80 protein-coding genes and 1 tRNA gene (1 of these 81 only partly in view) are annotated in these 93,194 nt (G+C 33.3%); 40 read left to right on the top strand and 41 right to left on the bottom strand.

All coding sequences use genetic code 11. The annotated features are described in order from the left end of the window. Nucleotides 1–734: 734 nt before the first annotated feature. The 3 genes from Q7C23_RS17920 (at nt 735) to Q7C23_RS17910 (ending at nt 3,504) form a co-directional block, all read left to right on the top strand. Nucleotides 735–1,589 (top strand): fumarylacetoacetate hydrolase family protein, encoded by an 855-nt coding sequence (locus tag Q7C23_RS17920; RefSeq protein ID WP_375033786.1) that lies wholly within the window; start codon nt 735–737, stop codon nt 1,587–1,589. 16 nt (nt 1,590–1,605) lie between these two features. Beyond that, complete coding sequence (locus tag Q7C23_RS17915; protein ID WP_375033785.1) at nt 1,606–2,619, top strand: zinc-binding alcohol dehydrogenase family protein; 1,014 nt, start codon at nt 1,606–1,608, stop codon at nt 2,617–2,619. Nucleotides 2,620–2,706: 87 nt separating this feature from the next. Further along, nucleotides 2,707–3,504, top strand: a complete 798-nt coding sequence (locus tag Q7C23_RS17910; protein WP_375033784.1) for an SDR family oxidoreductase — start codon at nt 2,707–2,709, stop codon at nt 3,502–3,504. Nucleotides 3,505–3,680: 176 nt separating this feature from the next. Here Q7C23_RS17910 and Q7C23_RS17905 read toward each other — a convergent pair whose 3' ends face one another. From Q7C23_RS17905 to Q7C23_RS17890, 4 genes are read right to left on the bottom strand one after another with little or no spacing between them, the layout of a single operon-like run. Further along, entirely contained in the window at nt 3,681–6,098 is a 2,418-nt protein-coding gene (locus Q7C23_RS17905) for an ABC transporter permease (RefSeq protein ID WP_375033783.1), read from the bottom strand. 1 nt (nt 6,099) lies between these two features. Beyond that, nucleotides 6,100–8,511 carry an ABC transporter permease gene (locus tag Q7C23_RS17900; RefSeq protein ID WP_375033782.1) on the bottom strand — a complete coding sequence of 804 codons (2,412 nt, stop codon included), beginning with the start codon at nt 8,509–8,511 and terminating at the stop codon, nt 6,100–6,102. Between the two features lies 1 nt (nt 8,512). Beyond that, on the bottom strand, nt 8,513–10,948 hold the full coding sequence (locus Q7C23_RS17895) for an ABC transporter permease (protein ID WP_375033781.1): 2,436 nt from the start codon (nt 10,946–10,948) through the stop codon (nt 8,513–8,515). Between the two features lie 4 nt (nt 10,949–10,952). After that, nucleotides 10,953–11,666: an ABC transporter ATP-binding protein gene (locus Q7C23_RS17890; protein WP_375033780.1), complete on the bottom strand. Its 714-nt coding sequence runs from the start codon at nt 11,664–11,666 to the stop codon at nt 10,953–10,955. 276 nt (nt 11,667–11,942) lie between these two features. Here Q7C23_RS17890 and Q7C23_RS17885 point away from each other — a divergent pair, with 276 nt between their 5' ends. From Q7C23_RS17885 to Q7C23_RS17850, 8 genes are all read left to right on the top strand, one after another. Then, entirely contained in the window at nt 11,943–13,292 is a 1,350-nt protein-coding gene (locus tag Q7C23_RS17885) for a sigma-54-dependent transcriptional regulator (RefSeq protein WP_375033779.1), read from the top strand. Nucleotide 13,293: 1 nt separating this feature from the next. Continuing rightward, entirely contained in the window at nt 13,294–14,628 is a 1,335-nt protein-coding gene (locus Q7C23_RS17880; RefSeq protein WP_375033778.1) for a PAS domain-containing sensor histidine kinase, read from the top strand. 84 nt (nt 14,629–14,712) lie between these two features. Next, nucleotides 14,713–15,132 (top strand): VOC family protein, encoded by a 420-nt coding sequence (locus Q7C23_RS17875; RefSeq protein WP_375033777.1) that lies wholly within the window; start codon nt 14,713–14,715, stop codon nt 15,130–15,132. 253 nt (nt 15,133–15,385) lie between these two features. Beyond that, complete coding sequence (locus Q7C23_RS17870; protein ID WP_375033776.1) at nt 15,386–16,750, top strand: hypothetical protein; 1,365 nt, start codon at nt 15,386–15,388, stop codon at nt 16,748–16,750. A gap of 119 nt (nt 16,751–16,869) precedes the next feature. After that, nucleotides 16,870–18,240, top strand: coding sequence for a hypothetical protein (locus Q7C23_RS17865; RefSeq protein WP_375033775.1), 1,371 nt, complete (start codon nt 16,870–16,872; stop codon nt 18,238–18,240). Nucleotides 18,241–18,781: 541 nt separating this feature from the next. Continuing rightward, the gene (locus tag Q7C23_RS17860) at nt 18,782–19,480 is read left to right on the top strand and encodes a helix-turn-helix domain-containing protein (protein WP_375033774.1); all 699 of its coding nucleotides are present in this window, start codon (nt 18,782–18,784) and stop codon (nt 19,478–19,480) included. Nucleotides 19,481–19,633: 153 nt separating this feature from the next. Then, nucleotides 19,634–20,719: a serine hydrolase domain-containing protein gene (locus Q7C23_RS17855; protein WP_375033773.1), complete on the top strand. Its 1,086-nt coding sequence runs from the start codon at nt 19,634–19,636 to the stop codon at nt 20,717–20,719. Nucleotides 20,720–21,023: 304 nt separating this feature from the next. Beyond that, a complete protein-coding gene (locus Q7C23_RS17850) occupies nt 21,024–21,869 on the top strand; it encodes a class I SAM-dependent methyltransferase (protein WP_375033772.1) in 846 nt (281 codons plus the stop codon). An 89-nt stretch (nt 21,870–21,958) separates the two neighbouring features. On the opposite strand, the gene lepB is transcribed toward Q7C23_RS17850, so the two are convergent. Together lepB and Q7C23_RS17840 are read right to left on the bottom strand one after the other, a co-directional pair. Continuing rightward, nucleotides 21,959–23,566: a signal peptidase I gene (lepB, locus tag Q7C23_RS17845; protein WP_375033771.1), complete on the bottom strand. Its 1,608-nt coding sequence runs from the start codon at nt 23,564–23,566 to the stop codon at nt 21,959–21,961. 275 nt (nt 23,567–23,841) lie between these two features. Next, entirely contained in the window at nt 23,842–24,453 is a 612-nt protein-coding gene (locus Q7C23_RS17840) for a class I SAM-dependent methyltransferase (RefSeq protein WP_375033770.1), read from the bottom strand. Between the two features lie 349 nt (nt 24,454–24,802). Here Q7C23_RS17840 and Q7C23_RS17835 point away from each other — a divergent pair, with 349 nt between their 5' ends. Then, a complete protein-coding gene (locus Q7C23_RS17835; RefSeq protein WP_375033769.1) occupies nt 24,803–26,320 on the top strand; it encodes an amidohydrolase family protein in 1,518 nt (505 codons plus the stop codon). A gap of 38 nt (nt 26,321–26,358) precedes the next feature. On the opposite strand, the gene Q7C23_RS17830 is transcribed toward Q7C23_RS17835, so the two are convergent. Further along, nucleotides 26,359–27,558 carry a PQQ-binding-like beta-propeller repeat protein gene (locus tag Q7C23_RS17830; protein ID WP_375033768.1) on the bottom strand — a complete coding sequence of 400 codons (1,200 nt, stop codon included), beginning with the start codon at nt 27,556–27,558 and terminating at the stop codon, nt 26,359–26,361. 349 nt (nt 27,559–27,907) lie between these two features. Here Q7C23_RS17830 and Q7C23_RS17825 point away from each other — a divergent pair, with 349 nt between their 5' ends. The 3 genes from Q7C23_RS17825 to Q7C23_RS17815 are packed head-to-tail and all read left to right on the top strand — an operon-like array spanning nt 27,908 to nt 31,076. Continuing rightward, nucleotides 27,908–29,386, top strand: a complete 1,479-nt coding sequence (locus tag Q7C23_RS17825; RefSeq protein WP_375033767.1) for a serine hydrolase — start codon at nt 27,908–27,910, stop codon at nt 29,384–29,386. A gap of 59 nt (nt 29,387–29,445) precedes the next feature. Next, complete coding sequence (locus Q7C23_RS17820) at nt 29,446–30,501, top strand: serine hydrolase domain-containing protein (protein WP_375033766.1); 1,056 nt, start codon at nt 29,446–29,448, stop codon at nt 30,499–30,501. 35 nt (nt 30,502–30,536) lie between these two features. Then, nucleotides 30,537–31,076 carry a GNAT family N-acetyltransferase gene (locus Q7C23_RS17815; protein WP_375033765.1) on the top strand — a complete coding sequence of 180 codons (540 nt, stop codon included), beginning with the start codon at nt 30,537–30,539 and terminating at the stop codon, nt 31,074–31,076. Nucleotides 31,077–31,258: 182 nt separating this feature from the next. Here Q7C23_RS17815 and Q7C23_RS17810 read toward each other — a convergent pair whose 3' ends face one another. After that, nucleotides 31,259–32,563 (bottom strand): M20/M25/M40 family metallo-hydrolase, encoded by a 1,305-nt coding sequence (locus Q7C23_RS17810; RefSeq protein WP_375033764.1) that lies wholly within the window; start codon nt 32,561–32,563, stop codon nt 31,259–31,261. 318 nt (nt 32,564–32,881) lie between these two features. Between Q7C23_RS17810 and Q7C23_RS17805 the strand changes: the two genes are divergently transcribed. Continuing rightward, nucleotides 32,882–33,298, top strand: a complete 417-nt coding sequence (locus tag Q7C23_RS17805; protein WP_375033763.1) for a hypothetical protein — start codon at nt 32,882–32,884, stop codon at nt 33,296–33,298. 108 nt (nt 33,299–33,406) lie between these two features. On the opposite strand, the gene Q7C23_RS17800 is transcribed toward Q7C23_RS17805, so the two are convergent. The 3 genes from Q7C23_RS17800 to Q7C23_RS17790 form a co-directional block, all read right to left on the bottom strand. Continuing rightward, nucleotides 33,407–33,484: transfer RNA gene (locus Q7C23_RS17800), tRNA-Val, on the bottom strand. A 161-nt stretch (nt 33,485–33,645) separates the two neighbouring features. Beyond that, nucleotides 33,646–34,452 carry a hypothetical protein gene (locus tag Q7C23_RS17795; RefSeq protein WP_375033762.1) on the bottom strand — a complete coding sequence of 269 codons (807 nt, stop codon included), beginning with the start codon at nt 34,450–34,452 and terminating at the stop codon, nt 33,646–33,648. A 91-nt stretch (nt 34,453–34,543) separates the two neighbouring features. Next, the gene (locus Q7C23_RS17790) at nt 34,544–35,779 is read right to left on the bottom strand and encodes a bifunctional folylpolyglutamate synthase/dihydrofolate synthase (RefSeq protein WP_375033761.1); all 1,236 of its coding nucleotides are present in this window, start codon (nt 35,777–35,779) and stop codon (nt 34,544–34,546) included. 131 nt (nt 35,780–35,910) lie between these two features. On the opposite strand from Q7C23_RS17790, the gene Q7C23_RS17785 reads away from it, so the two are divergent. Next, nucleotides 35,911–36,606: a MotA/TolQ/ExbB proton channel family protein gene (locus tag Q7C23_RS17785; protein ID WP_375033760.1), complete on the top strand. Its 696-nt coding sequence runs from the start codon at nt 35,911–35,913 to the stop codon at nt 36,604–36,606. 3 nt (nt 36,607–36,609) lie between these two features. Beyond that, complete coding sequence (locus Q7C23_RS17780; RefSeq protein ID WP_072974900.1) at nt 36,610–37,005, top strand: biopolymer transporter ExbD; 396 nt, start codon at nt 36,610–36,612, stop codon at nt 37,003–37,005. Nucleotides 37,006–37,407: 402 nt separating this feature from the next. On the opposite strand, the gene Q7C23_RS17775 is transcribed toward Q7C23_RS17780, so the two are convergent. The 3 genes from Q7C23_RS17775 to Q7C23_RS17765 form a co-directional block, all read right to left on the bottom strand. Next, nucleotides 37,408–38,310 carry an energy transducer TonB gene (locus tag Q7C23_RS17775; protein ID WP_375033759.1) on the bottom strand — a complete coding sequence of 301 codons (903 nt, stop codon included), beginning with the start codon at nt 38,308–38,310 and terminating at the stop codon, nt 37,408–37,410. A 289-nt stretch (nt 38,311–38,599) separates the two neighbouring features. Continuing rightward, on the bottom strand, nt 38,600–39,826 hold the full coding sequence (locus Q7C23_RS17770; protein WP_026983006.1) for a Glu/Leu/Phe/Val dehydrogenase dimerization domain-containing protein: 1,227 nt from the start codon (nt 39,824–39,826) through the stop codon (nt 38,600–38,602). A 142-nt stretch (nt 39,827–39,968) separates the two neighbouring features. Continuing rightward, entirely contained in the window at nt 39,969–40,544 is a 576-nt protein-coding gene (locus Q7C23_RS17765) for a chalcone isomerase family protein (RefSeq protein ID WP_375033758.1), read from the bottom strand. Nucleotides 40,545–41,025: 481 nt separating this feature from the next. Between Q7C23_RS17765 and Q7C23_RS17760 the strand changes: the two genes are divergently transcribed. The 6 genes from Q7C23_RS17760 to Q7C23_RS17735 all read left to right on the top strand — a co-directional run bounded on the left by Q7C23_RS17760 (nt 41,026) and on the right by Q7C23_RS17735 (nt 46,036). After that, nucleotides 41,026–42,168, top strand: a complete 1,143-nt coding sequence (locus Q7C23_RS17760; protein ID WP_194657314.1) for an acyl-CoA dehydrogenase — start codon at nt 41,026–41,028, stop codon at nt 42,166–42,168. Between the two features lie 132 nt (nt 42,169–42,300). Further along, complete coding sequence (locus tag Q7C23_RS17755) at nt 42,301–43,278, top strand: M20/M25/M40 family metallo-hydrolase (protein ID WP_375033757.1); 978 nt, start codon at nt 42,301–42,303, stop codon at nt 43,276–43,278. 120 nt (nt 43,279–43,398) lie between these two features. Further along, nucleotides 43,399–44,076, top strand: a complete 678-nt coding sequence (locus tag Q7C23_RS17750; protein ID WP_375033756.1) for an SDR family NAD(P)-dependent oxidoreductase — start codon at nt 43,399–43,401, stop codon at nt 44,074–44,076. Nucleotides 44,077–44,099: 23 nt separating this feature from the next. Beyond that, nucleotides 44,100–44,555 carry a hypothetical protein gene (locus Q7C23_RS17745; RefSeq protein WP_375033755.1) on the top strand — a complete coding sequence of 152 codons (456 nt, stop codon included), beginning with the start codon at nt 44,100–44,102 and terminating at the stop codon, nt 44,553–44,555. A 43-nt stretch (nt 44,556–44,598) separates the two neighbouring features. Further along, nucleotides 44,599–45,213, top strand: a complete 615-nt coding sequence (locus tag Q7C23_RS17740; RefSeq protein WP_375033754.1) for a SprT-like domain-containing protein — start codon at nt 44,599–44,601, stop codon at nt 45,211–45,213. Between the two features lie 106 nt (nt 45,214–45,319). Beyond that, the gene (locus tag Q7C23_RS17735; RefSeq protein WP_375033753.1) at nt 45,320–46,036 is read left to right on the top strand and encodes a hypothetical protein; all 717 of its coding nucleotides are present in this window, start codon (nt 45,320–45,322) and stop codon (nt 46,034–46,036) included. Nucleotides 46,037–46,050: 14 nt separating this feature from the next. On the opposite strand, the gene Q7C23_RS17730 is transcribed toward Q7C23_RS17735, so the two are convergent. The 6 genes from Q7C23_RS17730 to gcvP all read right to left on the bottom strand — a co-directional run bounded on the left by Q7C23_RS17730 (nt 46,051) and on the right by gcvP (nt 53,720). Further along, nucleotides 46,051–46,812, bottom strand: a complete 762-nt coding sequence (locus tag Q7C23_RS17730) for an ABC transporter ATP-binding protein (RefSeq protein WP_375033752.1) — start codon at nt 46,810–46,812, stop codon at nt 46,051–46,053. After that, nucleotides 46,812–47,558, bottom strand: a complete 747-nt coding sequence (locus Q7C23_RS17725; RefSeq protein WP_072974880.1) for an ABC transporter permease — start codon at nt 47,556–47,558, stop codon at nt 46,812–46,814. Before Q7C23_RS17725 ends, Q7C23_RS17730 begins: the two co-directional genes overlap by 1 nt. A gap of 80 nt (nt 47,559–47,638) precedes the next feature. Then, nucleotides 47,639–48,487 (bottom strand): glycosyltransferase, encoded by an 849-nt coding sequence (locus tag Q7C23_RS17720; protein WP_375033751.1) that lies wholly within the window; start codon nt 48,485–48,487, stop codon nt 47,639–47,641. A gap of 99 nt (nt 48,488–48,586) precedes the next feature. Continuing rightward, nucleotides 48,587–49,114: a methyltransferase gene (locus tag Q7C23_RS17715; protein ID WP_375033750.1), complete on the bottom strand. Its 528-nt coding sequence runs from the start codon at nt 49,112–49,114 to the stop codon at nt 48,587–48,589. 163 nt (nt 49,115–49,277) lie between these two features. Further along, on the bottom strand, nt 49,278–50,336 hold the full coding sequence (locus tag Q7C23_RS17710) for a 3-oxoacyl-ACP synthase III family protein (RefSeq protein ID WP_375033749.1): 1,059 nt from the start codon (nt 50,334–50,336) through the stop codon (nt 49,278–49,280). Between the two features lie 534 nt (nt 50,337–50,870). Next, a complete protein-coding gene (gcvP, locus tag Q7C23_RS17705) occupies nt 50,871–53,720 on the bottom strand; it encodes an aminomethyl-transferring glycine dehydrogenase (protein ID WP_375033748.1) in 2,850 nt (949 codons plus the stop codon). 217 nt (nt 53,721–53,937) lie between these two features. On the opposite strand from gcvP, the gene Q7C23_RS17700 reads away from it, so the two are divergent. Both Q7C23_RS17700 and Q7C23_RS17695 read left to right on the top strand, forming a co-directional pair. After that, a complete protein-coding gene (locus Q7C23_RS17700) occupies nt 53,938–54,744 on the top strand; it encodes a hypothetical protein (protein ID WP_375033747.1) in 807 nt (268 codons plus the stop codon). 37 nt (nt 54,745–54,781) lie between these two features. Then, on the top strand, nt 54,782–55,207 hold the full coding sequence (locus Q7C23_RS17695) for a hypothetical protein (protein WP_375033746.1): 426 nt from the start codon (nt 54,782–54,784) through the stop codon (nt 55,205–55,207). Here Q7C23_RS17695 and Q7C23_RS17690 read toward each other — a convergent pair. The 10 genes from Q7C23_RS17690 to Q7C23_RS17645 all read right to left on the bottom strand — a co-directional run bounded on the left by Q7C23_RS17690 (nt 55,204) and on the right by Q7C23_RS17645 (nt 62,211). Next, a complete protein-coding gene (locus tag Q7C23_RS17690) occupies nt 55,204–55,653 on the bottom strand; it encodes a cell division protein (RefSeq protein ID WP_375033745.1) in 450 nt (149 codons plus the stop codon). The genes Q7C23_RS17695 and Q7C23_RS17690 overlap by 4 nt on opposite strands. A 200-nt stretch (nt 55,654–55,853) precedes the next feature. After that, the gene (locus Q7C23_RS17685) at nt 55,854–56,003 is read right to left on the bottom strand and encodes a hypothetical protein (protein ID WP_375033744.1); all 150 of its coding nucleotides are present in this window, start codon (nt 56,001–56,003) and stop codon (nt 55,854–55,856) included. 242 nt (nt 56,004–56,245) lie between these two features. Beyond that, a complete protein-coding gene (locus tag Q7C23_RS17680; protein ID WP_375033743.1) occupies nt 56,246–57,154 on the bottom strand; it encodes a TIGR01777 family oxidoreductase in 909 nt (302 codons plus the stop codon). Nucleotides 57,155–57,269: 115 nt separating this feature from the next. Beyond that, the gene (locus Q7C23_RS17675) at nt 57,270–57,656 is read right to left on the bottom strand and encodes a hypothetical protein (protein ID WP_375033742.1); all 387 of its coding nucleotides are present in this window, start codon (nt 57,654–57,656) and stop codon (nt 57,270–57,272) included. 19 nt (nt 57,657–57,675) lie between these two features. Continuing rightward, nucleotides 57,676–58,023 (bottom strand): hypothetical protein, encoded by a 348-nt coding sequence (locus Q7C23_RS17670; protein ID WP_375033741.1) that lies wholly within the window; start codon nt 58,021–58,023, stop codon nt 57,676–57,678. Nucleotides 58,024–58,025: 2 nt separating this feature from the next. Then, a complete protein-coding gene (locus tag Q7C23_RS17665) occupies nt 58,026–58,469 on the bottom strand; it encodes a hypothetical protein (protein WP_375033740.1) in 444 nt (147 codons plus the stop codon). Beyond that, nucleotides 58,466–58,750, bottom strand: a complete 285-nt coding sequence (locus Q7C23_RS17660) for a hypothetical protein (RefSeq protein ID WP_375033739.1) — start codon at nt 58,748–58,750, stop codon at nt 58,466–58,468. Before Q7C23_RS17660 ends, Q7C23_RS17665 begins: the two co-directional genes overlap by 4 nt. A 55-nt stretch (nt 58,751–58,805) precedes the next feature. Beyond that, nucleotides 58,806–59,309, bottom strand: a complete 504-nt coding sequence (locus Q7C23_RS17655) for a GbsR/MarR family transcriptional regulator (protein ID WP_375033738.1) — start codon at nt 59,307–59,309, stop codon at nt 58,806–58,808. 95 nt (nt 59,310–59,404) lie between these two features. Next, nucleotides 59,405–60,064: a vancomycin high temperature exclusion protein gene (locus Q7C23_RS17650; RefSeq protein ID WP_375033737.1), complete on the bottom strand. Its 660-nt coding sequence runs from the start codon at nt 60,062–60,064 to the stop codon at nt 59,405–59,407. 119 nt (nt 60,065–60,183) lie between these two features. After that, on the bottom strand, nt 60,184–62,211 hold the full coding sequence (locus Q7C23_RS17645; RefSeq protein WP_375033736.1) for a M3 family metallopeptidase: 2,028 nt from the start codon (nt 62,209–62,211) through the stop codon (nt 60,184–60,186). Between the two features lie 220 nt (nt 62,212–62,431). Between Q7C23_RS17645 and Q7C23_RS17640 the strand changes: the two genes are divergently transcribed. Further along, nucleotides 62,432–63,100: a hypothetical protein gene (locus Q7C23_RS17640; protein WP_375033735.1), complete on the top strand. Its 669-nt coding sequence runs from the start codon at nt 62,432–62,434 to the stop codon at nt 63,098–63,100. 68 nt (nt 63,101–63,168) lie between these two features. On the opposite strand, the gene purE is transcribed toward Q7C23_RS17640, so the two are convergent. The 5 genes from purE to Q7C23_RS17615 form a co-directional block, all read right to left on the bottom strand. After that, complete coding sequence (gene purE, locus Q7C23_RS17635) at nt 63,169–63,654, bottom strand: 5-(carboxyamino)imidazole ribonucleotide mutase (RefSeq protein ID WP_039117314.1); 486 nt, start codon at nt 63,652–63,654, stop codon at nt 63,169–63,171. 360 nt (nt 63,655–64,014) lie between these two features. Next, nucleotides 64,015–65,166, bottom strand: a complete 1,152-nt coding sequence (locus tag Q7C23_RS17630) for a 5-(carboxyamino)imidazole ribonucleotide synthase (RefSeq protein ID WP_375033734.1) — start codon at nt 65,164–65,166, stop codon at nt 64,015–64,017. Between the two features lie 54 nt (nt 65,167–65,220). Further along, on the bottom strand, nt 65,221–65,772 hold the full coding sequence (locus tag Q7C23_RS17625; protein ID WP_375033733.1) for a hypothetical protein: 552 nt from the start codon (nt 65,770–65,772) through the stop codon (nt 65,221–65,223). A 23-nt stretch (nt 65,773–65,795) separates the two neighbouring features. Next, nucleotides 65,796–67,892 (bottom strand): TonB-dependent receptor, encoded by a 2,097-nt coding sequence (locus Q7C23_RS17620; RefSeq protein ID WP_375033732.1) that lies wholly within the window; start codon nt 67,890–67,892, stop codon nt 65,796–65,798. A gap of 207 nt (nt 67,893–68,099) precedes the next feature. Next, nucleotides 68,100–69,374: a PQQ-dependent sugar dehydrogenase gene (locus Q7C23_RS17615; protein ID WP_375033731.1), complete on the bottom strand. Its 1,275-nt coding sequence runs from the start codon at nt 69,372–69,374 to the stop codon at nt 68,100–68,102. A 185-nt stretch (nt 69,375–69,559) separates the two neighbouring features. Here Q7C23_RS17615 and hpt point away from each other — a divergent pair, with 185 nt between their 5' ends. The 5 genes from hpt (at nt 69,560) to Q7C23_RS17590 (ending at nt 75,627) form a co-directional block, all read left to right on the top strand. Then, nucleotides 69,560–70,090 (top strand): hypoxanthine phosphoribosyltransferase, encoded by a 531-nt coding sequence (gene hpt, locus Q7C23_RS17610; RefSeq protein WP_375033730.1) that lies wholly within the window; start codon nt 69,560–69,562, stop codon nt 70,088–70,090. 74 nt (nt 70,091–70,164) lie between these two features. Continuing rightward, a complete protein-coding gene (locus Q7C23_RS17605) occupies nt 70,165–70,737 on the top strand; it encodes an adenylate kinase (RefSeq protein WP_375033729.1) in 573 nt (190 codons plus the stop codon). A gap of 215 nt (nt 70,738–70,952) precedes the next feature. Continuing rightward, nucleotides 70,953–72,227: a hemolysin family protein gene (locus Q7C23_RS17600; protein WP_375033728.1), complete on the top strand. Its 1,275-nt coding sequence runs from the start codon at nt 70,953–70,955 to the stop codon at nt 72,225–72,227. Between the two features lie 79 nt (nt 72,228–72,306). Further along, on the top strand, nt 72,307–73,308 hold the full coding sequence (obgE, locus tag Q7C23_RS17595) for a GTPase ObgE (RefSeq protein WP_375033727.1): 1,002 nt from the start codon (nt 72,307–72,309) through the stop codon (nt 73,306–73,308). Nucleotides 73,309–73,482: 174 nt separating this feature from the next. Then, a complete protein-coding gene (locus tag Q7C23_RS17590) occupies nt 73,483–75,627 on the top strand; it encodes a S46 family peptidase (RefSeq protein WP_375033726.1) in 2,145 nt (714 codons plus the stop codon). A 158-nt stretch (nt 75,628–75,785) separates the two neighbouring features. Here the strand turns inward: Q7C23_RS17590 and Q7C23_RS17585 are convergent, their stop codons facing one another. Further along, on the bottom strand, nt 75,786–82,169 hold the full coding sequence (locus Q7C23_RS17585) for an alpha-2-macroglobulin (protein ID WP_375033725.1): 6,384 nt from the start codon (nt 82,167–82,169) through the stop codon (nt 75,786–75,788). Between the two features lie 130 nt (nt 82,170–82,299). Between Q7C23_RS17585 and Q7C23_RS17580 the strand changes: the two genes are divergently transcribed. Next, nucleotides 82,300–82,986 (top strand): tetratricopeptide repeat protein, encoded by a 687-nt coding sequence (locus Q7C23_RS17580; protein ID WP_375033724.1) that lies wholly within the window; start codon nt 82,300–82,302, stop codon nt 82,984–82,986. Nucleotides 82,987–83,009: 23 nt separating this feature from the next. Beyond that, complete coding sequence (murC, locus tag Q7C23_RS17575) at nt 83,010–84,365, top strand: UDP-N-acetylmuramate--L-alanine ligase (RefSeq protein WP_375033723.1); 1,356 nt, start codon at nt 83,010–83,012, stop codon at nt 84,363–84,365. Nucleotides 84,366–84,462: 97 nt separating this feature from the next. Here murC and Q7C23_RS17570 read toward each other — a convergent pair whose 3' ends face one another. Next, complete coding sequence (locus Q7C23_RS17570; protein ID WP_375033722.1) at nt 84,463–85,089, bottom strand: DUF1287 domain-containing protein; 627 nt, start codon at nt 85,087–85,089, stop codon at nt 84,463–84,465. Nucleotides 85,090–85,207: 118 nt separating this feature from the next. Here Q7C23_RS17570 and Q7C23_RS17565 point away from each other — a divergent pair, with 118 nt between their 5' ends. Genes Q7C23_RS17565 through Q7C23_RS17550 form a run of 4 tightly spaced genes read left to right on the top strand, consistent with a single transcriptional unit; the run spans nt 85,208 to nt 87,832 of the window. Next, nucleotides 85,208–85,669, top strand: coding sequence for a GNAT family N-acetyltransferase (locus tag Q7C23_RS17565; RefSeq protein WP_375033721.1), 462 nt, complete (start codon nt 85,208–85,210; stop codon nt 85,667–85,669). 11 nt (nt 85,670–85,680) lie between these two features. Beyond that, on the top strand, nt 85,681–86,370 hold the full coding sequence (radC, locus tag Q7C23_RS17560; RefSeq protein WP_375033720.1) for a DNA repair protein RadC: 690 nt from the start codon (nt 85,681–85,683) through the stop codon (nt 86,368–86,370). 3 nt (nt 86,371–86,373) lie between these two features. Continuing rightward, nucleotides 86,374–87,060: a YjjG family noncanonical pyrimidine nucleotidase gene (locus tag Q7C23_RS17555; RefSeq protein ID WP_375033719.1), complete on the top strand. Its 687-nt coding sequence runs from the start codon at nt 86,374–86,376 to the stop codon at nt 87,058–87,060. A gap of 1 nt (nt 87,061) precedes the next feature. Continuing rightward, nucleotides 87,062–87,832 (top strand): hypothetical protein, encoded by a 771-nt coding sequence (locus Q7C23_RS17550; protein ID WP_375033718.1) that lies wholly within the window; start codon nt 87,062–87,064, stop codon nt 87,830–87,832. A 14-nt stretch (nt 87,833–87,846) separates the two neighbouring features. Here Q7C23_RS17550 and Q7C23_RS17545 read toward each other — a convergent pair whose 3' ends face one another. Next, complete coding sequence (locus Q7C23_RS17545; protein WP_375033717.1) at nt 87,847–89,124, bottom strand: replication-associated recombination protein A; 1,278 nt, start codon at nt 89,122–89,124, stop codon at nt 87,847–87,849. Nucleotides 89,125–89,281: 157 nt separating this feature from the next. On the opposite strand from Q7C23_RS17545, the gene Q7C23_RS17540 reads away from it, so the two are divergent. After that, on the top strand, nt 89,282–90,046 hold the full coding sequence (locus tag Q7C23_RS17540; protein WP_375033716.1) for a rhomboid family intramembrane serine protease: 765 nt from the start codon (nt 89,282–89,284) through the stop codon (nt 90,044–90,046). 69 nt (nt 90,047–90,115) lie between these two features. Continuing rightward, nucleotides 90,116–90,625, top strand: a complete 510-nt coding sequence (locus Q7C23_RS17535) for a hypothetical protein (protein WP_375033715.1) — start codon at nt 90,116–90,118, stop codon at nt 90,623–90,625. An 8-nt stretch (nt 90,626–90,633) separates the two neighbouring features. On the opposite strand, the gene Q7C23_RS17530 is transcribed toward Q7C23_RS17535, so the two are convergent. From Q7C23_RS17530 to Q7C23_RS17520, 3 genes are all read right to left on the bottom strand, one after another. After that, nucleotides 90,634–91,437, bottom strand: coding sequence for a DUF2490 domain-containing protein (locus Q7C23_RS17530; RefSeq protein ID WP_375033714.1), 804 nt, complete (start codon nt 91,435–91,437; stop codon nt 90,634–90,636). 49 nt (nt 91,438–91,486) lie between these two features. Beyond that, entirely contained in the window at nt 91,487–92,221 is a 735-nt protein-coding gene (gene rlmB, locus Q7C23_RS17525) for a 23S rRNA (guanosine(2251)-2'-O)-methyltransferase RlmB (RefSeq protein ID WP_375033713.1), read from the bottom strand. 86 nt (nt 92,222–92,307) lie between these two features. Next, nucleotides 92,308–93,194, bottom strand: partial view of a SusD/RagB family nutrient-binding outer membrane lipoprotein gene (locus tag Q7C23_RS17520; protein ID WP_375033712.1) — the 3' portion only. The gene runs 685 nt beyond the window's last position; only the last 887 of its 1,572 coding nucleotides appear in the window; its start codon lies off the right edge, out of view — the gene reads right to left on this strand; its stop codon occupies nt 92,308–92,310.

Below are 93,194 nucleotides of genomic sequence, written 5' to 3'. Positions count from 1 at the left end.
GTGGGAGAGTATGTCGTCGCCTTTCTTTTTAAAACCCTGTTTCTAACGAAACGGGGTTTTTTGTTTTACATTACTTTGTGTTTTTTAACCGCAAAATACGCAAAGGATATTTTCCTTTCTGCTAACGTTACCTTTATTAAGGCTTCTAAGCTGTTCATTGCGAACTTTGCGTAATCCCTTGCGTTCTTTGCGGTTAAATAGCAGTTGCTGTACCTGATTTCTTCTGAATACAAAACTATGCGTTACTCTGGATTGGAATTTGGAATTTAAAAATTGGACTTTCTTTTGAAAACAATACTTGCTTTTTGCCGTAGACTGCCAAGCGTGGAATTATTAAAGGATTTATTGATTAGATAAACCCGTTTTAAGTAACATGAATAATCTAATTTTCTAAAATTAGAAACCAGATTGAATCAAAAAAAGATTTGCTTGTGCTATTTGGAAGCATCCTGAAGTTAGTTTTTTTCGACAAATTTCACGAAAAGTGTTATAATGTATTAAGTTTAGCCATTTTGGGAAAATTCCACCGAAAATATATCTAAAAATATTAATATTAAAATATACTTTTGTAATTGTGTTTTTTACATTTATTAATTTTGGAAATAATTTTTTAAAATTATAAACCGTAAATATAAAGAATTAATGGCGTTAAATAAAAACTTATAGGCTTCTGTGATATTAGTAATTAAAATAAAAAAAACTTAGTATTTCAGAACCTTAGCAACTTAAAAGAAATGAAATTAATACGTTTTGGAGAAATAGGAAAAGAAAAACCGGGAGTTTTAATTGGTGAAAAGAGATATGATGTTTCGTCAATTGTAACAGATTTTAATGAAAGCTTTTTTGAAGAAAATGGCCTGGAGAAATTACAGAAAGCATTAGATAGTAATCCGACTTTACCGGAAGTGGATACAAATGTACGTTTAGGATCTCCGGTGGCGAGACCTTCAAAAATAATCTGTATTGGTTTGAATTATGTGGATCATTGTAAAGAAACCGGTGCGCCAATTCCAACAGAACCAATTATCTTTTTTAAATCGACTACTTCTTTGTGCGGACCAAATGACAATTTAATCATTCCGAAGAACAGTGAAAAAACAGACTGGGAAGTGGAACTGGCATTTGTAGTAGGTAAAAAAGCAAGTTATGTAGAAGAAGCAGAAGCTTTGGATTATGTTGCTGGATACGCCTTATTGAACGACTACAGTGAAAGAGCATTTCAAATCGAACGTGGTGGACAATGGGCTAAAGGAAAAGGAAGTGATACATTCGCACCTCTTGGACCCTTTTTGGCTACAAAAGATGAAGTAAAAGATGTTGATAATTTATCAATGTGGCTGACTGTAAACGGTCAAAAATACCAAGACAGTAATACATTAAATCTGGTTTTCAAGATTCCATTTTTGGTACATTATTTAAGCCAGTTTATGACTTTGCTTCCTGGTGATATCATCAGTACAGGAACACCTCCTGGAGTCGGTTTGGGAATAAAACCAGAACCTATTTATCTTAAACCAGATGATGTTGTAGAATTAGGAATTGAAGGTTTGGGGACTAGTAAACAAACCGCAGTTGCATACAAAAAATAATTTAAAAGAAAATGCTATGAAATTTATAGTATGCGAAAAACCGCAAGAGTTTATTCTAAGAGAGAAGGCAATTCCGGAACCAAAAGAAGGTGAAGTTTTATTGAAGATTAAAAGAATTGGAATTTGTGGTACCGATATTCACGCTTTTGGAGGGACACAACCTTATTTCGAATACCCAAGAATTCTAGGCCATGAACTTGCTGCAGAATATATAAAAGGAAATGCAAAAGGTTTTGAACCGGGCGATAAAGTAACTTTTATTCCATACTTTAATTGTGGAAAATGTGTTGCCTGCAGAAACGGACTAACCAATTGTTGTGTTAATATTAAAGTTTTTGGAGTTCATATTGATGGTGGTATGGCAGAATATGTAACCATTCCGGAGCAATATTTACTTCACGGTCAAGGCTTGGATTATGATCAATTAGCATTAGTTGAACCATTAGCGATTGCAGCGCACGGAGTACGAAGAGCAGCAGTCAAACCTACTGATGCCGTTTTAGTAATGGGTGCTGGTCCAATTGGTATCGGATTGATCCAGTTTGCTAAAATTGCCGGGGCTAAAGTAATCGTGATGGATATCAACGAATATAGATTAGGTTTTTGTAAAGACGAACTAAATGCTGATGAAACTATAAATCCATTACACGATGATGTGGCTCAAAAATTAGCAGAAATTACAAATGGCGATATGGCTAATGTTGTGATTGATGCAACCGGAAACCAAAAAGTGATGAACAGCGCTTTTAACTACATTTCTCATGGTGGCCGATTTGTTTTGGTTGGACTTCAAAAAGGTGAATTGAGTTTCAGTCATCCTGATTTCCATAAAAGAGAATCCACTTTAATGAGTAGCAGAAATGCCACCATTGAAGATTTTGAATATGTAATGGAATGTCTTAAAAACGGAAAGATTGATCCGAAAAAATACATTACACACAGAACAAGTTTCTCAGAAATGATTACTGATTTTGGACAATTAATTGATCCAAAAAATAATGTAATTAAAGCGTTGATTGAGATAGAATAAACTATTATCTACAGGATATCCGACAGATTTTTTATCCCGAGCTTTCGGGACTGTCGGGTTTCACTAGACACCTTAATAACCACAAAAATGGATTTAAATTTAAAAGATAAAATTGTTGTCGTGTCGGGTTCGGCAGGAAAACAAGGCAGTATTGGAGAAACTATTATTAACCGATTGGCTGATGAAGGAGCAATTCCGGTATTAGTAGACAAAAATAACAGAGGTTTTGGTTATGCTCAAGCTCTTCAAAAGAAAGGAATAGATGCTTTGTTTGTACAAACAGATGTTACCGATCCTGTTGAAATCGAAAACGCTGTTAAAACTATAGTTACAAAATACGGAAGAATCGATGCTGTAATTAACAATGTTGGTGTAAATGACGGTGCTGGTTTAGATTCGACATACGAGGAATTCATGAATTCTTTGAAACTAAATGTAGTAAGTTATTTTCTTTTAGTGAAATACGCACTTCCTTATCTAAAAAAATCAAAAGGAAATATCCTGAATATTGGTTCTAAAGTTGCTTTGACCGGGCAAGGAGGAACTTCAGGTTATGCTGCTGCTAAAGGTGGAGTTTTAGGATTGACCAGAGAATGGGCAGTTGATTTAATTCAATATGAAATTCGTTCCAACGCCATTATTATTGCCGAAAGTTATACTCCAGCATATGAAGACTGGATTAAAACATTACCGGATGGAGAAGTTGTTTTGAAAAAAATCAATAAAAGTATTCCGTTAAAAGGAAGAATGACCCAGACAGAAGAAATTGCAGATACCGCACTTTTTATTATTTCAGATCGTTCGTCTCACACAACAGGACAATTTGTTTTTGTTGATGGAGGATATGTGCATTTGGATCGTGCTTTAATCAATGATGTAAATTAAAACTATATGAATAACCGAATTGATACATACCAATAATAAAAAGAAGCTATTAAAGAAAGCTTCAATTGGAAATACAATTGCGGTTTCTTCACTAGGTATAAAAGTTGAATGATGTAAAAAAAACATAAAAAAAACTCCATTAGAAATAATGGAGTTTTTTACTTTACAAGATCTTCTTATTCATATTTCAAATACTGCAAAATATCAGTTTTTGTAGCTGAATAAGCTCTTGAAAGTACAATGATTAAAGTCAGAATTAATAAAATGATGAATCCGAGAATAAATGGAAATATACTAATGTCTATTCTAAAAGCAAAATTCTCCAGCCATTTGTTTAGTAAATAATAAACTGGAAACAACGCGATTATAAAGCCAATGATGCAATACAAAATATATTGTTTGGATAATTCTTTTAGTAGAACATTTGTGTCGGCGCCGAGCGTTTTTCTGATGGCGATTTCTTTCATTCGTCTTTGTATCGAATACGATGCTAAGGCGAATAAACCAAAAAGCGCAATTAGAATTACCACAATGTTTAGCAGTGAAAACAAGTTTTTTTGCTTTACATATGATTCATAGGTTCTCGCATATTCTTTATCTACGAAATCATATTGAAATGGATATTCGGTATCGACTTTCGACCATAATTTTTGGATATCGGCAATCGTATTTTCCAGATCATCCTGTTTTAGTTTTGCATAAACCTTGTTAATGTTCTGTGTCATACCAAACATTTTGATATTATAAAAAGCAATTGGCGGCACTTTTGATTCAGGACTTAATAAGCTAAAATCCTGTACAATACCAATTATTTTTAATTTCTGTTCTCTAATTACAAGTTCCTTGCCAAGAGGATCTTTAAGGTTCATTAATTTTAATGCGCTTTCGTTTATGATCACAGAATTTATAGTGTCTGAAGCAAGTTTTCTATCAAAATTTCTCCCCTTAATTATTTTGATGTTCAACATTTCAAACATGCCAAAATCTAAAGGGATAACGCGTTCTTTAAAAAGTTCATCATTGTATAAAACCCCGGATATAGAATTGTCTGAACCATCAAACGCAATAAGGCCAGTGGAGATTTGTTCGACTCCTTTAATTTTGCTGAGCTGCTGTTTTATGATGTTGTATTTGTCGTAAATATTTTGGGCTGCATTTTCTCCCTGGTAATCAATCGATGAAAAATTTAAAGAAAGCGAAATTACCTGATCGCCCTTAAAACCCAAATTTTTAGTCTGTAAATATTTAATTTGTTGGTATACGATATTGGAGCCAATAATAAAAAAGGCAGCAATGGCAAACTGAAAAATAAGCATTCCGTTACGCAGCCAGATACCGTTTTTACTTCTTCCGAAATTTCCTTTCAAAACTTTAAAAGTTTCGAAATTGGATATATAAATGGCTGGAAATAATCCTGCCGCCAAAATTGTAATGATAAAAATCAATAGCAATTGTATATAAAACTGACTGGCAAGAAGTACAATGTTTTTGTTTAAAAAGTTGTTGTAATATGGCAAAGTCAACTCTACAATTACTAGCGCCAGTAAAATAGAAAAAGTCGTGGTTAAAACCGTTTCAAAAAGAAACTGATTAACAATATCGCCTTTTGATGCACCCGAAATTTTACGGACGCCAACTTCTTTCGCTCGTTTTACGGCATTAGCAGTTGCGAGATTGATGTAATTCACAATCGACAAAATGAGAATCAAAAGAGATAAACCCATCATGATCATCAAAAACTGATAGTTTCCTCGTGCTTCAGGATAACCATCTATTAACGAATGTAGTCTGGCTTTTGATAAAGGTTCAAGAATAACTGTAAAATACCCCACTTTTTTAGTCATAACTTCGACTGTAAAACCGGCTTCTTTGGCAATTTTCGCAATAAAATCGTGGTTATAAAGTCTTTCGAGTTTCTGTCTTGTAAGGTCAACTTTTGATGGGTCCTTTACTTTTAATAATAACTTTAAAAGAAACGGACCAGTCAATCCGGCAGTTGTATATTGTTTCATTTTATTGATGATGACATTTGGCGCAATCGAAGAATTTCCTGGAATATGGTACACGGCCCTTACAGAAAACAGCTGGTCAAAACATTTTATTTGTTTTCCAATGGGGTTTTCATTTCCAAAAATCCTTTTAGCCGTAATATCTGAAATAGCAATGCTCGAATCATCTTTTATAGCTGAAATGGAATCACCTTTAATAATTTTGAAAGGAAAAAAAGAAAAGAAGTTTTGTTCGACATTAATAATTTTATCTACAAATTCCTTTTTTCCTTTGTAAATAATTTTATCCTTTTGATACCAGGAATCAGCATATAGTATAGATTTAACATTTGGATCCTGGTCTAAAGTCGGTTTCAGGAATAAGGCACAATCTGACCCGACGGGTGTATCGCTTAGTTGAACCAAAACCTGATAAACATTCTCTTTTTCAGGATTCCAGGCATTGTAACTTTGTTCGTCGTTCCAGTAAAGTAATGCGAATATTAATCCCGCGATTCCTATTGATAATCCTAAAACATTTAAGGCCGTAAAGAACTTGTTGTTTTTGAAGTGATAAATAAATATGTTGATCCAGTTTTTTAGCATTTTACTCGTATTTTAAGTATTTAAGAACATCAATTTTGGTTACCTGGTAAGCTTTTGCCAGTACAATTGTTAAGGTTAGGAGCATTAACGCAATAAGGGCAACAAAGAAAGGAAGTAGTGGAATGTCAATTCTGAAAGCAAAATTTTCAAGCCATTTTCGCAATAAAAGATAGGCGGGAATTATTCCGATCGCAAAACCGATCAGACAGAAAAGCACGTATTGTTTGGATAATTCCTTCAGTAAAATATTGGTTTCAGCGCCTAATGTTTTTCTGATCGCGATTTCTCTCAATCTTCTTTCCATAGAAAACGAGGCTAAAGCAAACAATCCGAAAACGGCAATCAGAATTACAATTCCGTTTAAGAGTGAAAATAACTGACTTTGATCCTGATATTTTTTATAAGTCCTGGCAAAGTTTCTGTCGACGAAGTTGAATTCGAATGGATATTCCGTATTGACTTTAGTTGTCCAGAATTTATCGATGGCAGCGATCGTCTCGGGCATTTCCTGAGGTGCAATTTTTACAGAGATATTTTGTAAATCTTTCTCCATTCTTTCGATTGCCGTGATATGTAAAAAAACCATGGGAGAAATTTGGTTATCAAGCCCAAAATAATGGAAGTCTTTTACAATCCCAATCACTTTGAATTTTTGACCATCCCAAACAACTTCCTTGTTTATTGGATCCTTTTCCAACAATGTTTTAGCCGCAGTTTCATTCAGTAAAATACTGTTGATACTGTCTGAGGCAAATTTGCTTGACAAGTCTCTCCCTTTTATTATCGGAATTCCTAAAACATCGAGCATTCCAAAATCAATAGCCATTTGTTGCGTTATAACTTCCTTATTGGTTTTATAATGTAAACCAGACCAAGAATTAATATTCGTTCCAATAGAAAATACTCCTGCAGACACAGCCTGAACACCTTTTATTTTTAAAAGTTCTTGTTTGATTGTTTTGTATCTTTCAAATTGCTTCTGACCTCTTTTAGGTTTAAAAGAAATATCCATCACTTGCGCTCCTTTGAAACCTAAATCTTTCTGCGCCATAAAGTTTACCTGTTGGTACACGATAAAGGATCCAATGATAAAAAAGGTTGCAATAGCAAATTGCAAAACGAGCATTCCGTTTCTGAGCCAGATTCCATTTTTACTGCGCGAGAAGTTTCCTTTTAAAACCTTCAAAGGTTCAAAATTTGAAATATAGATGGCTGGCAAAACTCCGGAAACTAAGATGACAATTACAAAAATGAATATCAGTTGCAAATAAAACTGAGAACCTTCCAGAATTAGATTCTTGCTTAAAAGTGAATTGTAAAAAGGCAATGAAAGTTCAACGATTACCAAGGCCAATAAGAGCGAAAACAATGTAATTAAAGTAGTTTCAAATACAAATTGGGTAATAATTTGTGGTTTTGTAGCACCCACAATTTTTCTTACTCCAACTTCTTTGGCACGTTTTATAGCATTTGCGGTAGCGAGATTAATATAATTTACAATCGACAGCAACAAAATAAGAATGGATAATCCCATTAAGATCCTTAAAAATTGGAGATTTGCAGTTCCTTCTGGAAAAGGGTAATTTCCCTGAAAAAGTCGTGAACCGGCAAACGGAAGTAATTTCGCTTTGGTGACGTATCCATACTTTTTTAAATACATTTCATAACTAATACCTTCGTCCTTTGCCTGTTTTTTGTAGTTATGCTCGACGTAGATTTCATTTAGATCTTTGAGGACAGCAGTCGTATCGCTTTGCTTTTTTAATTTTAGCATTAAACCGTAGCTAAACCCCCAGTTTTCTTTGTTTCTTTCCAGGTCTTCCTCGATTATAGAGGTAACAGCAGCCGGCATTACAGAAGATTTTTCAGATAAGCGATAAACGCCACGAACAACGAAATATTTCTCAGCGTATTTAACCTGTTTGCCCATTGGGTTTTCATTTTTGAACAAACGGGAAACTGTTTTTTCAGATAAAGCGATACTGTTACGATCATGGATAGCACTTTTTCCGCTTCCCTGAATAAACTCAAAAGGGAAGAAAGAAAAGAAATTACTTTGTGCCGAGAAAATTTTATCTACCAGTTCTGTTTTGCCATTACATTGTATCGTTTCTTTAGTGTAAAAAGTATTAAAATAGCAATATTCCTGCAAAGCAGAAGAAGTTGATTTTAAGATTGGAGCTGGTATAGGCGAATTTACAGCCCAAACATTACCACTGCCAATGTCATTTAAAACAGCATAAATTTTATCTTTTTCCGGATTCCATTCATCATACGAATGTTCCTCATTCCAATACAAAATCGCGAAAATTAATCCCGCAATTCCAATACCCAAACCCAAAACATTCAAACTTGTAAAAAGCTTGTTGTTTTTGATGTGGTATATAAATATGTTAGTCCAGTTCTTTAGCATGTTACTCGTATTTTAAATATTTTAATATATCAACTTTTGTAGCCTGATAAGCTCTGGTAAGTACTACAAGCAAGGTTAAGAAAAGCAAAATCACAAATCCCATTAGAAAAGGATAAATGGAAATGTTGATTCTAAAAACAAAATCTTCAAGCCATTTGTTCAATAAATAATAAACAGGAAAAAGTGCAATCAAAAATCCAATGAGACAGAAAATAATGTATTGTTTGGAAAGCTCTTTGAGTAAAACAGTTGTTTCGATGCCTAAGGTTTTTCTAATGGCAATTTCTTTCATTCGACTTTGTATTGAATAAGAAGCCAGAGCGAAAAGTCCAAAAAGTGCAATAAGAATTACAATTACATTCAATAATGAAAAAAGGTTTTTCTGATTTATATACTCCTTATAATGTCGGGCATAGGCCTTATCTACAAAATCATATTTAAAAGGGGAATCTGCATCAATATTTTTTGTCCAGAATTTTTCGAGTTCCGAAATAGTATGCTGCATTTCGTTTGGACCTACTTTTACAAAAATATGATTGACATTGGCATTCATCCAATCGATAGTGTTAAGATGAAAAAACACCATTGGCGGAATTTCAGCTTTTGGTCCCCAAAGATTAAAATCTTTTACAACACCAATAATTTTGAGTTTATGATCATTCCAGTTTATAATCTTACCAACCGGATTTTTTTCATTCATTTGTTTCATTGCCGTTTCATTGATCATCATTGAATTTATACTGTCAGATGCAATTCGGTTATCAAAATAGCGGCCCTGAGTCATTTTGATCTTTAGCATTTCGAGCATTCCAAAGTCAACAGCCATATTATAACTCTGGATATTTTTATCATGATAAGTAAAAGTTGCTGAAGTAGCACCTCCGGTTACAAACGAAAAGGCTCCTGTACTTACTTGAGAGACGCCTTTAATTTTGGCAATTTCTTGTTTAAGCGTTTCGTATCTTTTGTATATAGCCTGTTCTGCTTTAGGATCATTAGGATCAAAATTTGGCTTTTTGTAGTTGATTTCCAAAACCTGATCGCCTCTAAAACCTAAATCTCGTTGATTTAAATAGTTTACCTGTTCAGATACAATGTAAGATCCTACAATGAAAAAAGAGGCAATTGAAAATTGTAAAATCAGCATTCCATTGCGGAGCCAAATACCATTTTTGCTCCTTCCGAAATTTCCTTTGAGTACCTTCAAAGTTTCAAAATTTGAAATATAAACGGCTGGAAATACACCGGCAAGAATTACAGTAACAACAAAAATGACAATTACTTCAAGAAAAAACTCATTTCCGCTAATGCTTAATTTTTTTTCTAAAAAATTATTATAATAAGGCAGAGATAATTCCACAATGACTAATGATAGCAGTATGGAAAATGAAGTAATGATGATTGTTTCAAAAATAAATTGAAGTACAATATTGTTTTTTGATGCTCCGATGATTTTTCGAACTCCAACTTCTTTCGCTCTCTTTATCGCATTTGCGGTTGCTAAGTTGATATAATTAAAGATCGATAAGATTAAAATCAAAACAGATAATACCATCATAATTACCAAAAATTGATAATTGCCCTGTCCTTCGGCGTATCCATCTACAATAGAATGTAAACGGGCTTCCTTTAAGGATTCCAAAAATATTTTGATATCGCTGCCACCATTTTTTTTCTCCCATTCAGCAACAGTAAGTCCCTGCTCGCGGGCAAATCTTACGGTACGGTTTTGGTATAATAGATTTTCCATTTTATCTATTACCTTTTGTTTGTTAGCAGGGTTTTTTAATTTCAATAATAATCCGGCAGTAAAACTTCCCCAACTATCTCTGTCAATAGACAATCTTTCGTCTATAAGATTGATAACAGCTTCCGGAGCTAAAGACGATTTTCCAGGAATGGTATAAATACCCGTAACAACCAGTTTTTTATTGTCATAGGTAACGGTTTTGCCAATTGCATTGGTATTTCCAAAGAGATTTATGGCGGTTTGCTCAGAAATAGCAATGCTTGTTTTGTCTTTTAATGCAGTCCTGGCATTTCCTTTTAGAAAAGGAAATGGAAACATTTCGAAAAAAGTTTTTTGAGCATCGATGATTTTAAAACTGCCTTTTTTGTTTTCGTATCGAAGCGGTTTTTCGTTATACCAACTGTCCAGATAACAATAACTTTCAATTTCTTTGAAATCCGTTTTAAAGTAATCTTCAAATGAAGCGACATTGCTTGCCCAAAAATTAGTTGGACTCACCTGGCTTATAGATTGAAAAACGATTTCTTTATTCGGATTCCAGTCATTATAACTTTGTTCCTCATTCCAGTACAAAATGGCAAAAATCAGTCCGGCGATTCCAATACTCAAACCCAAAATATTCAAAGCCGTAAAAAGCTTGTTGTTTTTGATGTGGTAAATAAATATGTTGATCCAGTTTTTCAGCATGATTCTAGTTTTTTGAAGCAGCTACCAAAACGTCAACATTTCTATTGTTAGTTTTTTCAGAAAGTATAATTCCATCTTTCATCACAATGGTTTTTTGAGAGAAAGAAGCATCGTAATCGGAGTGAGTAACCATTAAAATTGTAGCTCCGTTGGCATGTAAGTCCGTTAGTAATTCCATTACTTCATTTCCGTTCTTACTGTCCAGATTTCCTGTTGGCTCATCGGCCAAAATAATTTTCGGATCATTAATTAAGGCTCTTGCAACGGCCACACGTTGTTGCTGACCTCCCGAAAGTTGTTGCGGATAATGTTTCAATCGATGTGAAATACCTAATTTATTAGCAATCTCGTTTACTTTTTTCTTTCTTTCAGCCGATGGAACATCGTTGTAAATCAATGGCAATTCAATATTATCAAAAACTGATAGTTCATCAATTAAATTAAAATTCTGAAAGATGAAACCAATGTTTTCTTTTCTGGCCTTCGATTTTGCTTTTTCTTTAGTGCCAATCATCTCCTGACCTAAAAGCTGATAGCTTCCGCCTGAAGCACTGTCTAACAAACCAATTATATTTAGTAAAGTTGATTTTCCGCTACCTGATGGTCCCATGATGGATACAAAATCGCCCTGATTGATGTTTAATGAAATTTCGCTTAATGCATTTGTTTCTATTTCTTCAGTTCTAAAAATTTTTGAAAGTTTTGTAATGCTGATCATAATTGTTGTTTTAGATTGATGTTTTTTAAAATTTTTATTGCCGATGTAATAGAAACAAATTCGAAATTAAGATAATTCACAATATAGTTGTTAGCGCTCTATTTTTGTTACTTTTACCAGCAATAATGTTTCACATATTTGATGATTTGTTAGTCTTAATGTGATTTTCGTGCCAAAAATTTAAAGCTTGTAACTGCCTTATTTTTAAAATTTTATTTTTTAAAAGAAATTTAAACTGTCCATTTTTGGACAGCTTTCGTCCAAAACTGAACAAAAATGAAAAAGACAAATGCCTCAATATTAATCATCGACGATCAGGAAGACATCCTTTTTGCGTCGAAAGTGTTCCTGAAAAAGTATTTTGAAGACATTTATACGCTCAATAATCCGAAAAATATTGTCGAATTATTGTCAAAAAAAACAATTGATGTCGTTTTATTGGACATGAATTACCGAATAGGTTTTGAAGATGGAAGGGAAGGTTTGTATTTATTGAAAGAAATAAAAACGCTTTCGCCAAAAACGGTCGTGATTTTAATGACGGCATTTGGAAAAGTAGAAACAGCGGTTGAAGGTTTAAAAAATGGCGCTTTCGATTATATATTGAAACCGTGGGAAAACAAAAAACTCTTAGAATCAGTAAAACAAGCCGTCGATAAAGCCAGAAAAGACCAAAAGAAAACCAAGAATGTCGAAATTGAAAATGACTTTTTTGTTGGGACTTCTGAAATTATAAAAAAAGCCTATTCTCTGGCTGATAAAGTAGCAAAAACGGATGCCAATGTTTTGATTCTGGGGGAAAACGGAACCGGAAAATTTGTTTTGGCACATCATATTTATAGCCAATCCGAAAGAAAAAATAATCCTTTTGTAGCAGTCGATTTAGGTTCTTTGAATTCGAATATTTTTGAAAGTGAATTATTCGGTTACGCAAAAGGGGCTTTTACCGATGCTAAACTTGATACTCCCGGACGCTTTGAAATGGCGCAAAACGGAACCATATTTTTAGATGAAATAGGTAATGTTCCGTTGCATTTGCAATCTAAATTATTACAGGTAATTCAAACCAAAACCGTAACAAGATTGGGAGAAACCAAACCGAGACCGTTAAACGTTAGAATTATTACGGCAACCAATTTAAACCTGAAACTTGAAGTTGCGGATAAGAATTTTAGGGAAGATTTATATTACCGAATCAATACGATGGAAATTGTCTTGCCTCCGTTGCGCGAGCGAAATGAAGATAAAATTCCGCTAGCCGAATATCTTCTCGAAAAAATGATTGTCAAATACGGGAGGGATGAAATTACTTTCGACAAAAAAGTATTGGAACAAATTGAAAAACATGCGTGGAATGGGAACATCCGCGAAATGGAAAATAAAATTGAACGCGCCGTTATTCTTTGTGAAAACAATAAAATCACTGTTTCCGATTTAGATTTAGAAACCATAACGGCCTACGAAGAAACTCTGGATGATATTCAGCTTTCTTCTGTAGAAAAAGCTGCGGTTGAAAAAGCTTTGCTGAAAAACAATAATAATGTTAGTAAAACCGCGGAAGAATTAGGTTTGTCAAGAGGCGCTTTGTACCGTCGTTTAGAGAAATATAACATCAATCTTAATTAGTATGTTCAAAACATTTCAAACCTATAAACTGTTGTTTTTGAGATTAATACTGATTGTTGGAGTGATCGAAATCTCTATTTATTTTTTTAAAACCGAATTGCTTTTTACAGGAGTGTTCGGACTCTTTATTGTCTTTTTGCTGGTGCGTGAAATGTATTTTTATGTTCGGAATTTTGTTTTGCTATACGATAAAACGATTGCTTCGATCCTGCAAAATGATTTTACTTCAGATTTTTCGAATCATAAATTCAATAAAAGCTACAATGATTTATTTCAATTGTACGATGTTTTGAAAAACAAACAAAACGAACAGGTTTCAAAAGACATTATTTACCGTTCGATTTTGAATAATATTGAAACCGGAATCATCATTTTGCAAAAACAAGATTCAGATTGGGATGTCTTTTTAATGAATGACTATTTTTCGAAACAATTTAATGTTCCGAAAGTTTCAAAATGGAAATACCTGAAAAATCAGCTGCCATCGTTGTGTGAAATTATCGAAGAAGATGATTTTCAGGAAATAAAAACGTCACTGGAAATCAGCATCAACGAACAGAATAAACAAACTTTTGTTTTGCAGGCTTCCAGAACAGAAATATTTGAAAAGGATTATTTTATTGTTTTGCTGGATTCGATTCAAAACGTAGTCGAGAAGAAAGAGAAAGATGCGTGGGTAAATTTAATGAAAGTGATTTCGCATGAACTATTAAATTCCATAACGCCAATTCGTTCTATTTGCCAGAATTTGCAGGATTTGGTAGAGCAGGATTCTTTGTCGGCTGAAGATTTAGAAGATGTAAAAAACAGTGTCGAAACGATGTTAAGACGAAGTGATCATTTACAGAAATTTGTTGAAGGGTATCGAAAATTAGCCATGTTGCCTTCTCCAAAAAAAGAAAAAATAGAATTAGAACATTTGATTGAGAATGGTATTCAGGTGATGAGTACGTTATTTAAAGAAAACGGAATTGAAGTTATAAACGAAATTAATTTTAAACGTTGGATTGAAGTGGATGCACAGCAGATCGAACAGGTTTTAATTAATCTTCTAACCAATTGTATTCATGCTTTAAAAAATGTTTTTGAAAAGAAGATTTTCATTTCGGCGGAAGCCAAGGAAAACAGAACTTTCATCAGAATAACAGATAATGGAAACGGAATAGAAAAAGAAATTGAAGACAAAATATTTCTGCCTTTTTTCACCACCAGAAATGAAGGAGCCGGAATTGGCCTTACTTTATCTAAAAACATTATTGAGGCGCATGGCGGCTATATTTCGTATAAAAGTGAAGTAGGAAATACTGTTTTTGAGATTTGTTTGGTGGAAGCTTGATAATGAATGATTTAGTTGCAGGAATAGCGTGTTAAAAAGTTATAGTTTCTTAAATTTGTGAAACTACAATCAAAAAAGCTAATTATGGAAGACTCAAAAAAACAATCAGATAACTCAGCCTCTGATAAAACACCAAAAGTGACAGGAATTGGAGGGATTTTCTTTTTTTCAGATAATCCGAAGGACACAAAAGATTGGTATGCGAAAAATTTAGGACTTGATGTAAACGATTGGGGTTCGACTTTTGAATCCAGAAACATCAATAATCCGGATGAGATCGAAGCGCTTCAATGGAGCACTTTCAAAAGAGGAGATGATTATTTTGCGCCATCCAAAAAAGAGTTTATGATTAACTATAGAGTTCAGAATCTGGAAGGGCTTTTAGAAAAATTGAAACAAAATGGTGTTACTATCTTAGATGAAGTTGCTGCTTACGACTACGGAAAATTTGTCCATATTATGGATGCTGATGGTAATAAAATAGAACTTTGGGAACCGATGTAAAAAGAATATAACTTCATATAATGTCAATAAGAAACTCCATTAGAAATAATGGAGTTTTTTGTTTTTATAAAGTTTTCAATCGGTTTTTTTCAATCTTTTATGAAGAGGTTTTCTGTAAAATAATTTTAAAATTCACTTCGAAAACTTATTTATTCTTGTAATAAAATTAGTTCTATATTAGCGATAAATTTAAGTTGCAAACATCTTTATGTAAACCATTGAATCCACTGAAAAAGAAAAATAAATTGCTTTGATGAACACAATACTTTGGAATGAAATTTTAAACTTTGAGTTAAACAATCCTAATGATCAGTATGGGTTTCGAACAAGATTAGCTTTTGAAAATAAATGGACAATTTATTATGCGGAAATGGCTATTGTTGAATATAAAAAATTCATGTACCTCGCCGCTATTTCAAATGAAATGGTTTCACCTTCAGAAAATGTTGATATAGTCTGGCATCAGCATTTAATTTTTACTTCATCTTACGCTGATTTCTGCACACTTTTGTCCAAAAGAATAGAACATATTCCGTCGACGCACAACCCATCAGATGCCGAAAAATTTCATAAAGCGAAAGAAAGAACCAAAGAATTGTATGAGCAGCACTTTGGCAAACAGCCTAAAGAATTTTGGGAGTACAGCAATGAACTCGATTCTTTGAATTTAAATAAAAGCAAGATTGAAATAGAGACACTAAAAAGAGTGTTTTTAGGATTGTTTGCAATTTTTATTTTTCCAATTTATTATATAATCAAACCCATTCTCATACAAATTGGAAATCCTGATTTTCTAATTATATATATTTTATTCTTTGCAGCGGTAATCGCTTTGTTAATGCGTTTTGCAAAAACAGCCTTCGCATCCTTTTATGAACGTATACAATCAAACTTCATTTTACGAAATCTGACTCCTTTTGAATTGGTTTTTCTCCAGAATAACAAGCTGGAATTTGTTATTCATGGTGTGGTAAATAATTTAATCAGAAATAAAAAGATTGTAGTTTTAACCAATAATAGATTAGAACTGATTGATGATAGTTTGACGGATGATAAGTACGAAAATTGTGTTATTGAAATCATGAAAGAATACGAACCGATGCCGTATCCTCAATTATTTAGAATAGTAGCACGAAATCCGATATATGAACAGCTTGAAAAAGCAGTTGGCCGAATTAGAAAAACCATTGTAGACTCAAGGCAATTTATGCAGATTATAAAAATTGTTCTGCTAATTTTTGGCCTCCTTTTAAGTATTGGTTTTAGCAGAATTATTTCTGGAATTTCACGAGATAAACCTGTAACATTTTTAGTGTTTACTCTTTTTGCACTTTTAATAATAACTAGGATTTATTTTAGAAAAATAGTGACTTATCTTTTTAGTACCACAATGCCATTAGTTTTTACAAATGAAAAAATGAATTCATATACTGCAAAAGACTGGCACTGGAATTATTTTCTGTATGGAGAAGTGTTATTAGTGAGTTCTTTTCTTCCTTTAACGGGATATTTAAACAGAAATGCAGATTCTGGCAGTGGATCAAGTTGTGGAAGTTCTTGCGGAAGCTCATGTAGTAGTTCTTGCGGAAGCTCATGTGGGGGATGTGGAGGAGATTAATTCTGAAATGAAAAACATAGGAATTTTTGTTTAGGTATGTTTCCGTTATTAATTTTCGAAGCTGATGAACTTAAATTTTAGAAGAATGTATTACTTGAAAATTAATATCAAATGAAATTATGAGTAGAAGATTACTTGTTTGTTTAATGCTTTGTACAACCTTGACATTTGCACAAAAAACAACCTTCAAAATTAAATATTCTGAACCATTGGCTGTTTTTATTTTTTTGCAAAATCTTTCTGAAAATTATCCTGAAAATGTTTTCAAAACTGAATTTCAAAAATCAAAATACAATACGGATTACTATAAAAATATAATTTCAAAATTTGATAAATTAACTATTGACTACAGTTATCGTTTTGAAGAGTTTCCATACGGATCAAAAAAAGGTGTTCAAACAGAGGATCTTTTGAAAAAAAATCTGATTGAAACAGAAAATATAAACGAATTTAAACTTCGTTCGAATGGAATTATTCCGAACAAAATTTTAAGTGATTTAGCGCAATGTATATCTGAGTTTACACCTATTTACAACGAACTAATCTATAATCAGAACAAAGAAAAATTTGAAAAACAACTTGAAGAAATCATAAAATATTCTAACGAGCACCAAATAGGAAACTATTTTGAAACAGGGTTATTGTTTTATAATTCAAGTTGGGATAATTCAATTCCTTTCAATATCGCTTTTTACCCGTTGCCTAATTCTAAAGGATTTACAGCACAAGCGTTTTGCAATAATTTTATAAGTGCCATCCAAACCGATTTAAAATTGTATAAAGTTTTGTTTAGTGTTATGCTGCATGAAACCTTTCATATCATTTATGATGAGGAATCACTTGAAGTGAAAACAGAAATTGATACCTATTTCAAGGAAAGCAAATCAAAGTATAGTAATTACGCCTATCAAATTATGAATGAAGCCTTGGCCACAGCACTTGGAAATGGCTATGTTTATGAGCAATTAGATGGGAAAATTGATACACAGGATTGGTATAACAAAAAATATATTAATCTGATCGCAAAGCAAATTTATCCGTTAGTTAAGGAGTATATTGATCAGAAGAAATCAATTGATAAAAACTTTATTGATAATTACATCAGGATTTATGAAACGAATTTTCCGAATTGGATAAATGAACTAGATAATATAATGACTTACCGATATGTGATCTCTGAAAATGAAAAAGATTTTACCACAATAAATCAAATGTTTCGTTATCGTTCCAGAACAGAATATGAAGACCAAATCACAGAAAGCAGTATTGGAAAAATGCAGAAGGCACCTTTGACAAAAGTGATCATCATTTCAAAAAACAATGCTGAAAAACTAAAATTGGTAAAAAGTAAATTTGCGGCATTAAAAAATTGGCACTTTAATGCCAACAAAGAGTTTGCGGAGAAAATATTCTTAGAAGATAAAAGTCAATTGATAATTGTGAATCAAAAGAACTCGACACTTGAAGCATTATTAAAACTGATAAAGTAGAGAGGGTTTAGCAATTGAAATTGTTACTTATTTGTAGTAAAAATATTTCCTATATTCGCCGGAAGACTTTCCTGAAAACAACACTGAAAAAATAAAATGCTCAATGGATAAGATTAATTTATTGGTTACAATTTCTATAATAATAATTTTCATCGCATTATTTTTATCCTTGTTTTTACTGACCGTCAAAACAGCACATAAGTTAAGTAATCGTCTTTTTGCTTTTTTTCTGGTTTTGACTGCAATTGATATTAGCGCTAATCTTGGCGATTTATTATCGATTTCATTAAATGGGAGAATTTTTATAAGTTCCTTTTTTTTCCTGCAGCTCCCTACTTTTTATTTATATGTATTATCTGTCTGCTACTCTGATTTTAAGTTAAAACCAAAGCATTTAATTCATGGTGTTACTTTTTTAATTGCCAATTTAATATTGATACCCCGCTTTTACGCAGTCGACACGGATTCTAAAATCAGTTTTCTTTCAAAAATAGGCAGTAGGCCAGAAGTACAGTTCAATCATATTTTAATGCACATTCAAATGTTATTTTACATTGTTGCCGCTTTTATGATCTTGAGAAAAGCGAGAAAAATATATCTTGAAAATTATGCAGGAGCAAGCATTGAATCCCTTAATTGGTTGTTTCAGTTTACAGTGGCGCTTTCCGCTTTTTATTTTATTGCACTAGTAAAAAACATCTTTAAATTTAGCGAATATCCTAACATTTCAGCAGGATTAAAGATTGGATTGGTCTTATTTGAACTGATCATTATTTTTTGGTATTTGTATAAAGCGCTAAATAATCCAGGTCTTTTTAGAACTATTGATTCAAAATTAAAACTTGTACAAGATATAATTTCCGAAGAAAAAAATAGTGCGCAATTCACTAATGAAAAAGAGCATCATAATGAAGAGTTGTTGAAATTGCGACAATATATGATGAAAGAAAAACCATTTCTTAGTTCTTCTTTAACCATTCAGGATATTTCTGCCGCTATTGAAATTCCTGTGCGAGACTTGTCTCTTTTAATTAATCATACTTTAGAACAGCATTTTTACGATTTTGTTAATGCTTATCGTATAGAAAGTGCGATGGATATTTTAAAAGATAGTACAAAAAGTAAGCTGACTATTTTAGAAATTTTATACGAAGTAGGTTTTAATTCAAAATCTTCTTTCAACACTGCTTTCAAAAAACACACAGGTTATACGCCAACTGCTTATCGCAAAAGTCTGTAAAACAATATTTTGTAATTACTCGTACTTTTGTTTTAAACTATTCGAACTTATTTGTCTAAGCAAATGCGTTCGAGTATTTTTATTCGGTCGCGTAGCAATAATTTCCCACACATCTTTGTATCGAAATAAATCATTAACCTAAACCTCTATACAATGAAAACTCCATTAAAATTTTTAGCAGCCCTATTAGTAACAACTACATTTTCTTTTGGACAAGACTTTACCAGAAAGATTGATTCCATAATAAAGGATAGTTATCAAAAAAATCCTGGTGTAGGGATTAGTGTCGGTTTTGTCCAAAATGATAAAGAGTACTTTACAGCTTATGGTAATTTAAGTAAAGACAGTCAAATTAAAATTGATAAAAATTCCTTATTCGAAATTGCATCTATCACAAAAATTTTGACGTCAAATGTAATGGCGCAGGCAGTTCTCGAGAACAAAATAAAAGCAGATGATTATATAGATAATTTTCTTCCAAAAGATTATGTGTTACGGGAAAACCTTAAAAACAAAATAAAAATTTCAGACCTGGCATCGCATCAATCAGGTTTACCAGATATCGATTTTGGAAAATTAATAGAACTAAATCCACAACAGCCTATAAGTAGTGTAACTCAAAAAACATTGACCGATCTGGTTAATAATTGCAGTGAATTGAAAGACTATGGTAAATATCGTTATTCTACAATTGGATATACTTTGTTAGGACAAATATTAGAAACAGTGTATGGCAAAAGTTATGAGGAAATTATTAGAAATAAGATTACGAAGCCTTTAAAGATGACAAACACATTGACTAAGAACTTTAATGTAAAAAACAGAACAACAGGTCATAATTCAGAAGGTGGTGCTCAGGAATTCTTAACCTGGAATATTACAGCTCCGGGAGGGTTAGTGAAATCTACTGCAATGGATATGATTACGTATTTAAAAGCGCTTTTGAATAAAGAAACAGAAACAGGTAAAGCAGCTATTATTACAGAAAAAATCTTCTACAAGGCAGATAATAGAGAATTGGGATTAGGAGTAAATATAATGACAGATGATAAAAATACCATTTATCAAAAATCTGGAGATTCTATGGGACAATCTTCTATCATATGTTATAACAGGGTTAAAAATTGGGGTATTATAATATTGCTGGATCAAAGAAATTCGAAAATGAGACAGAACCTGTTGAATGAGATTTATGATACTGTTTTGAAAGATACACAAGCAAATAAAGCGAATTTGTAATCTTATTTTTCAAACGAATTAATTATTTAAAAACTCTGTTAGAAATAATGGAGTTTTTTGTTGTTTGAAAAAGTTATTTAGAAATCAATTTTTTTAGAAATTATTAAAATAAAATTGAAATTAATGCATTGACAATCAGTGATGTAAATTTTAATATTTTGTATCTTTGTTTGTTGAAAAATATCTTCTTCCATCCCTTACGTTTCCTTTATTAGATCTGTTTTATTGTTGCTATTAATTAGTTGTACGCCATTCTCGCTTTTGGAAGAAAAGAATCATTTTTAAACTTCAAAAAATTAAGAAAATGGAAGAGCACCTTGAACAAATTCGTGAACAGCAAAAGCAATCTTGGAACAAATTTTCCGGAGGCTGGAAAAAATGGGATGAACTCGTAATGGATTTTTTAAAACCAATGGGAGATGAAATAATTCGATTATTAAACCTGCAGGGTAACGATCTTATCCTCGATGTGGCGTCGGGTACAGGAGAGCCCGCATTGACCATTGCTGAAAAATTGTCTAAAGGCAAGGTAATTATGACTGATCTTGCCGATGATATGCTGGCAATAGCTCAGGAAAATGCAACCTTAAGAGGGATTAAAAATATTGAAACAGTTACCTGCGATGTGTGTGAACTTACTTTTCCTGATAATACGTTTGATGCCATAAGTTGTCGTTTTGGATTTATGTTTTTTCCGGACATGCTACTGGCGGCTAAAGAGATGGTTCGTGTTCTTAAACCCGGAGGGAAAATTGCCACGGCTGTCTGGAATGTACCCGAAAAGAATTTTTGGGTCACTGCTACTATGGGAACAATCAACAGAAATATGGAGCTTCCGGCCCCTCCGCCAGGTTCGCCGGGAATGTTTCGTTGTGCCAAAGACGGATTTATTTCAGATTTGTTTTTGCAAGCGGGATTAAAAAATATTTCTCAGGTAGAAGTAGCAGGAAAGCTGAACTGCAAAACAGTCGATGCTTATTGGGGTATGCAAACTGAAGTTGCGGCTCCTATAGTTGCAGCCCTCGCAAATGCCAGTGATGACATGAAAGACAAAATAAAAACCGAAGTGTATGCCTTAGTTAATGAAAGGTTTCCTGACGGGAATATTGTCATTGATTCTAGTGCTTTGGTCATTTATGGAGAGAAATAACAATAGGATTCAATGACTTTAATACCACCTGAAAAGACATAAAAAAACTCCTTAATTTTTTAAGGAGTTTTTTTTAGTATTGATAGCGATTATTCTTTTGCCTTTTTCGCTATTATTCTTTTACCCACAATATAGCAAACTACTAATACAATAAAATGAATCAAATAAGACTTAGGTTCGCTATTGCCGTTTACGACAGAGAAAATACGATTCCATCTTACTTTTTTAATCCCCTTTGCATCCTTGTCCCAACTAAACCATATAAATACCGGTTTGCCTATTACGTGATCAAAAGGAACATATCCCCAAAAACGTGCGTCTAGAGAGTTTTGACGATTGTCTCCCATCATCCAATAATAATCTTGTTTGAATGTATAGCTTGTACTTACTTTTCCATTAATTACAATCTGTTGGCCTTTAACTTGTAAATCGTTCTTTTCATATTCTTGTATAATTCGTTTATAAAAAGGAAGTGTCTTGAGATTTAATTTAATAGTTACCCCTTTTTTAGGAATATATATTGGGCCAAAGTTATCTATATTCCATCCTAAAGATGAAATATGTGGAAACGCACCTTCATCTTTTCCTTTGGGAGATAAATATTTTTTAACACTTTTTACTACTGGATTCCTACCTATGGCAGCTGCTTCTTTGTCGGTCAAGGTCAAAAAATATTCTCCATTGTTTGTTAAGGCAAAATCGCCGTTTGGATATTTCATGCCTTCTTTGGCATTATAAAAATTCACAAGGATTTCCTGATTTATTGCCTGTCCTTTGGTGTCTACAAAAAAGTTAAACTGAGGTTTTGCGCTCTCTGGTAACTTGCTTATTTTTCCGTTAATGTAGATGTCCCCATCCTTAATTTCAAGAGAATCTCCCGGTATACCGACACATCTCTTTACCAGATTTGTTTTTTTATCAATTGGCTTGTAATAGTTTCTGTCCGGATGAAAATTATCCATATTGCGCAGCGTGTCTGCGGGTTGATTAAATACGACAATTTCGTTACGTTCAATTTTTTCTATATAAGGAAATCTAAAATAGGGCAGTTGCAACTTGTTTAATAGTGATGTTTCTTTTTTTGTAACATCATCGTTAAATAAATATGATTTTGTTCCTAATAAAGGAATAGAATCATGAACCATAGGCAAAGCAACTGTAGTCATAGGAGTTCTTGCTCCAAAGTTAATTTTGCTTACAAATAAAAAATCTCCGGTTAATAAGGTTTTCTCTAAGGATGAAGACGGAATCGTAAAGGGCTGTATTATATAGGTATGAACTAAAGTGGCGACAATAACAGCAAATAACAGCGAGCTTATAGTGTCACTTGCTTTTGTAGGAGAGGTCAGATCACGATTTTCAATGTAGATTAGTTTTTCAGTACTGTAATTTAAATAAGTAATATAAAATCCTAATGTCAGCAAAACCAGTATAGTATCAAATCGGGAGTTTTTTCCAAAGCTTCTGATCGTTTCTACCCAAATTACAGGAATCATTATCAGATTAATTATGGGAATAAAAAGTAAAATAACCCACCAACGAGGGCGATTTATAATTTTCATCAGGATCAATAAATTATAAATAGGTATAAATGATTCTACCGGTTTTCTTCCCGCTTTTAAATAAAGTTTCCAGGTAGATAAACCATGAACAAGGAGCATGATTAAAATAAAAACAAGCCATTCTGATAAATTCATCTTTTAGATTTTAGTAAGTTACTTTTAGGAATTGAAATCTTATTGAGAAAAACGGTGTGTGAATTTATATTCTTCTGTATAGGTAGCTTTTTTATTTATATGTTACAGAATGTTTTGAGAGTTGTAGTTTTTTGCTAATTAATTTTTTGTTTTTTGTTAAATAATTACTGATTGGCTTTCTAAAAAGAAAAAGCCTCCAAAATCATTTAATTCTGGAGTCTTACAATTTTATATTTTAATTAAAAATCATATTCATGATTTTTAGAATCACTAGTTTAATGTCTTTTAAAAATTCCAAACGTAAAATTTTGAATGGTCTCAAAAGGTGTTTTATGATCAACGTTAAATGAGTTTATCATTTCAAAATCACTTTTAAATTGCTCTTTTAAAGAATTTTCAGAATACTGTTTAATTTCAATACCACTACATTTTGTAGGCCCTGTCTCAGAAAAAGTGCCTATTGCTAATATTCCGTTTTGACTTAACCCTTCTTTTATAACTTGCAGATATTTTTCGATGTCTTTTTCTTCCGTTAGAAAATGAAATGCAGCTCTATCGTGCCAAAAATCATATTTGGTAAGAGGTTTAAAGTCGGTAATATCGCTTACTATCCAATTTACTTTTGAAGCATTATCTCCTAAACGTTTCTTTGCTCTTGTAATGGCTTCTTCTGAAATATCTAAAACAGAGATATTAGAAAAACCCAATTTTAATAAATGATCAACAAGAAAACTATCACCTCCGCCAACATCAATAATATTTGAATTCGGAGCTATATTGTATTGTTTTAATAAGTCTAAAGAAGTTTGTGGAACGGGCTGATACCAGCTAACTTCTGTCAGTTCTTTTGTTTGGTAGATGTTTTCCCAATGTTTCTTCTTATCCATTTTTGTAATGTTTTTTAAATTCTTATTCCGACGGTTTAATGACTCAGAAATAATTCTTCAGTAAAATAAGGAAATATTAAAATGATTTTGTGTAATAAAAGACACAAAAGAATTGCTCACTTTTTTTAAGCGTTTTTTAATTCTAGCTATTTGCTTTGTAGTAATTAAGGGAATTATGAATTTATTTTTGACTTAAAATGATCCTCTTGTTTATAGAAATTATAAAGTCTGTTTTTATTGACTACTTTTCATACCTAAAACCACACATTTTATACCTAATCCTAATTATAGTAATGTCTAAGGAACTTTTTGATTTTATTTTTGTTTTAAAATCTAAATTAAAAAATTCATGAAAAAACTGTGGTTTAAGAGATTGCTCTATGCTTTTGTGTTAGTGTTGCTTATTGTTATCGGCGTCTTTATTTGGGCAGATAATGAATTAAATAGTGTCTTGGGGAAATCTACGAAGGTTGTAGATGTTTCGTCAATGATTAAACCCTCCAAAACAATTCACATAAAAAATGTTAACATCCTTTCAGAAGACTGTAGCAGTTTTATAAAAAATCAAGATGTAACGCTTAAAGATGGCGTGATTATTCAAATTGGCAAAAGTCAGCTTCAGGAAAGCAGCAGTGAAATTATTGACGGAACAAACAAATTCCTCATTCCGGGTCTCGTCGACAGTCATGTTCATCTAAAAGAAAGTAAAAATGATTTGCTTTTATATTTAGTAAATGGCGTTACCTACGTTAGAGAAATGGCCGGAAGTCCTTTGATTTTAGATTGGAGAAAATCAGTACAAAAAAAGGGTATTGGACCACGAATGTTTATCACATCTCCGCCAATATTTAGTGAGAGCGGACTGGCGGGTTACTATTACAGCTGGACAATGCATTCAATTAATTATTCGAATAAAGATGATGCTGAAAAAGCAATAAAAGCAATGAGCGAACAGGGCTATGATGCTATTAAAATGTATGGCTTTGTAAACCCCGAAATGTTTAAAACGACAATTCAAACTGCGAAAAAATATCATATTCCGGTTATTGGCCATATACCGTTGGTCAATTTAGAAACTTTTTACAACTCGGGACAAGTTGAGGTGGCACATATTGAGGAAATAACCATAAAAACGATTGATGATTTTGGAAAATCGATAGCTAAAAATCCAAAAGAATATCTCCAGTTTTTAAAACTGCGCTCTGTCGATATTGCAAAAAAAATGAAAGCGAATAACATCAGTGTTACTTCAACAGTTTGGCTGTGCGAAAGTTTTGCGGATCAGCGATTTGACTTAAAATCTAAATTGGCAGCAATAGAATTAAAATATGTCAACCCAAAAATAATTGAAGGAACTCCGCTTTATGAATTAGGTTGGCTTCCCGGTAAAAACGGTTATGAATATGATGGAGAAAATAACCCTGAAGCAAGAAAATTATCTTTAACTTTTTGGAAGATTTATGCCGAAGCCATTCATATGATGACAAAAGCATTAGTGGATAATCAAGTTACCATTATGGCCGGAACAGATGCGAACGTAGCGACTGTTGTTCCTGGATTTTCACTTCATGCTGAATTAGAATCTTTATCTAAATCCGGAATGACAAATACACAGGCAATCTATGCAGCCACTGTAGCACCAGGTAATTGGATGAAAAAGAAAACCGGAAAAATAAAGATAAGATACCATTCCGATTTAGTGCTTTTGGCAAAAAATCCGTTAGAAGATATTAAAAACACAAAGGCTATCGAATATGTATTTTTTGATAAATACAGGATGGATAAAATTCAAATTAAAACTATTTTAAAAGCCATTGAAAAGGCCAATAATGAAAACAGAAGTATAAAAATAGACGAATATTTATAATTGAAAAAAGCTGCCTTATGATTGAGACAGCTTCTTTTTTATGGTCGAATTATTTTTAGATAGGCGCTATAAGCGTTATCCTTAATAGAAGTTCGCAGATAGACTTCGTTTTCGTCTTTTGTTTTTAAGTCAAATTGAATTAAAGCAGCATCTGAATAATAAAATAAGGACTCATCAATCGGGAATTCAAAATTTGAAATAGGCTGGGTTGTTAATTTTGTTTCGGCTGCTATTTCACCATTCGTTATGTCTAACTGAAAAAGTTTTGCTTTACGGGTATATCCCCAAATATTGTCACTTTCCTCAATGATGTACTCGATAGTGTCTTCTTTAAAATCAGTTTTCCATAACTGGGTTCCAGTTTTTGAATCAACAGCGTATATTGAAGAAGCTTCCGGGCCTTGTGCGGCAAGGTATATTTTTTTGTCTTTACAAAGAATGCGTTCCTTAACATTATGTTGGTTTTCATCCAATTTAAATTGCCATAAAATATCGGGCGTATTCGGACTTAAGGCAAAAAGCACATTTTTTTCATTGGCGATAAATATATTTTCACCATCTGTTACAGGTTTTCCATGCGTAGTTTCACCAAAGTCTTTTTGGTAAATAAGTTTTCCTGTATTGGCTTCGAAACTATATAAAAAATTTCCGCTTTGGGTAAAAACTTTGTTGTCAAAAAACAGAACCGGAATATCATTATTTGGAGAATCTAATTTATACTTCCACAGTAAACTTCCATCTTTTATGTCAAGAGCATAAATGTTACCATTTTGACTCGTAATAAAAAGTTTTCCATCATTTATAATAGGAAGCTGATCTTTTAGTACAGTTTGATCTGTACTGTTACCGATCCTCGATTTCCAAAAAACAGCACCCGTTTGGTTATCAATGGCAAATATTTCACCGTTAATAAACGGAACGTACAGAACGCCATCAATTAGTGTTACTTTATTGGCACACATTTCAGTATAAGCATCTGTCGCTTTAACAGACCAGGCAATTGTTTCCGATTCTAAATCAAATGTAAAAAGGGTGCCATCATAATCGTAAATCAGGATTAAAGCTTCATCTAACGGAATTTTTTTAACCGGATTTATGGCTTTATTCGTTAATACATCACTAATAGCTGGAACTGTAGTAGTAGCATTACTAGTTTCGACAGGCGTTGCTGGGGTTGGGGTTTGCCCAAAGATATTTATTACCGTAAATAGAAATAAAAGATTGAGTAGGTTTTTCATTTTAAAACTTGGGGTTTAATGATTTGGCTTCTTTTTCTGTAATAAATAGACCAATATCCACGTCAAATATAATTAAAAATTATTATAGCGCATTAGAAGTTATAAGGCCCATGAATTGTGAATTAGTATTCAAAATGAGAATAGAAAGAAGAAGGAAAATCTTTGACTTAGGTAGTATTATATTACGTTTTGTTGCAGCCCAACCGAATCATTTTATTTGGAAAAACTATCTATACGTAAAACTTGTATAACATCAATTGAATTACTTACTTAGTGTAAAAATAAAACAAGAATTGTAGTAACAATATTATTAATTCTGCGTCCTATAAAAAGTCAATCAATCAATCAAATGAACAAACAATTTTTTTTAATCTTTATAGCGTCTATCTTGGCGGGCACTGTTTCAGGACAAGAAATAAATGATTTATTTACAACACTTAATAAAAATAATCTCTTTAATGGCAGTGTTTTAGTTTCGAAATCGGGAGTAGATATTTTTTCTAATTTTTATGGGTTTTCCAATATCGAAAAGAGAGAAAAAATCAATGAAAAATCTCAATTTCCAATTGCATCCGTATCAAAAACGTTCACTGCGATAGCAATACTTCAGCTTAAACAAAAAGGGATATTAAAATTGGATGATCCGGTTCAAAAATACCTTCAGGATTTTCCGTATCCAAATGTTACCATTAGGCATCTGCTCAGCAATACTTCTGGATTGGCGGAATACTATCATCTATTTGATAATATAATAAAAGAACAGCCGGAAAAAATCATTTCTAATGGGGATATTATATCGACATTAATTCAGAATAAAACACCTCTGTCATTTTCGCCCGGAGATAAATGGGAATATAACAATCTTAATTTCTGTCTTGCGGCCTTAATAGTGGAAAAAATATCTGGAATAACTTTCAGCGAGTATTTGGAAAAGAATATTTTCAAACCAGCAAAGATGGTGGATTCATTTCTTCCGGAGAATAGAAGGAAAAAGAAAGCGAATCAGGTAGAATTATATTCTTATCCGAACTTGTATTCCACTACTTTAGTTAATGTTGGAAATTTGAAAGATCCCTTTTTAATATCTGAGAAAAGCAATTTTTATGGAAATGGAGGTATTGTAAGTACGGCTTTAGATTTACAGAAATACCAAAATGCATTATTTAAATATCAGCTTTTGGATAAGAAAGAATTAGAAGAAGCCTTAACACCAGCAAAGCTCAATGATGGAAAAATTGCCTCTTATCGTTTTGAAGAAAAAGAGATAGCCTATGGTTTGGGTTGGGAAATGTATACTGATGAAAGTAACGGAAAAATAGTTTTTCACGATGGCTCTATTACTGGGCTTACCTCCATTTTGATGCATAATATTGATAAAAACCAAATTGTGATACTTCTTTCTAATAATGCAGCTCCTATGTTTACTGTATCAAATGCAATTTTGCAATTAATAAATAATAAGCCTTATGTAATCCCCGTGCAAAATCTTTCAAGAGTGTATGGTAGTTTGCTTGAAAACCGAAGTAAAGAAAAAGCAAACCATTTGATTGAAGAATATTTGAAAAATCCAAAGAGTTATAACGCATCAGAAAGAGATTTTAACAGCTTAGGGTATCAATTTCTTAGACTTCAAAAAAACGAAAATTCTTTACAAACATTCGCTTCAGCGGCATTGCTTTTTCCAAAGAGTTCAAATATATATGATAGTTATGGCGAGGCATTACTGCGATGCGGTAAAAAAGAAGATGCCATTAAGATGTACCAAAAATCTGTCGAATTAAATCCGGATAATGAAAATGGTAAAAAAGTATTAAAGGAATTGCTCTAATATGCTACAAACCATTTTCTACAAGATTTGAAGAAAAATTCAATAAAGAAAGTAATTAAATGATGCACTATAAAAAACAACTATTCCCGGTTTTCACTTTTCTATTACTTCTGACAAATAATATATTTGCTCAAACGAATCAGATCAAGCAAATTGACTCTTTAATGAAATGGTCAAGCCAAATTGGAGTTTTTAACGGAAATGTCATTGTTTCAAAAAATAATAGAATAATATACAACGCTTCCTTTGGATTTACGGATGCAACAAAAACGAGCAAATTAACTCCTGACTACAAATTTAATATTGGCTCTATTACAAAAGAATTCAGCGCGGTTGCTTTGATGCAATTGCAAGAACAAGGTAAATTGAAACTGGAGGATAAGGTTTCTAAATTTATTCCTGAATTACCAAAATGGGCAAATGAAGTTACCATTGAAAATTTATTGCAATACACAAGCGGAATGCCTAATGTAAAGTGGAAAACTATTAAAAATAACAAAGATCTTTTTGATGGTTTAATGGGTATTGACACCTTAGATTTTAAACCTGGTACGAATTACGATTATAACAATAATAATATTTTTTTAAGACAGTTTATTGTGGAACGATTAACGGGAATATCTTTTAAAACCTATGCAGAAAAATTTATCTTCAAACCTTGTAAAATGTATACGGCTAAATTGACCCCTTTAAAAGGCGAAGAGAATATAGCGAAGGGTTTTAATAATAATTTAGTTCCGGATAAAACTGATTTACCAATAACAGGTGGAACTTATCTGACAACTAACGATTTACTAAAGTGGGCAGAATATCTTCACAGCAATAAAGTAATTAATAAAAAATCACTTTACAGAATAGGTCAGCAGTTTGATTTACCAGATACCCAATCGGCCTTAGGACAAGCAAAATATAAAAATGGAAATTTAATTTCCCATTTACACGACGGAAGAGCTGGAAATTATGAAGCAATTTTAGTTTCAGATATTGAGGAAAAATTTACAATAATTTTATTAGACAATAATTACAATGGAAAAGTTTTTGAAATTTCAAATGCAATTATTGCAATATTGAAAGATCAAAAGTTTAACCTTCCAAGGAAAATAATTGAAAAATAAGGATCGTCAGGTAAAAACGAATATTTAAATCACAAATGAACAACATAAATTTAAAAACGGAAAGGTTGAATTTAAGACCAGTTTCGGAAGAAGATATAAGTAATATTCATAAATTACATAGTTTGGCGGAAACAGATAAGTTTAATACTTTAGGAATTCCAAATAACATAACTGAAACAAGAATTATTGTAGAGAAATGGATTTCTGATAATAATTTAGAAAATAGAAAAAGCTACACATTTGTGATTGAGTTAAGTGACGAAAAAGAATTTATAGGATTAATTGCAATTAACTTAGGAAAAGAGAAATACAAAAATGCAGAAGTTTGGTTTAAGTTTGATTTCAAATTTTGGAACAAAGGTTTTGCAACAGAGAGTCTGAGAAAAATTATTGATTTTGGTTTCCAAAATTTAAAACTTCATAGAATTGAAGCAGGTTGTGCAATTGAAAATATTGGTTCATTAAGTGTTTTAGAGAAAGTTGGAATGATTCGAGAGGCACATACACGGCAATTATTGCCACTAAAATCAGGATGGTCTGATCATTACGGTTATGCTATTTTATCAACTGATTAAGAAAACTCTAAAAAGCAGTCCTTGTAATATTCTAAACTGATGGATATTGGGTCTACAATCAAATATTTTTGATATCAATAAAACCAAGATAGTCAAACTATATCCAGAACAAGACAAATAAAAAAAAGCACTGAAAACCAATCGTTTTCAGTGCTTTTTTGATTCTTTATAATTTACTTATGTTATTTCAGTTGAGTAGTATCTACTCGTGTTGGAGTATCTTTTCCACTAATAATCGAAGAAGAACTTAATGCTATTGATTTTATTATTTGGGTCATGTTATCAATATCTAACGTTTCAAATTCATCGTCGGCTGTGTGATACGTTAGTTCATTATCCATTTTTGAAGTAGAAATAGTATGAGCAGGAACTCCAAGCTTGGCTAACGTAGCGTTGTCTGAGCGGTAAAATAATTGTTGGTCGGGATAAGGATCTGAATAAAATGTAAAATTCGTTCCTGTTAAATTAGTTTGTAAAATCTGCCCCATATTCGACTTTTCGAAGCCTGTAATGTAAGCAGAGTTTTTACCCCATTTAGATTCTGTGCCTATCATTTCAATATTGAACATCGCAATCACTTTTTCTGGCGCAAGCTGTTTAGAAAAATATTTGGCTCCATAACCGCCTAATTCTTCAGCTACAAATGTGGTAAAAATAATAGTACGCTCGTTGTTATTTTGTTTTTTAAAATATTTCGCAAGCATAATTACTGCTGTTGTTCCAGCGGCATCATCATTAGCACCATTATAAATAGAATCTGTTGCAGGATGCGGAGCACCTTCTTCGGGCGAGCCTACTCCTAAATGATCATAATGCCCTGAAAAAATCACATACTCATTTGGTTTAGTTTTTCCGGGTAATATTCCAACAACATTATTCAATGTTTTTTTGGAGATTGTATTCGTTAATTCAACAGAAAAAGTGGTCGCTTCGATGGTACCAAAAACAAACATAATCGTATTGTTTCCAGGAGTAGCATTTACGCGATCAATATGTTGAATATTCGGTAAAACATTATCAAATGAAGGGTCAACTAGTACCAAAAGATTTTTCGGACTTTTATAATACTCATTAAATTTCTGGCCAATGTTATCCCCTTTATTGATTTTTACAATAGAAATATCGCTTTTTTCAGTTAAAGAAACTTGAGGAAGGTAAGAGAATGTTACAACTTGATTATTATTTATTTCTTTGCCATCAATAGTAATTTTTGAAGAAACTGCTTTAGAGGCAGTCATCGAAAATTCTTGTCTGTAATTAGTTGCTGCATTGAAAGTTTGCAGACCAATTTCTTTAAACTCTGATTCTATGAAGGCTGATGCTTTGTCAATACCGGGAGTAAAAGTTCTTCTACCCTGCATATCATCAGCCGAAAGTATTTTCTCTATACGAGTTACTTCCTTGTTCGTAATAATTTTATCAATTGATTGTCCATGTACATTAAAACATTGACTTAGAACAAACATACTTACAATAATTTTTTTCATATTTTACTTTATAAATAACATTTTGGTTAAACCAAAAGTACGTTAATTATTTGCAAAAAAAACGGTTCTGTCGCATCTGTCAGAATCAAATGTAAGATTTTAAGTAATTTAAAAGTTAGCCACAATAATGCTTAAAAAGATTCATCAAATAATAGATTACGTATTCTTGGAACCCAGATTTTTTCTGTTTAGATTTTTTATTTATTATGGTACTGTATTTGTAATATTCGATTGAATCAAAATCAATAAATAATAATCTGAAATTAAATGGAAAAGAAAATTAATATACCTAAACCTTGCAATCAAAATTGGAATTCAATGATACCAAATAAGGATGGAAAATTCTGTACTTCTTGTAATAAAACAGTAGTTGATTTTACAAAAATGGAAAATCTTGAAATTCAACATTATTTAATTCAAAATTCAAGCAAAGAAAGTATATGCGGACATTTTAAATCGAATCAGATTGAAACCAAAAACAATATCAAATATTATAATTTAAGAAATAGAATAAGCGGAATTAAGATTAAACCAATTAAAACATTTGCATTATTTTCATTGAGTCTTCTTTTTACTTTAACAAGCTGCATGGGAAAAGCAGCAATAGACGGAGAACCAGCCGTAATTGATAATGATACAATTAATGACAATGAAATAATCAAGAAAGAACTAGATACTGTAAAACAGAATGATTCTATAAAAAGGGAAGTTATTGAGATGAAGAAAAGAAAATAACAGATTTGAAGAAAATACCGATAGCGCGGATTTGCAATCCGTGCCCGCAACAGCGAGTCACAAGAAAATATACTAAAAAAAAACTCCTTAATTTCTTAAGGAGTTTTTTGGTGGGCGATGAGGGGTTCGAACCCCCGACCCCCTCGGTGTAAACGAGGTGCTCTGAACCAGCTGAGCTAATCGCCCTATTTTACTAGCTTGCTATCATTTCGTGATTGCGAGTGCAAATATACGCTAGTTTTCGAGTTCTGCAAAGAAAACACACTAAAAATTTAAAGTTTTTTTGATGTATTTTCTATCTCATTGGGGTAGAATTTGTTATGGGCATGAATTTTTAGGTTAAATTTCTATTTTGATAGCGACGGAATGTTCCTGTAGATATAATCGCTGTGTTTTCCGGTAAAAGATTTTTCCAATTCATCAAAAAAAGCATCGGCATCTTTTTCATTGGGCCAGGTCGATTTGATCAGTTCATCTATTTTTTCATTTGATTTTTCTAGATCAGCCAAAGAATCGTAGAAAAACGCTTCCATAAAATCAGTACTATTAGAGCCCCACAAATGTCTAAAAGGATAATAAGCTTTTATAAACGGATCTTTGAAAGTGATTTTTTCATTAAACTCTTTTACATTTCTTCCTTTACCTTCCATACTCATTTGAGATTTTCTAAGGTATACAATCATTGGTTTTTTAGTTTGGTCTTTATAAGGGATTTCACCAATAGAAGTAATGCTTTGGTAGATTTCATCGGAGTGCACGGGAGTGTAGAATTTTTCATATTTGTCTAAAAAAGCAGTTCTGGCTTTCTCGTCAGGCCAGCCTTTTTTAGTCAAATCATCACTGATCGCTTTTGCTTTTTCAACATCATCCCAGCTTTTGTAGACATTAACCAGAATAACTTCGGTATTGTCATCTGTGTAATAATGGGTCATGAGTTCTGAACCAATGATGAGGTCGTTTTTGCTGGTTACTTTATCAAAGTATTCCTGTTCAGCTGCTTTCCAATCTTTAGCTTTAACATCCATACTGCGATGTAAAGTGGTCATGGTAATAATTACAGGTTTTGCTTTTTCTTCTTTTTCTTGTGCGTTGCCAATGACGCACCCTGGGGTCATCCATAGAACGAGCCCCAGAAGTGTACTTCTTGTTTTCATGATTTAAATTTGTATTGGTTATTAAAAAACTAAACAAATTTAAAGTATTAATAAACAGTCGGTTATGAAATAGGCGTTTAATCGATAAACGTTAATTTTTGCTGTTTAACGGCAGTTCTGCGACTACAAAAGTGCTTCCGCCAACATAAATAAAATCATTTTTCGAGGCATTTTTCTTCGCTTCCGCAAAAGCGACTGCAACAGACTCATATTTTTCGCCTGTTAAATCATATTTTTCTGCGGTTTCTTTTAGGATTTCAGTTGGTAAACCACGAGATGAATCGGGTCTGCAGAAATAATAATATGCTTTTTTAGGGAAGAGTGGTAAAATAGAATCCAGGTCTTTATCATTAACAACGCCCAAAACAATATGTAAGTTTTCAAAAGTCTCTTTCTGAATCTGATTCATCACAACTGCCAAGCCATGTTTGTTGTGTGCCGTGTCGCAAATGATTTTAGGATTCTCGCCCAACTGCTGCCATCTGCCTTGTAAGCCGGTATTTTTTACCGTGTTTAATAAGCCCTTTTTCAGGTTATCAATCGAAACTTTAAAATCCGTTTGTGAGTTTAAAACAACGACAACTTGCTGAACCGTTTTTTTATTATGAAACTGATAATCACCAAGCAAATCAGAAGGGAAAACTCCCGAAATTAAATCAGCAGCAAAATAAATCGGTGCATTGTTTTCTTTGGCTTTTGCTAAAAAGACAGCTTCCGTTTCCTCTGTATATTCTCCAATTACTACAGGAACATTAGGTTTTATAATTCCGGCTTTTTCCCCAGCAATCGCAGTAGGTGTATTGCCTAAAAACTGCATATGATCTAAATCGATGTTGGTAATTACCGAAACCAAAGGTGTGATAATATTCGTCGCATCCAGTCTTCCTCCCAAACCAACTTCAATAATCGCAATGTCTGTTTTTTCAGAAGCAAAATAATCAAAAGCCAAACCAACAGACATTTCGAAGAAACTCATATCATTAGCTTCAAAAAAGCTTTTATGTTTCGCCACAAATTCAATAACAAAATCTTCAGAAATATCCTCTCCGTTGATTTTGATTCTTTCTCTAAAATCTTTTAGATGAGGTGAAGTATATAAACCCACTTTATATCCTGCTTCCTGCAAAACCGAAGCCAGCATATGCGAAGTAGATCCTTTACCATTGGTTCCGGCAACATGAATACATCTTAGCTGATTTTGCGGATTATCAAGATGAGCCGCCAATAGTTTAATATTGGTCAAATCTTCTTTGTATGCCGAAGCGCCCTGAAGTTGATACATTGGGAGTTGATTAAACATCCAGTTTGTGGTCTCTTGATAGTTCATTAATTTTATATAAAATGGTTGCGGATTGAAATAATTTTCGATTTTTTTAGTTTTATAAGGGAGTGAAAATTATCTTTATTGCAAATTTCAAATATTTTTTACAATTAATTATTAAAAACCAGAATTAATATATGTTTAGTTTTATTCAACAACAAACAGATACCATTGCAAACGCCGCATCAAACGTAGTAATCGAAAAAATTGCACCAAATACCGAAATCTCAGTTTTAGGATTTATCTTAAAAGGAGGTTTTTTCCTGATTCCAATCGCTATCCTATTATTCTATACTATTTATATCATTTTTGAACGTTATTTATACATCAGTAAAGCGTCTAAAATTGACAGCCGATTAATGCAGGATGTTGGTGATAAACTAAACGCAGGAAATATTGAATTGGCCAGAACAATTGTAGAAAGAAGCAATACAGCTACAGGAAATATTCTAAAAGAAGGTGTTTTAGTAATCGGAAGACCAATTGCTGAAATTGAGTCCAACATGGACCGTGCTGCCGATATTGAAATAGGCGAAATGGAACGCCGTTTAGGTCACCTTGGGCTTATTGCCGGGATCGCGCCAACACTAGGTTTCATCGGAACTATTTCTGGAGTTATCAAGATTTTCTACAGCATCTCAGTTACAGAGAATATTAGTATCGGAAACATTTCCGGAGGTTTATATGAAAAAATGATCAGTTCAGGTTCCGGATTAATTGTGGGTATTATCGCTTATAGCGCCTACCACTTATTGAACGGAAAAATTGATGATTTTGCCTTAAAAATTCAGAAACAGATTTTAGAATTTGTCAATATAATTCAAAGAGCATAAGGTATGTCTATTAAGAGAAAAAGAAGATTTCATGCCGAAGTGGCGACGTCATCCTTAAGTGATATTATGTTTTTCTTGCTGTTGTTTTTCCTTATTATTTCAACGCTTGCAAACCCTAATGTTATTAAAATGACTTTGCCAAAAGCGAAATCTAATGAAAAAACAAACAAACAGCTGATCAGCTTATCTGTTACAGAAGATAAAAAATTCTACATCGACAAAGAACCCGTTGATTTCGAAAATCTGGAAACCAGTTTAATGACAAAAATTGGAACAGACAAAGATCAGACCGTTGTCGTTCGTATTCCGTTTAACCTCCAGGTACAGGATTTAGTTGATGTATTACAGATAGGGGTGAAGAACAATTTGAAGTTTGTAATTGCTACAAGTCCGAAATAGATTTATCATTAGGGCGTGACCACAATAAAAAAATGGGCCAATCAGCATAACGTTGATTCGCCCATTTTTTTATTGCGGTCGGGCTTCCGTGCTACTTCGGTAGCTTGCTCCTATCCCTCACGCGGAGAAAAGAGAGTATGGAGTATAGAATATAGAGTATAGAACATAGAATAAAGAGGCAAGAGCAAAGAGAATAGAAAAAGTAGCCACAATCTTGTCTTCCTGACGAAGGAAGGATCACACTAGATGATCGACAAAGATTGGGTTTACTTTACGGAGTTTCTTGTGTGATCCTTCCTTCGTCAGGAAGACAATAGCAAACAGAAAATATAATAAAAAAGGCTTTCTGAAATATTTCAGAAAGCCTTTTTTATGTTAGTGTAAATTTGTGAAATCCGTGCCTTAATTCAAACTAAAATTATAAATAATCTTACCAGTCTGTTTTACAGGAGCGTTATCATCGGGAGCCCATTTTGTGTTCATTGCTGCAATCCTTGCCTGATCCAATAAACAACTCGCTGTATTGGTTGTTCCTTTTATTCCGGCAGTTGCACTAATTGTTTTTCCGTTTTGATCTACTGTAACTTCAACAACTACCTTTCCTTCTTCGTTACAAGTATATTTTGGTGCTGGTTTAGACAATGCTTTTCGGTTTCCAAGAGAATATCCCGATCCGCCGCCAGAACCACCGCCGCTTCCGGCTCCGTAACCGCTTCCGGTACCAATACCATTTCCGGTTCCGTTTCCACCACCTGTTCCGCCACCAGAACCTCCGCTGCCATAATAGCCGTTAGAACCGAGGCTTCCGTTAGCTTTTCCTTTATTTCCTGCCACTTTATCATCTCCGTCTCCGCCTTTGTTTGATCCTTTCATAATGCTCGATAAAGCATCGTTGGTAGAATTCGAAACTTTTGGTTTTTGAGGAACTGGTTTTGTTTCCGGTTTTACAACTGGAGTTGGTTTTTTAGGCTTTTCTTTTACAGGAATAACAACATCGTTAGCATTATCTGCACTATTTTCCTGAGTTATGATTGCTTCGTCTGGAGTTGCTTTTGCTGGAGTTGCTTTTGCCTGGTTTTTTACGTTTAAAACTTCGCTTTTATAATTCGCTCCCGAACCTAAATCACTGTCGCCAAAATTCACAGTCACGCCACCGCCACCGCCACCTTCAGCAAGTGCAACGTTATTTTCCGGATTGTATGGAGGCCAAAAGCGCATAAAAAACAGTAATACTAAAATGACTGCATATATCGCCGTGGTGAGTAGTAGAGATTTCTTTTTATCTGAAGAAATAGTGGAACTCATTATGATTCTGAATTTTGTATTGTATCTTATTAAAAACGTTTAAAAGTACTAAAAATTGTTTAGAATCAAATGCTGGCGTAGATTTTATAAGTTGCCGTTTTTTTTCGCAGATTGAGCAGATTTTTAATTTTAAATGAATCTGCGCAAATCTGCTTAAATCTATTTAAATCTGCCAAATCTGCGTGAAAAAATTAATCGCAAACAGTAAATCATTTTAATCCTATAATCTGTGGCAAAAAAAACGAGCCAAAGATAACTTGGCTCGTTTAAAAGAAGAGTGTAAAAAATATTACACTAATTGTTTCAATGCAATCTCAAAAGCAGTTGCACTAATATTTGTTTTGGATGGATTCAAAGCGTGTGCTTTTACAATCGCATTTTTTATAATTTCTGAAGTATCATTAAAGATTGCCTCATCTGTCATTTGAACTTTTTTCTCCATGAAATAAGCAAAAACTCTCGCCATTCCACAGTTTGATATAAAATCCGGAATCAAACTAACTTTATGGTCCACTTCTTCCATAATAGATCCGAAGAAAATTTCTTTGTCCGCAAAAGGAACATTTGCACCACAAGAAATAACTTCTAATCCGTTTGCGATTAAGCTGTCAATTTGTGTTTGTTGAACCAATCTTGAAGCAGCACAAGGGGTGAAAATTTCAGCACCAATCGTCCAGATTTTAGAATTGATTTCCTCAAACGGAATCATATTGTCGGCAACTAATTTGTTTCCGTCCTTGTTTAAAAACAACGTTCTGATTTCTTCAAAAGAAAAACCTTCTTCATTGATTAATCCACCATCGCGGTCAATAATTCCAATTACTTTGGCTCCCATTTCAGCTAAATAAAAAGCGGCTGCAGACCCAACATTTCCGAATCCCTGAACGATTGCTTTTTTGCCTTTAATGTCACCGCCATAAGTATTGTAGAAATGACGAACAGCTTCAGCAACGCCATAACCTGTAATCATATCAGCAACAGTATATTTTCTTGTTACGTCTGGTGAGAATTTAGGGTTTTCAATTACCTTAATAACACCTTGACGCAATTGACCAATTCTGTTGATTTTATCAGCTTCAGTTGGTTTGAAGTGTCCGTTAAAAACACCTTCCTGTGGATGCCACACACCACATTCTTCCGTCATCGGGATAACTTCGTGAATTTCATCAACATTCAAATCACCACCCGTTCCGTAATAACTTTTTAACAAAGGCGAAACTGCTTTGTACCAACGTTGTAAAACGCCTTTTTTACGAGGATCATTTGGATCAAAATTAATTCCAGATTTAGCGCCTCCTATTGCAGGTCCAGAAACTGAAAATTTAACCTCCATTGTTTTAGCCAAAGAAAGAACTTCGTTCATATCCAAGCCTTTTCTCATTCTTGTTCCACCTCCTGCGGCTCCTCCACGAAGTGAATTAATTACTGTCCAACCTTCTGCTTCTGTTTCAGAATCTTTCCAGTTAAAAACAATTTCAGGTTCTTTATTTTCAAATTGCTGTAATAAATCTTTCATTTTGTTGTGATATGTTTATTTTGCGTAAAAGTATAAAATAGAATAATGCGAATAATGTATTTTGATGCAATTTTATTTAAAGAAAAAAAGAAAGCCGAAAACATAATGCTTTCGGCTTTAAAATTTTATGAATTGTAGGAGATTATATTCCTAATAAATGCTTTTTTAGATTTTCGTCAACTGGTTTATCAGATAACCAGATTCCGAATAATGCTTTTTTGAAATCAAATCCAAGAACTTTTCCTTTTACAACTTCATTTTTAATAACGTTTACGGTTTGGTCAAATGGATTGTACCATAATACAAAAACGTCTTTTTCTGTAATTGGATCGCTCAAAAGTGTTTTGAACTGCTCAATTCTTGGTCTTAATTCTTCCAAATTGCTTCCTGCAGATTTTTCAAAACCGGCGTTCATAGCTTTAGTCAATTTGTTTGAAGAAACCATAGACGAAGTAATTTCAATTCTGATCGCCATTTCAGTATCACTGTCAATAATGAATTTTGGATCCTGACTTAACTGCGATAAATATAAGGCCTGAACGTAAACTTCCAACCACATTTTTGATCTTCCGCCAGCACCGTTAAGTTGCATTGTTTTATTTTGTACTTCAATTTTTCTCGGAACAGTTACGCCATTAACTTCTAATTGAGTTTGTGCAGAAACGGTCGAAAATTGTAAACTTAAAAGGAATGTAAGTGCAAGTAAAATCTTTTTCATAAGCTGTCGATATAATAATTTTTGGGCAAAAATAATGTTAATTTCTTAATGTTGAGGTGTTAAACGGCATGTTTTTTTATTTGAAATTTTTATTTTTTATAACGTATAAGATTAGTAATCAATTTAGTAAGAGTAATTTTACGTACAATTAACTGTTTTAAGAAGTGTTTAGCCTTTTTTGGACTATTTTTTTACTAAAACTTTTTAGTAAAGCACCTTTTATGTGAAATTTTATTCTAAATTTTAGAGAAAACATTGCGGACTTTATGCTTGTAGGCTTAAAATGTGATATTATTACGAAAACGTTATCGTAATTGTTGCTGATCTATTAATTTTATATGCATGCATTGTTAAATTGACTTTTAAAAATTATCTTTGAAGGCCATTTTCAACAAAAATTGGCAAGGAAAAACAAAACTAACCACTGACCTGACCAAAATGCCGAATTTTGGTTCAAAAAACAATAAAATAAATTTAGACTATGGATTTCAATCTTACCGAAGAGCATTTAATGATTCAACAAGCCGCCAGAGATTTTGCCCAAAACGAATTGTTGCCAGGTGTAATTGAGCGTGACGAAAAACAAATTTTTCCGACCGAGCAAGTAAAAAAAATGGGGCAATTAGGATTCATGGGAATGATGGTTGATCCTAAATACGGAGGAAGTGGACTTGATGCTATTTCATATGTAATCGCAATGGAAGAAATTTCTAAAGTTGATGCATCAGCTTCTGTTGTAATGTCTGTAAATAACTCTTTAGTTTGTTGGGGTTTACAAGAATTTGGAACGGAAGAACAAAAACAAAAATATTTACCAGGTTTAGCATCTGGAGAAATTCACGGTGCTTTTTGCTTAAGCGAGCCTGAAGCAGGTAGTGATGCAACTTCTCAAAAAACGACTGGTATTGACATGGGCGACCATTATTTAGTAAATGGAACAAAAAACTGGATTACGAATGGTAACACAGCTTCTGTTTATTTGGTAATTGTGCAAACGCATCCGGAGAAAAAGCATAAAGGAATTAATGCTTTGATCATGACGAAAGATATGCCAGGATTTTCAGTTGGACCAAAAGAACAAAAAATGGGAATCCGTGGTTCTGATACACACTCTTTAATGTTTAGTGATGTAAAAGTTCCAAAAGAAAACAGAATTGGTGAAGATGGTTTCGGATTCAAATTTGCAATGAAAACATTGGCGGGAGGTCGCATAGGAATCGCTTCTCAGGCTTTAGGGATTGCTTCAGGAGCTTATGAATTGGCTTTGAAATATTCAAAAGAAAGAAAAGCTTTCGGAACAGAAATCTGCAACCACCAGGCAATTGCTTTTAAATTGGCAGATATGGCGGTGAATATCGAAGCAGCACGTCATTTGTGTATGAAAGCGGCCTGGGATAAAGACCAACATAAAAACTATGACGTAAGTGGAGCAATGGCAAAATTATTTGCTTCGCAAGTAGCAATGGATACAGCTGTTGAAGCAGTTCAGATTCATGGTGGAAACGGTTATGTAAAAGAATATCACGTTGAACGTTTTATGCGTGATGCTAAAATTACTCAGATTTATGAAGGAACTTCTGAAATTCAAAAAATCGTAATTTCAAGATCAGTTATCGCAGGATAATTTTAGATCATTTTATATAAAAAATGCCCTTTCAGTTTTTGGTTCGAAAGGGTTTTTTTATGAAATATTTTTTTTACTCTTCAGAAGTTTATACTTTTAAACCAACTACTTAGCTCTCTAAAAATTTAGATCATGAAAAAACTTTGCTTTCTTCTTTTTCCGTTAGTTTTATTAAGTTGTAAATCGAATCCTTCTGCAACTGCCGAAAAAACAACCCAAACGGATTCAAAACCTTTAGCCATTTCGTATAAAGTAAAAGAATCCGAAGTTTCAGATTTCTTGAAATATCTTTCTTCAGATGAATTAGAAGGCCGTGAAACCGGAACAAAAGGAATTGAAAAAGCAGCTGTGTTCTTAGAAGATTTCTTTAAGAAGAATAATGTTAAGCCTTATTTTAAAACGTATCGTGATACATTGACCAATTTTAAATCACCAACTTATAATATAGTCGGCGTTTTAGAAGGGACAGATCCAGAATTAAAAAAGGAGTTCGTGGTTTTAAGTGCGCATTACGATCATATTGGTGTGGAGAAAAAAAAGCAGGATGATGTGATTAATAATGGCGCAAATGACGATGCTTCCGGCGTAACGGTTGTTGCAGAAATGGCGAAATATTTTGCAGAGACAAAATCAAACAAACGCAGTATTCTTTTTGTGTTTTTTGCCGGAGAAGAAAAAGGGCTTTTAGGTTCTAAAAGTTTAGTGGAAAAATTGAAAAAGCAAGATTTTAATATTTATACCCAATTGAATATTGAAATGGTTGGTGTACCAATGAAACGCGATTATTTGGCTTATATTACCGGTTTTGATAAATCGAATATGGCCGAAAAAATCAATCAATATACGGGAAAAAATACGATTGGCTTTTTGCCAAAAGAAGCCGAATATAAATTGTTCTACAGATCTGACAATTATTCATTTTACGAAGCGTTTAAAAAACCTTGTCAGTCGATAAGTACTTTTGATTTCGAGAATTTTGATTTTTATCACCATGTTTCAGATGAATTTAAAGTGATGGATATTCCGCATATGACTTCTTTTATACAGGAATTATTGCCGGCTGTAACCCAAATTTCGTCGACACCAACAGAAGAAATTACGATGAAATAATAATCTTTCTTTTTGTTGGATTTGCTTATTTTTGCTTCATGAAATCGCCATGATTCCAAATAAAAAGGGGACTACGAATGGTGATTCCATATTCCATTAAAAAAGAAATAGTATCTCCGTATGAAAAATATTATCGTTACAGGAACAAGCAGAGGAATTGGATATGAATTGGCTTTGCAGTTTGCGAATGCCGGACATCAGGTTTTGGCTATTTCCAGAAAAATACCTCAGACGCTTTTAGCGCATCAAAATGTTACTTGCCTTTCAGTTGATTTATCTGACGAAAGCGCTTTGCAGGAAGTAGAAAGTTTTCTTTCATCAACCTGGAAAAAAGTAGATGCCGTTGTACATAATGCAGGAGCTTTATTATTGAAGCCTTTTGCAGAAACCACTCAGGCTGATTTTGAAAGCATCTATAAAGTAAATGTTTTTGCAGTAGCCAATCTTACCAGAATTTGTTTGCCGTATCTTCAAAAAGGAAGCCATGTCGTAACGATTAGCTCAATTGGAGGTGTACGTGGAAGTTTAAAATTTGCCGGTTTGGCTGCTTACAGTTCAAGTAAAGGTGCCGTTATTACTTTAACCGAATTGTTAGCTGAAGAATACAAAGAAAAAGGAATCTCCTTCAATGTTCTGGCTTTAGGCTCTGTTCAAACGGAAATGCTAAACGAAGCTTTCCCGGGTTACCAAGCTCCAATTTCTGCTGAAGGAATGGCAGCTTATATTTATGATTTTACATTGAATGGAAGTAAATATTTCAATGGTAAAGTGTTAGAAGTTTCTTCAACAAATCCGTAATTTTTTTTGATTGAAAAAATCAAATGAATAAAACAATAAGTATATTGCTGATTTTAATTCTTTTTTCCTGCAAGAAAGAAGAAAAAAGTATTGGGCAAAACAGTCAAAACTGGATTGAATATAATTCGAAAGATTCTATTCCAAAGCAGTTATGCCAAGTTTTAAAAGCAATAAATGGTGATGAAAAAATTGCTGATAAAGATGAAGATTACGAGGCAACAGATAATATTTCTGATGAAAATATTCCAACAAGGCAGTTAAGGTTATTAGCAAAAAATAATAATCAGTGGAGATTAGTTTATGAACAAGGGGGAATTGGAACTTATATGGTTTATATTGAATGCAAAATTAAAAACGATTCTCTTTTTGCACTTAGAGTTGCTAATACTTTATTGGCAATTGAAAATAATGATAGTATTACTAAATTTATAAAAGAGAAAAGACTAGAATTAGAAAATATCAAAACAATAAATAAATAATGTACTTCTAGTAGGTATAACCTTTAACAAATATTAACAAACATTGAACGAAACTTTAGCAAGATACATCCCCGAACATGCCGTAAAGCCTGTTTTTGAATTGATTGTTGCCAATCAGGTTCATCTGAAAATTGTAAATGAGCGTCAGACGCGTCATGGCGATTACAGACGCGGACTTAGTGGTAAACATGAAATTACGGTAAATGCAAGTCTAAATAAATATCGTTTTTTGATTACCCTGATTCATGAAATTTCTCATTTAGTGGCTTTCGAAAAGTTTGGAAGAAATATCAAACCACACGGAAATGAATGGAAATTTACTTTTCAGAGAATGATGGTTCCCTTTATCCGGCCTGAAATATTCCCGGGACATTTATTACCACTATTGGCGAGGCATTTTAAGAACCCAACAGCGAGCAGCGATACTGACACTACTTTGTCTTTAGCTTTAAAGCAATACGACAAGGAAAACGACAAAAACTACATTTTTGAAATTCCGTATGGAAGTGTTTTCAGAATAAAGAATGGTAAAATATTCAAAAAGCTGGCGGTGAGAACCAAACGTTTTGAATGTATTGAAATCAGCTCTGGTAAAACCTATCTTTTTAACCCAAATGCTGAGGTAGAATTAATTAATATCAGTGAAAAGTTCCAATAAAAAAATCCAAATTCCAATCTTAAATTGGAATTTGGATTTACACAATCTTAGTCTATGAATTTTCTTGTGGTTATAAAATTATTGTATTTTTAGAAAAACTGTTTTTATGAGAAATAAACTATTGCTTGTATTGTTGTTTGCACTAATGGGTTGTAAAAAAGATGCTGTATTAATTAAATCCGGAATCGAAACTAGAGCTTTTGGTAAACTAACAGATTATCGTGATAAACCGATTTCTAATTTAAAAGTTAAAGTTGGTGAATTTAAAATAACTAATAGTGGTAGTTATATTGTGTCTTATGATGATTATGAATTTATAGACTGGGTTGATTCGACATATACAAATACGGAGGGTAATTATGATTCTGTTTTTAAAACAAGTGGAAAAGGGAATTTTTATAGACTTTTTTTTAGTGAAAGAACCAAAGAAAAAGAGCCACAAGTCATATGGGATCCGTTTTTTATTGATATTACGGAGAGCTCAAATGATATGAAGTACATTGGTAAAGAATTTGAATTTAATACCGTTAATTTAATTGAATTATATCCTTGCCAGATAACTTTTAAAGTTAATCTGCAAACATTTCCTATTACGCCTTCTCATAATTTGACCTATCCTTCCAATTTGAAGAACATAATGGGCAATGGTACTTCTGTACAGACTATATATATCCAGAAATATCTTAAGGAAACCTTTAATCTCTATAGAACTAAAAATGGAAAAATACAGAGCACTACATATGAATTTCCAGCAAGTAATGTGGAAGGAATAACCTATCAGTCCATAACAGTGGAAGAATCTGATTTTAAAGATGTAGAATAATAAAATTTAAAGGTTTACCCTTTCAAATAAGCTTCTCTTACTTTTTTAAACAAGTTCGATGAGTAAACAAACTTTACGATATCTTTATTATCTGTTCTAAAGATTTCTTCTTTAGTTCCTTGCCACGCTTTTACACCTTTTTTTAGGAATACGATATTCTCTCCAATTTCCATAACTGAGTTCATATCGTGTGTGTTGATTACGGTAGTAATATTATATTCTTCTGTAATTTCTTTAATCAGATTATCAATCAAGGTTGAAGTGTTTGGATCTAAACCAGAGTTAGGTTCATCACAAAACAAATACTTCGGGTTGTTTACAATCGCACGGGCAATCGCCACACGTTTTTGCATTCCTCCGGAAATTTCTGATGGTAATTTTTTATGTGCATCAACTAAGTTTACTCTTTCTAAAACAAAGTCAACTCGCTCTTGAATTTTTGCCTTGTTGTCATGAGTAAACATTCTTAATGGAAAAGCGACATTTTCTTCAACTGTCATCGAATCAAATAAAGCACTTCCCTGAAAAACCATTCCGATCTCCGTTCTTAATTCTCTTTTTTCATCCGGATTTAAATCAGAATATACACGTCCATCAAATTCAATTGTACCTGAATCAGGCGAGTGAATTCCTAACAAAGTTTTTAATAAAACAGTTTTTCCGGATCCACTTTGTCCAATTATTAGGTTGGTTTTTCCAGTTTCAAAAACAGTCGAAACTCCTTTTAAAACTTTACTGTCGCCAAATGATTTTTCTATGTTTTTTACTTCGATCATTATCCTAATAGTAATTGAGTTAATATATAATTGAAAAGAATAATACAAACAGATGTCCAGACAAATGATACTGTACTAGCCTTACCAACTTCAAGTGCGCCACCTTTCATGTAATATCCATGAAAAGATGGGATTGTCGCTAATAACATTGCAAAAATTAAAGTTTTAATGAAAGCATATGTAATATGAAAGGGAATAAATTCCATTTGAGCACCCTGAATAAAGTCCTGACTAGTTGAAAATCCTCCATAAGCACAAGCAAGCCATCCTCCAAAAATTCCCAGAAACATACTAATTCCGATTACGAAAGGATACATTAATAAGGCTACTATTTTTGGGAAAACAAGATAGTTTAATGAATTAACTCCCATAACTTCTAAAGCATCAATTTGTTCTGTAACACGCATTGTTCCTATACTTGACGTAATGTAAGATCCCATTTTTCCGGCCATAATTACCGAAATAAAAGTAGGAGCAAACTCCAGAATCACAGATTGACGTGTAGCAAAACCAATTAAATATTTTGGAATTAATGGGTTCGTTAAGTTTAATGCAGTTTGAATGGCCACAACTCCTCCGATAAAAAAGGAGATAAAGCAAACGATGCCAAGAGAGTCGATTATTAAGTCATCGATTTCTTTGAAAATCAATTTTTTCATAACAGACCATTTTGTCTGTTTATTGAAAATTTCCTTCAACATTAAAAAATATCTTCCTATTTGAGATAAATAACGAATTAGCATCATAGTTTTTGAAATATTGGCTAAATTAAGGATTAGTTTACAGTTTACAGTTTCAGTTTCAAGTTTTTTAATTTTTTTTAAGATTAAAAAAGCTTTTGTTTCATTTTCTGAAAACGATAATTTCTAATAAATTTGGCTTGTTCAGGGGTTACCAATAAAGCTGTTTTTGCTTGTTTAGCTTTCCAGAATCCTTTGATGTAGTCCAGAAACAGAAAAGGTTTTTTCTTCATCATGGCCAGTTTTGCCGAAGCAATTGCCGTAATCCAGAAACCGTATCCTAAAGTATAAAAAGCTTCTCCTTGTTTGTAACGGGCTGTTTTGTTGTAATTGGCGCCGGTTGGTTTAAGGTGTTTTACGTGTAAAGATTCATCTGTAACGACTTTCCAATCGTAATATTTACAAAGTAATTCGTCTACTGTGTCCCAGCCCATAGCGGGTTTTAAACCTCCAATTTGTTGAAACGTTGCTTTTCTATACGCTTTCAAAGCCCCGCGAATATGGTCTTTGTCAGTAAGGTTTTCTAAAACCCAGTCGCCATTTTTTTCGATGTAACAAAATCCGCCCACCATTCCGATTTTTGGATCGGACTTAAAGTGTTTGATAATAGTTTCGAAATAGTTGGGAGGGAAAATTAAATCGCCGTCAATTTTTACTATAATATCGTACTCCGTATCTAGTGTTTCAAAACCTTTTTGAAAAGCCTGAATTACTTTGCTCCCCGGCATATGAATCGCATCTGAAGTTTTGTTTACCACAGAAATATACGGATTGTCTTTAGCAAAACCCAAAACAACCTCTTCTGTTTTATCTGTAGAATTGTCGTTTACAACCACAATTTTTGAAGGTAAAACGGTTTGTGAAACCAAAGATTGCAAAGTCAGGCCAATTAAATCTTGTTCGTTGTGTGCGGGAATAACGATATAGTACTTCATAAATTTCATTTTAAATTCCAATTCTCTAAAATTCCAAATTCCAATTTTTACCGCTGTGGTTTAAATTGGAATTTGGGATTTAAATATTGGAATTTTTGTTTAAGCTTTTATTTTCTCTGCGTAAACGATATAATATCTATTTGTAAAGCTTCTTAAAAACGGTCTTAAACCAAATTTTTTAACCGGATTTGTCCATTTTTGTCTGTCGATGATTCTCCATCCTGTTTTTTCTAAAAGCCAGTCTAATTGCCAATCTTCGAATTCATGGTAATGTCTGTCCCACATATCTGTTTTAGAACGATATGCTGGAGAAAACCACAAACGCATTGGGATTGAAATTAAAAGTTTGTCTGATTTAATTTCGTTTAAAATTGTAAACGGATTTAGTAAATGTTCAAAGATTTCGAAAGCTGTTACAACATCCTGACTATCTGTTTTTAAAACGTTTTGATCCAAATCTAAATCTTCGCCAGTGGTGTTTTTTACTGAATAACCAGCTTCTTTCATGATTTTAGAAAACGGATTTTCAACTCCTAAATCAAGGATTGTTTCAGAGGTTTTGATATGCTTTTGTAAAAATTCTAAAGTAAGTTTGAATCTTTTATTTGGAAACGTTTTTTCGTACATAGTCTTTGCGAGGAACGAAGCAAGCTATCGTTCTTGATTTTATATTAGGTCGCAAATATACTAAAAAGTCCGCATTTTAAGATGCGGACTTTTTAGTTTTCAGTCACAGTTTTCAGTATGTCTCAGTTTTAAACTGCGACTGCGACTGAAAACTGCGACTTTTTTAATGACGGTATACAAATGCATTTACATTCATACCGGCTCCAACAGAAGCAAAAATGATGACATCACCTTTGTTGATTTCATGACCTTCTATTTTTCCTTTTAGGATCAAATCGTATAAAGTTGGAACTGTCGCCACACTGCTGTTTCCTAAATCATGAATACTCATTGGCATAATATCTTTAGGGGCAGTTTTGTCGTATAATTTGTAAAAACGCTCGATAATCGCTTCGTCCATTTTTTCGTTAGCCTGGTGAATTAAGATTTTCTTCACTTCGTCGATTCCGATACCGCTTTTATCTAAACAGCTTTTCATTGCACACGGAACCTGGCTCAATGCAAATTCGTAAATTTTACGACCGTACATTTTGATGTATTTGATATCCGGATCTAAATCTGGATTGTATGATTTACCGAAGTATAAAAAGTTGGCTTCATCATTCGCAAAAGTAGCGCTTTCGTAAGATAATAATCCCGATTCGTCCTGTGATCCTTCTAAGATTGAAGCCCCGGCTCCATCAGAGTAAATCATGGAGTCACGATCGTGATCGTCAACCACTCTTGATAAAGTTTCGGCACCAATTACCAGAACGCGATTTGCCATTCCGGATTTAATGAATGCGTTAGCTTGTAAAACACCTTCGATCCAGCCTGGACATCCAAAAAGAATGTCGTAAGCCACACATTTTGGGTTTTTGATGGCCAATTTGTTTTTTACACGAGTTGCTAAACTTGGTAGAATATCTGTTTGATGAGTTCCTGATTTTACATCGCCAAAGTTGTGGGCGAAAATGATATAATCTAAAGTTTCGCGATCGATTCCTGCGTTTTCAATTGCTTTTTCAGCAGCGAAAAAAGCTAAATCTGATGCGTTATGTTGAGTTTCGGCATAGCGGCGGTTTTCGATTCCGGTGATGCCTTTGAATTTTTTAATTACAACTTCATTTGGGTAGCCAAAAGGAGTTCCGTCTTCATTTAAAAAAACATGCTTGTCAAAGTCAGTATTGCTTACTTCTTTATTCGGAATGTAACTTCCGATACCAATTATTTTTATTTTCATTATTCCTTAATTATCCAATAAATTTATTGCTAAATTATATAAAAAATTATGATAACTATCATAAAAAATACTATGCATGCATATAATTATCAAATAATAATTATTTAAGGAATATATTGTTTATTTTTTAATGAATTTTATGTTTTACCGAGATTTCAAACGTTTGAAATGGAATTTTGAAGAAAGTTTTTTTTGTTTATGTTTCAGGTTATATCCGAATTAAAAACCAGACAGGTTTCTAAAACCTGTCTGGTTTATTGAAAACGTTTACTCGCGTGAGGGATAGGAGGAAGCTATCGAAGTAGCCTGGATAGCCCGACAGTATTTAAAAAAAGGCCTCATAAGCGCAAAGTTGATTAGGCCTTTTTTAAAATATTGGCACGCCCAATTACAAAGGTTTAAAAGTTTCAGGTTTCAAGTTTCACGTTACGGACGAACTTGAAACCTTAAATCTGAAACAAAATAAACTAAAACAGAAAACCCGACAGGTTTTAAAATCTGTCGGGTTTTGATATAATTAGAAAAACTTATTTCTTAGTTTTCCATGTAAGCTTCGATTGGTGCACAGCTGCAAACTAAATTTCTGTCACCGTATGCATCATCTACACGACGAACTGATGGCCAGAATTTATTTTCAGCAATGTACTCTAACGGGTAAGCTGCTTTTTCTCTAGTGTAAGGGAAAGCCCAGTTGTCAGTAGTTAACATTGCTAATGTGTGAGGCGCATTTTTCAATACGTTGTTTTTATCATCGGCTGTTGCAGCTTCAATCTCTTTTCTGATTGAAATAAGAGCATCACAAAAACGATCTAATTCTGCTAAATCTTCAGATTCAGTTGGTTCAATCATTAAAGTTCCTGCAACTGGGAAAGAAACCGTAGGAGCGTGGAAACCATAATCCATTAAACGTTTTGCGATATCACCAACTTCAATTCCGTTTTCTTTGAACGAACGACAATCTAAAATCATTTCGTGAGCAGCTCTTCCACATTCTCCAGTATAAAGAATTGGATAGTGTTCTTCGAAACGGGCTTTCATGTAATTGGCATTCAAAATAGCATGCTCTGTAGCACTTTTTAATCCTTCAGCACCCATCATTGTGATGTAGCCGTAAGAGATTAAACATACTAAAGCTGATCCGTAAGGTGCAGATGAAATAGCAGTAATTGCTTGTTCACCACCAACTTTTAAAATTGGGTTTGTTGGTAAAAATGGAACTAGTTTTTCGTTCACACAGATTGGTCCAACTCCAGGTCCACCACCACCGTGAGGAATAGCGAAAGTTTTGTGTAAGTTTAAGTGACAAACGTCAGCGCCAATTGTAGCAGGATTTGTTAATCCAACCTGTGCGTTCATGTTTGCACCATCCATATATACTAATCCGCCGTTGTCGTGGATTAATTTAGTAATTTCAATAATGGAAGATTCGAAAACTCCGTGAGTAGAAGGGTACGTTACCATTAAACAAGATAAATCATCTTTATGTTCAATCGCTTTTTCTCTTAAATCCTCTACATCAATATTTCCTTCCGGAGTCGTTTTTGTAACGATGATTTTCATTCCGGCCATCGCGGCAGAAGCAGGATTGGTTCCGTGAGCTGATGAAGGAATCAAACATACATTACGGTGACTATCGCCTCTTGATAAATGGTAAGCACGAATAGCCATTAAACCTGCATATTCTCCCTGAGCGCCTGAATTAGGCTGCAATGTTGTTCCGGCAAATCCGGTAATTACATTTAGCTGCTCTTCTAATTTTTTAAGCATTGTGATGTAACCTTCAGCTTGTTCTACTGGTGCAAACGGGTGAATGCTGTTCCAGTTTGGCATTGATAAAGGCAACATTTCTGAAGCTGCGTTTAATTTCATCGTACAAGAACCTAATGAAATCATTGAATGGTTCAATGATAAATCCTTACGCTCTAATTTTTTGATGTAACGCATTAACTGGCTTTCTGAATGATGATTGTTGAATACATCATGCGTTAAGAAAGGCGATGTTCTCTCTAATGAAGCAGGTAATTGACTTGCTTCAGTTAAGTCAGAAACCGTAAAAGTTTCTTTTCCTAAAGCTTCAGCAAAAATCGCAATAATTTGATTGATGTCAGCAATTGAAGTTGTTTCGTTGAATGAGATAGAAACAGTATCGGCATCAACATAGAAGAAGTTTACTTCGTTTTTCTCTGCTACAGCTTTTACTTTTTGAGCATCTGCTTTTACTAAAATAGTATCAAAGTAAGCCGTGTTAGTTTGGTAAACTCCTAATTTATTTAGAGCTTCAGCAGTAGTAACCGCTGATGCGTGAACTTTACCTGCAATGTATTGTAATCCTTTTGGTCCGTGATAAACCGCATACATTCCTGCCATAACTGCAAGTAAAACCTGAGCTGTACAAATATTTGAAGTTGCTTTTTCACGTTTAATGTGCTGTTCACGAGTCCCTAAAGCCATACGTAAAGCGCGGTTTCCATTTACATCAATAGAAACTCCGATAATACGACCTGGCATAGATCTTTTGTATTCTTCCTTAGTTGCAAAAAAAGCAGCGTGAGGACCACCATAACCCATCGGTACACCAAAACGCTGAGTAGTTCCAACCACTACAGCTGCACCCATTTCTCCCGGAGAAGTTAAGGTAGCTAATGATAAAATATCAGCAGCAAAGGCTACTTTGATTTCATTTTCTTTTGCTTTAGCAACAAAAGCAGTATAATCGTTTACCTGACCATATTTTCCCGGGTATTGTACAATGGCTCCGAAGAACTCATTTGAAAAGTCAAATGTTTCGTGGTTACCAACAACTAATTCAATCCCAACTGGTGTTGAACGTGTTTGTAGTATCGATAAAGTTTGTGGTAAAATTTCTTCAGAAACGAAGAATTTGTTTGTATTGTTTTTCTTTTGATCACGTGTACGAACGTCAAATAACAGAGCCATAGCTTCTGCTGCAGCTGTACCTTCATCTAATAAAGATGCATTGGCAATTTCCATTCCTGATAATTCAATAACAGTAGTCTGGAAATTTAAAATAGCTTCAAGACGACCTTGAGCAATTTCTGCCTGATAAGGTGTGTAAGCTGTATACCATCCTGGATTTTCGAAGATATTTCTTTGAATTGGAGCCGGAACGATAGTTGGGTGATAACCCAAACCAATGTATGATTTGAATACTTTATTTTTCTTTCCTAGTTCCTGAATATGATTTGCGAATTCGTACTCTGTCATTGCAGGATCTAAATTCAAAGGCGCTTTTAAACGAATATCGTCTGGAAGGGTTTCATAAACAAGTTGTTCAATCGATTCCACTCCAATGGTTTTTAACATGTGTGGAAGATCTGTTTCTCTTGGGCCAATGTGTCTTAAAGCAAAAGCATCTGTTCTCATTTGTAGCTATCTAGTTTTTTAAAGGCAATGTAATTAGCAAAGTAAATTCCCGATTAATCAAGATTTACAAGGGTTTATTACATTTTATAGTAAATGTGTTGTTTTTTGTGGCGCAAAATTAAGTATTATTAATAATTTAATGGGTATTTTTAACTTCAATTTTTATGAAATTTATAACCAAAGAGTTGATTTGTTACCAATTGATTAGATTTTAGATATGAAATTTTTAAAACAGATATTAGATTTCTACCTGAATAGCAGTATTCATGTGGCTTTATCGTGTTATGCATTGGTCAGGGTTACGTTTCATGTGTTTCATATTCAGTATGATGAAGCAATGGCTTTGTTTGCTTTTTTTGGAACAATCGTAGGATATAATTTTGTTAAATATGATGCATTAGTCCGGGTTAAAAAAAATCCAATCGGAATTCAGTTAAAAATTATTGCTATTTTAAGCTTTATTTCACTCGTTTTAGTGGGGTATTATTTTTTCCATTTACAGCGAATCACTCAAATCGTTTCTGTTGGGATATTTTTAATAACGGCACTTTATACCTTACCTTTTTTTCCAAACAGAAAAAACGCAAGAAACTGGGCGGGTGTAAAAATTTATATTGTAGCACTTTGCTGGGTAGGAGCGACGTTGGTTTTGCCTTTGATAAATGCCGAAATCCCATTCACGGCTAACTTTTTTATCAAATGTATTCAGCGATTTGTCTTGGTTTTTGTGCTGATTTTGGTTTTTGAAATTTTAGATTTAGCCAATGATGATCCGCATTTGCAGACTGTGCCCCAGACTATTGGTGTCAAGAAAACTAAAATTTTAGGATTTTCGCTGTTAGTTCCGTTTTGGGTTGTGGGAATATTGTCATTTGATTTTCATGATCTGATCATCAATCTGATAATGGTCGTCATGTTAATGTTGTTTATTCTGTTTGCAAACCCTAACCGCTCTAAATATTATACTTCTTTTTGGGTTGAAAGTGTTCCGCTTTTTTGGTGGCTGATGATTGAGTTTCTTTAAGATTTTTAATTCTATATTTGAAAACAAATACCACTATATGCAAAAGGATGTCTCTTTTTTTGGAATGAAGTTTACTCAACTGCAATTTATTTTGTTTTTCTTCGGATGGATGTTTTTCCTGGCTTTTATCTGGCCATTTATTATTGGCTCTTATCTAGGAATGTCGGTTTTGATATGCGGACTTTCTATTCTTTTTGTTGGTTTGCTTAACCGGTTATTTGGTTTGTTGCTTCTTGTTTTTTATTTTGTAAATAAATCACTTATTAGATATTATCAAAATTTCATGATGGTACTTACTTCTATTTTGGCTACCTGGATTTATAGTTTTTTTGTGCCCATGAATTTCTATATTTATATGGCGCATCTTTTGGTTAACAGTTTTACTGTTTTTTTAATACATAATTTTTTCTTTAAAAAAGGCGGTATCGAAGATGAGATTATTACTTTGGATGATGATAATTAGATTTCACAAACTTCTTTTAAGGTTTTGTTTCTTTCTAAGAGAAATTGAGTCAAATGTTTTTCTAAAAATAAAATATCAAATAGTTCTCCGGAAATTCCAAACGGAGTTTCGTATTGCAATTTATCTTTCATGATTGTGAAGCCATTTTCTTCTTCAAAAAAATGCTCGTGTTTGAAAGATTTGAATTTGCCACGCTCCATTTCATCTACAAAATAATCATGAAGATTCATTTTAGTAATTCGACTTTTGTGGGTTAAATAAAATCCGAAATGTTTTCCTTTCCATGTTACCGTTTCGTTTAAATTTATTAATCCTGATGTAACGCCGGCAATTGCTTTTTCATTTGATTTGCTTGCAGATTGTTGGTGAATGTCGATATTTCTTGAAGCATCGAAAACGGTTTGTTTTGATGCTTTTATTTTTGTGGTTAGGTTTATGGTTGTCATGATTAGTTGGTGTGTTGCAAGTCCCGGAGGGACAATATGTTTATGCAAATATCGGAGAAAGGTTGTTGAATCCCGGCGGGGTGGAATGTTTTAGGACTAATTAGAAAGCGCTAATGTCGCTCCGCTGGAGCTTAAATGAACGATGCACTTTTATGATTTTCTATAAATATTGCGCTCCGATGGAGCTTTACAAAAAAAATCTATTGTTCTTTCTTTTCTTCATATTTCAATTTTGACTTAAAAAAGAATCCGATAATAATAGCGCCTATTGTATAAGATATTGCAATATTATCCGAAATAGTTCCGCCAATGATAGCTGTTGTTATCCAAATTCCACTTATGACTGTCAAGATGAAAAATATTTTTGTGTAAATATTTTTTATGCTTTTTTCCTCGATAGAGATAAAAATGAAAATTAAAAGGAGATAGGTTGGTATTGAAAACATAAACCCCATAATTATCATAAGTGGATATATTTGGAAAAAGCCTAAAACATTTCCAAAACTAGAATTAAATAGTTGATTTATTAAAATTAAAATAATAGGGCCGGATAATAACGTCAGTATCCAATGGCCGAGTATATAGTTTCGATTCATTTTTGTAATAGATTTTCAAAAGCCTCATCAATAGCTCCAAACTTAAATTGAAACCCATTGTCAAAAAGTCGCTTTGGAGTCACATTTCTGCTTTTCAAAACCAATTCGGTTTCAGTTCGAATGAAAAAAGATCCAATTTCTAATAAGAATGTGTTCATCGGAATTCCGAAAGGAAAACCAACTGCTTTTCGAAGTTTCGTCATGAAATCTGCATTTCTAATTGGCTCTGGAGAAACAACATTTATAACTCCGATTATTTCTTTTTGAAGAATAAATTCAATCGCATTCGCAAAATCTTCTTCGTGAATCCAGCTTATAAATTGATTTCCTTTTCCTTGTTTTCCTCCAAGGCCAATTTTTGCCAAAGTCTTTAACGGAATAATAGCACCGTTTTTTCCTAAAACAATTGAAGTTCGCAAAGCTGTTTTTAAAGTATTTGGAGTTTCGGTTTTAAAGAATGCTTTTTCCCATGAAAGTGCTACGTTAATAGAAAAGTCATTTCCGATTTCTCCATCGACTTCGTCCATTTGTTTATCCAGAGAAAAACGATAAATAGTTGAAGTTGATGAATTCAACCAGTGTTTCGGCGGATTTTGACAGTTTAAAACGGCTTTGTTCAAAATCTTTGTGCTTTCAATTCGAGATAACAGAATCTCTTTTTTGTTTTCTTTGGTATAGCGGCAATCAACAGATTTTCCTGCGAGATTGATTAAAACGGTGGCGTTTTCTAATTCATTTTCCCAACCAGAAAAAGTTCTGGCGTTCCAGTTTGCATATTTTATTCCGTCAATTAGTTGAGATTTTCCACGAGTCAGAATTACAATTTCTTCAAATTTATCTTTAAAGTGATTGATTAATACTTTTCCTAAAAATCCTGTTCCGGCTGCTATGATGAGTTTTTTCATTTTGAGTGTTTTTTTAGCCACGAATTGCACTAATTTCCACTAATTTTTTATGAAAATAGTCGAAAATTAATTTGTGGAAATTAGTGCAATTTGTGGCAAACTTTTCTTCTGGTTATTATGCTTTAAAAACTAATCTTTCTTCTTGTTGTGCTTCTTTGGCTTTTCTTTTTCCTCTAAAGAAGAAATATAAATTGAAGAATAACATTACGCCAAGATAGATAGAAAATCCTCCAATTTTGTAGCTCAATCTTTCAATTAATTCCTGATAGCTGTCTTGATATAAATTAAGTTCTAAAATCATTAAAGCAAAGCCAATATTTAAGAGATAAAAACCAGTTTCAAAAAGTTTGTTTGTTGCCTGCGCTATATCTTCGCGCCCCTTGAAAATATCCAGCATAAAGATTTTTCCGTTTTTGAAAAGTGTTTTAGAAACATAATAAGTAAGGAATAAAGCGATAGGTAAATAGATGCCGTAACCGATTAAGATTTTTGTAGTTTCCATGATATTTAAATTTAGAGTGTTATTTAATTAATTTATGAATGTATTTAGTTAGAATAATAATGTTCAGATAATGTAATATCGAAATGATGAAAATGATGATTGCGGTTTTTATTCCAATTGTTTCTATAAGATTGGGTAGAGTTGAAATTTTTTGCCAGGAAATTAAAGTCATGGCACAATAACCAATGTTTAGAAGATAATAGGCTAAAAGCAAAACCTGATTTATTTTTTGACATATGTCCGCATGATTCGGAATCAGTTCAGCAACATAAATATTTCCATTTTTGTAGCATATTTTTCCAACTTTCAAAATGATAAAAATCGTAATACTGAGATAGATAAAGTATCCAATGATGTTGAGGTTCATAATCAAAGTAATTTATAATGACCAATTAAATTATAAAGGAACAATGTTGTATTTACTGTTGCAAACAACACAAAAAGCGTATTCATAAAATAGCTTCCGACTTTAAAAATTAGTTTTTGTGGAATCTGATACATCGGATAATACGCAATCTGAGTAGCAACTTTTCCTACCCAATACAAAGCAATTAAACCTGTTAGTGCAACTGCTAAAGCTGATTGTTCTTTTAATTCCGTTGTAAATAAAATCGCAATTAACCCAAAACAAAAGTTTAATCCCTGAATATATCTTCCATAAGTTTTAGCAATTTCCTGATTTAATGGTTTGAGCTGTTTTACATCATTGTACCAATCAAAAACATTATGACGAATATAGGGATAGATAAGAGCTGTAAATATTTGGCCAATTCCGCTTAGAATTATTAGCCAGTTTGCTATAGTTGCATTCATACTTTTGCTTTTTGGTTATAAATGATATAGGTTAAGAAGAATATTAGTGCGACTGGAAATAAAAGAATCCAATCAAAGTTTTGTTTGTTCCAAATCAAAAAGAATGTTATCACTAAACCAAAGTAGAAGTAAATCAATTTGTTTTTAGGAAATATTAAAACAAATAAAATGGCAGCCAGAACCTGTAGAGCTCCTGTGAGGGCTAAACCATAGGCGCCAAATAATAAAAACATCAGAGCTGAGATATTTATGATTTCGACTATTTTAAATGTTGTTTTCATAGTTATTGTTTGTTTTAAACTTTCAGAAAAAAATGAAAGTTTTGATTAAATTTTTTTACTTCATGATTTTTAGAACCAAGCGCCCTAACCAGTTTTCATTAAATTCTGTCATTTTATCTAACATATTATCGGCTTTTAAAACGAAGGCATATAGTTTAGAAGTTTGATCTACAAAGTGTTTTTCTTCTCCAGAATCTTTTGCTTCAATAGTTGAAACTTCTTTTAAGATTTTAAGAGCAGGTTTAATTTCTCTTTTGCTTCTTTCTCTTGCAATTTTGGATGCCAATTCGTCTAAATCTTTTTCGGCAGTAAAAAACTCTCTTCTTTCGCCTGCTTTGTATTCTTTATAAACAATTCCCCAATCCATTAAAGCTCTAAGGTTCATGCTGGCATTTCCACGGGAAATTTGCAATTCATCCATAATGTCTTCCATCGAAACAGCTTCGTTCGAAACCATTAATAAAGCATGGATTTGCGCCATGGTTTTATTAATTCCCCATTGAGAACCTAATGCTCCCCAGGTTTGTACGAACTTATTTTTTGCTTCTTTGAATTCCATAGATCAAATGTAAGCAAAAGTTTTTAAACTTTCAAAAATAAATGAAAGTTTATTTTGAAGAAAAAGACGAAAGTTTCGTTTCTGCTTTAATTTTATCAGCGTTTATCCTCTTTAGAATAATTAGAAAGCCCATTTATATCAATCGGATTTCCTAAAAAATGGGGTTCTCGATTTCTTAAAATATCCCAAAAAGATTTAAAAACCGAACCGTATTCTCTAAAACAAACATATTTGTATCCTGAATACTCTCCATTATTGGCAGAATATCCTACCGATTTAATTCCGAGTTTTTGACCAATGTAAATTGCTCGGTTTAAATGATATTCCTGAGATATTAAAGTCGCTTTTTTGATTTTAAAAATGTGCTTGGCGCGATACATAGTCGAGTAGGTGTCGAAACCAGCATAATCAATAAAGATTTTAGTTGTATCCACTCCATGAGTATAACAGTACTTTTTCATTACCGTTAATTCATCATATTCTTCGCGGCCATTATCTCCGGAAAGTAAAATTTTATTGATGCGTTTTGCTTTCCATAGTAAAATCCCGGCATCAAGTCTGTCTTTTAAATATTTGCTCGGCTGATCTCCTCTAATTCCCGCACCAAAAATAATTCCGACATCATTTTTAGGAAATCTTTTAAGCGAATGATGAATGTTCTTTTTGGTCGAAGATTTTACGTAATAATTTACACAAACAATAGCAATTAATCCAATGATTGCAAGGTTAAGGGCGATTTTAATATATTTTTTCAATTTATTTTTTGTAAGATTAAGTTTAAAAATAAGGCGAAGATAATTAATTTTATTTTCAGACAAAATCAAATTAAAAATCCGAAGTATTTCTACTCCGGATATAATCTAAAATTTGAAATTTACAATAGCCCCGCACGTTTCAACAAAGCTTCCGGTTTTGGTTCCTGGCCTCTAAAACGTTTGTATAAAATCATTGGGTGTTCTGTTCCTCCTTTTGAAAGCACATTATCTTTGAATTTTGTCGCTACTTCTTTATTGAAAATGCCGCTTTCCTGGAAATATTCAAAAGCATCAGCATCCAGAACTTCAGCCCATTTGTAGCTGTAATATCCGGAAGAATATCCACCCTGAAAAATATGAGAAAAAGCGGTACTCATTGCGTTTTCTTTTACATCAGGATACAATTGTGTATTAGCAAATTGTTCGGTTTCGAAAGCTTTTAGATCCGTAATGTTTGTAGGATCTTGTCCGTGCCATGCCATGTCTAGTAAGCCAAAACTCAATTGACGCAAAGTGGCCAAGCCTTCCTGAAAACTCGCACTTTCTTTGATCTTCTGAACATATTCAATCGGAATAATTTCTCCGGTTTCGTAGTGATTTGCAAACAAAGCCAAAGCTTCTGGTTCGTAACACCAGTTTTCCATAATCTGACTTGGTAATTCTACAAAATCCCAAAAAACAGAAGTTCCGGATAAACTCGGGTAAGTTGTGTTGGCTAACATGCCGTGTAAACCATGTCCAAATTCGTGGAATAATGTTGTCACTTCGTTAAAAGTTAACAACGAAGGTTTCGTTTCTGTTGGTTTTGTAAAGTTGCATACGTTCGAAATATGTGGTCTTTCGTTTACGCCATCTTTTATAGATTGTGATTTGAATGAAGTCATCCAGGCACCATTTCTTTTTCCTTTTCTTGGAAAAAAATCGGCATAGAAAATCGAAACTAAATTGTTGTCAGCATCTCTCACTTCATAAGTTGTCACTTCTTCATGGTATTTATCGATGTCAAATACTTCGGCAAACGTTAATCCGTATAATTTTTGGGCAACCGTAAAGGCTCCGTCTAAAACTTTTTCTAACTGAAAATAAGGTTTCAGTTTTTCATCATCTAAATTAAAAAGCTGTTGTTTTAATTTTTCAGAATAATAAGCGCCGTCCCATTTTTCTAATTGTTCGATTCCGTCTAATTCTTTCGCGAAAGCGGTTAACTCTGCAAATTCTTTTTGGGCAGCCGGTTTTGCTTTTGCTAATAAATCATTCAGGAAAGAGAAAACTTTCTCCGGACTTTCGGCCATTCTTTCTTCTAAAACAAAGTGAGCGTGTGTTTTATAACCTAATAAATTGGCTCTTTCAAAACGCAGTTTAGCAATCTTCAGGACATTTTCCTGATTGTCGAATTCGTTATTCTGAAAAGCTTTTGCACCAAAAGCAATTGCCATTTTTTTACGCAATTCCCGATTATCCGCATAAGTCAAAAACGGAACATAACTAGGATGGTCTAGAGTAAAAATCCAGCCTTCTTTTTCCTGGCTTTTGGCTAATAATCTTGCTGCTTCAATAGTTCCTTCCGGTAAACCTGCTAAATCATTTTCATTAGTCAAATGCAATTCGAAAGCATTGGTTTCTGCCAAAACATTTTCGCCAAATTGCAAACTCAATTTGGATAATTCTTTGTCGATTTCGCGTAATTGATCTTTTTTATCTTCCGGTAAATTCGCCCCATTTCTGGAAAAACTTTTATATTTTTTGTCTAAAAGCGTAGTTTGTTCCGGACTTAAATTCAGCTTTTCTTTTTGCTCGTAAACGGCTTTTATTTTAGCAAATAAAGCGGCGTTCAGTGTAATATCATTTCCGAATTCTGAAAGTAAAGGCGAAACTTCCTGAGCGATTTTTTGCATTTCGTCATTCGTTTCAGCCGAATTCAGATTGAAGAAAATGCTGGAAAGACGATCTAAAACATCTCCGGCAAAATCCATTGCAACAACGGTGTTTTCAAAAGTCGGTGCTTCGGGATTATTTACGATGGCATCGATTTCGGCTTTAGCCAAAGCAATTCCTTCCTGAAAAGCAGGAACGTAATCTTCGATTTTGATTTGCGAAAAAGGTGCGGTGTTATATTTAGTGGTAAATTTTGAAAGTAAAACACTCATTATGATATATTATTTTATATTAATTGAAGTCAAATTTTTGAATTCCAAAGATAGCAATTTATAAAAATGTAATCCTCTATATGGAATTGATTCTTGACATAAAATCCTCTTAAATTGTGTTATAGATTTGTTATTTATTGCTGTAGCAGATATTAAAAGCGTAAATTGAAAAAATAGATTAGAAGTATAAAATACTAATCGTAATTATAAAAATTAAAAGATGAATTATCAAGTTGTAATCAAGAATATAGATACCGTAAATGAAGTAGAAGGATATTGGTCTGATGAAGATTTTGTTATTTTACTACAAAAATTCAATTATCCGGATGGAGCTTCAGCCGAGAAAAGCAGTTTGTCGGAATTATTAGAGATGGCCATTTCTGATTACGAACCGAACGAAGCGGCACAGATTGTGTTGGAATATAAATTAGGAGATGAATTAAGTGCTGGACAAATTGAACAGATATCGAACAATATGTTAATTGATAAAGTATGTGAGGAATATCCGGAGATACACATGCAAGGCAGATTATTTCATGTTAATCAATTGCTTTTTAAAGCGTATAACGGGAAATTTCCAAATGCAAAAGCTTCAGTTGTTCATTTTTCTATGACACCTACTGATGGGGAAGTACAAAAACTGACAGCCGAAAATATATTGAAGTTATTGAATAATGGCTTGTCTGACAGAAATCTTATTAAAAGATTATTTGAAATTCAAATGTCTCATAATATTCCTTTTCCTGAAGCAGAAAGTATTATCTGGGAATTGACAACAGAAGATGATCTAAATTATAATTTGGTTACTTCAGAGAATTGGATAAATAAGGATGATGTAACAGCATCTGAATTTGAATCTGTTTTGGAGGAAGTTGAAGATGAGGCGTAATCTCAAGAAAAATTAAAATAAAAAAGGCTTCGTGTAATGCGAAGCCTTTCTGTTTTTATTTAAAGAATTTATTTTTTCAATCCTTCTGCCGCTTTATTAACTGCCGCTTTCAATTCTTCTTTATAAGCAATAATAGTATCAAGTACTTTTTTATCGTGACTACCAATGATTTGTGCTGCCAAAATCCCGGCATTTTTTGCTCCGTTTAAAGCAACTGTTGCAACCGGAACGCCACCTGGCATTTGCAAAATTGATAAAACCGAATCCCAGCCATCAATTGAATTGCTTGATTTTACAGGAACTCCAATTACAGGAAGCGGAGACATTGAAGCAACCATTCCAGGTAAATGTGCAGCACCTCCAGCTCCGGCAATAATTACCGAAATCCCACGAGTGTGTGCGTTTTTACTGAAATCGAATAATTTTTCCGGCGTTCTGTGTGCCGAAACGATATCTACTTCAACTTCAATATTAAATTGTTTTAATATGTCGATGGCATCCTGCATGACTGGCATGTCAGAGATACTTCCCATTATTATGGCTACTTTGCTCATTTGTTTTTTTGTTATTTATTGTTTCAAGTTTCAGGTTTCAAGTTGAGAGCTGAAGTGAAACCGAAAAACTGATTTATGTTAAAGACGTTTTTATTAATTTATAAATTATTAATGTAATTATTGAAAGCAGCAGGATATAAAATGTTGTCAAAATTGTGAATGCAATAAAACTTATTACTCGCTCGCCTAAATATTCGTTTTTATCTGTAAATCTTTCAAAATGAGTTTTAAACAACTTAGAAGGATTAGATAAATTTGAAAGATCACTTAATAATTCTATAAAACCCATTTTTCATTATTTATATTGATTAAATCAAGATTTTCTAGTTTACAACAGATTTTATTGGGGCTGATCATTAATTACTGACCACTGATCACTCTAATAGTATTCTTAACTTCCTCTGCAATTCTTCGAGCTTCAGCCATATCTTCGTTTACAATCGTAACATGACCCATTTTTCTGAAAGGTCTTGTTTGTCTTTTACCGTAAATATGTGGTGTAACACCGTTCCATCCTAAAATGGTTTCGATGTTTTCATACACTACATCTCCGGAGAAACCTTCGGCACCCACTAAATTTACCATAATACCGGCAACTTTACTGTCTGTGTTTCCTAACGGAAGATCCAGAATTGCGCGTAAATGATTTTCAAATTGTGAAGTATAACTTGCTTCAATAGAATAATGTCCAGAATTGTGTGGGCGAGGAGCAACTTCGTTGACTAAGATTTCATCATCGTTAGTTTGAAACATTTCCACTGCTAAAAGTCCAACGTGATTGAATTTCTCAGAAACATTCAAAGCAATTGCTCGGGCTTTTTCGGCTACTTTTTCGTCGATTCTTGCCGGACAAATTACATATTCTACCTGGTTGGCTTCAGGATGGAATTCCATTTCAACAACCGGATACGTTTTTATTTCTCCTGATGGATTTCTGCAAACGATAACGGCCAATTCATTTTTGAACGGAATCATTGTTTCTGCAATACATTCCACATTTGGTAAGCTGTCTAAATCAGCAACCTGACGAATTACTTTTACACCATTTCCATCGTAGCCAAATTCGGTGCATTTCCACACGAAAGGCAATTTTAAATCATTGATTTTAGATTTTAGATTGTCTAAATTTTCAAATCTTTCAAAAGGTGCAGTTGGGATATTACTTTCTGCGTAAAATTGTTTTTGGATTCCTTTATTCTGAATTCCTTTTAAGGTTTTTGGAGAAGGATACACTTTTAGGCCTTCGTTTTCTAATTGCGTTAAAGCTTCAAGATTAACTAATTCAATTTCGAAAGTCAAAACATCAACTTGTTTTCCAAAATTGTAAACCGTTTCATAATCCATTAAATCGCCCTGAAAGAATTTATTGCAGGCAATTTTGCTCGGAGCTTCATCACTCGGATCTAAAACGTAAGTTTGTATGTCAAATTTTCGCGTATCAAACAAAAGCATTTTGCCTAATTGTCCACCGCCTAATATTCCTAATTTAAAATCAGAAGAAAAATAATTCATTGTTGTGTGTTTGTGATGCGCAAAGATACTTTATAATGATTGAATAGGAAAATGCTATTTTATTTTCTTCAAAACTTCGCGTGCAACCGCTTTATACGCCGCGGAATGATCGCCATAATCTTTGTCCAGAATAATTTTCAGTTCTGGATGAATCCAGTCGTAATAATTTCCTAAAACATATAAAGTTCTAATCGAATAGGCTTTTGTAGCCACTTTCACGTCGTTTATCAACCAATCAAAAGACGCTTCGATACAATCCTGAAGATTAGTTTCAGAAAGAATAATGCCGTTTTCATCTTTTTTATAATGCGATTTTACTAAAAGCTGCGTCACTTTTGCAATCGGACGAATAGCACTTTCGTCTTTTAAATTCTTCAAATTAGAGAAGAAAAAATCAAGATGAGGCTGAAGCCAAATCAATTCTTCGTAAGATACAAATTCTAAAATCCAACAAGCTTTATGGTTGTTTTTGTCTAATGGAGAAAAACAAATCGAAACTAATTCATCAAATAAACGCGGATTTTCTAAAATTTCCTGCGCCACTTTCTGACGGTTTTCCCGATAAGCACTAACGTAATCAAGTTTCTTTTGTAGTTCAGATGACATCTTTAATCGATTTAATTCTGCGACTAAAATAGGTAATTTAATGAGATATTTCCGTAGTAATTTACAGGAAGGCCTGGGTAGTAATATCTTGGAGAGGAAGTGCCAACAGGAAGTGCATTTGGGAGAATTAAAGAAGCGTACTTTTCGTTGGTTACATTATTTATTCCAAAAGCTAAATTAGTCGTTAGATTAGGAAGAATTTCAAAACGATAACCCGTTTTTAAATTGATAATATTATAAGAATCGGAGAAAGCCGAATTAGCATCGTTCATCGGAATTTCATCTACAAATTGATAATCGGCATTCAGGTAAATTCCGAAACGGGTATTTAAAATCAATCCCACATTGACTTTATTGGCAGGAACTCCGGTCAATTTATTTCCGGAAAAATCATTTCCATTATCAATAAATTCCTGAAACTCATATTTTCCGATAGAAGTTCCAATGTAAGAATTTAGATTGAAAAGTCGATTAATTTGCCAATTGTGTTTCAACGTAATTTCAATTCCTTCATGCAGTGTTTTTCCGGCATTTACTCCTTCATATTGATCATCGCCGATTCTTTTGGCAACCAATAAATCTTTAATTTCCATTCGGTACAAAGTAATTTCGGTATAAAGATTTTTGTTGAAGAAATAGAATTTTTCGCCCAATTCAAAATTATAACCGTTTTCAGGTTTAATATTCGGATTGATGGTTCCGTCGCTGGTCAAAGTTTCTTCGGTTGCAGGTAATGAAAACCCACGACTTGCTGAAAAGTAGATTGTTTGTTGTTGATTTGGTTTGAATAATAAAGAAAGTTGTGGCGAAAAAATGCCGTCATAACTGTATTTTTCAGTTGCCGTTTTTTGCGGAAGAAAATTCGTCAGTTCAAAATGCGTTTCGTTATAATTTAAGCCGAATTGAAGTTCCAGTTTTTCAGAAAGCAGAGATCTGATTTGCGAAAATATATTGTAAAAATGTCTTTTCTGATCGCTTTCTGTCAATTGCTTTCCTTGTAAACTGCCTTGTCCGTTGTTTTGTTTGTATAGATTTTCAAAAGTATTTCCGTTGTAATTATCCGTAAAATATTCCATCCCAAAAATGAATTGATTCTTCAGTTTTCCAATTTCGAAATTCCCTGAAAATTGCGTTCTTGCTCCGGTTGCAAAAGTATATTGGAGTAAAATATCAAAAGGCCGCGGTTCGTTGCTGTCTTTGTAATTGATAAAAATAGATGTTGAATTATTCAGATTATCCGTAATCTTAAAATCATAAGCCAATCCTGCCAAAGTCGATTTGTATTCTTTAAATCCTTTTGAAGCCATCCAGGTTGGTGCGCCCAATTGCGGATTAGAATCGTAAACTTCCTTACTAATCGAACTCGGAATAAAAGCTTTTAAATAAGTGTAATTGGTAAAGTAAGTCAGTTTGCTGTTTTTTCTTCTGAATAATTCTCCTGCAAGCGTAATTCCTTCTCGTTTATAAGAACTGTTTTCGCGCCAGCCATCTGATTTTAAATTGTGGTAACTTAAATTCAGGCTCGAACTTTTTTCATCTAAACTATAATTCAAAGTATTTTTTAATAATCCAAACGAACCCAAAGTTGAACTAATTCCGGCTGTCTGACCTTTTGTTTTAAAAAGTTGAGGCGAAACCAAAATCGCTCCGCCCAAACCAGCGCCATAAATACTCGAAAGCGGGCCTTTGATAATTTCAATCTGGTTGAGGTTTTCCAAATCGATATCATCAATAACTGTTTCACTATTTCCAGACGTCAGCGGAATACTGCCATAAAAAGCTCTTATTTTGTTCGTTCCATACGGCGTTCTTGCACCAATACCGCGAATCGAAATTCGGGTTGTGGTAAAATTGGAAGATTGCATAAAAACTCCCGGAATCGTATTCACAATAGTTGTAATGTCTGTAGCATTATTTTGCGTCAGTTCTTTTTTGGATAAAATTCCAATCGAAGCCGGCGCATTCTGCAAACTATCATTAATATGAAAGGAACTGATAATAACTTCTTCCAGTTTTTCTGTTTTGACAGAATTAATAGATTTGCTTTTTTCTTCCTGTGCAAAAGTATTTTGAGAAACAATTGTGAGAAGAAGGAGAAAACGATATTTTATTAAAAGCATAGAAGAATAGTTAGTTTTAGAGCTTAAATTTAAACACATAGAAACATAGTTTTGTTTTGCGTATAAAGGCGTTTCACTTGTTTTAAAACACATAGCTATGTGTCTTTTTACAAGTGAAACGCTTTTTTTTTAGTCCCCAGAATGCTATGTTTCTATGTGTTTAAATTATTGCGAAAGAGTTGGAATTTGGAATTTGAATTTTGGAATTTACTTATTCGCACTAACCTTCCAAATCGTATTCCCACTATCATCATTTACCAAAAGCGATCCGTCATTCATAACGGTAACCGCAACCGGACGTCCGTAAACTTCAGCTTTGTCATTATCAGAAATAAAACCAGTCAAAAAATCTTCTGGTTTTCCTGAAGGTTTTCCGTCTTTAAATGGAACGAATAGAACTTTATAACCTGAGATTTTAGAACGGTTCCACGAACCATGCTGACCAACGAAAGCACCATTTTTATATTTAGCCGGAAATTTATCTTTAGTATAAAAAGCCAATCCCAAAGAAGCGGTGTGAGCACCAACCGGAACATCTGGAATAATTGCTTTTTCTACTAAATCTTTTCTTTCACCTTTCATTCTTGGGTCAGGAATATTTCCGAAATAAGAATATGGCCATCCATAAAAACCACCTCTTTTTACACTCGTAATATAATCAGGAACTAGATCGTCGCCCAATTCATCACGCTCGTTAACGGCGGTCCAAAGTTCCTTATTTACCGGATTCCAGTCCATACCAACCGGATTTCTAAGTCCGGAAGCATATATTTTTTCACCAGTTCCATCAGGGTTAATTTCTAAAATATCTGCACGACGAACTTCTTTATCGATTCCATGTTCAGCCACATTACTTCCAGAACCAACAGAAACATAAATTTTTGATCCTTCAGGGTTCGAAATTATATTTCTTGTCCAGTGATTGTTGTAGCCTCCTGCCGGCAGTTCAAGGATTTTTACACCTTTCGTTTCTAATTTTAACGGATTATTTTCATATGGATATTTGTATAAACCATCAGTGTTGGCAATGTAAAAAAAGTCTTTTAGAACAAGCATTCCAAAAGGTTTGTTTAGGTCTTTTATAAAAACTTCACGAGTTTCAAATTTTCCATCTTTGTCTTTATCTCGAAGTACGGTAATTTGATTTTTACTTGTTCTCGTTCCACTTTCGACAACAAAAATATCATTGTTTGGTGCGATGTAAGTCCAACGTGGGTTTTCAAATCCATCTGCAAATTTTGTAACCGTGAAACCTTCCGGCGCTGTTGGTGTTTTTCCTTCTGGCCAGCCAATAACTTTGCTGTTATTCGATTTAGATTCGGTTGCAAAAGGAGGAGGCAAAGTAATATCGCCAATTGCGGTTTTAACAACAGTTGGTGGTTGTTTTGTCAGGGCTTCTTTTGCTTCCTTTTTTACTTGTCCTTGACAGGCCGTCATGATGGTTAATAGTGATAGTGATAATAATTGTATCTTAGTTTTCATTGTGTTCGCCAGTTAAAATTTTAATAGCCAACAATTTAGTAAAATTAGAAATAAGCTTAACAAAAGATTTGTAAATATTAAGTGATATTTAACATTCATAAAAAAGTCGGTTTCACAATACGATTTGATACCAACAATTTGGTTCTAATTCTGTATCTTTGCGCATTATTTTAAAATCAAAAATAATGATACAACTTCACGATAAACAATTTGTTCCGTTTATTTCGGCTAAGGAAATTGATTTTGCTTTAACCAAAATAGTTGCACAAGTAGAAGATGATTTTGGAGATGATACTCCAATTTTTATTGGCGTTTTGAATGGTGCATTTATGGTTGTTAGCGATTTCCTGAAAAAATACAAAAAACCATGCGAGGTTTCATTTATCAAAATGGCTTCTTATGAAGGTACTGAAACGACTAATGTTGTTAAAGAATTAATCGGAATCAATCAGGATCTTTCGGGTAGAAGCGTGGTTATAATTGAAGATATTATTGACACCGGAAATACAATCGAAGAATTAAAACACTTGTTTAAACAACGAAACGTAAAGCATTTTAAAATTGCGACTTTGTTTTTTAAACCTGAAGCGTATAAAAAAGACATTAAAATTGATTACATCGGAATCAGAATTCCAAATAAATTCATTGTTGGTTATGGTTTAGACTATGATGGTTTAGGAAGAAATTTGAACGAAGTCTATAAATTGGCCGAATAACATAAACAAAACACAACTATATATTCATTTTAAACTTCTTACATGAAAATAAGAAGTCAAGTAACACTCACATTATGATTAACATCGTTTTATTTGGAAAGCCAGGAGCAGGAAAAGGAACTCAGGCAGAATTTTTAAAAGAGAAATACAAATTAACACATCTTTCAACAGGAGATATTTTTCGTTTTAATTTAAAAAATGATACAGATTTAGGTAAAAGAGCAAGAGTTTTTATGGACAATGGAGAATTGGTTCCTTGCGAAGTTACAACTGCAATGTTAATTGATGAAGTGAACAAACATTTAGATTCAAACGGATTTTTGTTCGACGGTTACCCAAGAACTTTAGATCAGGCTGAGGCTTTAGATAAATTTTTACCAACAATTGGATCAAGTGTTACGGCAACTATTGCATTAGAAGCTGATGATGAAATTTTGGTAGCCCGTTTGCTTGAAAGAGGAAAAACAAGCGGAAGAGTGGATGATCAGGACGAAGAAAAAATTCGTGTTAGATACCAGGAGTACAACGAAAAAACAGCTCCATTAATTGGATATTATAAAGCACAAAATAAGTTTCGTGCCGTAAATGGTATCGGAACTATCGAAGAAATTACAGAGAGATTAACGTCAGTTATAGATAATTTGTAGAAGCTATTCCAGCTGTACGTTTCAAGTCCTCGCTAAAAAAACTATTTTTCTAATCATAAAACGAGCTTATCTCGATGCTTCGGGAGTCGACTGTTTTCTGGCAAGAAAAATTAGTTTTTTTAGCTCAGGGCTTTACTCTTCCATCTGGGCTAAAAATACAAGAGAGATTACAAATTACATTAACGAACAAGTATATTTAACGAACAAGCCACAAATTGGAAATACTAATAATATTTTTTCTAATACTATTAAACGGAGTTTTCTCGATGTCAGAAATCGCATTGATTTCGGCTAGAAAAAACAGACTCGAAACTGCCGCGAAAAAAGGAAATAAAAGTGCCAAAACAGCACTCGATTTAGCCAATTCTCCGAACAAGTTTTTATCTACAGTACAAATCGGAATAACCTTAATCGGAATTTTGACCGGTATTTACAGCGGGGATAAAATCACAATGGATGTTGAGGTTTTTGTTGCCGGTTTTGCCGTTTTAAAACCTTATGCACATTCGGTTGCAGTTGGAATTGTGGTTGTTGTTCTAACCTTTTTCTCTTTAGTTTTAGGAGAATTATTGCCAAAAAGAATTGGTTTAAATTATCCGGAATCGATTGCTAAAATGGTAGCAATGCCAATGAAGGTAGTTTCGATTATTACAGCGCCATTTATTTGGTTGCTTACATCGTCGACTGAATTTTTGTTGAAAGTTTTGCAGATAAAACCAACGGCTGACGGAAAAGTTACCGAAGAAGAAATAAAAGCGATCATCAAAGAAGGAACCGAAGTTGGAGAAGTTCAGGAAATTGAACAGGATATTGTGGAGCGAGTGTTTCATATTGGCGATCGAAAAGTAAATTCGTTAATGACACACCGTAAATCGGTTGACATGTTGCCATTAAATGCTCCTAAAGACAAAATCAAAACATTGGTTTTAGAAGATTTGCATACGGTTTATCCGGTATACAATGACAACTACGATGATATTGTCGGAATTGTAACGCTTAAAAATATATTCGCCAACATCGAAAGCGAGCATTTTGATTTGTCAGCAATTATGACAGATCCTCCGTATTTAATGGAGCAGACAACAGCTTACAAAGCGTTGGAAAATTTCAAAAAAACAGGAGTACATTATGCTTTAGTTTCTGATGAATACGGCGTTTTTCAGGGTATAATTACCTTGAATGATATTTTGGAAGCCTTAGTTGGAGATGCATCTGATTTTTATAAAGATGAATTCCAATTAATAGAAAGAGAAGATGGTTCATGGCTGGTTGACGGACATTATTCATTACACGATTTTCTAACTTATTTTGAGTTAGACGAACTGACAAACGATTACGAAGTAAACACTGTAAGCGGAATGATTATGACTGAGCTTTCCCATATTCCAAAAGAAGGCGAAAAATTATATTGGCAAAAATTTGTGCTTGAAGTGTTAGACATGGATGGTGTAAAGATTGATAAAGTATTAGTAAAAGCTCTAAAAGAGTAAAAATAAATAGAGGAAAGATCTGGATTATAGCTTGTTTTCAATCTAAAAATCTAAAATCTAAAATCTGAAATTCAAAACAATGACAGAAGGAAATTTTGTAGATTACGTTAAGATATATGTTTCATCCGGTAAAGGAGGAAAAGGATCTACGCATTTACATAGAGAGAAATTTATTGAAAAAGGAGGCCCGGACGGTGGTGATGGTGGTCGCGGTGGACACGTATATTTAGTGGGGAATAAAGGTTTGTGGACATTATTCCACCTAAAATTTGCGCGTCACATTAAAGCCGGACACGGAGGAGATGGAGGAGGAGATCGTAGTACCGGTGCCGATGGAGATGATAAATTTATCGAAGTACCTTTAGGAACTGTTGTAAAAGATAAGGAAACCGGAGAAACCCTTTTCGAAATTACAGAAGATGGTGAAAAGCAAATTCTTTCGAAAGGAGGAAAAGGTGGTTTAGGAAACTGGCACTTTAGAAGTTCAACGAATCAAACTCCACGTTATGCACAACCAGGTTTACCAGGTGTAGAAATGGACGTAATTCTGGAATTGAAAGTTTTGGCAGATGTTGGATTGGTAGGTTTTCCAAATGCTGGAAAATCAACTTTGTTGTCTGTATTGACGTCTGCAAAACCTAAAATTGCCGATTATCCGTTTACAACTTTAAAACCAAACTTGGGAATTGTAGCTTACAGAGATTATCAATCTTTTGTAATTGCTGATATCCCTGGTATTATTGAAGGTGCAGCTGAAGGAAAAGGTTTAGGACATTATTTCCTTAGACATATTGAGCGTAATTCAACTTTGTTATTTTTAGTTCCTGTTGATACGCCGGACATTAAAGGAGAATATGATATTTTGGTTAATGAATTGACGAAATACAATCCTGAAATGTTGGATAAAGAACGTCTTTTGGTTATCTCAAAATGCGATATGCTGGATGATGAATTAAAAGCCGAATTGAAAGTTGAACTAGATGTAGCTTTCAAAGATGTTCCTTACATGTTTATTTCATCTGTGGCTCAGCAAGGTCTGACAGAGTTGAAAGATAAACTTTGGAAAATGCTTAACGATTAAAAGCTTAAAGATATTTTTAAAAGGCGTTCTGTTTTCAGAGCGCCTTTTTTATTGGCTTCAATGTTAAATTCGTAAAAAAAAGACAAAAAAGGATGGGGATATTTTATTTTAAGACTTTAGCCAATATAATAATTGCGAAAATGAGTTATATTCGCATTACTTAAACAAAATAACATGAAAAAAATAATTTTATTCTTTACCATGTGCCTTATGGCTTTTCCTGCAAGAGCTGACGAAGGAATGTGGTTCTTGATGTTTATCGAAAGATTGAACCATAGAGATATGGAAAAAATGGGCTTGCAATTAACAGCCGAAGAAATTTACAGTATCAATCATCATAGTTTAAAAGATGCAATTGTACAATTTAACGGAGGTTGTACAGCTGAAATTGTTTCAAAAGACGGATTAGTTTTAACGAATCACCACTGTGGTTACAATGCAATTGCAGAACTTTCTACAGCAGAACAAAATTATTTGAAAGATGGTTTTTGGGCAAAAGAAAGAAGTGCCGAAATGAAACCAAAATCTTTATACGTTCGTTTCTTTGTTCGTATGGATGATGTTTCTAAAAGAATTTTATCAAAAGTAAACGATAAAATGACAGAAACAGAAAGAAACAAAATCATTCAGCAAGAAATTGCTTTGATCGAAAAGGAAAACAACGAAGGTGGAAAATATACCGTTTCAGTTCGTCCTTTCTTTCAAGGGAATGAATATTATTATTTCGTTTACCAGGATTACACAGACGTTCGTTTAGTAGGAACGCCACCGGAAAGTGTTGGTAAATTTGGTGGAGACACTGATAACTGGGAGTGGCCTCGTCAAACAGGAGATTTCTCTATGTTTAGAGTGTATGCTGATAAAGCTGGAAACCCTGCAACGTATTCAAAAGAAAATGTGCCTTTACAGCCAAAACATTATTTGCCTGTAAGTATTAAAGGTGTTAAAGAAAATGATTTTGCAATGATTTTGGGTTATCCGGGAAGAACAAATCGTTGGATGCCAGCTGGCGGAATTGAGCAAAACGTAAAATTTGCTTATCCTGCGTGGGTTGAAGGTGCAAAAACTGGAATGGATCAAATGAAAAAGTATATGGACAAAGATGCAACAGTTCGTTTGCAATATGCGTCTAAATATGCTTCAACTGCAAATTACTGGAAAAACCGTCAGGGAATGATTGATGCTTTGACTAAAGCAGGAACTGCAGAAACAAAATCGGCTCAGGAAGATAAATTCTACGAATGGGCTGCTAAACCAGCTAACAAAGAAAAATATGAAAATGTAATTCCGACGATTAATGATTATTATAAGGAAACGAACTTAAAAGCGCGTCATGATAATTATCTATCTCAGGTTTTGCGTACTTCAGGTTATGCAACCGGACCAGCAAATTTAGGTAATGCCTTGATTGCTTATTATAACGAAAATGATGCTAAAAAAGCGGAAATGTTACCTAAGATCAACGCTATGATCGATAACATTTATGGTGATTTTTATGCACCGCTTGAAAAAGATGTGTTAACTGCACAATTGAATTTGTATGCAGCTAAAGCTGCAGAATATGGTTTAGCTCCACAAGTTGCTAAAATGAAAACAGCAAACAATGGTGATTTTACTGCTGATGTTGCTAAGGCGACTGAAATAAGTTATTTCACCTCTAAGGATAAAGTATTGGCATTTATGGCTGATCCAAAACCATTGGCGATTGTACACGATCCATTGTATATTATTTCTAATGATTTATTGACAAAATACCGCGCTAAGACAGATGATCAGTCAAAAGCTGATGACGGTTTTGCAATTGCTTACCGTAAATTGGTTGAAGGTTTAAGAGAATCAAAATTGAATGCTATTCAATATCCTGATGCTAACTCTACTTTAAGACTGACTTACGGAAAAGTTCGCGCTTTGCCAGCTGATCCACGTAATGATGCTAAAATCAATAACTATACAACTATGGAAAGTATGGTTAAAAAGTATAAAGCAGGAGATCAGGAATTTGATTTGCCAAAACGTTTATTAGAATTAAATAAAGCAAAAGATTTTGGTCAATATGCTGATAAAGCAGGTTACATGCCAGTAAACTTCTTGACTGATAATGATATCACAGGTGGAAATTCAGGTTCTCCGGTTCTTAACGGAAAAGGAGAGTTAATCGGAATTGCTTTTGATGGAAACATCGAAGCTATGGCTGGAGATGTTATTTTTGATCCTAAATTGCAAAGAACAATCAACGTAGATATTCGTTATGTACTTTGGATTATTGACAAATATGCAGGAGCTAAAAACATTATTGATGAAATGACGATTATTAAATAATCTGATTTTATTCTAAAAGTAAACCCGACAAGTTATTGAAACTTGTCGGGTTTTTTTATGTTTTTTTTTCGCCACGAACCGAGCATAGCACATAGTCACGAATTCACGAATTAATTAAAATAAAAATTCGTGAATTCGTGGCTATTTTTTTGGAATTTTTAATTCACTTTTACGCGAATTCCTTTAGTATGACTTGAAAATTCCGGAGCATACATACTTTCAATAGTGGTAATTCCGTTGGAGAATTCACCACTATTGTTTACTCTAATATCATATTCTAAAACACAGGTTCCTTTGTTGATTCTGTCAAAAAAGAAATGTGTTGCAGCGTCTTTCGTACTCATATAATATCCTAATCGATCTTTGTATTGATATTCTGAAAGTACATTTACAGGTTCAAAACAAGAAGCTCTCATATCTTTTAAATGAACATATTCTGTATCTTCTTTCGAAGTAATAATCAACCTTACTGTAACTAAGTCTCCCGTTTTTAATGGATTTTTAGAGGTAATTCTTTCTAATTGATCACCTTTCATAGAATTCTTTTTTAAATATAATTCTTTCGAAACAGATAAAACAGCACCCGAATTGGTTTTAATTTTATCTAAATCTTCAAAATACTGCCAATATATGCCGCCAAAACCTGGCACTTTTGATTTGTTCTGAATGTTTATAGAAGCCATTTCTTTTTTAACTTCGTCAGTCTTCCAGTTCATTTTGATGTATCCAGTTTCGGCTTCTTTTTCGTTTTCAGATAATTTTTTGGTTAGGATTTTTTGATCTCCAATTTTAATAATGGTATTGTCTTTTACAGAAAGCCAATCGTTACCTTGCATTAATAAAGCATAAATGGCTTCAGTGGTAGATTTGGTAGTCGGCCAATTTTTGGTCTGTTTGTTTTTTAATAGCCAGACTTTCATAGCATCAACCGATTTGGTATCGTGATTCACTTCGGCGAAAGCCTCAATCAATAAAGCCTGAGTTTCTATCGGAGCCTGATACCAATACCAGCCTGATTTATTGGCAATCCAATACATTCCCCAATCTTCATTATTGGAAGAAGTTTCTTTTAAACTTTCAATGATTTTCTTAGCCGATTCACTTTCGCTAAAGCGATTTAAAGCTAATGCAGCCAAACCTTTTTCGTAAAGAGAATACGAAAGCCACTCTTTTTTAGCCGTTTCCAGATATAATTTAGTTGCCTTTTTTAAAGTATCTGAAAGCGGATATTGGTCTAAATAAAAACTTCTGGTGTACAAATAGTGCAAATCAGAATAAGGATTGATCCACATTAGTTTATCAGTTGTTTTTAAGTTTTTTGTCTGAGCTTTATAATATTCCAGGAATTTATTATCCAGAAACGGAATTCCGGTTTTGGCAATTGCATCAATTTTTGTGTTAGTATCTTCTGTTTTATTCAGTTTGGATAGATGACCCAAGCCAGCCAAAATATGTCTGGTAATGTATTCGTTTTCGTCACCTCCGTTAAACCATGCGAAACCTCCTGATGATTTTTGCTTTTGTTTTAATTTCTCAAAAGTAGCTTCTTGCGAAGTTTTCATTTTTTCTAAATCAAATAACAAGGCCAGATTCTTTTTCTTTTCATCCTCACTTTGGGCATCATTTAGCCAAGGTGTTTCGGCCAGAATAATCGATTTTAATTCTTCGTTTTCTTCTAATTTGGAATTCAGTTTTCCATTTTTCCTCCAGCCTTCAAAAACAGTTGCAATCTTCGGATTACTTGAAATAATTTCTGAAGCCAATGTATTCGAATAAAAACGCGCAAAAGTCTGTTCAGCGCACTCATGTTCGTATTCCATTAAATAAGGCAAAGACTGAATTGCAATCCACGTTGGATTTGAAGTATATTCTAATGTAAATTGATGGTTTCTTAAAGTCGAAGAAGTATTGTTTTTTAAATTTTCAAACGTATATTCTTTCGTAGAATTCTCACGAACCCAAATCGGAATACTTTCTGTAACCAGCATATTGTTCGTTAAAACCGGAAGTATGTTTTCTTCTCCATCAGAGAAATTACCAGATTTGGCGAGAATTTTATATTGAACTCCCTGTAATCCTTCCGGAATCGAAATCGTCCAGGTTGCCGTTGTATTTCCAAAAGCACCAACATTGAAATTTCGAACATTTTTTGCGTTCCCCATTTTAACATCAATCGGCTGCATGGTTGTGGCATTAAAGAATTGCAAGATTGCGATTCCGGTTTTGGCTTTATCAGTAACATTTGAAATTTTTGCAGAAATAACCATAGTATCTTTTTCTCTAAAGAAACGAGGGAAATTTGGCAAGACCATCAATTCTTTTTGAGTTACAACGCTTTTCTCCAAATAACCAGAAACAGCATCTTTGTTATGTGCCAGTAAACGAAGTTTCCACGCCGTTAAAGCTTCTGGCGAAGTAAAGTTGAAGCTTACTTTTCCGTTGGCATCAGTTTTTAAATTGGGTAAAAAGAACGCAGTTTCAGAAAGATTTTTTCTGGCTTTCACTTGGGTTAAGGCTTCTAGGGCTTTTTTGGTTGTTATGATTATTGCTCCGTTTTTTGCTTTGCTTCCATAAAGGGCTGTTGCTTTATCTTCATTAAGAAAATCGATATCAAGCAGATCATCCGGATTTATCTTTTTAAAATTGTCTTCAGAAGAAATCTCTCCATCAATTATATATAAAGTTGATGCATTGACTACCATTGAGGTCAAGCCACTGACGATTTTTTTTCCAGGTATAAATTTTATTTTATTTGTTTGAAAATAGTATTCAGGATCTTCTGAAGATTCTGAAGCTTTGGCTACCACAGGTTTTACAAATCGAACACTGTCTGCTTTGGGTACTGCTGCTGTATTATAAACCTGATTATCTTCCTGAATTACCATAGCGGCAGCTCCTACGCCAACAGGACTGTCAACAGTTAAAACAGCATCAGGATCTCCTTTAATAGTTTCACTGCCTACTTTTTTATCTTTAATTTCTGCTATTGTCAAACCCAGTGAATCTCCATATCGACTATCGTAAAAATCAAAGCCAAACCAGTTTAATTTTGTTTCTTCTTTATAAAATTTACTAATTGTTAGATCTTCATCTAGGTTTTCTAATGAAGCATTTATTTTTTCAAAACCTAAACCAGATTTAAGATTGGAGGAATTGTAGCGGTAATTATTGATATTTAAAATATTCCAATCTCTTTTTGTAAACTGATCTAAAGAGCTGTCATACATTGATGCTAATACTTCTGCCTCATTTTTCGCATAGATTGATTTTACTTTAAATGACCAATTTTCGTTATTTCCAGGTTCAATCTTATTTCTAAAACTTTCAACAATCAATTCTAGTTTAGATTCAGCCGTTTTTAATGGAACGTCTATTTCATCATTAAAAATTTCGTTCTCAAAAATGCTTTGAAAACCCAAACGCATTGCTTTTTCAAATTCTTTTTTTAGCGGAATTTTGATTGTTATTTCATTGTTTTGTAAATGGTACATATTTTCGAAATAGATCTGATTTCCATAGTTTCCATTTGTAGCAATATAAAGATCAGGAATTACAGAAGAAAGTTTGACTTCGACAAAGCCGTCCTTTTTAGGATCATTATTAATTTGTTCTGCAGTAAATAATTTGCCCGGATTAAACTTGTCTTTATTTTGCTTGATTTCAAAAGTTGAAATAGATTCTATAGGGTTATTAAAAGTATCTTTTGCAGAAAAAACAATTTTATAATTTCCAGATTTATAATTAGAAATAAAATCCAGCGCTATTTTTTTGTCTTTTTCGGTATCTATTTTCTTTGAGAATAAAAGAGTTTCGCTTGTTTTTTCGCTTTTAGTTTCGCGGATTTCATAAGGAAACAGTCGTTCAAAATCAGAGGCAGAAATAGTTTCGATTTCTGGTTTTGGCCAAAGCTGTTCTTTGAATTTATTGCGAAAAGGGCTTACAAAATACAATTTAACTTCACCTTTAGCAGCTAAAAATTCTCCGTTTAAGTTGGAACTTGTGAGGGTGATCTCATTTTTGTTTTTAGTTTCAATATGATCTGGAATACTTGTATTGATAATCAAATCATGATAACCTACTTTTATGATTGTTTCTGATGTGTGGGTTTCTCCATTGATATCTATAACATCAGCCGTTATTCTGTAATTAAATACAGGTAATTGTTCTTTTATTGCATTTTTTGAAGGTTCAGCTTTAAATTCAATTACAAATTTTCCTGATGCATCTGTTTTGGTTTCACCTGTTGCTATAGTTTCATTTTGTTCCTGTCCGTAATAATTTCTAAAATAACTTGTAAATCGATTAACGGTGTAAGTCACTTTTGCGTCAGAAATATTGCTTCCTGCAAATGCTTTTGCCGTTCCGTTTACTTTAATCGACTGATTTACCTGAAAGCTTTCTTTTTTAGGATCAAAATCTACTTTAAATTTTGGACGTTTGTATTCTTCAACTTTAAAATAAGTTTCAGAAAATTCAAGTATTGCAGCTTTCCAGAATGATTCATTTGGTTTGTTTTTTATGTAAATATCTCCTTTTGTATAATCTTCAGGTTTTCCTGAAAAAATATAGAAAGTACCAGTTACTCCATTTTTTGGCAAAACGAATTCTCCTGAAAATGAGCCAAATTCATTTGAGGTAACTTCAAATTCTTTGAAATTTTGATAATTAGCATCTTTAACTATTATTTTGAAAGAAGTATTGGCAACAATGCTTGTTTTATTTTCTTGCTTTTGAAATGCAATTCCTTTGTAATAAACAGTTTGTCCTGGACGATATATAGCCCGATCCAAATAAAATTCGACTTTAGCGTTTAAAATTTTGTTTTCGTTGGCAGTATATGGCTGGGTATATCGAACATAATTTCGGTTTGGTGAAATAGTGTCATTCTTTAAAGAAAACTCAATGTGATCATCGTAAGAATGGTTGTTGCTTCCAACATAGGATGCTACTCCGTTTGAATCTGTTTTAAGTGTATAATAAGATGATTTTATAGATACATTTTCCAGAGGTTTTCCTGTTTTTCGATCTATAACCTGAAAGTTTTCTTTGTTGTCTCCTTGTGATGCCAGAATACTTAAGTTTGAAACTGTCATAGTTTCATATGCAAAAGCTTTTTTGTCTTTTAATCCGGAATCGCTTTCAAAATAAACTAAATAGCTTCCTGTTTCTAATTGGGGTAGGAGAACTTCTGTGGTATATTCAAAATAATCTTTTTTGTTTTGAAGCTGATAATCTTGGGTAGCAATTTTACTTTGGGTTTTTATAATCACCTCCGTTAAACTATCCTGTTTATAGATTAATTCTGAGTCTGAAAATTTTTTCAGTGTTTTTTGATCTATTTTGTAAAATGATATTTTTAAGTTATCAATGTTTTTATAATTGATAAAAGCTCTGGTGTTTTCTTTATTATAACTGTATTTTTGAAGGCGGGCATCCAATGATTTAGCAACAACATTTTGTTTTTGCTGTAAGGCACTTTGAGCTGCGTTAGTTTTATCATTGATCTTTATAATATTGTCATATATTTTGACAGCTTCAATTTTGTAATCAGGATGTAATTCTTTTGAAGCTTGAGCAAGTAGAAGTTCAGCCTTTTTTAGGAGAATTTTTTGCGTAAGAATTGTGTCATTGGTCTGTTGTTGAAGTTCATTCAAGTACTTGGTTAAATCGTCAGTAGGTTCTGTTATAAAATCACTGCAAAATATAATTCGGTTAAATTGATTTTCTAAAGAAGGGTTGCTTTTCTCTAACTTCTGATATAAAGCTATAACTTTTCTAAGACTCTCATCTTTTATAAAATTTAAGTTAAGTTTCAAAAATGCTTCTGAATTTCCTAATAGTTCGTTTTTATATACCGTTATTTCACTATTTTGAATTTGCCATCTCTGTATCTTTTGGGTAAAAAACTCGATATTTTCTTTTAGCAGATAATCAGATAATTTTTCGTTTTTTAATTTTTCTATAGTTAAAAATTCGAATATAGATTGATAGTTTGTTAAAGGTGTTGCTTTTAGAATTGCTTCATTTTCTAATGTTTTATTGAAAGCGGCAATGACTTCCTCCTCGTGTGTAATTTCACTCGGTGGATTAATTTTAAAATCCTCAGACGAAGGAATTTCAACACTATCCGACGCCGTATACGCAGCTTCGTCCACAACTGCAGCTGCACTATCTACAACCACAACAGCGTAATCATAATCATAATTAGCATAATTATTCAGGCATTTTGCATAAACTAAATTCAAAATTGCTTTTGACGGAATTGAAACTCGATCAATATCTGTTTTAAGATTGTTTATGATTTTCTTCTTTGCATTTTCATCAACTACCTGTAGGTATTTAGATTGATAAAAAAAGCATTTTATCATCTGTGCTTCGTCTCTCTTTGATACTGCTTTCTTGTAAATTTGATCAACGATTTTACTCGCTGATTTTATTTTACCTTCATTTTCATAGGATGCAACTTTAATCCATTTTTTGTCATTTTGTTGTGAAAACAAAGCTGTGGTAAAGAATAAGAAAACATATAAGATATTTTTCATAAGTCAGTTTTGATATATAGAGTATTGTTTTACAGTAAAGGTTGGGAATTGGTTTAAATAATTTTCGTACAAATTACTAATTTATCTTCAAAAGCAAATAAGACATTTTATATTTCGCTATTTTTGAAATATGAAAAAGCTCCTACTTCTTTTTTTGCTGGCACCAATTTTAATTTGGTCACAATCGAATTTTGAGAAAGGCGAAAAGTTATTTCATGCCAAAAAATATGATGAGGCTCAGGTTATTTTGGAAGGAGTTTTAAAAACAAAGCCTTCAGATATAAAAACGCTGGAGTATTTGGGAGATATAGCCGCGCATCAAAAAGCATGGATAAAAGGAGCAGATTATTATAAAAAACTGAAAGAGCTAAAACCAACAGAAGCAGATTATTTTTATAAATATGGAGGTTGTCTGGCAATGAGAGCGATGGAAGTGAATAAATTGAAAGCTTTAGGAATGGTAGGAGACATGAAAGAAGCATTTGAAAAAGCAATAATTCTGAATCCAAAACACATTCCAGCCAGATGGGCTTTGATTGAAATCTATCTACAATTACCTGGTTTTTTAGGAGGAAGTGAATCAAGAGCATTGGAATATTCGAATGAATTAATGCAAATTTCATCAGTAGATGGTTATTTGTCAAGAGGAAGAATAGATGAATATTTTAAACGTTATACATCGGCAGAAAAAAATTATTTGAAGGCAAATGAAATTGGCAAATCAAAAGTCACTTTTCAAAAATTATATAATTTATATTTGAACAAATTAAAAGACCCTAAAAAAGCTCAGGAATTGAAACGAAAATTTGAGGCTTAAAGGCAATAAAAATTGGAATTTAAATGAAAACACATTTCATCGCAATAGGCGGGAGCGCTATGCATAACTTGGCATTAGCATTGCATAACAAAGGATATCAGGTTACAGGAAGTGACGACGCTATTTTTGAACCTTCAAAATCAAGATTAGAGAAAAAAGGTATTTTGCCTGCAGAATTAGGTTGGTTTCCTGAAAAAATTACTGCTGATATTGACGCCATTATTCTTGGAATGCATGCAAAAGCAGACAATCCGGAATTATTAAAGGCACAGGAATTAGGATTGAAAATTTATTCGTATCCTGAATTTTTATACGAACAATCTAAAAATAAAACACGTGTTGTAATTGGTGGATCGCACGGAAAAACCACAATTACTTCGATGATTTTGCACGTAATGCATTATCATAATATTGAAGTTGATTATATGGTTGGAGCGCAGTTGGAAGGTTTTGATACTATGGTGCATCTTACTGAAGAAAATGATTTTATGGTTTTAGAAGGCGACGAGTATTTGTCTTCTCCAATTGATAGACGTCCTAAATTTCATTTGTATCAGCCAAATATTGCTTTGATTTCCGGAATTGCGTGGGATCATATTAATGTGTTCCCTACGTATGAGAATTATGTAGAGCAATTTGAAATTTTCATTCAAAAAATTACCAACGGTGGTATTTTAGTTTATAACGAAAATGATCCTGAGGTGAAGCGTGTTGCTGAGGCGGCGACAAATCCGATTCGTAAATTATCTTATCATACACCCGAGTATACAGTAAGTGATGGTGTAACCTTATTAAAAACTCCTGAAGGCGATATGCCAATTGAAGTTTTTGGAGCGCATAATTTAAATAATTTGGCTGGAGCTAAATGGATTTGCCAAAATATGGGCGTTGATGAAGCTGATTTTTATGAAGCAATCGCCAGTTTTAAAGGAGCTTCAAAACGATTGGAAAAAATTGCTGAAGGAAAAGGTAAAGTTGCCTACAAAGATTTTGCGCATTCGCCAAGTAAAGTGGCAGCAACAACTAAAGCGGTAAAAGAACAATATCCAAACAGAACCTTAGTAGCTTGTTTAGAATTACATACCTACAGTAGTTTAAATGCTGAATTCTTAAAAGAATATGAAGGAGCTTTAGAATATGCAGATGTTGCTGTAGTTTTCTATTCTCCGGATGCTGTAAAAATCAAACAATTAGAAGAAGTAACTTATGAACAAATCGCTAGTTCTTTCAATAGAAAAGATTTGATTATTTATACAAATCCGGCCGAATTCAAAGAATATTTATTCAACTTAAATCTTGAAAATTTTGCACTTTTATTAATGAGTTCAGGAAATTACGGAGGTTTAAATTTTGACGAAGTAAAAGGGTTGATTAGCTAGATAATGTGTCAATTAGAAAATTAGATAATGTGTCAATTGCAGATTGCAGTTGGCACTTTTTTTTTAAAATTGTCTCATTGACACATTATCTAATTATCTAATTTGTGTAACTATAATGCCCGACGATTTTATATTTGAGTAAGCAATCTTCTAAAACTTGTCCTCCACCAACATTATGCACGATTAAATTTCGTTGTCCATCTTTTGATTTTTTGCTGGTTACGATTCCGATGTGAGGTAATTTATCATTAATCATCCAGGTTACCATTTCTCCGGTTTTATAGTCTTTTCCATTTTGGGTTACTGGTAGTTTTGTTCCTTTTCTTTCAAAAAATACTTCTAAATTTGGAACTCTTCTGTGATCAATATTAGTATCTGTTTTTGTCATTCTCCATTTTTTGAAGTTCGGATACAGAGAGAAATTCTCGATCATGTCTTCATGTACTTCTTTCTGTAAATCAATACCTAATTTTCGATAGGAACGAATGATTACATCGGTACAGACACCTTTATTTTTTGGAACATCACCGTTAGGATATTTAATTGAAAAATAAGCAGGATCATAATCTATGGAAGGATCAATAATTGAAATCGCCGCATCTGATAATTGTTGGCCAAAAGTTTGTGCTATTTCCAAATTGTTCTCGGCTCGAAGGATATTTTTCTCTTTCTGATTACAAGACAAAAGCAAAATACAAGTTGTTAATAGATATATTGACTTCATTCTTCTTAAGATTGTGTTTAGGAGTAGTTATTTTGTTTTAAAATTAATCATTTTAGGTTGTTTTTTTATGAATGATTTTTCTTATTTTTCATATATTAGCCATTTAAGATTATACCAGATGAGTCCAATTACTAAAGTTGTTAAAACAACAAGCGAAAACCCTGATTTTATTGCTTTAATAAAAACTTTTGATGCGTTTTTATGGGAGCGGTATCCTGAATTAAAAAACGATTATTGGGGAAACAATTTAATCGAATTCAACCCGAATGTTTTTATTATTTATTTGAATGAAAAAGCGGTTGCCTGTGGTTGTTTTAAAAAATATAATTCAAATACAGTTGAATTGAAGCGTATGTTTGTTTCACCAGAAGCCAGAGGTTTGGGGTTAGCGCAGAGAATGATAAAAGAATTACAAGAGGAAGCAAGAACCCAGAGATTCAAAAATATGATTTTGGAAACGTTATACAAACAAATTGAAGCCATTAATCTTTATCAAAAAGTAGGTTTTGAAATTGTAGAAAACTATGAGCCTTATGTAGGTTTGACGAATAGTGTTTGCATGAGTAAATCCATCATTTAATTTTTTCTAAAATGGATACAAATCATTTTCCAATTACAAACTGGTCCGAAGATGATCGTCCTCGTGAAAAATTAATGCTTAAGGGTAAAAGTGTCTTAAGTGACGCTGAATTGATTGCGATCTTGATTGGTTCGGGGAGTCGAAGTGAATCCGCAGTCGATCTTAGCAAAAGAATTTTGGCAAGTGCTGATAATCTAAATGCCTTAGGAAAAATGTCAGTTGCGCAATTAATGAATTTTAAAGGAATAGGAGAGGCCAAGGCAATTACCATTATTGCTGCATTAGAATTGGGTCGGCGCCGTAGAGCGGAAGATGCGGTTGAATTGATTAAAATTGCATCAAGTAAAAGCGTCTTTGAAATGATGCAACCAATTATTGGGGAGTTACCTCATGAAGAATTTTGGGTGCTTTTTCTGAATAATTCTAATAAGGTGCTTGCTAAATCGCAGTTAAGTAAGGGAGGTATTTCCGGAACAATTGTTGATGTTCGAATCGTTTTTAAACTAGCACTTGAAAATGGAGCTACTGGTCTGATTTTGTGTCACAATCATCCTTCAGGGAATTTACAGCCAAGTGATGCTGACAGACAAATTACTAAAAAAATCAAGCTGGCAGGTGATAGCTTAGATGTTAAAGTTTTGGATCATTTGATTATTACTGAAACAAAATATTATAGTTTTGTAGATGAAGGAATTTTTTAGCTTATGAGTACCAATATTACTGACGTTTTTTTTGATTTAGATCATACACTTTGGGATTTTGATAAAAATTCAGAGATGGCTTTTGATCGTATTTTTAAGAGTAAATTTCCGGAAATTAGAATCAAGGATTTTATCGAGAAATATGCTCCGATTAATCAGGCATGTTGGAAACTGTATCAAAATGATCAAATTACACATGTTGAGCTTCGTTATAATAGGTTGAAGTTTTCCTTTGATGCTTTAAATATGGAGATTTCAGATGAAGATATCAATACAATTGCCCAAGACTATATCGAATTCTTAACCGATAATAATCACCTTTTTGACGGTGCAATTGAAGTTTTAGACTATTTAAAACCAAAATACAAATTGCATATTATAACCAATGGTTTTGCGAATGTTCAGGAAAAAAAGATTAATAATGCTTTGCTTTCGGAGTATTTCGATACGATAACAAATTCAGAATTGGCTGGTGTTAAAAAACCAAATAGTATTATCTTTGATTACGCTGTTAATTCTGCTAAGGCTTCAAAGGAAAATAGTATTATGATTGGAGACTGTCTCGATGCAGATGTTAATGGTGCATTGAAGGCAGGTTTGGATGCTATTTTTTTTAATGAAAAAAAGATAGAAGCGCCCAAAGATATTAAACAGATAAACCATTTATTAGAACTTAAAAAATATTTATAAGATGAGAATTAAATTTTTGTTGGTTGCACTTTTTTGCACGGTTATAGGATTCGCGCAATCTATTAATGATTATAAAGCGGTTATTATACCTTTGAAATACGATTTCATGAAATCGGAAAATCAGTATAGATTGGCTACAATGACTAAATCGAACCTGAACAAAGCCGGGTTTAATGCTTTTTATGCTAATGAAGAGCTTCCTGCGGATTTAAATGATCGTTGCCAGTTTTTGTATGTTGATGTGAAAAGAGATAACGGTTTTTTAGTAACTAAACTTTCTGTGGAGTTTAAAGATTGTTATGGCAAAATAATTTATACTTCAGAAGTTGGAAAAAGTAAAGAGAAAGATTATGAAACAGCGTATAGAGAATGTCTCGAGATGGCGTTCATGTCTATAAATGCGCTGCATTACAAATATAGTGGCAAAGCGGTAGCTTCCACTAGCCGAACTGCTGCCACAGTTACTGCTCCGGCAGTTATTGTTGCTGCTACGCCCGCTCCAGCTGTCAATAATGTAGTGGTGGTGGCTCCATCTCCGGATCTTAAAGATCCTAATTTGTTGTATGCTCAGCCTACTGAGTCAGGTTATCAACTGATTGATAAAACGCCAAAAGTGGTTATGAAATTACTTAAAACCTCTCAAACCAATGTGTTTATTGCTATCAAAGACAATGTTCAGGGTTCTTTAATTTTGAAAGAAGATGGGCATTGGTATTTTGAATCGTATCAAAATGACAAATTAGTTTCAGAAAAAATTATAGTTAAATTCTAAATAGTAATAGGAGTTTAATATCCATATTTATTTTTCCAACGGTTCTTTAAAAATTCGCGGTTACTATTCTCTCTAGAATTGTTTCCCGGATTGTAAAGAACCGTTTCTTTTATAGCATCCGGCAAAAATTCCTGTTCAGCAAAATTATTAGCATAATCGTGCGAATATTTGTAGTCATCGCCATAACCTAATTCTTTCATTAGTTTGGTTGGTGCGTTTCTTAAATGTATTGGTACTGGTAGATCTCCAGTTTGTTTAACTAATTGCTGTGCATTGCCAATTGCCATATAAGAAGCATTGCTTTTGGGAGAAGTGGCCAGGTAGATGGCACATTGACTTAGAATAATTCGGCTTTCGGGATAGCCAATAGTGGTTACGGCCTGAAAAGTATTATTGGCCATTATAAAAGCGGTTGGATTTGCATTCCCAATATCTTCGCTCGATAATATAAGCATTCTACGGGCAATAAATTTTACATCTTCTCCGCCTTCGATCATTCGGGCTAACCAATAAACAGCTCCATTTGGATCACTTCCACGGATGGATTTTATAAAAGCCGAAACAATATCATAATGTTGTTCGCCACTTTTGTCATACAAAACCGTATTTTGCTGAACCAATTCAAAAACACGATCATTGGTGATAGTGATTTGATCTCCAGCCGAAGCATTGACTACTAATTCGAAAATGTTTAGAAGTTTTCTACCGTCTCCGCCCGAAAGTCTTAGTAAAGCCTCAGTTTCTTTTAAAATAATGTTTTTAGAGGCTAATTCGCTGTCCGTTTTCATTGCGCGATACAATAAAGCCTCCAGATCGGCTTTTGTAAAAGCATTTAATATGTAGACCTGGCATCGTGATAATAATGCGGGAATCACTTCAAAACTCGGATTTTCGGTTGTTGCCCCAATTAAAGTAATCCAGCCTTTTTCAACAGCTGCCAAAAGCGAGTCTTGTTGCGATTTGCTAAAGCGATGAATCTCATCAATAAATAAAATGGGATTTTTAGCCGTAAACAACCCACCACTTTGTTTGGCCTTATCAATCACATCACGAATATCTTTAACGCCTGAATTTATGGCGCTTAAAATATAAAAGGGACGCTTGGATTCTTGAGCAATGATTTGTGCCAAAGTTGTCTTTCCCGTTCCCGGAGGTCCCCAAAATATGAGAGAGGGAATAATTCCTTTCGAGATTTGTTGGGTCAAAGATCCATTTGGTCCCACCAAATGACTTTGACTAATATAATCTTCTAATTGCTGTGGGCGAATACGCTCGGCTAACGGTGCTTCCATTTTGTAAAATTACTGTTTTCAGTTTTAATTATAAATTTTTAAAAGTTAATTACTCGCGAAAGTATGTTGGTGGTGAAAAAGGTTTAGCTGACAAATTATCAGTAAATTGTATTTGGATAGTTTTTTGATGTTCATCCATTTATTAATTCCTAAAAACATGAACGACAACCAATTTAAATTTTCAAATGCTGTTTTTGGTTTACCGGTATTTTTTGTCCTTTTTTTATGGGTAGTGTATTGGTTTCAAATTAGATTTGATTTTGATTTTTATCAAAATGGAATTTATCCCAGGGATTTTTCTGGTTTAAAAGGCGTTTTGTTTAGTCCTTTTATTCATGAGAATTTAGGGCATCTGTATAATAATTCGATACCACTTTTGGTTTTGCTGGCTGCATTACAATATTTTTATCCAAAGCAAACAACCGCAGTTATTGTATATGGAATTATTTTTTCAGGTTTAATAACCTGGATAATTGGTCGTGAAAATTATCATATTGGGGCGAGTGGTTTGATTTATGTTTTGGTGAGTTTTATCTTCTTTAAGGGAATTCAAACTGGTTATTACAGATTAGTCGCTCTTTCGTTATCTGTAATATTACTTTATGGAGGAATGATTTGGTATGTTTTTCCTGATGTGGATGCTACAATTTCCTGGGAAGGTCATTTGGGAGGTTTCATTACCGGATTTGTATTGACATTGTTTTATAAAACTCCGGAATATAAAAAAGCCATCGTTTATGATTGGCAGAAACCAGATTTTAATCCGGAAGAAGATCCTTTTATGAAACATTTTGATGAAAACGGGAATTTTGTTCCGGTTGAGAAAAATGAAGAGGAGCCTGACTTTATTTCGCTTTATTTTAGCTCGGATAAATTAGTTAATTACTCTGTAACCAAATCAGAATCAGATGATAAAAAATAAAGTTGAATATTTGATTTGAGTTTAAAAGACTATTTTTGTTATACTATTCTAATTTCATTTTGATCTACTATGAAAAATAAAAACTTTTTGATTCTGGTAGTTTTATTAATTGTTTGTCCAAAGATAGTTGCTCAGTGTGATATAAAGAACAAATTACTGGCTGATGGAACGATGGTGTATTATTTTGATCCTGCTGTTTTTTATACAACCAAATCAAAATCGCTAAAGATTAATATAGTAACCGATAAAGAGCATTATTTTATCGCTTTGCAGCCTACGCCATTTCCTGCTAAAGGAGAAGGAAAGAAGATAAAAGATGATTTAGTTGTTCATCTGTCTAATCAGAAATCATACAAATTATCACATTATGACACTCAGTATATGCGTAATGATTCAATCATGCAAGTCTTGTATTTAATGGATGAAAAAGATGTTGAGGCTTTCTCTAAGTTTGAAGCTGTAGTTGCTGAAATTAATATGAAGGGGACAGAATTTGTTCGGGATTATAATTTCAAGCTACATAAGGATGCAATTATGAAACAGTTAAATTGCTTCGTGAAAAAGGAAGAAGAAAAGTAATTAAGAGACTAATCTTCATTAACCACTTCTTCATTTTTATGAAGTAGTTTTTTACTCAGATTTTTAAAAAGATTGTTGAATGTAACAGTTAACGAAGCTGCATTTACAATTTGATTTCCGCTGTTTCTGGGAAGAAACTCATTAGCGTAGGTAAGCTCAACCTGTATGTCATCTGTAAATAAATAACCACCGCCAAGATTTAATCTATTGCGATCAAAAAAATTCTCCCCAGTAACTTTTGTTCCGGATTTAAAAAATAATTCATCCGATGCAATTGCATAAACGACACCTGCCCGGAGAATTTTGCTATTAAGTGGTTTTATATATTTAAGCTGCTGGCGATATCTAAGGACATTTTCATAATCATGATCCGCATTTCTCATATGACGTAATTCCATTCTCATTCTGGTACTTAAAGTGTAACCAGTTTTATGAAAATAGTAAATGCCCTGAACTGCAAATCTCCATTCCGGAGATTCAAATTGACCAATTTCAGGGACGTCTTTATTATTGAAATAAGCTACGAATGATGAGAGCTTCCATCGTGGTGAAAGATAATAATGTCCCCAACCTCTAAATGATCGTTGAATATTTTTATGAAAAATATTTGAAGAAGATTCTGTACTGCTATAGCTGCTAGCTAAATCTAATTCAGCGGACCATTTATCATTTAGGGTTCTATTAAATTGTGTCTCATTCCAAAACTGTCCATAGGATTTAGTTTGTGTATAACCAATACCTACGATATAAAACATCGCAATTGCAAAACATTTGTTTTTAAATGATATGTTTTGAGCAGATTTGGAAGACATCAATTCATTATTAGAATGTTTATTTTGCCATCTTAATTCTCAAAGATATTTAACTTCTTTGACGCACAGTTTCGTATAGGAACGCTCCGCAAGCAACCGAAACATTTAGTGAGCCAATTGTTCCAAACATAGGTAGTTTTGCTTTTTCATCTACAATTTTAAGAACAGAAGGGTTGATTCCTCTGTCTTCAGATCCCATAATAATTGCGACAGGCTCGTTTAAAGCTAAATCATAAATGTTATGTTCTGTTTTTTCAGTAGCAGCAACCGTTTTTATTCCTGATCCTTGTAAATAAAAGATAGCATCTTTAATATGCTCCACTTTGCAAATTGGAACATTAAATACAGCTCCGGCTGAAGTTTTTACGGTGTCACCATTTACAGGAGCAGAACCTGCTTTTTGCACAATAATTCCGTTTACGCCTGTACATTCTGCAGTTCTGATAATGGCTCCGAAGTTTCTGGCATCAGAAATTTGATCTAGTATTAAAAATAATGGTTTAGATCCGGATGCAATGGTTGATTCAACCAAATATTCTAAATCGATAAAACCAATAGGAGATATTGTTGCAACTGCTCCCTGGTGATTATTTGGCGTTAGACGATTTAATTTTTCGACAGGCACATATGAAAAGTTTATGTTGGCGCGTTTCATCACCTTCATTAAATCTTTCATTAATTCACCAGAAATCTCTTTTTGTATAAATACTTTGTCAACTTCTTTTCCTGCCTGTATTGCTTCAATGATGGCTCTAATTCCAAATATTTGATGTTCTTTTTCCATAGGGCAAATATAGGCATAATGTTTATATAAAAAAAAACCACCCTGAATGAACAGAGTGGTTTTTGGTAATATATAGTTTATTGGAATTATTTAGCCCAAATAAGTTTTGTGTCTAATTTATCTCCACCAATTGCAGCAGCAGCAGCAGCTACGTTAGCACCATTTAACTGTTGTAAGTTAACTGGATAAGTAAATCTGGCTGGCATTGCAGTTAAGTTGTTTAACGCTGTAAAAGTGTAAGTTGCAACACCTTCTTGCGGCACATTGAAAGCGTAAGACTGACCTGGTTGAAGAAGTGTGTCAGGATATCCTGTTCTTCTGTACTCAGCATATGCTTCATATGGCTGCATGAAAAGAGCAATGTATTTTTGAGTAATTACATTTTCTTTATTCGCAGCAGGCAGAGCAGTAATGTAAGCATCAATTTTAGCAGGTGCTACACCCCAACGTAACATAGAAGCTCTAACACCAGCTTGGTATTCAGCAGTAGACCAATTTTTGCTTTCAGATACTAAAAATGCAACTTCAGCATATTCCATTAAGATTTCTGTATAGTCTTGCTTTAATACACTTGAACTCCAAAAAGAAGTATTTGGTCTTTGTCCTGCAGCTTGTGCACTTGTAATACCATAAGGCATACCAACATATTGCGTTAAGTCATCTGTTTCAGTATATGCGTTATCTCTCACGTTTGCTTTAGTAGCTGTTTTAGGAGCAGCATATTTTTGTAACCTTGGGTCAACTTCAAAATCTCCTAAATTTCCTTTCAATAAATCAACAAATGTGTTTGAAATAGCGAAATCAGTTCTGTTGCTAATGTAGAAATCATTGTAAAATGGACTTGGAAGTACATTGTCTTTTTGGTATTTCAATCCAACAGTATCTTCATTAGAAGTCATAACTCCACCAGCAATAGCGTCAGTGATATGTGCTTCAGCTCCAGGAACAACACCTTTAACTCTTGTTGCAATTC

Origin of the sequence: Flavobacterium sp. LAR06, assembly GCF_041946075.1 — a bacterium.
Taxonomy (GTDB): Bacteria; Bacteroidota; Bacteroidia; order Flavobacteriales; family Flavobacteriaceae; genus Flavobacterium.
Note: the sequence above shows the minus strand (reverse complement) of the source record. Positions and strands in the feature narration are given on the sequence as shown.

Bases quoted from the DNA above. Each gene is read 5' to 3' on its own strand.
- Q7C23_RS17920 (WP_375033786.1), top strand. From the start codon at position 735: ATGAAATTAATACGTTTTGGAGAAATAGGAAAAGAAAAACCGGGAGTT.
- Q7C23_RS17915 (WP_375033785.1), top strand. From the start codon at position 1,606: ATGAAATTTATAGTATGCGAAAAACCGCAAGAGTTTATTCTAAGAGAG.
- Q7C23_RS17910 (WP_375033784.1), top strand. From the start codon at position 2,707: ATGGATTTAAATTTAAAAGATAAAATTGTTGTCGTGTCGGGTTCGGCA.
- Q7C23_RS17905 (WP_375033783.1), bottom strand. From the start codon at position 6,098: ATGCTAAAAAACTGGATCAACATATTTATTTATCACTTCAAAAACAAC.
- Q7C23_RS17900 (WP_375033782.1), bottom strand. From the start codon at position 8,511: ATGCTAAAGAACTGGACTAACATATTTATATACCACATCAAAAACAAC.
- Q7C23_RS17895 (WP_375033781.1), bottom strand. From the start codon at position 10,948: ATGCTGAAAAACTGGATCAACATATTTATTTACCACATCAAAAACAAC.
- Q7C23_RS17890 (WP_375033780.1), bottom strand. From the start codon at position 11,666: ATGATCAGCATTACAAAACTTTCAAAAATTTTTAGAACTGAAGAAATA.
- Q7C23_RS17885 (WP_375033779.1), top strand. From the start codon at position 11,943: ATGAAAAAGACAAATGCCTCAATATTAATCATCGACGATCAGGAAGAC.
- Q7C23_RS17880 (WP_375033778.1), top strand. From the start codon at position 13,294: ATGTTCAAAACATTTCAAACCTATAAACTGTTGTTTTTGAGATTAATA.
- Q7C23_RS17875 (WP_375033777.1), top strand. From the start codon at position 14,713: ATGGAAGACTCAAAAAAACAATCAGATAACTCAGCCTCTGATAAAACA.
- Q7C23_RS17870 (WP_375033776.1), top strand. From the start codon at position 15,386: ATGAACACAATACTTTGGAATGAAATTTTAAACTTTGAGTTAAACAAT.
- Q7C23_RS17865 (WP_375033775.1), top strand. From the start codon at position 16,870: ATGAGTAGAAGATTACTTGTTTGTTTAATGCTTTGTACAACCTTGACA.
- Q7C23_RS17860 (WP_375033774.1), top strand. From the start codon at position 18,782: ATGTTATTTTACATTGTTGCCGCTTTTATGATCTTGAGAAAAGCGAGA.
- Q7C23_RS17855 (WP_375033773.1), top strand. From the start codon at position 19,634: ATGAAAACTCCATTAAAATTTTTAGCAGCCCTATTAGTAACAACTACA.
- Q7C23_RS17850 (WP_375033772.1), top strand. From the start codon at position 21,024: ATGGAAGAGCACCTTGAACAAATTCGTGAACAGCAAAAGCAATCTTGG.
- lepB (WP_375033771.1), bottom strand. From the start codon at position 23,566: ATGAATTTATCAGAATGGCTTGTTTTTATTTTAATCATGCTCCTTGTT.
- Q7C23_RS17840 (WP_375033770.1), bottom strand. From the start codon at position 24,453: ATGGATAAGAAGAAACATTGGGAAAACATCTACCAAACAAAAGAACTG.
- Q7C23_RS17835 (WP_375033769.1), top strand. From the start codon at position 24,803: ATGAAAAAACTGTGGTTTAAGAGATTGCTCTATGCTTTTGTGTTAGTG.
- Q7C23_RS17830 (WP_375033768.1), bottom strand. From the start codon at position 27,558: ATGAAAAACCTACTCAATCTTTTATTTCTATTTACGGTAATAAATATC.
- Q7C23_RS17825 (WP_375033767.1), top strand. From the start codon at position 27,908: ATGAACAAACAATTTTTTTTAATCTTTATAGCGTCTATCTTGGCGGGC.
- Q7C23_RS17820 (WP_375033766.1), top strand. From the start codon at position 29,446: ATGATGCACTATAAAAAACAACTATTCCCGGTTTTCACTTTTCTATTA.
- Q7C23_RS17815 (WP_375033765.1), top strand. From the start codon at position 30,537: ATGAACAACATAAATTTAAAAACGGAAAGGTTGAATTTAAGACCAGTT.
- Q7C23_RS17810 (WP_375033764.1), bottom strand. From the start codon at position 32,563: ATGAAAAAAATTATTGTAAGTATGTTTGTTCTAAGTCAATGTTTTAAT.
- Q7C23_RS17805 (WP_375033763.1), top strand. From the start codon at position 32,882: ATGATACCAAATAAGGATGGAAAATTCTGTACTTCTTGTAATAAAACA.
- Q7C23_RS17795 (WP_375033762.1), bottom strand. From the start codon at position 34,452: ATGAAAACAAGAAGTACACTTCTGGGGCTCGTTCTATGGATGACCCCA.
- Q7C23_RS17790 (WP_375033761.1), bottom strand. From the start codon at position 35,779: ATGAACTATCAAGAGACCACAAACTGGATGTTTAATCAACTCCCAATG.
- Q7C23_RS17785 (WP_375033760.1), top strand. From the start codon at position 35,911: ATGTTTAGTTTTATTCAACAACAAACAGATACCATTGCAAACGCCGCA.
- Q7C23_RS17780 (WP_072974900.1), top strand. From the start codon at position 36,610: ATGTCTATTAAGAGAAAAAGAAGATTTCATGCCGAAGTGGCGACGTCA.
- Q7C23_RS17775 (WP_375033759.1), bottom strand. From the start codon at position 38,310: ATGAGTTCCACTATTTCTTCAGATAAAAAGAAATCTCTACTACTCACC.
- Q7C23_RS17770 (WP_026983006.1), bottom strand. From the start codon at position 39,826: ATGAAAGATTTATTACAGCAATTTGAAAATAAAGAACCTGAAATTGTT.
- Q7C23_RS17765 (WP_375033758.1), bottom strand. From the start codon at position 40,544: ATGAAAAAGATTTTACTTGCACTTACATTCCTTTTAAGTTTACAATTT.
- Q7C23_RS17760 (WP_194657314.1), top strand. From the start codon at position 41,026: ATGGATTTCAATCTTACCGAAGAGCATTTAATGATTCAACAAGCCGCC.
- Q7C23_RS17755 (WP_375033757.1), top strand. From the start codon at position 42,301: ATGAAAAAACTTTGCTTTCTTCTTTTTCCGTTAGTTTTATTAAGTTGT.
- Q7C23_RS17750 (WP_375033756.1), top strand. From the start codon at position 43,399: ATGAAAAATATTATCGTTACAGGAACAAGCAGAGGAATTGGATATGAA.
- Q7C23_RS17745 (WP_375033755.1), top strand. From the start codon at position 44,100: ATGAATAAAACAATAAGTATATTGCTGATTTTAATTCTTTTTTCCTGC.
- Q7C23_RS17735 (WP_375033753.1), top strand. From the start codon at position 45,320: ATGAGAAATAAACTATTGCTTGTATTGTTGTTTGCACTAATGGGTTGT.
- Q7C23_RS17730 (WP_375033752.1), bottom strand. From the start codon at position 46,812: ATGATCGAAGTAAAAAACATAGAAAAATCATTTGGCGACAGTAAAGTT.
- Q7C23_RS17725 (WP_072974880.1), bottom strand. From the start codon at position 47,558: ATGATGCTAATTCGTTATTTATCTCAAATAGGAAGATATTTTTTAATG.
- Q7C23_RS17720 (WP_375033751.1), bottom strand. From the start codon at position 48,487: ATGAAGTACTATATCGTTATTCCCGCACACAACGAACAAGATTTAATT.
- Q7C23_RS17715 (WP_375033750.1), bottom strand. From the start codon at position 49,114: ATGTACGAAAAAACGTTTCCAAATAAAAGATTCAAACTTACTTTAGAA.
- Q7C23_RS17710 (WP_375033749.1), bottom strand. From the start codon at position 50,336: ATGAAAATAAAAATAATTGGTATCGGAAGTTACATTCCGAATAAAGAA.
- gcvP (WP_375033748.1), bottom strand. From the start codon at position 53,720: ATGAGAACAGATGCTTTTGCTTTAAGACACATTGGCCCAAGAGAAACA.
- Q7C23_RS17700 (WP_375033747.1), top strand. From the start codon at position 53,938: ATGAAATTTTTAAAACAGATATTAGATTTCTACCTGAATAGCAGTATT.
- Q7C23_RS17695 (WP_375033746.1), top strand. From the start codon at position 54,782: ATGCAAAAGGATGTCTCTTTTTTTGGAATGAAGTTTACTCAACTGCAA.
- Q7C23_RS17690 (WP_375033745.1), bottom strand. From the start codon at position 55,653: ATGACAACCATAAACCTAACCACAAAAATAAAAGCATCAAAACAAACC.
- Q7C23_RS17680 (WP_375033743.1), bottom strand. From the start codon at position 57,154: ATGAAAAAACTCATCATAGCAGCCGGAACAGGATTTTTAGGAAAAGTA.
- Q7C23_RS17675 (WP_375033742.1), bottom strand. From the start codon at position 57,656: ATGGAAACTACAAAAATCTTAATCGGTTACGGCATCTATTTACCTATC.
- Q7C23_RS17670 (WP_375033741.1), bottom strand. From the start codon at position 58,023: ATGAACCTCAACATCATTGGATACTTTATCTATCTCAGTATTACGATT.
- Q7C23_RS17665 (WP_375033740.1), bottom strand. From the start codon at position 58,469: ATGAATGCAACTATAGCAAACTGGCTAATAATTCTAAGCGGAATTGGC.
- Q7C23_RS17660 (WP_375033739.1), bottom strand. From the start codon at position 58,750: ATGAAAACAACATTTAAAATAGTCGAAATCATAAATATCTCAGCTCTG.
- Q7C23_RS17655 (WP_375033738.1), bottom strand. From the start codon at position 59,309: ATGGAATTCAAAGAAGCAAAAAATAAGTTCGTACAAACCTGGGGAGCA.
- Q7C23_RS17645 (WP_375033736.1), bottom strand. From the start codon at position 62,211: ATGAGTGTTTTACTTTCAAAATTTACCACTAAATATAACACCGCACCT.
- Q7C23_RS17640 (WP_375033735.1), top strand. From the start codon at position 62,432: ATGAATTATCAAGTTGTAATCAAGAATATAGATACCGTAAATGAAGTA.
- purE (WP_039117314.1), bottom strand. From the start codon at position 63,654: ATGAGCAAAGTAGCCATAATAATGGGAAGTATCTCTGACATGCCAGTC.
- Q7C23_RS17630 (WP_375033734.1), bottom strand. From the start codon at position 65,166: ATGAATTATTTTTCTTCTGATTTTAAATTAGGAATATTAGGCGGTGGA.
- Q7C23_RS17625 (WP_375033733.1), bottom strand. From the start codon at position 65,772: ATGTCATCTGAACTACAAAAGAAACTTGATTACGTTAGTGCTTATCGG.
- Q7C23_RS17620 (WP_375033732.1), bottom strand. From the start codon at position 67,892: ATGCTTTTAATAAAATATCGTTTTCTCCTTCTTCTCACAATTGTTTCT.
- Q7C23_RS17615 (WP_375033731.1), bottom strand. From the start codon at position 69,374: ATGAAAACTAAGATACAATTATTATCACTATCACTATTAACCATCATG.
- hpt (WP_375033730.1), top strand. From the start codon at position 69,560: ATGATACAACTTCACGATAAACAATTTGTTCCGTTTATTTCGGCTAAG.
- Q7C23_RS17605 (WP_375033729.1), top strand. From the start codon at position 70,165: ATGATTAACATCGTTTTATTTGGAAAGCCAGGAGCAGGAAAAGGAACT.
- obgE (WP_375033727.1), top strand. From the start codon at position 72,307: ATGACAGAAGGAAATTTTGTAGATTACGTTAAGATATATGTTTCATCC.
- Q7C23_RS17590 (WP_375033726.1), top strand. From the start codon at position 73,483: ATGAAAAAAATAATTTTATTCTTTACCATGTGCCTTATGGCTTTTCCT.
- Q7C23_RS17585 (WP_375033725.1), bottom strand. From the start codon at position 82,169: ATGAAAAATATCTTATATGTTTTCTTATTCTTTACCACAGCTTTGTTT.
- Q7C23_RS17580 (WP_375033724.1), top strand. From the start codon at position 82,300: ATGAAAAAGCTCCTACTTCTTTTTTTGCTGGCACCAATTTTAATTTGG.
- murC (WP_375033723.1), top strand. From the start codon at position 83,010: ATGAAAACACATTTCATCGCAATAGGCGGGAGCGCTATGCATAACTTG.
- Q7C23_RS17570 (WP_375033722.1), bottom strand. From the start codon at position 85,089: ATGAAGTCAATATATCTATTAACAACTTGTATTTTGCTTTTGTCTTGT.
- Q7C23_RS17565 (WP_375033721.1), top strand. From the start codon at position 85,208: ATGAGTCCAATTACTAAAGTTGTTAAAACAACAAGCGAAAACCCTGAT.
- radC (WP_375033720.1), top strand. From the start codon at position 85,681: ATGGATACAAATCATTTTCCAATTACAAACTGGTCCGAAGATGATCGT.
- Q7C23_RS17555 (WP_375033719.1), top strand. From the start codon at position 86,374: ATGAGTACCAATATTACTGACGTTTTTTTTGATTTAGATCATACACTT.
- Q7C23_RS17550 (WP_375033718.1), top strand. From the start codon at position 87,062: ATGAGAATTAAATTTTTGTTGGTTGCACTTTTTTGCACGGTTATAGGA.
- Q7C23_RS17545 (WP_375033717.1), bottom strand. From the start codon at position 89,124: ATGGAAGCACCGTTAGCCGAGCGTATTCGCCCACAGCAATTAGAAGAT.
- Q7C23_RS17540 (WP_375033716.1), top strand. From the start codon at position 89,282: ATGAACGACAACCAATTTAAATTTTCAAATGCTGTTTTTGGTTTACCG.
- Q7C23_RS17535 (WP_375033715.1), top strand. From the start codon at position 90,116: ATGAAAAATAAAAACTTTTTGATTCTGGTAGTTTTATTAATTGTTTGT.
- Q7C23_RS17530 (WP_375033714.1), bottom strand. From the start codon at position 91,437: ATGTCTTCCAAATCTGCTCAAAACATATCATTTAAAAACAAATGTTTT.
- rlmB (WP_375033713.1), bottom strand. From the start codon at position 92,221: ATGGAAAAAGAACATCAAATATTTGGAATTAGAGCCATCATTGAAGCA.